The following is a 112,493-nucleotide window of genomic DNA, read 5'->3' on the forward strand; positions in this document are numbered from 1 at the left end:
CCCGCCAATCCGTCGGCCACGCCTGCAACACCGGGCACGCAGGCCGCGATCCCCGGCGGCCCGACCACCGCCGCTCCCGTGCAGAGCCGCGCCACCGTCATCGCCGCCTCGCCGCGCGTCAAGATCGACACGCCGAGCATCTCCGGCAGCATTTCGCTGACCGGCGCGCGCATCGACGACGTGGCGCTGGTGAAATACCGCGAGACCGTCGATCCGAAATCGCCGGCCATCGAGTTGTTTTCTCCGTCGGGCACCAAGGAGCCGTTCTACGCCGAGTTCGGCTTTGTGCCGTCGGCCGGTTCGACCATCAAGATGCCGACCCGCGATACGCTGTGGACGCAGGAAGGCACCGGGGCGCTAACGCCGACCACGCCGGTGACGCTGACCTGGAACAACGGACAGGGCCTCACCTTCAAGCGCACCATCTCGATCGACGACAAATATCTGTTCACCGTTAAGGACGACGTCGCCAATGTCGGCGACGCGCCGGTGACGATCTATCCGTTCGGCCTGATCTCGCGCCATGGCACGCCGCACGTGTCCGGCTACTACATTCTGCATGAAGGCCTGATCGGCGTGCTCGGCGACCAGGGCCTGCAGGAGTACGGCTACAAGAAGATGGACGAGACGAAGGCGGTCGAGTTCAAGGTCTCCAACGCCTGGATGGGCATCACCGACAAGTACTGGGCCGGCACGCTGCTGCCGGACCCGAAGGCGAACGTGCAGGCGCGCTTCTCGTCGAACCTCGTCGGCACGCTGCGCACCTACCAGACCGACTATCTGCTCGATCCGATGACCATCGCGATCGGCGGCAGCGCCAGCACCACCACGAACCTGTTCGCCGGCGCCAAGGAAAACGCCACCGTCGACGCCTATGACAAGAAGCTCGGCCTCAACAAGTTCGACCGCCTGATCGACTGGGGCTGGTTCTACTTCATCACCAAGCCGATGTTCTTCATGATCGACTGGTTCTTCCACATCGTCGGCAACTTCGGCGTCGCGATCCTGCTGGTGACCGTGCTGGTCAAGCTGGTGTTCTTCCCGCTCGCCAACAAGTCCTACGCCTCGATGGCGAAGATGAAGGCCGTGCAGCCCCAGCTTGCCGCGCTCAAGGACAAGTATCCCGACGACAAGATGAAGCAGCAGCAGGAGATGATGGAAATCTACAAGAAGGAGAAGATCAACCCGATCGCGGGCTGTCTTCCGATTCTGATCCAGATTCCGGTATTCTTCTCGCTCTACAAGGTGCTGTTCGTCACCATCGAAATGCGGCATGCGCCGTTCTTCGGCTGGATCAAGGACCTGTCGGCGCACGACCCGACCAACCTGTTCAACCTGTTCGGCCTGCTGTCCTACGATCCGACCACGATTCCGGTGATCGGGCATTACCTCGCGCTCGGCATCTGGCCGATCATCATGGGCATCACGATGTGGTTCCAGATGAAGCTGAACCCGACGCCGCCGGATCCGACGCAGAAGATGATCTTCGACTGGATGCCGCTGATCTTCACCTTCATGCTTGCCTCGTTCCCCGCAGGCCTCGTGATCTACTGGGCCTGGAACAACACCCTGTCGGTGCTGCAGCAGAGCTACATCATGAAAAAGAACGGCGCGAAGATCGAACTGTTCGACAATCTGAAATCGACCTTCGCGGGCAGCAAAAAGACGACGTAGCGCGCGCAACGCCCCACCCTTCGAGGCCGTCGCTCCGCGACGGCACCTCAGGGTGACGCAACACCAAGGATCGTCATCCTGAGGTGCGAGGGCGAAGCCCGAGCCTCGAAGGATGACGGCGGATATTACAACCGAGACTCTTCGCATGACTGACAACACCGATGCGGAGCTGATCGAGGCCGGGCGAAAGATTTTCGCCGGGGACTGGCAGTTCATCTGGGCATCGCCGTCCATCGAGACGCTGCCGCCGATGAAGGGCGTCGAGGTTGCCTTTGCGGGCCGCTCCAATGTCGGCAAATCCAGCCTCATCAACGCCCTGACCGGCCGCAACGGCCTTGCGCGCACCTCCCACACGCCGGGACGCACGCAGGAGCTGATCTTCTTCGACGGCCCGACGCCGGCCGACGGCAAGGACGCTGGCCTGCGGCTGGTGGACATGCCGGGCTATGGCTACGCCTCCGCGCCGAAATCGCAGATCGCGTCATGGACCACGCTGATTCACAAATTCCTGCAGGGCCGCGCCAATCTCGCGCGGGTCTATGTGCTGATCGACGCACGCCACGGCTTCAAGGACGTCGACAAGGACGTGCTCAAGACGCTCGACAGATCCGCCGTCAGCTATCAGGTGGTGCTGACCAAGGCCGATCAGGTCAAGAAATCCGAACTTGAAAACACCATCGCGGCGACCAAGGCGGCGCTGGCGAAACATCCGGCGGCGTTTCCGGAAGTGCTGGTCACCTCGTCGCGCACCGGCGACGGCATGCCCGAACTGCGCGCCGCCATGATCCGCCTTTTGAGAGAACGAATCTAATGACCCAGAATGGTGTGCTGCGCCTCGCCGCTGTGCTGGCCGGAGTGATGGGTGCCGCCGGTGTGGTGCTGGCCGCTGCGTCCGCCCACCAGCCCGATGCCGCGCGGCTGGCCTCCGCCTCGTCGATGCTGCTGTTCCATGCCAGCGCCGTGATCGGCGCCGCGCTGCTGACCGGGCATGGCATCGCGCGGCGCGGCCCCGGCCTGACCGCGACCTTCGGTTTCGTTGTGGGTGCGGCGCTGTTCGCGGGCGATCTCGCCATGCGCCAGTTCGCCGGTCACGGATTGTTCACAATGGCCGCGCCGACCGGCGGCACGCTGCTGATCCTGAGCTGGCTGGTGCTCGCCCTCGCGGCGCTCTGGCCGCGGCGGGCGGCAAAATAAGAGATGTCGTCCCCGCGCAGGCAGGGACGACCGGAGAAATAAACGCGGCTGATCAATCTGCCCTTACGCTTTGCAGCGTCATCCCAATCGGCTAAACCCTCGGCATCTTTGCCAGCTCGCGCGAACGAGACTCCCCATGATGGATCTGCCGACCAATATCAGCCCGCAGGATCAGGCCCGCATCCTGTCGGAAGCGCTGCCGCACATGCAGCAGTACGACGAGGAAACCATCGTCATCAAATACGGCGGCCACGCCATGGGCGAGGAAAATCTCGCCAAGCAGTTCGCCCGCGATATCGTTCTCCTCGAACAGACCGCGATCAATCCCGTGGTGGTGCACGGCGGCGGCCCGCAGATCGCCTCCATGCTGTCGCGGCTCGGTATCAAGTCGGAATTCGCCGCCGGCCTGCGCGTCACCGACGCGCCGACCATGGAAATCGTCGAGATGGTGCTGGCCGGCTCAATCAACAAGTCGATCGTCAGCCATATCAACGAAGCCGGCGGCAAGGCCGTCGGCCTGTGCGGCAAGGACGGCAACATGGTCACCGCCACCAAGGCGACCCGCACCATGGTCGATCCCGGCTCCAACATCGAGAAGGTGGTCGATCTCGGCTTTGTCGGCGAGCCGGACAAGGTCGATCTCACCCTGCTCAACCAGTTGATCGGCTATGAACTGATCCCGGTTCTGGCGCCGCTGGCCTCGTCCGCCGACGGCAAGACCTACAACGTCAACGCCGACACCTTCGCTGGCGCGGTTGCCGGTGCATTGAAGGCCAAGCGCCTGTTGCTGCTGACCGACGTGCCGGGCGTGCTCGACAAGTCGAAAAAGCTCATTCCGGAACTGTCGATCAAGGATGCGCGCAAGCTGATCGCCGACGGCACCATTTCCGGCGGCATGATCCCGAAGGTCGAGACCTGCATCTACTCGCTGGAAGCCGGTGTCGAGGGCGTGGTCATCATCGACGGCAAGACCCCGCATGCGGTGCTGCTCGAACTGTTCACCAACCAGGGCACGGGAACGCTGATCCACAAGTGATGACAGCTCACCTCGTCATTGCGAGCGAAGCGAAGCAATCCACGCTCCTCAAGATGGATTGCTTCGTCGCTGCGCTCCTCGCAATGACGGGCCTGTTTGTTGCCTCCCCCGCCCGCGCCGATCTGAAAATCTGCAATCGCATGAGCTATGTCGTCGAAGCTGCCATCGGCATCGAGGACAGAACCGCGACCGCGACACGCGGCTGGTTCCGGATCGACCCCGCGACTTGCCGCGTGGTCGCGCAGGGCAACATCACCGCGGATCGCATCCTGCTGCACGCGCGCTCGTTGCCGGTGTATGGCGCATCGCCTGCCCCGCAGAACGGCACCGACAATCTCTGCGTCGCCCAAAAGGATTTCGTGATCGCGGGGCGACAATGCAACGCCAGCCAGACCTCCGTGCCCTTCACCGAGATCAAGCCGAGCACGTCCGAGGACGGTCATCAGGTCGCGTATCTCGCCGAAGGCGCGGAGTATGACGACGAACAGGCACGGCTGGCGGCAATCCAGCGCCTCCTTGTGATCGCCGGCTATGATGCCGCGCCGATCGACGGTGTCGACGGGCCAAAGACCCAGAACGCGCTCGCCGCCTTCCTGAAAGCGCGCGGCCTTGCGGCCAATGCGGCGGAAGCACCCGGATTTTTCGACAGCATGATTGCCGCCGTGGAATCGCCCTCGGCAACCGGCCTGACATGGTGCAACGACACGCCCTATCGTGTCATGGCCTCGATCGCCACCGACGACGGCAAGACCATCACCAGCCGCGGCTGGTATCGCATCGAGCCGCGCAAGTGCCTGCATCCCGACATCTCGGGACAGCCCCGCCGGATTTTCAGTTTCGCCGAAGCGGTCGATTCAACCGGCCGCACCATCAAGATCAACGGCCGGCCGCTGAACTGGGGCGGCGCAACCATGCTCTGCACCCGCGAGGCGCAGTTCGAGTTCTCCGAGCAGGGCGATTGCGGCCCGCGCGGACTGAACACGAGCGGCTACGATCGCGTCGACATGACCGCAGGGACCGGCAAGACATTACGCTTCGGGATGCCATGACAAAAGACAAACGCTCGTTCGCCCATGTCGAGACCTGGGTGTTCGATCTCGACAACACGCTGTATCCGCACCACGTCAATCTGTGGCAGCAGGTGGACGTCCGGATTCGCGATTTCGTCGCGCAGTACCTGAACGTGCCGAAGGACGAGGCCTTCAAAATCCAGAAGGACTATTATCGCCGCTACGGCACCACCATGCGCGGCATGATGACCGAGCACGGTCTCAAGGCCGACGACTTCCTCGAATACGTCCACAAGATCGACCATTCGCCGCTGGAGCCAAATCCCGCGATGGGCGCGGCCATCGAGAAGCTCCCCGGCCGCAAGCTGATCCTGACCAATGGCTCGCGCGCCCATGCCGGCGCCGTGCTGGAGCGTCTCGGGATCGGCAATCACTTCGAGGATGTGTTCGACATCGTCGCCGCCGAGCTAGAGCCCAAGCCCGCGCGGCAAACCTACATGAAGTTTCTCAAGCTGCACGGCGTTGATCCCTCGAAAGCCGCGATGTTCGAGGATCTCGCCCGCAACCTGGTGACGCCGCATGACCTGGGCATGACCACCGTTCTGGTCGTCCCCGACGGCACCAAAAACGTGGTCCGCGAGGACTGGGAGCTGGAGGGCCGCGATGCGGCGTATGTGGATCACATCACCGACAATCTGACCGGGTTTTTGGCCGCAATAAGGGCCTCAAACTGACCTTGTCCAACTTGACTCGCCGCCGCCAAATCCCGACAAAAGCGGCATCCCAAAACTGCTTTTCTGCCAAGGAACACCGATGTCCCTCGCCGCGCTTGAAACCACACTGAATGCCGCCTTCGAGGCCCGCGATACCATCAACGCCAACACCAAAGGCGAGGTCCGCGATGCCGTGGAGCTAGCGCTCAACCTGCTCGACAAGGGCGAGGCGCGCGTGGCGGAGCGGCAGGCCGACGGCAAATGGCAGGTCAATCAGTGGCTGAAGAAGGCGGTGCTGCTGTCGTTCCGCCTCAACGACATGGCGCCGATCACCGGCGGCCCCGGCGGCGCGCAGTGGTGGGACAAGGTGCCCTCCAAGTTCGAGGACTGGGGCGAGAACCGTTTCCGCGACGCCGGCTTCCGCGCCGTGCCGGGCGCGATCGTGCGCCGTTCGGCCTATATCGCCAGGAACGTCGTGCTGATGCCGTCCTTCGTCAATCTGGGCGCCTATGTCGATGAAGCGACCATGGTGGACACATGGTCCACGGTCGGCTCCTGCGCGCAGATCGGCAAGCGCGTGCACATCTCCGGCGGCGTCGGCATCGGCGGCGTGCTCGAGCCGCTGCAGGCCGGTCCCGTCATCATCGAGGACGACTGCTTCATCGGCGCGCGCTCGGAAGTCGCCGAAGGCGTTATCGTCCGCAAGGGCGCGGTGCTGGCGATGGGCGTATTCCTCGGCGCGTCGACCAAGATCGTCGACCGCGAAACCGGCGAAACCTTTATCGGCGAAGTGCCGGAGTATGCGGTGCTCGTTCCGGGCACGCTGCCGGGCAAGCCGCTGAAGAACGGCCAGCCCGGCCCGAACACCGCCTGCGCCGTCATCGTCAAGCGCGTCGATGAGCGCACCCGCTCCAAGACCAGCATCAACGAACTGCTGCGGGACTGATCCTCGCGGATGACCGACGCCCTCTCCATCGCCCGTGACCTGCTGCGTTGTCCCTCGGTGACGCCGGCGGATGCGGGCGCGCTCGGCGTGCTGGAGAAGCTGCTCGGCAATGCCGGGTTCGAGGTGCATCGCGTCACCTTCTCCGAGCCCGGCGCGGCGGACATCGACAATCTCTACGCTCGCATCGGCACGCAAGCGCCGCACATCACCTTTGCAGGCCATACCGATGTCGTGCCCGCTGGCGACGAAACAAAGTGGACCCATGGTGCGTTCGCGGGCGATGTGAAGGACGGCATGCTCTACGGCCGTGGCGCGGTCGATATGAAGGGCGGCATCGCCTGTTCAGTCGCTGCCGTGCTGGATTATCTCGCGGCCAACGGCGGCAAGCCCAAAGGCTCGATCTCGTTTCTCATTACCGGCGACGAAGAAGACATTGCCGTCAACGGCACCATCAAGCTGCTGCAATGGGCCGCGGCGCGCGGCGAAAAATTCGATCACTGCGTGCTCGGCGAGCCCAGCAATGTCAACGAGATCGGCGACACCATCAAAGCCGGGCGGCGCGGTTCGCAAAGCGGGACAATTATAGTGGACGGTGTGCAGGGTCATGTCGCCTATCCGCATCGCGCCTCCAATCCGGTTCCGGACATCGCGGCGATTATCGCGGCCGTGAGCGGCGATCCGCTGGACAGCGGCACCGAGCATTTCCAGCCGTCGAACCTCGAATTCACCTCGGTGGACGTCGGCAACCCCGCCTGGAATGTGATTCCTGCTCAGGCGCGCGCACGCTTCAACATTCGCTACAACGACCGTCACACCCGCGAATCGCTGCGTGCGCTGATCGAAGAGCGTGTCACCAGGGCGAGCGGCAATCGCATCAAGGCGCATGTGGTGTGGGAGCCGTCGAATTCCGATGCCTTCCTGACCCAGCCCGGCCCGTTCACCGAGCTTGTGTCCGCCGCCATCGAAGAGGTAACGGGCCGCAAGCCTGAGCTGAACACCGGCGGCGGCACCTCGGACGCGCGGTTCATTACGCATTATTGTCCGGTGCTGGAATTCGGCCTTGTCGGCCAGACCATGCACCAGATCGACGAGCGCACGCCGGTCGCCGATCTTGAAAAGCTGACGAAGATCTATCGCGGCGTGCTGGATCGCTACTTCGCATGAACGACACGAACACCAGCGGCCCCATCGTCGTCCTCACCGCCATCGACAACGAGTTGAAGAAAGAGCGCGCGCCAGACGGCGTCGAGGTGATCTATACCGGCGTCGGCAAGGTCAACGCCGCCCATGTCGCGGCGCTCACCGTACTCGCGCTGCAGCCGAGGCTGATTATCAACTACGGCACCGCCGGCAAGATTGCGCACATTCACAATGGCCTTGTGGAGGTCGCGCATGTGATCCAGCGCGACATGGCGGCCATGCCGCTGGCGCCGCGCGGCCGCACGCCGTTCGCGCCGGAGATGGACCGCTTGTCATCCGGCTTCGACGGCGTGGTCTGCGGCACCGGCGACAGCTTCGTCACCGCCATCGACCCTTGGCTGGTGGAGAACAGCATCGACATTGTCGACATGGAGCTGTTCGCCATCGCCCATGTCAGCCAGCGTCATGCGATTCCATGGCGCGCTTTCAAGTTCATCACCGATGCTGCGGACGAAAACGCCGCCGATCACTGGAACGAGAATGTCGCTAACGGTGAAGACTTATTCTGGGATGCGATGAAAAGCATCGCACGATGATGCTCCCTCGCCCCGCTCTTGCGGGGAGACGGCTGGGGTGAGGGGCGCTTGTTTCCTTTTGGCGGACCTATGCCCCTCACCCGGCGCCGACCTCTCCCCGTAAACGGGGAGAGGTAAAAGACCTCAATACTCAACCCGTACCAGATACAGCCCGTCCGGCGGCGCGACGGGGCCGCAGGCTGTGCGGTCGCGCGCTTCGAGCGCATTGCGCAAATCCTGCGCCATCCAGCGGCCGTGCCCCACCCACACCAGCGAGCCGACCATCGAGCGCACCTGGCTGTGCAGGAACGAACGTGCGGAGGTCGTGATGGTCACCTCGTCGCCCTCGCGCGCCACATCGAGCGCATCGAGCGTTTTCTCGGGGGACTTCGCCTGACACTCGGTGTCGCGGAAGGTGGTGAAGTCGTGCCTGCCAAGCAGCACCTGCGCGGCTTCGTGCATCGCGTCTGCATCCAGAGAACGCGGCACACGCCACGCCTGCCCTGCCTTGAGCGCAAGGTTCGCCCGGTGATTGACGATGCGATAGATGTAATGCCGCTTTGTCGCTGAAAACCGTGCGTCGAATGTGTCGGGCACGATCTCCGCCGACAGCACACCGATCGGATGCGGCCGCAGATGGGCGTTCAGCGCATCGCGCACGCGATCGGCCCTGTAGTCTTTCGCCAGATCGATATGCGCCACCTGCCCAAGTGCATGCACGCCCGCATCGGTGCGGCCTGCGCCGTTGACCCGGACCCGCTCGCCGGTCATCGCGGCCACGGCATCTTCCAGCGCGCCCTGCACCGACGGGCCCTTGTCCTGATACTGCCAGCCCCAGAACGGAGCGCCATCATATTCGATGATGAGCTTGTAGCGGGGCATCAGCTCGCTCGCGCCGGCGGCTTGAGCGGCGTGCCGTTGAGAAACGCATCCGCCTTCATCGGCGGCTTTCCGGCGCGCTGCAGTTCCAGAATGCGGATCGCACCGTCGCCGCAGGCAACCGTGAGCTTGTCGTCCCGCACATCGCCCGGCGCGCCGGAGCCTTTGGCAAGCTCACAGCGCAGCACCTTGATGCGCACCGGCTCACCGTCAATCGCGATCTCGAACCACGCTCCGGGAAACGGCGACAGGCCGTGAATGTGCCGCAGCACCTCACGGGCGGACCTTGTCCAGTCGATCCGCGCCTCGGCCTTGTCGATCTTGGCGGCGTAAGTCACGCCTTCTTCGCTCTGCTTCTTCAATTGCAGGCCACCGCGTGACAGCGCGCCCATGGCGCGCACCATCAGGTCCGCGCCGAGCGGCGCGAGCGCGTCATGCAGGTCCTGCGCGGTCATGGCATCGGTGATCGGCAGGCGCTCGGCCATCGCCACGTCGCCGGTGTCGAGCCCGACATCCATCTTCATGACCATGACGCCGGATTCCGCATCGCCCGTTATCACGGCGCGATTGATCGGGGCGGCGCCGCGCCAGCGCGGCAGCAGCGACGCATGCAGGTTGAAACAGCCGAGCGGTACCGCATCGAGAATGTTTTTCGGCAGGATCATGCCATAGGCCACCACAACGGCGGCATCGGCATTGTGCGCACGGAATTCCGCCTCGGCTTCCGGTGTCTTCAAGGTCTTCGGTGCGAAAACCGGAATGCCGAGCTGGCGCGCGGCCATTTCCACCGGCGTCGCCTGCAGCTTCATGCCGCGCCCGGCTGGTTTGGGTTCGCGGGTATAGACCGCGACGATCTCATGGCCATGATCCGCCAGCGCCAGCAGCGTCGGCACTGCGAAATCCGGCGTGCCCATGAAGATCAGACGAAGCGGCATCAAAAGCTCCGGCTTATTTCGCCGCGAGCTTGGCGGCCTTGGTGAACTTCTTCATCACGCGGTCACGCTTGAGCTTGGAGAGATAATCCACAAACAGCACGCCGTTGAGATGGTCGATCTCATGCTGGATGCAGGTGGCGTAAAGCCCCTCCGCATCTTCCTCGCGCGTCACGCCTTCAAGGTCCATGAAGCGCACGCGCACCCGCGCGGGGCGTTCGACCTCTTCATAGTATTCGGGAATCGACAGGCAGCCTTCTTCATAGACTGACAGCTCATCGGACGACGCGAGAATTTCCGGATTGATGAAAACGCGCGGCTCCTTCTCGCCCTCCTTCTTGGAGAGGTCCATGGTGATCAGCCGCAGCGGCACCGCGACCTGGATCGCGGCAAGGCCGATACCCGGCGCGTCGTACATGGTTTGGAACATGTCATCGACCAGCGTCCGGATGTCCGGCGTGATTTTTTCGACGGGCTTGGAGATCAGCCGCAACTGTTTGTCCGGCAGGATGATGATGTCACGAGGATTGGCCATGCTGCGCGATGTAATGGGCGCGCTTGCCGGGGTCAAACATGTTGTCGCACCAAACGGTTGCGCCTTGGGTTCCTTGCCGTTCACCGCCGATTAACCATCAAAATCAGGTATTTATTAACCATAAATGTTCCCTGTTCGTTCGCATTCACCGCCGAATCGGGTTACAAGGAGGCATGAACGAGATTCTTTTTATCCTCGGCGATGTGCCGGTCCGCATGAGTGCCGCCCTGATCGCCTTCGGCGCGCTGGCGCTGTTGCTGCTGCTCATCATCGCCATCGTCATCGCACGCTCGGGCGCGAAGGGCGCGGAAGCCGCCATGGCGCAGGCGGTGCGCGCCGACGAACTTGAGGAACGCCTCGCCGAGGTTCTGCGCATCCAGAATGAAGCTGCGGGCCGCGTCCACGAAATGGGACAGGCGCTGGCCGGACGGCAGGCCGACATGGCGCGCGCCGTCAACGAGCGGCTGGATTCGGTGACCCACCGCGTCGGCCAGTCGATGGAGCAGACCACGCGCAACACCATGGATTCGCTGCGCGCGCTGCACGAGCGCCTCGGCATCATCGACAACGCGCACAAGAATCTCACCGACCTCACCTCGCAGGTGACGACCCTGCGCGACGTGCTCGCCAACAAGCAGTCGCGCGGCGCGTTCGGTCAGGCGCGGATGGAAGCCATCGTGCAGGACGGCATGCCGAAGGATTCCTACGCTTTCCAGCACACCCTCTCGAACAGGACCCGCCCGGATTGCGTGATTTTCCTGCCCGACCAGCGTCCGCTCTGCGTCGATGCGAAATTCCCGCTGGAAGCCTTCACGGCACTGCGCGACGCACGCACCGACGAGGAAAAGAAAGCCGCGACGCAACGGCTGCGGCAGGACGTGATGAAGCACGTCAACGACATTGCCGACAAATACCTGATCCCCGGCGAGACGCAGGACACGGCCCTGATGTTCGTGCCATCGGAATCCGTCTATGCGGAAATCCACGACGGCTTCGACGACGTGATCCAGAAAGCCTATCGCGCACGGATCGTGCTGGTGTCGCCGTCGCTGCTGATGCTGGCGATCCAGGTGATGCAGCAGATTTTGAAGGACGCGCGGATGCGCGATGCCGCCGACCTGATCCGCACCGAGGTGATGCATATGTCGGACGATCTCGGCCGGCTGCGCGAGCGCGTGCTCAAGCTGCAGAAGGATTTCGGCAACGTGAACGAGGACGTGCGCCAGATCCTGATCTCGGCGGACAAGATCGAGAAGCGCGCGGGCCGCATCGAGGAACTGGATTTCAGCAAGGGCAGCGAGCCTGCGGATGCACCCCGAGTCGTCTCCTCCAGCGACCTGTTTCCGCCACATCCCCTGCGCAAGCTGCAGGCGGGAGAGTAATTTTCCGGTAGCAGCTTCTTCCTCCCCTCTCCCCTTGTGGGAGAGGGTGGCGAAATCGAGCAAAGCGAGATTGAGCCGGGTGAGGGGTTACGATCTCATCGTGGTGTCCATACCCCTCACCCGCTTCGCGGCTGCGCCGCTCAGCACCCTCTCCCACAAGGGGAGAGGGGAAGGTGCGAATCTGCTAACACCGTCGCATGACAGCACCCGACACCGTAAAAATAGAGCCCGCTGCCAACGCCACATCCCGCGCCTCATGGCGCGAGGCGCTGGCCGTCTATCTGCAAAAGCGCGTGCTGATCGTGCTGTTCCTCGGCTTCTCGTCGGGGCTGCCGCTGGCGCTGTCCGGTTCGACGCTGCTGGTGTGGATGCGCGAGTCCGGCGTCGATCTCGGCACCATCGGCCTGTTTGCGCTGGTCGGCACGCCCTACACGCTGAAATTCCTCTGGGCGCCACTGGTGGACGCGCTGCATGTCCCGCTGCTCACAAGGTGGTTGGGGCGTCGGCGCGGCTGGCTGGTGTTCGCGCAACTGCTTTTGATCGGAGCGATCCTGCTGCTCGCGGTGACCGATCCGGCGCGCTCGCCATTCTATGTTGCGCTCGGTGCGCTGCTGGTGGCCGCGGCCTCGTCCACGCAGGACATCGTGGTCGATGCGTTCCGTGTCGAAAGCCTGCCCGAAAGTGAGCAGGCCGCTGGCATGGCGTCCTATGTGGCGGCCTACCGCGTCGGCATGCTGATCTCGACTGCCGGTGCGCTGTTTCTGGTCAGCGGATTTGAATCGACCGGCCTCGCCAAATCCGCCGCGTGGATGTGGGGCTATATCGCCATGGCGGCGATGGTGCTGATCGGGATGATCGCGGCGCTCGCCGCCACCGAGCCCGAGCAGTCACGCCGCGCGGAAGAGGCGACGAGCGGCGAGAGCGCGATCTCCCGCGTCATTAACGCCGCGATCGGCGCCTTCACCGAATTCCTGACCCGCAAGGACGTCGGGGCAGTGCTCGCCTTCGTGATCCTGTACAAATTCACCGATTCGTTCTCCGGCACCATGACCGCGCCGTTCGTGATCGATCTCGGCTTCACCCGCAACGACTATGCCGCCATCGTCAAGGGCGTCGGCCTTGCCGCCACGCTGATTGGCGGATTCGCGGGCGGATTTCTGGCGCGCGCATGGTCGCTGGAAGCGTGCCTTTGGACCGGCGGCGTGTTGCAGGCGATTTCCAATCTCGCCTTCGCGTGGCTGGCCTTTGTCGGCCACAATCAATGGGCGCTGGCGCTGGCGATCACGGTGGAGAATTTCACCGGCGCGATCGGCACCGTGATCTTCGTCGCTTACCTCTCGTCGCTGTGCCAGAGCCCGCTGCACACCGCGACCCAATATGCGCTGCTCACCGCCTTTGCCGCGATCGGCAGGACTTATCTCTCGGCTGGCGCGGGCTATGCCGCGCAGGCGACCGGCTGGCCTGCGTTCTTCGTGCTCAGTGTGCTGGTCGCGGTGCCGAGCCTGATCCTGCTGGCCTGGCTGCAGCGGCGCGGACATTTCGAGTCGCTCCGGCGGCGCGAGGCAGCCGCACCATAATCGCTCAGGCCGCCTTCTTCTTCGCAGCCTTGCTGACCAGCGCCGCAATCGGCCCGATGGTCTTGCCAACCATCTTTCTGTAGCCCGCCGCGTTGAAATGCTTGTCGCCGCCGCCAACGGTGAGCGCCGGATTTTGATGGTCCGCCACGTTGTAAACCGGCGGCCGGATCACATAGCTCTCGATCCCCTTCGCCCGCAGGCGGCTGACAATGCCCGCGACGTTGGCCCGAACCTCCGCCATGCTGACGCCCCGGCGGATATCGTTGATGCCGATCCAGATCACCGCCACCCGCGTGCCCGACGGCACCGCCGAGTCCAGACGCCCCGCAAGGCCCGAACTGGTATCGCCATTGATGCCGCCATTGCTGACGCTGACATTCAGGCTGCGGGCATTCAGCGCGGCCTGAAGCTGGCTTGGATAATTCTCGGAGGACGAGATGCCCTTGCCGTAGACATTGCTGTCGCCAATCACCGCGACCTGCACCTGTGCGACCGCAGATTTCACAACGGCCGGAGCGACCAAGAAAAGAGCAGTCACGAAGAGAGACGCAAACAGCCTTCGCTGCAATGACATGACCGCCCCAAAAACCGATGTCCAGAATCGGAAGACTAGGGCGGGTGTCCGAACACCGTCAAGCGCATCAGTGTCTGGTGACGACACTCCACTTTGTGACGATGGCATCACTGAGCTGTCCGGCGGCCTGCGCGCAGGAGAGTTCATTGGCCTTCAGCGCAATGCTCTTGCCGATATACGGCTTCAGCGCCGCGGCCTCGGCGTCGCTATTGGTCACGATCTGGAATGTCTCCGGGCCGGTTTCGAGATTGCACATGCCCGACGGCGGCGGCAGGCGGCGCGGCTCGCTGGTGAGCTGATAGGTGATGACCCGCTTTTTTCTCGGACCGGAACGCATCGCCGTCAATTCACCCGACAGCACCTCACCCGTCTTCAGTGGCTTTGCCTTCTGCTGCGCAAGAGCATCGGACGAGATCAGCACGGAGAGACAGCCGGCGGCGAGCATGGCGGGGGCATTCGCGAACAGACGGAGAAACATCAGGCTTCCATTTCGTGAATTTCAGGTTGGTTTTTAGAACAGCGTCCGCTGCCGCATGGCGGCCGACAGTGTCCCCTCGTCGAGATAGTCAAGTTCACCGCCGACCGGCACACCGTGCGCCAGCCGAGTGACCTTGACATTGGCATCCTGCAACAGGTCGGTGATGTAATGGGCCGTGGTCTGGCCATCCACCGTCGCATTGAGTGCAAGGATGATTTCCGTGACCCGGGGGTCGAGCGCACGCTGCACCAGAGCGTCGATGGTCAGATCCTGCGGACCGACACCATCGAGCGGCGACAGCGTGGCGCCGAGGACGTGATAAAAACCATTTGTGGCATGAGCGCGTTCGAGCGCCCATAAATCCGCGACATCCGCCACCACAACGATGATCGACGGATCGCGCCGCGTATCGGTGCAGACGGTGCAGGGATTTTGCGTGTCGATGTTACCACAGGTGTTGCAGACCTGAATCCTGTCGATCGCCACCTGCAGCGCCGCCGACAGCGGCGTCATCAATGCTTCGCGCTTCTTGATCAGATGCAGCGCGGCGCGGCGCGCCGAGCGCGGGCCGAGACCCGGCAACCGCGCCAGCAACTGGATCAGACGTTCGATTTCGGGGCCGGCGACCGAGGATGCCATTCGAGAAAGCTCTTAAAATTCCAACTCTCAACCTCGTCATTGCGAGCGGAGCGAAGCAATCCATTCCAAAGGAAAGCTGGATTGCTTCGTCGCTTGCGCTCCTCGCAATGACGATTGTCAATCACATCTCTAGCCGAGGCCCAGCCCCGGAGGCAGGCCGAGCCCGCCGGTCAGCGCCTGCATCTTTTCCTGCATCGCGGCTTCGGCCTTGCGGCGCGCATCGCCAAGCGCGGTGACGAGGAGGTCTTCGAGAACCTCACGCTCGTCCGCCTTCATCAGCGACGGATCGATCTTCACCGCCTTGACTTCGCCCTTGGCGGTCATGCGCACGCCGACGAGTCCGCCGCCGGACAGGCCCTCGACCTCGATGGTGTCGAGTTCGTCCTGCAGCGCCTTCATCTTGGACTGAAGCTGCGCCGCCTGTTTCATCATGCCGAGAAAGTCAGCCATGAATTGATCCCTTGTGGTTGATGTCCGGACAAATCATCCGGAATCCGTTTATCTCGTCTGAAATTCCCGTTTTAAAGATCGTCGTCTTCTTCGGCGGCAGCGACAGGACCGGACTCATCGGCGCCGGTGTCGGCGTCCGGCACGATACGCCGCACATCAATCACCTGCGTGCCGGGAAACTTCGCCATCACCGCCTGCACGCGCGGGTCGGCGTGAATGCCATCGGTGAGTTTTTCCTTCTCCGCCTGCGCCTGCGCGCGCAGGGTCGGCTCGCCGGCCTCATTGGAAACGATCACGGTCCAGCGCCGACCGGTCCACTGTTCGAGCTTGCGCGACAGATCGTTGACAACGGAGCGCGCGGCGCTGCGCTCCAGTGCCACTTCCAGCCTGCCGTCTTCCATGCGCACCAGCCGCATGTCGGCTTCCAGCGCGGACTTAAGCTGGATGTCGCGCTTCTCGCTGGCGAGCGCCACAAGTTCGGCAAACGTATTCAGCCGCCGCACTGGCGCCGCCGCGGCAGGCGCCGGCGCGGGCGTGCTCATCTGCGGACGCGGTGATGTATCGAGCGCGGGCCGCGAACCGGACGCCACCGCGCGAACCTGCGAACCATCATCGCTTCTGGACGATAACGCGGCTGACGGACCGCGCGGCGCGGCATTGCCGACGACATTGCCACCCAGAAGGTGCGAGCCGCCACCATTGGCGTCAATCATCCTGATCGCCTCATCCGGCGTCGGCAGGTCCGCCACATAGGCGATCCGCACCAGCACCATCTCGGCCGCCGCCTGCGGCCGTGTCGCGGCCTGAACCTCGGCAATGCCCTTGAGCAGCATCTGCCACATCCGCGACAGCACGCGCATCGACAGCTTGGCCGCGAAATCGCGACCGCGCGTGCGTTCGGTTTCTCCGAGTGCGAGATTCTCCGCCGTCGCGGGAACGACCTTCACCCGCGTCACGAAGTTCACGAACTCTGCGAGGTCACTGAGCACAACCACCGGATCAGCGCCGGTGTCGTACTGGTCGCGAAACTCCTTGAAGGCCGCGGCGATGTCGCCGCTCGCCAGCGCCTCGAACAGATCAATGACCCGGGTGCGATCTGCAAGCCCCATCATCTGCCGTACGTCTTCGGCGCGCACCACGCCTGCGGCATGGGCGATCGCCTGATCGAGCAGCGACAGCGAATCGCGCACCGAACCTTCGGCCGCGCGCGCGATCATCCCCAGCGCTTCAGGCTCGGCCTGCACGCCTTCCTTGGACAGGATGTTCGACAAATGCGTCATCAGCACATCCGACTCGACCCGCCTCAGATCGAACCGCTGGCAACGCGACAGCACCGTCACCGGGACCTTGCGAATTTCCGTGGTCGCGAACACGAACTTGGCATGCTCCGGCGGCTCCTCCAGAGTCTTGAGGAAGGCGTTGAACGCCTTCTCGGAGAGCATGTGGACTTCGTCGATAATGTAAACCTTGTAGCGCGCGCTGGAGGGCGCGTAACGCACGCCATCGGTAATCTGGCGCACATCGTCGATGCCGGTATGCGATGCCGCGTCCATTTCGAGAATGTCGATATGTCGGCTTTCCATGATCGCCTGGCAGTGCACACCCATCTTCGGCATGTGGATGGTCGGCCCCTTCACCGAACCATCCGGCAATTCGTAGTTCAGCGCGCGGGCCAGAATGCGCGCGGTCGTGGTCTTGCCGACGCCGCGCACGCCGGTGAGAATCCAGGCCTGCGGCACACGTCCCGTCTCGAACGAATTCGAGATGGTGCGCACCATGGCTTCCTGGCCGATCAGATCATTGAAATTAGAGGGACGATATTTGCGCGCGAGCACACGGTAACCGGCGCCTGAGGCCGGTGAAGCGGCAGGCTCTCCGCCGAGCGCGAAACCGGGCTGATCGTCCGAGGCCGCACCGGCAATATCAGCATCGGTCATGGACTGGTCCGCGATTGTCTCGGCTAGCGTATCTGGAGAGAGCGCGCGGCGCACGCATCACGCCTTGTCCGCCCGGCGGAAAAGCGAGGTAGGAGACTGACGAGCGACCCGATCCGGACCTCGTTAGGGCTGCTTCCTTCCGGACCTGACCCGGTTGGCGAGTGGCTCGTCCACCGCCAATCTCCCGGTCCCTATTTGGGGCCAAATCCGCCGGAAAGCAAGCGCCGGGCGGCGGTTCGCACCGCCTTGTTTCGGCTTGCGAAATCGGCCGTTTTCAGGGCCGCGTGGCTTGAGACGGACGCCTGCTTGCCCCGATTGCGCAAGGGCATGGAAGCTCCGCGCGCAACCTGCCATGAGAAGTGTTGTTCGCGGCCCTGCTCTCTGCAAAATTGCCGGAACTGTTTCGGGAATCCCTATGTCCGCTTCCGCCTGGTCGCTCCACCACATCCTCGAAAAAGACACCCTCAACATCGGCGACCTGCCGCTGTCGCGCGTGCTTGTCATCAAGGACGCCAACTATCCCTGGCTGCTGCTGGTGCCGCGCCGCCCGGATACCGTCGAACTCATCGACCTGAACGAGATCGAGCAGGCGCAACTGACCACCGAGATCAACCGCGTCGCCCGTGCGCTGAAGGACATCACCAAGCCCGACAAGCTGAACATCGCGGCATTGGGCAATGTCGTTCCGCAATTGCATGTTCACATCATCGCACGCCGGACCACGGACGCGGCATGGCCGCGCCCGGTCTGGGGCGTGGTACCGCCGCTGGCGCACGATCCGCAGGAAGTCGAAACCTTCATCGCCGCGCTCCGCCGCAAGATCTGGCTGAGTTGAGAGCTCGCGCCCACACTGAAAATCAGGCTGACAATCAATGACAACCAATGAAAAGCCCTTTCCCCTTGGCCAACCCGGCTTCGTCTCGCATCCCATCGACCGCGCGGCGCATATCCGCACCGATGCCGACAAGCTGTTCGCGCTGGAAGGCGACCGCAAGGCGCGGGCCTATGTGGTGCATCGCGACTCGCTGTTGATGACGATGGGCGCTGACGGTCCGCGCGCGCTGCTGACGCTGGATGAAGCACGGAAGTTCGGCGCCAATCCCGGCACCATTTTTCTCGGCCTGCACGAAGGCGCGCCGATTTTCGGCATGGGCATCGCCGCTTCGGCCGCCGAAGACCTGATGGGACGTCAGGATGTCGCCGTGGAAAACCTGCGCGCGGTGGCCGCAAGCGGCGCGGTGCCCGCGCGCGAACTGTCCACCATCGCCATGGCGAAGTCGCTGGTGAGCTGGCATCAGCGTCACGGCTACTGCGCCAATTGCGGCGCGCGCACCTCGATGGCGGACGGCGGCTGGAGGCGGATCTGCCCGAGCTGCAAGACCGAGCATTTCCCGCGCACCGATCCGGTCGTCATCATGCTGGTGACCGACGGCGAAAGATGCCTGATGGGCCGCCAGTCGCAGTTTCCGCCGACCATGTGGTCGTGCCTTGCCGGTTTTGTCGAAGCCGCTGAAACCATCGAGCAGGCGGTCCAGCGCGAAATCCTGGAAGAGGCGGGAATCCACTGCACCGATGTACGCTATTACATGACGCAGCCATGGCCCTACCCGTCATCGCTGATGATCGGCTGCAGCGCCCGCGCCACCACCACCGACATCACCGTGGACCGCACCGAGCTTGAGGACGCGCGCTGGTTCACGCGCGACGAAGCGGTTGCGATGCTGGCGCGCAATCACGCCGAAGGCCTGACGGGACCGCATCCGGTCGCCATCGCGCATCATCTTCTCGCCAACTGGATCGCGGAAACCGCATGAACGCGCGCGGTTCCGCGCACGGAACCGCATGGCCCGTCATGGATTGTCCCGGTCACGGCAAGTCATGACCATTTCACGCGAGGTTCAGTGTCAGCGAACAGCCCCCATCAAGAGCGCACGGCATCCCCACGCATCGTCTGCATCGGTATGCCGGTGCGCGATCTCATTTTCCGCGTTCCGGAAGTGCCCGCGCGCGGTCAGAAGGAATACGCCAGCGCCTTCGCCGAAATCGCGGGCGGCAACTCGCCCAATGCGGCGATTTCCATCTCGCGCCTCGGCGGCCGCGTTCTGCTGACCGGCCCGATCGGCGGGGCGCTGGCTGCGAGCAATGCGATCATCGACGACCAGTTCAGAAGCGAAGGCATCGACACCAGCGGGCTTGTGACCGTGGATGACGTGGTGACTCCGATTTCGAGCGTGCTGATCGATCCGAGCGGCGAGCGCACCATTGCCACGTTCCGCGACCCGAAACTGTGGACCGTCACCCTGCCCCCGACAGAAACCCTGCTCGCCGATTGCGCCGCCGTCCTGATCGAAAGCCGTTGCGCCGAATTCGGCACCGATGTTTGCGCGGAAGCGCAACGCCGCGGCATTCCTGTGATCATCGACGGCGACCGCATGATGTCGATGCGCGAGGGATTGCTGCAGGTCGCGTCGCACATCATTTTCTCGGCGGAGGCGCTGCATGCCACCGCCGGCGAAAGCGATGACGTCACCGCGTTGCGCAAGCTCGCGCAGGTGACCCCGGCTCTGCTCGGCGTCACCTCCGGTGCGAGAGGCGTGATCTGGCTCGATCCGCAGGGCGAGCCGCGCCAGATGCCGGCCTTTCCGGTCCACGTCGTGGACACGCTGGGCGCAGGCGACGCCTTTCATGGAGCGTTTGCCCTTGGCGTCGCCGAGGACATGCCGCTGGAGCAGGCGATGCGATTCGCGTCTGCCACCGCGGCGCTGAAATGCACCCGGTTCGGCGGCGCGTTCGGTTCGCCTCAACGCATTGAAGTTGAAGAGTTTTTGAGCACAAATCTGGCGGGCGCAAGCGGGTAGAGGGTCTCTAAAAGCCACTGATTTGGGCTTGCCTGAGAATGATTTTCTATCTATGAGGTATTTAACCCTCAATTATAGAAGAAAGTTCTTTTGATGTCTGACCTTGCCGTCGCGCCGATTGATGCTCCGCGCCGACTCGATGCCATCGACCGCAAAATTCTGACCGTTCTGCAGGACGACGCCTCGCTCTCGGTCGCCGAAATCGGTGACCGCGTCGGCCTTTCCTCCACGCCGTGCTGGAAGCGGATTCAGCGCATGGAGGCGGAAGGCATCATCCTGCGCCGCGTGGCGCTGGTCGATCAGAACAAGATCGGCCTCGGCATCACCGTGTTCGTCTCGGTGGAGAGCGGCGACCATTCCGACGCCTGGCTGAAGAAATTCGCTGATGCCGTCAGCGCCATGCCCGAAGTGATGGAATTCTACCGCATGGCCGGCGATGTCGATTACATGCTGCGCGTGGTGGTCGCGGACATGCAGAGCTACGACATTTTCTACAAGAAGCTCATCAGTGCCGTGGCGTTGAAAAATGTGACCTCGCGCTTTGCGATGGAGAAGATCAAGTCGGTGACCGCGCTGCCGGTGCCTGCTCTGACGGCGGCATAATCTGCCGTATCGGTTTCGCGGAAAGCCGCCGGTCAAAGCCGGCGGCTTTCGTCTGGCCCGATTGATCGTTTTTTACGATTGAAATAACATATATAATCAGTTGGATTGATTATTCGCTATCTTCGATAATCCGGCCGGAAACCGGAGTTCGGCCATGACGACACAATCGCTGCACCTGCCGCATCCAGGCAAAACAACCGCGCCCGCTGCCCACGAGGACAGCCCGCATGGGACTTCTCTCGCATCCGGCATCTGGCCCGGATTGCTGCTCACCGGCCTGATCACCGCCGCAGCCTTCGGCCTGCGCGAAGTCCCGGCGGTTTCGGCCTTCAGTCCGCTGATCATCGCCATTGTCATCGGGATGCTGTTTCACAATGTGATCGGAACACCGGCACGCGCAAAACCAGGCGTGACATTCACCCTGCGCAAGATTCTGCGCTTCGCCATCATCCTGCTCGGCCTGCAACTGACCGCGGCGCAGATCGCCGAGGTCGGCGCGGCTGGACTTGCGGTGATCGCGTTGACGCTGATCGCGACATTCGTGTTCACGACATGGCTTGGCCGTCTGCTGGGTGTCGAGAGGGGCCTCACGCAACTGATCGCGGCCGGCACCTCCATCTGCGGTGCATCCGCCGTCATCGCCACCAACACCGTCACCTACGCGCATGACGAGGATGTCGCCTATGCGGTGGCCTGCGTCACCGTATTCGGATCGATCGCGATGTTCGTCTATCCGCTGCTGCCCGGCCTGCTTCATCTCGACCCGCGCGCCTATGGCCTGTGGAGCGGCGCGTCGATTCACGAGATCGCGCAGGTGATCGCCGCCGCGTTTCAGGACGGCAAGCAGGCCGGCGAATTCGGGACCATCGCAAAGCTCTCGCGGGTTGCGATGCTGGCGCCGGTGGTGATTGCGCTCGGCTTGCTGGCCACCCGGCGCAACCGGACGCCCGGTGCGGCACACGCCAGCCCGCGTCCGCCGATGCCGTGGTTCGTGCTGGGCTTTGCCGCACTGGTGGGCGTCAACAGCATCGTCGCGATCCCGCCGGACGTGAAAGGCACGATCATCACCATCACGACGATCCTGCTGACCATGGCGCTGGCGGCGATGGGGTTGGAGACCGACATTGCAAAACTTCGCGCCAAGGGCCTGCGGCCGCTGCTGCTCGGTGCCGCGGCCTTCCTCTTCATCGCGACATTCAGCCTGATGCTGGTGAAGATCACGACCTAGGAGAGTTCATGACGCTGGAGCAGTTGCGGATCTTCGTCGCAGTCGCGGAGCAGGAGCATATGACCCGAGCAGCGGAGACGCTGCACCTGACGCAATCGGCGACCAGCGCGGCGATCGCCGCGCTGGAGGAGCGTCATGCCGTCCGCCTGTTCGACCGCGTTGGACGCAACATCAAGCTGACCTCGGCGGGAAAACTCTTTCTGACCGAAGCGCGCGCGGTGCTGGCCCGTTCCGCCGCCGCCGAAGCCATGCTTGACGATCTCGCAGGGCTGAAGCTCGGATCGCTGGCACTCGCTGCCAGCCAGACCGTCGGCAACTACTGGCTGCCGCCGCTGATCCAGCGTTACCATTCGCTATATCCCGGCATCGCGCTGGACCTGAAGATCGGCAACACCGAGCAGGTGGCGGCATGGCTGCTGGACGGCCGCGCCGATCTCGGATTTGCCGAGGGCAAGGTCGATGCGCCAGCGTTGTCGTCGCGCGTCGTTGCCGAGGACGAACTTGTGCTGGTGGTCGGCGCTTCGCATCCATGGGCAAGGAAACGCACGGCAACGCTGAACGAGCTGAAAGCCTCCGAATGGATCGCGCGCGAGCAGGGCTCCGGCACGCGCAAGGTTTTTGAGATGGCGTTGGCCGAACTCGGGCTGAAGAAAAACGATACTCGGATCGCGCTCGAACTACCGTCCAATGAATCGGTCCGCGGCGCCGTGATCGCGGGCAGCGGCGCAACCGTTCTCTCGAAGCTGGTGGCGGAGAACACGCTGAAATCGGGCGCGCTGGTCGCGCTCAAGTTGCCGCTGCCCTCGCGCAGCTTCTATCTGCTGCGCCACAAGGAGCGGCACCAGACCCGGGCAGACAAGGAGTTTGTGAAGCTGATCGGATGACCCACGAACCATCCGTCATGGCCGGGCTTGTCCCGGCCATCCACGTCTTCCTTGTCGATCGATTTTCAAGACATATAGGCCCGGCACAGGGCCGGCATGACGACAGCAGAACGACTCGTGCGTCAGATCTTCTGATTGTACTCGCCGACTTCCGGATGGGTGCGCAGCACTGAGTCCATCGCCTCGAACATGTCGCGCATCCGCTTCTCGGACACCGGGCTTTCGACCACCACCACAAGCTCCGGCTTGTTGGATGATGCGCGCACCAGACCCCAGCTTCCGTCCTCGCAGGTCACGCGCACGCCGTTGACGGTGACGAGATCGCGGATCGGCTGACCGGCGACCTTGCCGCCCTTGGCCTTCACATCCTCGAAATGCTTCACTACCTGCGTAACGATTCCATACTTGGTCTCATCGGAGCAGTGCGGCGACATGGTCGGCGACGACCAGGTTTTCGGCAGGGCGTCCTTCAGGTCCGCCATGGTCTTGCCCGGCGCACGGTCCAGCATCTCGCACACGGCAATCGCCGAGACGAGACCGTCGTCATAGCCGCGGCCGATCGGCGCGTTGAAGAAGAAGTGGCCGGACTTCTCGAAGCCCGCCAGCGCCTTCAATTCATGGGTGCGGCGCTTCATGTAGGAATGGCCGGTCTTCCAGTAGGTCGCGTGCGCGCCTTGGCTCTGCAGCACCGGGTCCGTCACAAAGAGGCCGGTCGATTTGACGTCCACCACGAACTGCGCGTTCTTGTGAATCGCGGACATGTCGCGCGCCAGCATCACGCCGACCTTGTCGGCGAAGATTTCCTCGCCGGTGTTATCGACCACGCCACAACGGTCGCCGTCGCCGTCAAAGCCGAGGCCGACATCGGCCTTGTGCTCCAGCACGGCGTCACGAATGGCATGGAGCATTTCCATGTCCTCGGGATTGGGATTGTATTTCGGGAAGGTGTGATCCAGTTCCGTGTCGAGGCGGATCACCTCGCAGCCGATCGCTTCCATCACCTGCGGCGCGAACGCACCCGCGGTGCCGTTGCCGCACGCGACCACCACCTTCAGCTTGCGCTTCAGCTTCGTACGGTTGGTGAGGTCGGCGATGTAGCGCGTCGGGAAATTCTCGTGGAACTGATAGCCGCCAGCGGGCTTCAGCTTGAAATCGGCGTTGAGCACGATTTCCTTGAGGCGATTCATCTCGTCCGGCCCGAAGGTGAGCGGACGGTTGGCGCCCATCTTCACGCCGGTCCAGCCGTTGTCGTTGTGCGAGGCGGTAACCATCGCGACGCACGGCACGTCGAGATCGAACTGCGCGAAATACGCCATCGGCGTCACCGCAAGGCCGATGTCATGGACCCTGCAGCCGGAGGCCAGAAGTCCCGAGATCAGTGCGTATTTGATCGAGGCGGAATAGCTGCGGAAATCGTGCGCGGTGACGATCTCCTGCTTCTGGCCCATCTCGGCGATCAGGGTGCCGAGGCCCATGCCCAGCGCCTGAATGCCCATCAGGTTGATTTCCTTGCCAAACAGCCAGCGCGCGTCGTATTCGCGGAAGCCGGTCGCCTTCACCATCGGCTCGGATTCATAGGCATAGGTATTCGGAATCAGTTCGGGCTTGGGCTTCGGAAACATTCAGGGGGCCTCATGGCAGGGCGGGCAATATCCAGCAGCTTTAGCGAATGCGTGGAACTGTGGAAAGGCGGGAGCCACGCATTTAGGAGCGAATTGCGGCATATTGGCAGCGGCCCTGTTTAACCCGCATTCACGTCGAGCACGCCATGACCGACCACCGTCTTGAGTATCCCGCCACCGCGCGCAACCGCGACGCCATTCTCGCCGTGCTGCGCAGGGTTCTCCCCGCCTCCGGGTCTGTGCTGGAAATCGCCAGCGGATCGGGCGAGCATGTGGTGCATTTCGCGGGGGCGTTTCCAAACCTGACCTTCCAGCCGTCCGATCCCGAGGATGCGGCGCTCCAGAGCATTGTGGCGTGGAGCCAAGACAGCGGCCTGAAAAACATCCGGCCACCGGTGATGCTGGACGCGGCGTCCGGCCATTGGCCGGTCCATGCAACGGACGCCATCCTGTGCATCAACATGATCCACATTGCGCCATGGCGCGCGAGCGAAGGCCTGTTTCACGGCGCGGCGAGACTGCTGCCCGCAGGTGCGCCGCTCTATCTCTACGGGCCGTATCGCCGCGCCGATGTGGTTACCGCGCCGAGCAATGAGGCGTTCGACGAAAGCCTGAAGGCACGGAATGAAGAATGGGGCCTGCGCGATCTCGAGACTGTTGCTGCGCTGGCGCGCGATGAGGGATTTTCAGGGCCGGAGATCACCGAAATGCCGGCGAACAATCTGAGCGTGGTTTTCCGGCGAGTGTAGTCGTCATTGCGAGCGGAGCGAAGCAATCCAGAGCGGCGGGCACGAAGCTGGATTGCTTCGTCGCAAGTGCTCCTCGCAATAACGCCGCAGCAAGCGTCCTACTGCTCCATCACCAGCTTGCCGTTCGCCACTTCAAACCGGCGCAGCTTCGACAGGTACGACATGCCGAGCAGGTTTTCCGACAGCGCTTCATCCGGCAGCACCAGCGCATCGACATCACGCACCACGAGGCCGCCGATATCGACCATCGCCAGCCGCGTGCGCGCGGCCTTGATCGAACCGTTGGCGGTCGAGACATTGGCGGTGTAATCGCTCGGGCGCGGGCGAACGCCGATCTGCGCGGCGGAGGATTCATTCAGCGCAATCACCGACGCGCCGGTATCGACCATGAAGCCGAGACGGCGGCCCTCGACACGGGCATCGGTCTGGAAGTGCCCGCGGCTGTCTCGCGAAAGAGTGACACTGCGGCGGCCGGAATTTCCGCTGGTCTGCGGCTGCACCGAGGCGAAAGCATTCATCGCCCGCGACTTGTCCACGGCCTTGGCCTGCGCCCGTTCGCTGGTCATGGTGTCCGCGACCTTGGCCATGGACGTTCCGAACACGATCAGCATGGCCGCCAGAATCAAGATGCTACGCATACGCCTACACCTGTACTCACCCGGTCCCGCGCGAACCTTACGCGAACCTCTTCACGGCAGGCCGAAGCTTGATCGTCCCCGCCCCCGCAAAGACGGCTTTTTCCGAAATAAGGGTGAGGGAAGGGTTAATTCTCAGGTGCCGCGCGGCTTGACCCGGCGTGTCGGCAGCGCCGAAGCCGGGTCTTCCGGCCAGGGATGGCGCGGATAGCGCCCGCGCAGGTCGGAGCGCACGGCGGCATACGACCCGCGCCAGAAACCCGGCAGATCGCGCGTCACCTGAACCGGGCGGTGCGCGGGGGACAGCAGTTCCAGCACCAGCGGGATTTTGCCCTTCGCAATGGAAGGATGGGTGTTGAGCCCGAACAGTTCCTGCAGCCTCACCGCAATGGTCGGCCCCTGCTCGGCTTCATAATCAATCGGCAACGAGGTTCCGGTCGGCGCCTCGAAATGGGTCGGCGCTTCGTGGTCGAGTTTGGCGCGCGCATCCCATGGCAACAGATTCATCAGCGCATCGGAGAAATCGCCCGCGGAAAAACCCGCCAGCGAGGTCTTGTTGAACAGCGCAGGCACCAGCCAGTCCGCGCGCGTCTCCGCCAATGCGCTGTCGGACAAATCGGGCCAGTCTTCGGGAGACGCCGCGCGCAAAAACATCACGCGGTCGCGCCATTGCTTGAGCGCCTTCGACCAGGGCAGCCGCTCGATACCCGCCGCGATCAGACCATCGGCCAGCACGCGCGCGGTTTCCGCCGACGGCGACACCGGCAACGTCTGCTCGGAGAGCGTGACGGCATGCAGCTTCTTCCGGCGCCGGGCGCGCAGCGCCATCGCGGCGCGATCGAAGGTGATCTCGTCATCGCTCTGGATATGATCGGCGAACTGCTGCTCGATTTCGCTTTGCGTGATCGGCGCCGCCAGCAAGATACGTCCGTTCGCTGCCGTGCCGGTCAGTTCGGCCACAGCGATATAAGGCGACTTCGCGAGCGCGGAGGTTTGCTCAATGCTCGCGCCGCGTCCGTTGGCCAGCACGAACGATCCATTGCCGCGATTGCGGGCCACGCGATCCGGGAAGGCGAGCGCGAGCATGAGGCCGGTCGAAAGCGAACGATCCGCCACATCGAACGGCTCATTCGCCGCCACCTGCTTCGCCCAGCGCTCGGCCAGTTGCCGCGCGCTTTGCGCCCGCTGCGACCGATCACGGCGGAAAAGATCGAGACGCGCATCGAGGTCGGCGCTGTCGCCGCCAAGACCGCGCTCGGTGAGGATCGCCGCGATCAACGCAGCCTCGTCCCCCGAACCGAGCCGATGCGAATCCACGATCATGCGCGCAAGGCGCGGCGGCAATGCCAGCGCACGCAGGCTGTTGCCTTCCGGCGTAATCCGGCCTGTCTCATCCAGCGCATTCAGTTCGCGAAGAAGATTGCGCGCTTCGGTCATTGCCGGCAACGGCGGCGGGTCGAGGAACGCCAGCGCCGCTGGATCGCTCGCGCCCCAATGCGCCAGATCGAGCACCAGCGACGACAGGTCGGCCGAGAGAATCTCGGGCCGGGTGTAAGCCTCCAGCGACGCGGTCTGCGGCTCGTCCCACAGCCGGTAACAGATACCAGGCTCGGTGCGGCCCGCGCGGCCCCGGCGCTGGTCTACGGCTGCGCGTGAGGCGCGGATGGTTTCGAGCCGCGTGAGGCCGATGTCCGGCTCATAGCGCGGCACGCGCGCCATGCCGGAATCCACCACAATGCGCACGCCCTCGATGGTCAGCGAGGTTTCCGCAATCGAGGTCGCCAGCACCACCTTGCGCTGGCCCTTGGGCGGCGGCGAGATGGCGCGGTCCTGCACGCCGGCGTCAAGCGCGCCGAACAGCGGAACAATTTCCGTGTTCGGATCGCTGACGCGCTCGGCGAGAAAATTCTGGGTGCGGCGGATTTCCGCTGCACCCGGCAGGAACGCCAGCACCGAGCCAGTCTCCGCACGCAACGCCGTCGCAATCGCATCCGCCATCTGGCGTTCAATCTGCACGTCCGGCTTGCGGCCGAGATAACGCGTCTCGACGGGGAATGCGCGGCCTTCGCTTTCGATCACAGGCGCATGGCCGAGCAGCTTGGCAACGCGCGCGCCGTCGAGCGTCGCCGACATCACAAGAATGCGTAAGTCCTCGCGCAGTCCTGTTTGCGCATCACGCGCGAGTGCAAGACCGAGGTCTGCATCGAGCGAGCGTTCATGGAATTCGTCGAACAGTACGGCGGCGATGCCGTTGAGTTCAGGATCGTCCAGAATCTGGCGGGTGAAAATGCCTTCGGTCACCACCTCGATCCGCGTGGCCCGTGAAACCTTCGAGCCAAATCGCACGCGATAGCCAACAGTGTCGCCAACCTTTTCGCCGAGCGTTTGCGCCATGCGTTCGGCGGCGGCACGCGCCGCGATCCGGCGCGGCTCCAGCACGATGATCTTCTTTTTAGCGGTCCACTCCGCATCCAGCAGCGCCAACGGCACGCGCGTCGTCTTGCCCGCGCCCGGCGGCGCCACCAACACGGCGGTGCTGCTGCGCGCAAGCGCCGCTGTCAGGTCATCGAGGACAGCGTCGATGGGAAGAGGCGTGGAGAAGTTCATCATCGTAATAGGTATAACCGTCATTGCGAGCGAAGCGAAGCAATCCACTTTTGAGAAAAGCTGGATTGCTTCGTCGCAAGTGCTCCTCGCAATGACGTCTAACTGTCCAGGGCTTAGACCGCGCCCCGCCCGACGCTCTCATAGATGAAGCCGAGCGCCTCCATCTCATCGCGGCGATAGATGTTGCGCAGGTCCACCATCACGGGATTGGCCATCTCGCGCTTGAGGCGCTTCAGGTCGAGCGCGCGGAACTGGCGCCACTCGGTGACAATCACCAGCGCGTCGGCGTCCTTCGCAACAGCATAAGGGTCTTCGCAATAGGTGATCTCGGGCAGTTCGCCTTTCGCCTGATCCATGCCTTCCGGATCGTAGGCCCGCACCTTCGCGCCGAGATCGAGCAGACCCGTGATGAGCGGGATCGACGGCGCTTCACGCATGTCGTCGGTGTCCGGCTTGAAGGTCAGGCCGAGGATGCCGATGGTCTTGCCGCGCAGGTTGCCGCCGAGCGCGCCTGCGACCTTGCGCGCCATCGCGCGCTTGCGGTTGTCGTTCACCGCGAGCACCGCCTCGACAATGCGCAGCGGCACGTCATGATCCAGCGCCGTCTTCACCAGCGCGCGGGTATCCTTCGGAAAGCATGAGCCGCCGAAACCGGGACCGGCGTTGAGAAACTTCGAGCCGATGCGGTTGTCTAGGCCGATGCCGCGTGCAACTTCCTGCACGTCGGCGCCGACTTTTTCCGACAAATCCGCCATCTCGTTGATGAAGGTGATCTTGGTGGCGAGAAAAGCATTTGCGGCGTACTTGATCAGTTCCGCCGTGCGCCGCTCCGTGTACATGATCGGCGCCTGATTGAGATAGAGCGGGCGATAGACCTCGCCGAGAACTTTTCGCGCACGCTCATCGGAGGTGCCGACCACGATGCGGTCCGGATGCTTGAAGTCGCGGATCGCCGCGCCCTCGCGCAGGAATTCCGGATTGGACGCCACCGCCACATCGGCCTGCGGATTGGTTTCGCGGATGATGCGCTCGACCTCGTCGCCGGTGCCGACCGGCACGGTGGACTTGGTGACAACGACGGTGAAGCCCTGCACGGCCCTTGCGATGTCGCGCGCCGCGGCGTGGACATAGGTCAGGTCGGCATGGCCGTCGCCGCGCCGGGACGGCGTGCCGACCGCGATAAACACGGCATCCGCCTTGCCGACGGGACCCGCAATATCGGTGGTGAAATCGAGCCGCCCTGCACTGACCGAATCCGCGACCAGCCGATCCAGATCCGGTTCGAAAATCGGGATTTCGCCCCGGTTCAGGGCGTCGATCTTGCTGGCGTCGGTATCGACGCAGGTCACGCGATGGCCGAAGTCCGCAAAACAGGCGCCGGACACCAGCCCCACATACCCCGTGCCGATCATGGCAATCCGCATATACCGCCTCGTTAACGATGTTCCGTTTCGCGGGGCTTTTAGCGCAAATCCGCGTGAAGGGGGCACAACATTTGTATGAATAAAGGAGAATGAAACCCCTGCGCATCAGGATGGCGCGCAACTGGACCGAAACGGGACACCATGAACAGCAACGGCACATCCGGCGCACGCGCCCTGCCCGCCTCCGAGCGGATCGACTGGGTCGATTACGCCAAGGGCATCTGCATTGTCATGGTCGTCATGATGCATTCGACGCTGGGCGTCGAGGCGGCGGCGGGCAAACAGGGCTTCATGCACCTGTTCGTCGAGTTTGCAAGGCCGTTCCGGATGCCGGATTTCTTCCTGATTTCGGGTCTTTTCCTGGCACGGGTGATCGGCCGCGACTGGCGCACCTATCTGGACCGCAAGGTGGTCCATTTCGCCTACTTCTATGTGCTGTGGGTCACGATCCAGTTCGGCTTCAAGGCGCCCGCTTTCGCCGCCGAACAGGGCTGGGCCCATGTCGGTGTCATGTATCTGCAATCTTTCATCGAGCCGTTCGGCACGCTGTGGTTCATCTACCTGCTGCCCATTTTCTTCGTCGTGACCAAAGCCACGCTGCGCATTCCTGCGCCGCTGATCTGGCTCATCGCCGCCGGGCTTGAGGCCATGCATGTGTCCACCGGTTGGACCGTGATCGACGAATTCGCCGCGCGGTTTGTGTATTTCTATTCCGGCTATCTGTTCGCCAACTACGTGTTCGCGCTCGCCAGCCGGGCTCAGGAAAAGCCAAGCGCTGCACTGCTCGGCCTCGCCGCATGGGCCATCGCCAACGGCGTTCTGGTGTTCGCAGGCTTTGGCGACCGGCCGGTCATTTCGCTGGTGCTCGGGTTCGCCGGCGCCTGCGCCGTGATCGTTACCGGCGCGCTGCTGGCGCGCGCCAACTGGCTCGGCTTCGTGCGTTACTGCGGCGAGCATTCCATCGTGATCTACCTCGCCTTCTTCCTGCCGATGGCGGTCACCCGCGTGGTGCTGCTGAAGACCGGCATCATCGCCGATATCGGCGTGGTCTCACTGATCGACACCGTCGCGGGCGTGACCGGCGCCGTCCTGATGTGGTGGGGCGCCAGGCGCGCCGGGCTCAACTTCCTGTTCGAGCGGCCGGAGATGTTCTGGATCGCGCCGAAGCAGAAACGCCCCGCCCTTCAGGCGGCGGAGTAAGTTCAGTGTGACGTCGTCCCCGCGCAGGCGGGGACCCATAACCACCAAACGTCATGGCAATAGCGAGTAAGTAACTCCGGTATCCACGTCAAATTGAGAGTGCAGGGAGTATGGGTCCCCGCCTGCGCGGGGACGACGCCGATTTTCGGGAATGGCGGCAAAGAATCCCGTGCGCATCTGCCCCGCAAAGGGGTGTCAATCGCGGCCAAAATCCCTAAATTGCGCCCATGCCCAAAAAGCCTGCGTCCCCCGCGAAATCGCCCGCCACGAAACCCGCCGCGAAGCCTGCAACGGCCAAGCCCGCAACGGCGACAGCCAATGCGCCTCGCCGCGGCGATCACGTCTTTCTGGTGGATGGCTCGGGCTATATCTTCCGCGCCTATCACGCCCTGCCGCCGCTGAACCGCAAGTCGGACGGTCTACAGGTCAATGCCGTGCTCGGCTTCTGCAACATGCTGTGGAAGCTGATGCGCGACATGCCGCCGGACAACCGGCCGACCCATCTCGCCATTATCTTCGACAAGTCCGAGGTCACCTTCCGCAACAAGCTCTATCCCGAGTACAAGGCGCAGCGTCCGGCTGCCCCGGACGATTTGATTCCCCAATTCGCGTTGATCCGCGAAGCGGTCCGCGCCTTCGACCTGCCGTGTCTGGAACAGATCGGCTTCGAGGCCGACGACCTGATTGCAACCTATGTACGCGAGGCCTGCGAGCGCGGCGCGACGGCGACCATCGTGTCCTCCGACAAGGACCTGATGCAACTGGTGACCGATTGCGTGTCGATGTACGACACCATGAAGGATCGCCGCATCGGCATTCCGGAGGTGATCGAGAAATTCGGCGTGCCGCCCGAGAAGGTGGTGGAGGTGCAGGCGCTGGCGGGCGACTCGGTCGACAACGTGCCGGGCGTGCCGGGCATCGGCATCAAGACCGCGGCACAGCTTATCACCGAATACGGTGATCTCGAAACCCTGCTCAAGCGCGCCCCCGAGATCAAGCAGCCGAAGCGGCGCGAGTCGCTGATCGAACACGCCGAGAAGGCGCGCATCTCCCGTCAGTTGGTGCAACTCGACGACAAGGTGAAGCTCGACGTCCCGCTGGACGACCTCGCCGTTCATGAACCGGATTCGCGCAAGCTGATCGCGTTCCTCAAGGCGATGGAATTCTCGACGCTGACGCGGCGCGTGGCTGAGTATTCCCAGATCGATCCGTCGGATGTCGAAGCCGACACCAACACAAAGAGTGCATCCGCACGCACCGACGCCCCTGCCGAATCAGCCGCAACGCCGCCGCTGGGCGGCGAGCCGGACCTGTTTGGAAAAAGTCCATCCTCAACCGCCGGCCAATGGGCGGGTTCTGCAAAGCCGAAGCAGACCGCAGGCAACAGCGGCCCGCAGACTCCGAAAGCGCTGGCCGATGCCCGCGCCGAGGAAGCGCGCGGCGCAAAGTTCAACCGCGCCGCTTACGCGACGATCAAGAGCCTCGACGAATTGAAGCGCTGGACCGCGCGCGCCTTCGATAGCGGTCAGCTCGCACTTACGGTCGAAACGGCGAGTACCGATCCGATGCAGGCCGAGATCACCGGCATCTCGCTGGCCACCGGTGTCAGTGAGGCCTGCTACATCCCGCTCGGGCATACCAAGCCCGGCGACGGTGCGGGCCTGTTCGCGGGCGGCCTCGCGCCGGACCAGATCAAGACCGCAGACGCGCTGGCTGTGCTCAATCCGCTGCTTACCGACGCCGGCGTGCTCAAGATCGGCCATGATCTGAAGTTCGACACCGTGGTGCTCGCCCAGCACGGCATCGCCATGGCGCCGGTCGAAGACACCATCCTGATTTCCTATGTGCTGGATGCAGGCCGCGCGAAACACGATCAGGAATCGCTGGCCGAGAGCTGGTTCGGCCACAAAACCATCGGCTTCGGCGATCTTGTCGGCAGCGGCAAGAGCCGCATCACCTACGATCAGGTGCCGATTGAGAAGGCCGCAGAATACGCCGCCGAACGCGCGGATGTCGCGTTCAGACTCTGGCGCGTGCTGAAGCCGCGCCTGTTGGCCTATCGCGTCAACACCGTGTACGAGACGCTGGAGCGTCCGCTGGTGCCGGTGCTGGCGCGCATGGAACGGCGCGGAATTTCCATCGACAGACAAGTGCTGTCGCGCCTGTCCGGCGAATTCGCCCAGACCGCCGCGCGGGTCGAGGCCGACATCCAGAAGATGGCGGGTGAGCCGATCAATCCGGGCAGCCCGAAGCAGCTCGGCGACATCATGTTCGGCAAGATGGGGCTGCCGGGCGGCGCGAAAACCAAGACCGGTGCATGGTCCACCTCGGCGCAAATCCTCGACGAACTCGCCGAGGCCGGGCATGAATTCCCCGCCCGCGTGCTCGAATGGCGGCAGGTCACCAAGCTGAAATCCACCTACACGGATTCGCTGCCGGAATACGTCAATCCGCAGACCCAGCGTGTTCACACCACCTACGCGCTCGCGGCAACCACGACGGGGCGGCTGTCCTCCAACGAGCCGAACCTGCAGAACATTCCGGTGCGCACCGAGGACGGCCGCAAGATCCGCAAGGCCTTTATCGCCACCAGGGGCCACAAGCTCGTCTCGGCGGACTATTCTCAAATCGAATTGCGACTGCTGGCGGAGATCGCCGACATTCCCTCGCTCAAGCAGGCGTTCCACGACAAGCTCGACATTCACGCCATGACGGCGTCGGAAATGTTCGGCGTGCCGATCAAGGACATGCCGGGCGAAGTGCGCCGCCGCGCCAAGGCGATCAACTTCGGCATCATCTACGGCATCTCGGCGTTCGGCCTTGCCAACCAGCTCGGCATTCCGCGCGAAGAGGCCGGCGCTTACATCAAGAAGTATTTCGAGCGCTTCCCCGGCATCCGCGCGTATATGGATGCGACGCGCGACTTCTGCCGCGAGAACGGCTATGTCGAAACTATCTTCGGCCGCAAGTGTCACTACCCGGACATCAAGGCCAGCAATCCGTCGATCCGCTCGTTCAACGAGCGCGCCGCCATCAACGCGCGGCTGCAAGGCTCCGCCGCCGATATCATCCGCCGCGCCATGATCCGGATGGAGGATACGCTCGCGGAGCACAAGCTGTCGGCGCAGATGCTACTGCAGGTGCATGACGAACTGATCTTCGAGGTGCCCGAGGACGAGGTGGCGGCGACGCTGCCGGTGATCCAGCATGTGATGCAGGACGCGCCATTCCCGGCGGTGTCGCTGTCGGTGCCGCTGCAAGTCGATGCAAGAGCAGCGAGCAACTGGGACGAAGCGCATTGATGGCTGGCGCGAGGCTGTAGCACGTGACCCCCTCCCTGCTCGCCTTCGCGCTGACCTGCCTTGTGATCGAGATCACCCCGGGGCCGAACATGGCCTATCTCGCTGCGCTGTCGCTCTCGCAAGGCGTGCGCGCGGGTCTGGCAGCGGTTGCAGGGATCGCGCTCGGTCTTGCGGTTTATGGTGTGGCGGCCTCGCTCGGCCTCAGCGCCATTATCGACAACTCGCGCTTTCTCTATGAAGCGCTGCGCTGGGGCGGCGTCGTCTATCTGCTCTGGCTGGCATGGGAGGCATGGGCCGCCGAGCGCGAAGTATCTCCCGACGCGGTCGATGGCGGGATCAATCCATGGACCGCATTCCAGCGCGGGCTGATCACCAACCTCCTCAATCCGAAGGCCGCAGTGTTCTATGTCGCCGTGCTGCCGGATTTCATCCAGATCGGCAAAGGCGCAGTTGCAGCGCAGACGCTGATGCTGTCGGCGATCTATGTCGGCATCGCCACCGCGATCCATCTCACCATCGTGCTGCTCGCCTCGCGGCTGCAGCGCGTGATCGCAACACCGGCGCAGCGCCGCACGGTTCGCCGGGTGCTTGCCGTGCTGCTGGCGGCGATTGCCGTCTGGTTCGCCTTCAGCACCAGCCGCTGAGAGCTATCCCAGCTTCACCTCAAACCCGCGCTTGACGCCGGGTCGCGCCATCATCGCCTCGTACCAGCGCTTGACGTGCGGGAACTCTTCCAGCGGCACCTTGTGGCGTTCATGCCGCCATGCCCAGCCGATAATCGCGAAATCCGCCACCGAAATCCGGTCGGCGACGAATTCATGCTCGGCCAGCCGCCGGTCCAGCACACCATAGAGCCTGCGCGTTTCCTTGGAAAAGCGCTCCAGCCCGTAGCGGCGGTCCTGCTCGTTTTCGAGTGCGATAAAGTGATGCACCTGTCCGGGCATCGGCCCGAAGCCGCCCATCTGCCACATCAGCCATTCCAGCACCGGAATGCGCTCGCCCAGATCCTGCGGCAGAAACTGTCCGGTCTTCTCGCCGAGATACAGCAGGATGGCGCCCGACTCGAAAATGCTGACCGGCTTGCCGTGCGGCCCCTCCGGATCGACGATGGCGGGGATCTTATTGTTGGGGCTGATCTTCAGGAAATCCGGCGCAAACTGCTCGTCCTTTGAAATGTTGATGGGATGGACCTTGTAGGGCAGCCCCATCTCCTCGAGTGCGACACTGATCTTGCGGCCGTTCGGCGTATTCCACGCATAGAAGTCGATGGTCATTTGCTCCCCTTTTATTGGTCTTGCGCTGTTGACGGTGAGCGATCCGCTGTGGAATCTCCACGCCAGTCCTGCCCGGCATAACCGCCCGAAAGCGGTTCCCCCGCTCCGGATCATGCCGTAACATCCGTGAAATCCCCCATAGCTCGAAGAGATCGCCTTGTCCAAATCAGCCTCCCGCGCCCGCCTTGCCGACATCATCCGCAAACGCTCGTTCGGGCGCGGCGAAATCACGCTGGCATCCGGCCGCAAGAGCGATTTCTACTTCAACCTCAAGCCGACCATGCTGGACCCGGAAGGCGCGGCCCTGCTCGCCGAACTGTCGCTGGATGCGCTGAAGGACGACCAGATCGACTATATCGGCGGGCTGGAGATGGGCGCGGTGCCGATCGCAGGCGCCATCGCACAGCTTTCCTGGCTGAAGGGCCGGCCGATCGCCGCGTTCTTCGTGCGCAAGAAGCCGAAGGAGCATGGTGCGCGGCTCGCGGTCGAAGGCCTTGCCAAGGGGGAAAGCCTTGCAGGCAAGCGCATTGTCATTGTCGAAGACGTCACCACCACCGGCGGCTCGGCGATCAAGGCCGTGGACGCCGTGAAGGATGCCGGCGGCGAGGTTGCCATGGTGTTCACCATGGTGGACCGCGACGAAGGCGCGACGGAAGCGTTTGCCGAGGCAGGCATCCCGTTCCGTTCGCTTTACAAGGCGGGCGAATTTCTCAAGGGCTGATCATGCCCCGCACGCGGCAGGCCAACGCGTAACAACGACATGAGGATCAGGATGCAGGCACTTCACACTCTCCGCCGGAGACGACACGGTTCAGCGATCTCCGGTGCAGCCGTGACATGCCTGCTTGCCTGTCTTCTGTTCCTTCTTCCCGAGCCCGCCTTTGCCGCCGAAGGACTGAACGGTGCCAAGCTCTCGATCCTCTGGGCCTTGCCGTTCGTCGGTATCCTGCTCTGCATCGCCACCGGCCCGGTGTTCTATCCCCATGTCTGGGAGCATCATTTCGGCAAATTCACCGCACTGTGGGCGGCGCTGATTGTCGTTCCGCTGTCCCTGACTGCGGACGTTCACACCGTCACCACCACGCTGGCGCATACCGCGCTGCTGGAATACATGCCGTTCATCCTGCTGCTGCTCGCGCTATTCGTGGTCGCCGGCGGCATCTATCTTGAAGGCAACCTGCACGACAGCGCCTTCACCAACACCGTGCTGCTTGCAGTGGGCGCAGTGATGGCCAGCATTGTCGGCACCACCGGCGCGGCGATGATCCTGATCCGGCCGCTGATCCGCGCCAACGACGACCGCAGATACAATGCACATGTCGTGGTGTTCTTCATCTTTCTTGTCGCCAATATCGGCGGCGCGCTGTCGCCGCTCGGCGATCCGCCGCTGTTCATCGGATTCCTGAAAGGCGTCGACTTCTTCTGGACCACGCAGCATCTCTGGCTGGAGACCCTGGTGGTCGGCGGCATCGTGCTCGCCATCTTCCTCGTGATCGACGTCTTTCTGCATCATCGCGAAGGGCGCTTTCCGCGCCGCACGGACCCGACACCGGACTCGCCGCTCAAGCTGCATGGCAAGATCAATCTTCTGCTGATCGCGGTGATTATCGGAGCCATCCTGATGAGCGCGCAGTGGAAGCCCGGCATCGCGTTCAAGGTCTTTGGCGTCGAGCTCGAAATTCAAGACCTGCTCCGTGACCTGATCTTTGTGGTGGTGGTGTTCGCATCCCTCGCATGGACGGCCAAGACTGATCGCAAGGCCAACGGCTTTTCGTGGGGACCGATCCAGGAAGTCGCGATCCTGTTCGCAGGCATCTTCATCTGCATCGTACCGGTGATGGCGATGCTTCAGGCCGGATCGCAGGGGCCGTTCGCGCCGCTGCTCGGCCTTGTCACCAATGCCGACGGCAGCGACAACTCCGCCGCCTATTTCTGGCTGACCGGCGGCCTGTCGTCGTTCCTCGACAACGCGCCGACCTATCTGGTGTTCTTCCAGCTCGCCGGCGGCGATCCGCAAGTGCTGATGGGTGCGAAGGCCGCCACGTTGGCCGCCATTTCCTCCGGCGCGGTCTATATGGGCGCCAACACCTATATCGGCAACGCGCCGAACTTCATGGTCTATGCCATCGCGCGGCAGGCCGGCGTGAAGATGCCGAGCTTCTTCGGCTACATGGTGTGGTCGGGGCTGGTGCTGATCCCGACCTTTGTGCTGGCGACATTCCTGTTCTTCCGGCCGTAAGCTGCGAACAGACCGAGCGGAGAGATCCGATGAAAGTTGCGGTGATGGGCGCCGGCGCGGTCGGCTGCTATTTCGGCGCGATGCTGGCGCGTGCAGGCCATGACATCACGCTGATTGCCCGGCCGCAGCATGTCGAGGCCGTCAGACACCATGGCCTGATGCTGGAAAGCCGGACCTTCACCGGTCACATCCCGATGCAGGCGACGACGGACGCATCGGGCGTTGAAGGTGCCGACGTCGTTTTGTTCTGCGTGAAGTCGCCCGATACCGAAAGCGCGGGCCGCGCCATCGCGCCATTCCTGAAAGCAGAGGCCGCGATCCTGTCTCTCCAGAACGGCGTCGACAATGCCGAGCGGCTGCGGGCGGTGACGGGGCGCATCGCAATTCCCGCCGTGGTTTATGTCGCCACCGAAATGGCAGGCCCCGGCCATGTCAAACACAACGGCCGCGGCGAACTGATTATCGGCCCCTCTGCCGCAAGCGACGACATCGCGCGGCAATTCAGCGAGGCCGCCGTACCGACGACAGTCTCGGACAAGGTCACAAGTGAATTGTGGGTGAAGCTGGTCACGAACTGCGCCTACAACGCGCTGTCGGCGGTTGCCGAACTCCCCTATGGCCCACTGCTGCAAATCGAAGGCGTCACCGACGTGATGCGCGCCGTGATCGGCGAGTGCGAAACAGTCGCGCGGGCGCTGGACATCCCCCTGCCCGCGACACTGCGCGACTCGATCCTGTCGCTCGCGGCCTCCATGCCGGAGCAGTATTCATCGACCGCGCAGGACCTGATGCGCGGCAAACCCACCGAAATCGACCATCTGAACGGATATGTGGTCCGCAAAGGCGCGGCGCTGGGCATTCCGACGCCGGCCAATCTCGCGCTTCAGGTCATGGTCAAGGCGCGTGAAGCGCGCGGGCCATCTCACTCCTAACCTCGCGTTTACCATCACGACTTATGGTCATTGACGCTGCGGCGATCGTCGCCGCAGCGCGCGTAAGCGTTGCGTGAGTGAGGCGATAAGTTGCGTAAACAGTTGCGTATTTCGCGCATGCGGCGTCGCATGACGCTTGTTCTCGCTGTCGCGATGGCCATGCCAATGGTGCTCGCACCGGGGGCAGCATCCGCCGGTATTTTCGATTTCCTGTTCGGCGGCGACAAGCCGCAGCGGCAGGAAGCCCAGCCGCAACAGCAGCCCAGCAACGCCTTTGCCGATCCGTTCGGCCTCTCCACACCGAATCCTGCGCCTGCGCAGTCCGCCTCCTCCGGCGGCGGGCGCTTCACCACTTATTGCGTGCGCACCTGCGACGGCCGCTATTTCCCGCTGACGGGGCGCGGCAGCGGCACGCCGGCGCAGGTGTGCCAGGCGTTCTGCCCCGCGAGCCAGACCAAGGTGTTCTCCGGCAACAGCATCGACTATGCCGTCGGCCATATGGGCGAGCGTTATGTCGATACGCCGAATGCCTTTGCCTATCGCAAGGCGCTAAAGGCGGATTGCACCTGCAACGGCCGCGATCCGGCGGGTCTTGCGCCGGTCGATCTCTCCCTCGACGCGACGCTGCGCCCCGGCGATATCGTCGCCACGTCGAGCGGACTGGTGGCCTATTCCGGCACCAATGCCGCGACCCAGACCGCGCAGTTCACGCCGGTGAACAACTATCCCGGCCTCACCGCCGATCTGCGCGCGCGCCTCGGCGAGATGAAGGTCGCGCCGGTGACCGCCGAACTTCCCGAGGACACCTATTCGTCGCAGGACATTACCGGCTCGGTGCCCGAGCCGAAATATGCGCAGCCGATGGCGCCGGACGCCACGCTGCCGAAGATCGCGACGCAGAAAGCCAGGCGCGCGCTGTAAGCCTCAACGCCCGACGATGACGCCGATCACGTTCGGCGCGGCGAGATACTTTTCCTCCATCTCCATCCGCGCCCGCGCCTTGATCTCCGGCGTCAGGAGGCCGCGATGTTCGGCCAGGATCATCCAGCAATAGCCCCACCAGTCGGTGAGAATGCCGGTGTCGTCCACCAGATCGTAGCCGTGCTCCGCGGCGAAGATGCGCGCCCGCGCCTCGTCCAGCGAATCCAGAAATTCGTGATCCTTCAGCGAGAACAGGTCATCGCTGAAGTCGTCGGTGGTGTAGCCCCACACCGACATGCAGACCGCGTTGAACTCGCGGTCGATGTGGTCGTCATCCACCGGCCGCGTCCGCGCGGCGGCATGAAGGCGCGAGAGCGTCCGGGCGAAGTCCGCGATCCGCGTCAGCGCCGTGTTGTCGAAAGCGATATTGGACATGTAGTCCTCGAAACCTCAGACAGGCCCTAGATATGGTGGCCCGAAGGGGCCGAATCACAATGATATATCAATGACTTGCTAAAGTGTTCTTAATTTGTTCCAAATTCGCTGAATCGCACGGTTGACGGCACAGGCGCGACCGCGATCTCGAAGGTCACCTGAGCGCGTTTTTGAGCTCAACCATTCGGCACATGCAAAAGATATGCGTGTCGACGCGTCGCGCTCATCCGCGCGCTGGCATCGCGCTTGCTGTCAGATGCACAAATTCACTCGCGGCAAATGTGCATGCCCCCTTTACCTCCCACGTCATTGAACCCAACGCGATCCTGCGCAAAGTGCGTCCCGCAAACGGGAGCCATTGATGCTTGAGAAGACACCCGAGACCGCCCTGCGCGACACTGTGCATCCGTTCGACCGCGCCACACAGGTACACGCCGGGGATGGCGGCTGGCGCGGCGAAGCCAGCGCGGATTATTTCGCCTTTGTCGGCCCGTTCGGCGGCGCGACGGCGGCGACCATGCTGCGCGCGATCCTGATCCAACCCGAACGGATCGGCGATCCGCTGTCGGTCACCGTGAATTTCTGCGCGCCTGTCGGCAATGGCAGCTTCGATCTTGCCGTGCGGCTGATGAAAGCAACACGCTCGACCCAGCACTGGATGGTCGAACTTCTGCAGAATGGCGAGATCGCGACTTTCATGACCGCCGTGTTCGCGGCGCGCCGTCCCTCGTGGTCGCATCAGGCGGCCACCATGCCGGATGCGCCGCCGTTCGATCAGGTGAAGCCGATCCCTAACAACCTCGTTGCTCCATGGGCGCAGCAATATCAATTCCGTTTCGTGGAAGGCGCGCCAAGCTACAGCGACACAGTGAACGACACCCCCGCCAGCGCCTATTCGCGCATGTGGCTGAGTGACACGCAGCCGCGGCCCATCGACTTTCTGTCGCTGCTGTCGATGTCGGACTCGTTCTTCGCCCGCATCTTCCATGTGCTGGGCGCCATCGTGCCGATCGGAACGGTGTCGATGACCACGGTATTTCACGCCGACGCAGCGGACCTTGCCGCGGAAAACACCACCGCGGTGCTGGGCGCCGCCGACGCCAGCATCTTTCACAAGAGCTTCAGCGACCAGACCGGCGAATTGTGGAGTCCTTCCGGCCGCCTGCTCGCCACCACCTCGCAGGTGGTCTACTTCAAGGCCTGACACCCGGCATTTATCCAGAGGGGCGAATTGCCGCAGCGCGCGGCGGCGACGCCCCAATCTCCCTGTCATATTCAAAGTCCATGGTTCCGCCACCTGCTCGCGATCCGGCATGTGTCTGCGGTCCCACCGCGTTTTCCGGCTGAAGCGAGCATGTCTCAACACATGACCGGAGATTGTCCATGATCCAGAAATTGTCCCATCGCCTTGCGACCGTTGCCGTCGCCACAGCCGCATCCATGTTTGCCGTCACAGCCCATGCCGACATTGACAACAGTTCGCTATCCTCGCCGGGCTTCCGTCCGCATGTGCGCACCTTCGGCCTCGTCTACACGCTGCCGAAGGAGGTCAACGACACCCTCGATCTGACCACGCGCGGCATGCTGCGTGAGAAGCTGCTCAATGCGAAGCTCGACGACGAGGCCCAGCGCTCCAACATCCCGCATGTCACGGTCGTGCATATTCACAACGCGGACGCCACCACGCCGGAGAAAATGCTCAAGGCGCTGCCGAAGCTGCCGGGCGTGCTCACTGTCACGCTGAAGAAGTTCTACACCACCGAAGCCGCCAAGGGCGCCGGACAGCCGTGGTGGCTGGACCTCGGCATTGTCAAGGAAGGTGCCGGCTTTGAATCCATGATGGCGTTCAACACCACCGCCACCGCCGCGCTTGCGCCGCTGCGTGACGGCCCGCTGCCGCGCTGCACAGGCCCGGTCTATGCCGCCATGAGCGATGCGGCGAAGGATCTGGTGAAGACTGTTGGGGTCAGCGGCGTGAACGTGGTGAAGGACGGCAAGGAGTTGCGCTCGCACAACCCGCACAACACGCTGGTCTACAGCAATGTGAAGTTCACGCCCGAGCTTCAGAAGGACATGGATCAGGCTGCCGCCGAATTCAACCAGATCCTGCCCGACGGCCTTCCGGTGACCTTCAAGACCGTCTCCATTGTCGAGCTTGGTTTCGCCGGCAACGTGCTGCGCGAAGTCTATCGCATCGACCTCGAAAACGGATCGGTTCTCAACGTCGCTACCGGCAAGACCTCCGGCACCACGACGGCGACCGCGCGCTGACACCAGGCGCCATTGTCTGAGACAGAAGGGGCGGCCCGCAAGGCCGCCCCTTTATTCATGAGGGATACACCGGCACGCAGACGGTCTGCCCGCCGGAAAGCCGCTCCACCGTGACATCGACACCGTAAACCGCCTTGAGCCGCGCGGCGGTGAGCACCTCAGGCGGCGATCCCTGCGCGACGATCACACCGTCCTGCATCAGCGCGACACGGCTTGCCACCGCAAAGGCCTGATCGGGATCGTGGGTCGACAGAATGACGCCGGTGCCGCGCGCGGCCAGCTTGCGGATTTCGGCAAGAACAGCGACCTGATTGCCGAAGTCGAGGCTTGCAGTCGGCTCGTCCATCACGATCAAGGGTGCGGCCTGCGCCATGGCGCGGGCGACGAGCACAAGCTGGCGCTGGCCGCCGGACAGTGTTGTCACCTCGCGCGAGGCGAGTTCGGCGATCCCGAGTTCAGCCAGCGACTCCTGCGCGATCTTGCGGTCGTCCCGGGTCGGGGCTGCGAACACACCGCGATGCGCGGTCCGGCCCATCAGCACCAGATCGGACGCGGTGTAGGGAAACGCGGTGTCCTGCGCCTGCGGCACATAGGCGACGCGGCGCGCAATCTCCGCACGCGGCAAACCGGACAACGCATCGCCGCCGAGCGAAACATCGCCACCCTGCGGAGAGAGAAGGCCGAGCAGCGTCTTGAACAGCGTACTCTTGCCGCAACCGTTCGGCCCGAGCAGGCACAGCACTTCGCCGGTCTCGACGGTCAAATTCAGATTCCGGCCAACAGGCCGCTCGGGATAACCGAAGGCAAGATCGCGGGCGATCAGGCGCATCACGACCACCCGTGCCGGCCGCGCCACAAGAGCCACAGGAAGAACGGCGCGCCGACGACCGCTGTGAGAATGCCGAGCGGCACCTCGATGCGTCCGAGCGAACGCGCCAGCGTATCGACCAGCACGAGATAGCTCGCGCCCATCAGCATCGCCGCCGGCAGCAGCCGCTCAAAATTCGGACCGACCAGCATGCGCGCGATATGCGGAATGACGAGGCCGACCCAGCCAATCACGCCGGAGATCGCCACCACACTCGCGGTGATGAGCGTCGCCGCCGCGATCACGATCACTCGTAGCCTGCCGGATTCCACGCCGAGCGATCTGGCTTCCTCGTCGCCGAGCGACAGCACGTTGATCTGCCAGCGCAGCAGCACAAGCGGCACAAGGCCGATCACCACCGCGGGCATGACATTCCACAAATCGCCGCTGCGGACGCTGGCGAGGCTGCCGAGCAGCCAGAACGTAATCGCGGGCAACTGGTCATAGGGATCGGCGAGAATTTTCAGCAGCGAGATCGCCGCGCCTGCGAGCGCGCCGACAACCACGCCGCCCAGGACAAGCACCAGGGTCGGATCGCGGCCACGCACCGACACCGCGATCAGATAGACAAGCCCGACCGTGGCAAGACCGCCGCCGAAGGCCAGAATCTGAATCGCAAACACCGGCAGCGACAGGAAGATGCCGATCACCGCGCCAAGGCCTGCACCCGCCGAAACGCCGAGCACATCGGGCGACACCAGCGGATTTCTGAACAGCCCCTGATAGGCCACGCCTGCGCCTGCGAGCGACGCTCCGACAATCAGTCCTGCCAGCACGCGCGGGCCGCGAATCCCGAACAGCACACGCTGTTCGGCGGTCTGCGGCAGATCGCCGGACCAGACATTGGTGAGTGCGCGAAGAAATCCATCGAGCGTGATAGGAAATGCGCCGACAGTTAATCCGATCACGGCAACTGCAATCGCCAGAACCGCGAGACCGGGAATGATCCAGGACACCCGCGATGCCACGATCATCGGCGTGCCGGGAGTGAGGGCGGTTTGCCATCCGCCCATGCGATCAGCGTGTCGAGATCGGCATCGCTCACATCGACATGATAGAACAGCTTGTAGAACGCGCGCGTGTCCTGCCGGATATCGAACGAAAAGCGCGCGCCGTGAAACAGATGGGCCAGCCAGCGCAGCCCGATCAGCCGGTTGATCGACGGCGGCCGGTCGATCCAGCCGAATGGCGCGGTCGGCGCGAGATAAACCCGGCCGTCCTTGACGGCCTTGAGTCCCTGCCAGAGTGAATCACCGCCCTTGACAACCTTGTCATGGAAATTGCGATCCCAGGTCACGATGACATCCGGATTCCAAGCGAGAAGCTGTTCGGGCGACACGTTGGCGATGCCGCGCCGCTGGTCCTGCGCGTCGGCGACATTGCGCCCGCCGGCCCGTTCGATGATCTCGGTGTTGATCGAACCGCGCAGTCCCGTCTCAAGGCCATCCGGTCCGCGCGCGAGATAGACACGCGGACGCTGATCCTCCGGAATGTCCTTGCGCATCGACTCAAGGCTCTTGAACAGATCGTCTGAATACTTTGCAAGCGCCTCGCCACGTTCAGGCACGCCGAAGATGGTACCCAGCAGCCGGAACGAGGCGGACGTTGCCTCATATCGCCCGTCGATCAGAACATAGGGAATGCCGGTGCGCTGCTGCACGCTGTCGGCCAGCGACGCGAAGGTCTGCCGCACCGACCCGTAGTCCACGATCAGATCCGGCTTCATCTTCAGCACGGTCTCGACGTTGGCGGTGTCGCCACGCCCGGTCAGCAGGCCAACTTCAGGGAGGTCACGCTGCTCAGGCGCGATGAACGGACGCTCCTCCGCGCGCAGCGCACGCGGCCAGCCGGCCAGCGCCCCCGGCCGCATCGCATAGACCACTACCGAGGCTGGCGCGCCTGCCGCGAACACCCTGCCGATCCGATCCGGCAGTTCGACCGTCCGTCCGGCGGAATCCGTCACCGTGCGCGCAGCAAGTGCCGGCCGCGCCAGCAACATCATGCTGGCGCCAGCTATGAGCGATCGCCGGTCAATGCGGGTCATGACCTTTCTCAGTCGATCCCGACCATGACATCGCTGGCCTTGACGATGGCGTAGACCTGCTTGCCGACCTCGAGCTTCAACTCCTCGACCGAGGTCCTGGTGATGGCCGATGTCACGACCGTGCCGCCGCCGATGTCGATCTTCACATGGCTGGTGGTGACGCCGTGGTCGATGGCGACGACCTTGCCCTTGAGCTGGTTGCGCGCGCTGATCTTCATTCCGTGATCTCCGTGTGACCGGGCAACAAAAAGGCGGCCCGCAGGCCGCCCTTTATACGTTCAAAACCGGGGTGACGAAACTCACTCCGCGGCGAGCTTGACCTCGGGAGCGGCGGCGCGGACGTCCGCGTCGACCTGCTTTTCGAACTGCTCGAAGTTCTTCTGGAACATGCCGACCAGCGCGCGCGCGGTCTTGTCGAACTCGGCCTTGTCCTTCCAGGTGTTGACCGGATCGAGGATGTCGCTCGGCACACCGTCCAGCGCGGTCGGGACCGCGAAGCCGAAATACTTGTCGGTGCGGAACTGGGCATTGCGCAGCGAGCCGTTCAACGCGGCGGTGAGCAGCGCGCGGGTGACCTTGATCGGCATGCGCGAGCCTGTGCCGTACTTGCCGCCGGTCCAGCCGGTGTTGACCACCCAGCAGTCGACATTGTGCTTCGCAATCAGCTCCTTCAGCAGCTTGCCGTATTCGGCGGGATCGCGCGGCAGGAACGGCGAGCCGAAGCAGGCCGAGAATTCCGGCACCGGCTCGTTGCCGAGACCGCGCTCGGTGCCCGCGACCTTCGCGGTATAGCCCGAGAGGAAGTGATACATCGCCTGCGCCGGGGTCAGCTTGGCGATCGGCGGCATCACGCCGAACGCGTCGGCGGCGAGCATCACCAGATTCTTCGGATGACCGGCGCGGCCGGTGCGCGAGGCATTCGGGATCGCCTCGAGCGGATAGGCCGAACGGGTGTTCTCGGTCTTGGAGCCGTCGTCGAAGTCCGGCTCGCGGGTGATCGGGTCGAGCACGACGTTTTCGAGCACCGCGCCGAAGCAAATGCTGGCGTCGTAAATCGCGGGTTCGGCTTCGCGCGACAGCTTGATGGTCTTGGCGTAGCAGCCGCCTTCAAAATTGAAGATGCCGTCCGGACCCCAGCCGGTTTCGTCGTCGCCGATCAGCGTGCGGTTTGGATCGGCGGAGAGCGTGGTCTTGCCGGTGCCGGAGAGGCCGAAGAAAATCGCGCTGTCGCCGTTCGGGCCGACATTGGCCGAGCAGTGCATCGGCATCACGCCCTGTGCGGGCAGGAAGTAGTTCAGCGTGGTGAACACGGACTTCTTCATTTCGCCGGCATACTGGCTGCCTGCGATCAGAACGATCTTGCGGGTGAAGTCGATCGCGACCACGTTCTCGGACTTGCAGCCATGGCGCTTGGGGTCGGCGCGGAAGCTCGGCAGGTCGATGATGGTCAGTTCCGGCACGAAGCTGGCGAGCTCTGCCGTCTCGGGGCGGCGCAGCAGCGTGCGGATGAACAGCGAGTGCCACGCCATTTCGGTGAACACGCGCGTCTTGATCTGGAATTTCGGATCGGCGCCGCCGTACAGGTCCTGGGCGAACAGGGTCATGCCTTCGCAGTGCTTGAGGAAATCCTGATACAGCGCCTCAAACTGTTCGGGGGTGATGGACTGGTTGCCGCCCCACCACATGGTCTTGTCGGTGAGCGCGTCGCGCACCGTGAACTTGTCCTTCGGGGAGCGGCCGGTGAACACACCGGTTTCCGCCACCAGCGCGCCGCCGGCCGACAGCTCGGCTTCGTGGTTGCGCAGCGAGTGCTCGTAAAGCGGCGCGGTGCCGAGATTCCAGTTTACCTGTTTGAGATTTTTGAAACCGAATTTGTCGGCGCCGAAGGCACCGTTGCGCACACCCGTCTCTTGCACTTTAAGAATCTCCCACAAAGACCGCGTATCGTTTCGCGCGGCTGTCGCCAAACGCCCCTGTCGCGGATGCCGGGGATCATATCTCCCGGGCTTCGATCCGGCGACTTATAAGTGCCCAACACACCGCTTGCCAAGTCGATCCGTCACAAAGCGGTAAAGAACCGCGTGCCCTGAAAAAACAGGTTGAATATCACGGACTTGGCAGGGCTCTCGCCCGGTCCGCCAGGGCTTTCAGGACTTGCCGCAGTGCGGCAGGTGCGACGATCCGCTCGGGAAACGGAAGCCGAAGGGTGCGGCGGCCATCCTGCAGATCGAGGCCATCCGGATCGCAGCCGATGCAGCGCCAGTCGCCGTCCGTGCCGTTCAGAAGTTTCACTGCATACAGATTAATCGTGTCCGCATGATCGGCATTCATGTGCGCGATGATGTCAGGCTCGGCCTCAACCAGCGCTTTGGCGCCGGTGAGATCGGTGAGGAAATCCTTCGGCACAAGATCGACGATGCGGCCGAAACCCGCCACCAGATGCACGCCTTTCGGCCTGATGCGGAAGAAGGAGAAATCCTTGAAGCCGACGAACTCCTCGGCGGACGGATGCGCGGCAAGATAGCGCCGTTTCAGGGGTTCGACGTCGCCTGTCGCCTCCTCCGCTGTCCCGGCCAGCATGATGCGCGCGCCTTCCAGCGGATCGCCCGGCCCGCGCTCGTCCAGCATCAGCGAGACACGCGGATCGGCCAGGATGTTCCTGCTGTGAACCGCGAGACGCGAGATCAGCAGGATCGGCGCGCCGTCCGGCGCCGAGGCCACATTGACCAGCGAGCAATAGGGATCGCCGCTGCCCGGCATCAGGCTCGCCAGCGCGCCCTGGCGGGAGCGGGCCAGCAGCGAGCGGGTCAGGCGGGCCGGTTTGACGTCGGCAGAGGGGTCCATCTGTCAGCCTGATGTCATTGGTTAACGGGCTTTTTTACGGCCAAAAGGGGTTATACCCCGGAACAATCGCCTTATATAACGGTCTGGTTCCCGTTGCGGCCTGAGAAGCTGGAACCGGTCACATTTCAGCCCAGCTTGCATTGCTCGTTGCAAAGAGGCCAACGCCTCGTTTCGCGGCCTCCGGTCAGTCCGTTCAGTAGCGCCACGTTCACACACTCGATTTGGAAAGCAGGTTCATGCCCACAATCGCCCTGGTCGATGACGACCGCAACATTCTCACGTCGGTCTCGATCGCACTGGAAGCCGAAGGCTACCGGATCATGACCTATACGGATGGCGCGTCGGCCCTTGAGGGCTTCAAGACCAGCCCGCCGGATCTGGCCATTCTCGATATCAAGATGCCGCGCATGGACGGCATGGAGACGCTGCGCCGCCTGCGCCAGAAGTCCGACCTGCCGGTGATCTTCCTCACCTCGAAGGACGAGGAGATCGACGAACTGTTCGGCCTGAAGATGGGCGCCGACGATTTCATCCGCAAGCCGTTCTCGCAGCGCCTGCTGGTCGAGCGCGTCAAGGCGGTGCTGCGCCGCGCGGTTCCGAAAGACCCCGCCGCCGCGCCGAAGGAAATGGATGCCAAGGCGCTGGAGCGCGGTTCGCTGCGCATGGACCCGGAGCGTCACACCTGCACCTGGAAGAACGAGCCGGTGACGCTGACGGTCACCGAGTTCCTGATCCTGCAGGCGCTGGCCACCCGCCCCGGCGTGGTGAAAAGCCGCAACGCGCTGATGGACGCGGCCTATGACGATCAGGTCTATGTCGATGACCGCACCATCGACAGCCACATCAAGCGCCTGCGCAAGAAGTTCAAGGCGGCCGACGACGATTTCGAGATGATCGAAACCCTGTACGGCGTCGGCTATCGCTTCAAGGAAACCTAACCGATCTCGATCGGATCGTAGCCCGGATGGAGCGCAGCGCAATCCGGGCAGGATGGCGGCTATCGCCCTGGATTCCGCTGCGCTCTGTCCGGGCTACACACGCCGGTTAGTGCTATAAAGCGTCTGTCCGAAGCAAAACACGGTTCCGCCATTGCTTGATCGACCGCAGTCCGAGCACGACGAAGACGCCGATGTCGGTGCGCCGCCGCTCGCGCCGGTTGCCGATACGCCGCCGGACGAAGGCAAGCGCCGTGGCTGGAGTCCGGTCGCGCTGGTCAAGCGGGCCGGCCGCTATCTCACCGCACTGACGTTCTCGAGCCTGACGCGCCGCATTGTCGTTCTCAACCTGATCGGCCTGTTCGCGATGCTCGCGGGCATTCTCTACCTGTCGCAGTTCCGCGCCGGGCTGATCGACGCACGCGCGCAGAGCTTGCTGGTACAGGCCGAGATCATTTCCGGCGCCATCGCCGCCTCGGCCACGGTCGAAACCAACGCCATTACCGTCGATCCCGAGCGCCTGCTCGATCTCAAGCCGGGCGAGACCTACGGGCCGAGCGACGAAACCCTCAGCAACATCGACTTCCCGATCAATCCCGAGCGCGTCGCGCCGGTGCTGCGGCGGCTGATCTCGCCGACCAAAACGCGCGCGCGCATCTATGACCGCGACGGCGTGCTGGTGCTGGACAGCCGCAATCTCTACGGGCGCGGCGACGTGCTGCGCTTCGAGCTGGCGCCGCCAACCGCCGAGAAGCCGGGCTTCGCGGAGCGGACGATGATCGCGATCCGCACCTGGCTGAACCGCGGCGACCTGCCGCTCTATCGCGAGCTGGGTCCCGAAAACGGCAACGGCTATCAGGAAGTCCAGCAGGCGCTCGATGGCCGCAAGGCCAGCATGGTGCGCATCAACGACCGCGGCGAGGTGATCGTCTCGGTGTCGGTGCCGGTGCAGCGCTTCCGCGCAGTGCATGGCGCGCTGATGCTCTCGACGCAAGGCGACGACATCGACCAGCTCGTGACAGCCGAGCGTCTCGCCATTCTGAAAGTGTTCGGCATCGCCGCTGGCGTGATGATCCTGCTGTCGCTGCTGCTGGCCTCGACCATCGCCGGCCCGATGCGCCGCCTCGCCGACAGTGCCGAGCGTGTCCGCCGCCGCATCAAGACCCGCGTCGAGATTCCAGACTTCACCGCACGCGGTGACGAGATCGGCCATCTGTCGCGCGCGCTGCGCGACATGACCGACGCGCTTTACAACCGCATCGAAGGCATCGAACGCTTCGCCGCCGACGTCGCGCATGAATTGAAGAATCCGCTGACTTCGATGCGTTCAGCGGTGGAGACATTGCCGCTGGCGCGCTCCGACGACAGCCGTTCGCGCCTGCTCGCGGTCATCGAACACGATGTGCGCCGTCTCGACCGCCTGATCTCCGATATTTCCGACGCCAGCCGCCTCGATGCCGAACTGCAGCGGCAGGACATGGAGCCGGTGGATATCCGCCGCCTGCTCAACACCTTGGTGTCGGTCGCGAACGAAACCCAGCACGGCACCGATGTCACGGTTGACGTCCGCTTCGAGGGACGCTCGAACGATACGTTCTCGGTGCCGGGCCATGACTCGCGGCTCGGCCAGGTGATCGCAAATCTGTTGAGCAATGCGCAGTCGTTCTCGCATCACGGCGGCAAGGTGCGGATCGTCTGCCGCCGACTGAAATCGGACATCGAAATCGTGGTCGATGACGACGGCACCGGGATCAGGCCGGGCGCGCTGGAGAAAATCTTCGAGCGCTTCTACACCGACCGCCCGCATCAGGGCTTCGGACAGAATTCCGGATTGGGCCTCTCGATCTCCAAACAGATCGTCGAAGCCCATGGCGGACGCATCTGGGCGGAAAACCGGCCCGGCCCTGTTGATGCGGACGGTGACGCCCGCATTGCCGGTGCGCGCTTCACGGTCCGGCTGCCCGCGATATGAGCGCGGCGGGTCAGGCCAGCATCCACGCCACCGCGGTGGTGAGTGGCGAGCGGGGCATCCTGATTCGCGGACCCTCCGGGTCCGGAAAGTCCCGGCTGGCCCTGGAATTGATCCTTGCCGGTCAGGCGGGGCAGATTCCGCCCACGCTCCTTGTTGGGGATGATCGTGTCCGTCTAACTGTTCATGACGCCAGCCTCATCGTCGCGGGCGTCCCTGAACTGGCCGGAAAAATCGAAATCCGGGGGCTGGGAATCCGCTCGATCAATCATGCCGGGCAGGCACCCGTGGCGGTTGTGGTCGACCTGGAGGCGGCCGATGCCGAGCGTCTGCCGCCGCTACAGGCCCTGAAAACAACTGTTTCCGGGGTGGAAATCCCGCGTATCCCGGTGGGACGGGGGTATGCCGCCCTGCCCCTGGTGCTGGGATTCCTTACCACAGTTTAAGGTTTCAAAAGCGAACTCCCGACCTTCGGCTGATTGCCGGGCGCCGCCGGCTCGCCATATAAGCCAGACCCCGCCACTGACGATGGCCGGCCCGGACACCCTTTTTAAGGGGGTACGCGGCAACATCCCCCCTTGCGCCAAGGCTCGGGATGGTCAACATGTGGCCCTTTCGTGCGGTGCATCAAAGCGCCCGCGAGGAGTTTTGGATGATTGGTCTGGTACTGGTGACCCACGGGCGTCTCGCCGACGAGTTCAAGGCTGCTCTTGAGCACGTGATGGGTCCGCAAAAACAAATCGAAGCGATCACGATCGGCGCGGAAGACGATGCCGATCTGTGCCGCAGCGATATCATTGAAGCCGTCAAGCGCGTGGACAGCGGCGATGGCGTCGCGATTCTCACCGACATGTTCGGCGGCACGCCGTCGAACCTCGCGATCTCCTGCATGAGCCGCCCCAAGGTCGAGGTGCTGGCGGGCATCAATCTGCCGATGCTGGTCAAGCTCGCCAAGGTGCGCGACGACAAGCCGCTGCCCGACGCGATCGCCGCCGCGCAGGAAGCTGGCCGCAAGTATGTGACCATCGCCAGCCGGGTGCTTGCCGGAAAATGAGCACCGCGCCGGAGCAACAGTCTTCGTCTGCCGGCGTCATCGTCCGAGAACTTCCCATCATCAACAAGCGCGGTCTTCACGCGCGCGCGTCCGCGAAGTTCGTGCAGACCGCCGAGAAGTTCGACGCCGAACTGACCGTGACCCGCAACGGCGAAAGCGTCGGCGGCACGTCCATCATGGGGCTGATGATGCTTTCCGCCGGCATCGGCACCACCATCACCGTGGCCGCCAAGGGCCGCGAGGCCCAGGCTGCGATGGATGCCATTACCGAACTGCTCGCCAACAAGTTCGGCGAGGAAGACGCGGGCTGATTCCACTTAAAGCTGCACCATCTCAGATGTCGTCCCCGCGAAGGCGGGGACCCATAACCACTCAGCCCACGGTTCGGAACAGATAGCTAACATCTGTTTCAGATCGACAACGCAGGGAGTCTGGGTCCCCGCCTTCGCGGGGACGGCCCGTGGAAAAGAGCGTGCTCTGCCTACTGATCGTCTTCCTCATCCGGCCGCTCCGGACCGACGATCCAGATTTTCCACTTCACCGCCGGACCAGCCTTGCCGTGGAAATAGCGCCGCGAGGTGAGATCGAGCCGCTCGGCATTCGGCGCATTCTCCGCCATCCAGGCCTCGCACTTGCTCAATTCCAGATCCTTGGTGTCGCAGATGCCGATGAAGCCGAGTCGTTTGGCGGCATCCAGACTGGTCAGGCCCGAGCCCCAGATTTCGCGCGGCGTCAGCGGCGCCGGATGATCCGGGCTGTAAAAGGTCAGCGGCTCGCCGATCTCGGTGGTGCCCGCCACCACGGCCCAGCGCCGGTTGAAGCGCGCGCGCCAGGCTTCCGTCAATTGCAGCGCGAACTCCGACTTCGGCGCGAACGGCACGCCGGCCTCGCCGTCGCGCCGCACCGTCTGCGCCGCGATGATCGGCGACACCAGCAGCATGATCAGCGTGAACGCCAGCCACATGAACATCAGGCGGATCAGCGCCATCTGCGTCACACGCAGCGTTGGCAGGGCCACAAGCGCCAGCGGCACCAGGAAGAACAGCGAGATGCCCCAGTCGGTCTTCATGTAGATGCCGAATGCCACGGCGGCGAGCGGCGGCACCACACCGGCGATGATCTGGATGATCCAGATATGCCGCGCCTGGGTGAGGAACACGCCGGAGTTCGGGCCGCGCACCCACGGGCGCTTCGCCGAGGCGATGAACTCGCCAACGAGTCCCCGCCTGCGCAGCGATTTCCACCATTGCAGCTTCCACGCCAGCGCAATCGCCGCGAAGGCGACCGGGATCAGAAGCAGCCCAATATTGTGCGCGACATAAATTCCCGCCAGCCGCAATGTGGTGAGAAGCGTCCGCCCGCCATAGACATCGTCGGCATAGATCAGCGGCAGGAAGTCTGCCTGCTTCAGCCACCACAGATGCGGCAGCATGCCGACAAAAGCCGCAGCGAACGCCACCCATGGCGCGGGCGAGCGCCAGAAGCGCATCCGGTCCGGATGCAGCAGCGATGCGAGGCCGGCGGCGCCGATCATGGTCAGCACCCAGTATTTGGTCATCAGCGCCAGCGCCGCGGCCAGCCCGAGCCAGAGGCCTGCGCGCACCGTGCGCTTTTCAAAAGCGTGGAGATAGGCCAGCACGAACAGCGGCAGCGTCACGAGTTGCAGCAGGTCCGGATTGTACTTGAAGCCCTTGAAGGTGAAGACCGGATAGAGCGCCAGCATCGCCACTGAAAACAGCGCGCGGCGATGATCGACCACGCGAACCGCGATCAGCCAGCAGATCACGAGGCCCAATCCCGTCACCGTCATCGCCAGTGCATAGGTCGCCCAGTCGGTGACCGGGAAAATCCGGAACCAGACGCCGGCGATCCAGCCCGACAACGGCGGATGCTTGCCATAGCCGAGAAGAAACTTCTGGCCCCAAGCGTAAGCCTCGGCGACATCCATATGGACGTCCTGCGCGCTTTTCAGCGCGGTGAGGATGATGGTCCAGAGCAGCGTGTGGGCGATCGCGAAGCCGATGACGAACCTGAACGAGGTCGCCGGATCGTGCGCCATGGCCGCGACCCATGCCGCCACACGGCGCGTCACCGGCACATGGCGCAGGCGCGCATTCTGGCGGGATCGCAATCCGGTGCGCGGGCCGGGATTCTTGCCGGTTCTGCGCGCGATCTCGGTCGATGAAGCGTCGGACATTGCGGTCAACCTGTGTCGGAACTGGCACTTTCTGCAGCCGTCGTAGCTAGCAGCGCGGGTGGATCACGGGCAACAGGAAAACCGCGTCATTTCGCGCAAGGTATGCACGAAATACCCCCAATTTTGTTGCTGCTTTGAGGCGCGGATGCTATCCCGCGCCCATGACAACCAGCCCTATCGCGAACATCCGCAACTTCTCCATTGTCGCCCATATCGACCATGGAAAATCCACGCTCGCCGACCGCCTGATTCAGACCACGGGCGGGCTGGAGGCGCGCGAGATGAAGGAGCAGGTGCTCGATTCGATGGACATCGAACGCGAGCGCGGCATCACCATCAAGGCGCAGACCGTCCGCCTCAACTACAAGGCCAAGGACGGCAACACCTACATCTTCAACCTGATGGACACGCCCGGCCACGTCGACTTCGCCTACGAGGTCTCGCGTTCGCTGGCGGCGTGCGAAGGCGCGCTGCTGGTGGTGGACGCATCCCAGGGCGTCGAAGCACAGACACTCGCCAACGTCTATCACGCGCTCGACGCCAATCTCGAAATCGTCCCCGTGCTGAACAAGGTCGATCTGCCCGCCGCCGAACCCGAGCAGGTGAAGCAGCAAATCGAGGACGTGATCGGCATCGACGCGTCCGACGCCATCATGGTCTCGGCCAAGACCGGCATCGGCATTCCCGATGTGCTGGAAGCCATCGTGACCCGCCTGCCGCCGCCGAAGGGCGACCGTGACGCGACACTGAAAGCGCTGCTGGTCGATTCCTGGTACGACGTTTACCTCGGCGTGGTGGTTCTGGTCCGCGTGGTGGACGGCACCCTGAAGAAGGGCCAGCGCATCCGCATGATGGGCACCGGCGCCGCCTACGACATCGAGCGCGTCGGCTTCTTCACGCCCAAGATGGTCAATGTCGATGAACTCGGCCCCGGTGAAGTGGGCTTTATCACCGCGGCGATCAAGGAAGTCGCGGACACCCGCGTCGGCGACACCATCACAGATGACCGCAATCCCGTCTCCGACATGCTGCCGGGCTTCAAGCCCGCCGTGCCGGTCGTGTTCTGCGGCCTGTTTCCGGTCGATGCCGACGACTTCGAGACACTGCGCGCCGCGATGGGCAAGCTGCGGCTGAACGACGCGAGTTTCTCCTTCGAGATGGAAACCAGCGCCGCATTGGGTTTTGGCTTCCGCTGCGGCTTCCTCGGCCTGCTGCATCTCGAAATCATTCAGGAGCGATTGAGCCGCGAGTTCAATCTCAACCTGATCGCGACCGCGCCATCAGTCATTTACAAGATGCACCTCACCGACGGCACCGAGATGGAGATTCACAATCCCATCGACATGCCGGACGTGGTGCAGATCGCCGAGATTCACGAACCGTGGATCGAGGCCACCATCCTCACACCTGACGAATATCTTGGCTCTGTTCTCAAGCTCTGTCAGGAGCGGCGCGGCATCCAGAAAGAACTCACCTATGTCGGCGCCCGGGCGATGGTGAAATACGAACTGCCGCTCAACGAAGTGGTGTTCGATTTCTATGACCGGCTGAAGTCCGTCTCCAAGGGCTACGCCTCGTTCGACTATCACCTCACCGACTACAAGGCCGCCGATCTCGTGAAGATGCAGATCCTGGTCAACAACGAGCCGGTGGATGCGCTCTCGATGCTGGTCCATCGCACCCGTGCCGAAGGCCGCGGCCGCGCCATGGTCGAGAAGATGAAGGAGCTGATCCCGCCGCACATGTTCCAGATTCCGATCCAGGCGGCGATCGGCGGCAAGGTGATCGCGCGCGAGACCGTGCGCGCGCTGCGCAAGGACGTCACCGCGAAATGCTACGGCGGCGACATCACGCGCAAACGCAAACTTCTGGAGAAGCAGAAGGAAGGCAAGAAGAAGATGCGGCAGTTCGGCAAGGTCGACATCCCGCAGGAAGCCTTTATTGCCGCGCTGAAGGTGGATAGCTGAAAACCAAGTAAGTGAACTGCCGAGACTTGGGCTAACGAGCGAGACCTATCATCGCGTCGTCCTCGCCTTCGCGGGGACGACCGGAACGCGGTCCACCAAGGCTCGATCGCTTGACTTTTCCTGCAATGGACTATATTCCTATTGTCTTCCGCGCTCATGACGCGGAGGAATGATCCACCGCCGCCCCATCAATCCGGGATGGCGAATGGAGCGCCGGGAGGCGCAGCGTTCGGGCGGAAGGCCTCGCAAACCTTCTCGCATCAGAACGCGCGCGTCTCGCGAGACGGACTCGCAATCCGCTCTCGTCAGGCACGCGGGCGAATCCCTCGCAAGGATTCGCAAAGGGTGCCTCGCAAGCACTCTGGCGCCTCCCGGCGCTCCATTCTCTCTTTCACGAGAGACGGAAACGGGACCGGGTTGTCCGCGCCCTGAGGTGAAGCGGATGTGATTTCATGTCTTCGTGAGCAATCTCGCTCAATCGTAAAACTAGCAATCTCAGGACGTCGCTCGCACCTTCTCGTCATTGCGAGCGCAAGCGAAGCAATCCATCTTACCTGACTTTGCCACCTATTTCGATCCGTATATCTCAAAACTGGATCGCGTCGTCGGCTTCGCCTCCTCGCAATGACGCGGCGGCATCACACGATGCGGAAAGCGGCCTTCCAGTTGGAGACCGCGCGCTTCTCTGATGACCGGACAGCATCACCTTCCATCACGATAGCGCGTTGCAATCCTTGAGAATAATTGCGGGCCGCAGATACAAGCCGGCGCATCATGACACCGCTCGCGCCTGCAAGCAGCGCGATTGCCCGTCGCTGTTCATTGCGCATTCACGCCGAATCTGCTGGGTGCAGCGTGAGGGGAAAAGCGCGCACCGCGCTTGACTCTTTGCGCCCGCCGCTCGACGGTGGTGCGCGATTGATATTCAACCATCGGAGAGGGTGATGGCAGCGTCGTATAAATTCGAGATTTACAAAGACAAGTCGGGCGAATTCCGTTTTCGCTTCCGCGCGCCCAACGGCGAGAAGATGTTCGCTTCGGAAGGCTATTCCAACAAGGCATCCGCCAAGAGCACGATCAAGTCGATCGTCAAGCACGTCGCCAAGGCTGACGTCGAAGACATGTCCAAGGCCATGAAGGCGCCGAAGGACAAGCCGGCCAAGAAAAAGAAGAAGTCGAAGAAGAAGTGATTTCGGCGTTATCGCCGCAAAGGAAAACCCCGGCTTCGCGCCGGGGTTTTTTCGTTTCTGAAGATGCTGTGGCGAACGGTTTTAGGCCACGCGCGCCTGCACGGCTTCGCGCTGGGCCTGCAGCAGCGCGACGATCTCCTCGTTCGGCCGCGCGCGGCTGAACAGGAAGCCTTGCCCCTCGTGGCAGCCTTCGGCGCGAAGGCAACTCAGTTCGGCCTCGGTCTCAACGCCTTCGGCGGTGATGGTGACGCCGAGACTCATGCCGAGCGAGATGATCGAGCGCATGATTGCCTGCCCGTCGTGATTGGAATCGAGATCCTGCACGAATGACCGGTCGATCTTGATCTTGTCGAACGGGAAGCTGCGCAGATAGCTCAGTGACGAATAGCCGGTGCCGAAATCGTCCATCGAAATCCGCACGCCGAGCGCGCGCAGCGCATGCAGCGTAGCGAGCACCTGATCGCTCTTGTCGAGCAGCACGGTTTCGGTGATTTCGAGTTCAAGCCGCTTCGGCGACAGGCCTGAGGTCTTCAACGCATCCATCACGACCGACAGGAGATTGCCGACACGGAATTGCAGCGGCGACAGGTTGACCGCGACGCGCACATCATCGGGCCACTGCGCGGCATCCATGCAGGCGCGGCGCAGCATCAGGCCGCCGATGGCGTTGATCAGGCCGGTTTCCTCAGCGACCGGGATGAATTCCGAGGGCGGAATCATGCCGCGCTCCTGATCCGGCCAGCGCACCAGCGCCTCGAATCCGGTGATGCGGCCGGTCTTGAGATCGACCAGCGGCTGATAGTAAGGCTGCAGGATATTGCCTTCGATGGCGCCGCGCAGATCGAGTTCGATGCGCCGGCGCGTCTGCGCGCGCGCGTCCATTTCCGATTCAAAGAAGCTGAACGTGCCGTGGCCGTCGCTCTTGGCGCGCGACAGCGCCATGTCGGCGTTCTTGAGCAACTTCTCCGCGTCGTCGCCATCACCCGGCGCAATCGCGATGCCGATGCAGGCGCCGCTGATGATGGTGTGACCGTCGAACAGATAGGGTTCGCTGATGGCGTCAATCAGGCGCCGCGCCAGGAACGCCACGTCTTCGGGACGATTTACGCCAGCCTGCACGATGGCGAATTCGTCGGAGCCGAGACGCGCGATGGCGTCCTCCTCGCGCAGCGACGAGCGCAGCCGCTTGGTCACGCCCTTCAGCAGCTTGTCGCCGACCGCATGGCCCAGCGTGTCATTGATGCCCTTGAAATTGTCGAGATCGAGAAACAGCACCGCGACCTTGTCGCCGCTGCGGCGGGTATGAGCCAGCAGCTCATCGAGCCGTTGCCGCAGCAGGATGCGGTTCGGCAGTCCGGTCAGGCCGTCATGCTGCGCCATGAAGGCGAGCCGCGCCTCGGCGCGCTTGCGTTCGGTGATGTCCATCAGCGCCAGCAGCATGGCCGGCTGACCCTCGAACACCAGAAGACGCGAATAGATCGCAACGTCGATCAGCGCACCGTCAGCCTTGACGTGCTTCCAGGTCCGCGCCGCGCGCTCCTCGGTGGTCTGCTCGCCGGTCCATGGCGCGGCCTGATCGAAAGCCTGGATGTCCGAGACCTTCAGCTTCTCGAAGTCCTCGCGGGAATAGCCGTAATGGGCAATCGCCGCGTCGTTGACGCTGATGATCCGCTCGGTGTCCTGGCTGCACAGGATCATCGGCACGGGGTTGCCGTCGAACAGCAGGCGGAACGACGCTTCGCGCTGTTTCAGCTCGGTGATATCGACACGCAGTCCGATCACGCCGCCGTCGCCGGTAAGGCGTTCCTCGATCAGGATGCAGCGACCGTCGGACAGGGTCTGCTCGTGGCGGTGGCCCGGATGATAGAGCTTCTCCAGCCGCTCGGCGATCCATTCATCCTCGCGGCCGACCGCGTCCGGATAATCCCCGCGCGCGACGCCGACCTTGAGCGTGTCGCGCAGCATCGCGCCTTCCTCGAACAGATCGGCGCTCTTGTTGTAGATCTCGGCGTATTTCTTGTTCCAAAGGATGTAACGGCCGTCGGAATCGAGAAACACGATGCCTTGAGGCAGGATGTCGATGGCCTCGCGCAGCCGCGCGTTGGAGCGCGCAGCGTCGGCGATCGCAGCTTCAGCCTCGGCGCGCGTACGAACGATTTCGCTGATGTCGGATGTCTTGCGGCCCTTGCCGATCAGTTTCGGAACAGGCTTTGGCCGCCGGACCGGCAGCCTTCCCCGCGCATGAACTGATTTTCCGGTCCTGGTTTTTGATTTTGGCCGATTGATCGGCATCGCCCCGCATCCCTCGCATTCTGCGGGCAGCAGTCTTCCTATAAGTGTCTGAAAAATTGGTATCTCTGGGCCTTGCCGCAATCCGATGAACGGACATGCTGCACGCAGGGATAACGGATTTGCTCAATTGCGAGGCTATCGTCCGACGCGCGTGCAGGCCGCGCCACCGGATTTTCCCGCTTTCTTCCGGCTCGCGGAATAAACTTCGAGGTCTCGCGAGCCAGCGGGTGTATCCATGCACCGTTAGACGGCAGCACGCATTAATTTGCGTCACCCTCGGACATGGCTAACATGAGGTAAAGAATCGCCTGCCGCGTCAACGATGCGGCTCTCTCGCGAGAGGCATCATGACGCGGCACCGACTGATATTCGCTCTCCTTCCGCTCGTCATGGCAATGACGGTTGCAGCCTCCGCGCAGGACAAAGGGAGCGTCAATCCGAAGCCGCTTCCGCCGCTCGCCAATCCGAACGATCCGCACACACCCGCGAAGGAACTGTTCGGCCGCAAGCTGCAGCCGGCGGCGATGAAACCGAGTCCGATCGGTTTTTACGCACACGGATGCATCGCGGGCGCAGTGGCTTTGCCCATCAACGGACCGGCCTGGCAGGTGATGCGGCTGTCGCGCAACCGCTATTGGGGGCATCCCGACCTCATCGCGCTGGTGGAGCGGGTCGCTGCCAAGGCCAAGAAGAACGCAGGCTGGCCCGGCATTCTGGTCGGCGACATGTCGCAGCCGCGCGGCGGTCCGATGCTGACCGGCCATGCCAGCCATCAGGTCGGTCTCGATGCCGACATCTGGCTGACGCCGATGCCGAACCGGCAGTTCTCGCGGGAAGAGCGCGAGGAAACATCCGCCGTGATGATGGTGCGGAAAGATCGTCTCGACATTGATCCCAACACCTGGACGCCGACGCATCTCACGGTGATCCGCGCCGCGGCGCAGGAGCCGCAGGTGGAGCGCATCTTTGTCAATGCCGCGATCAAGAAGGCGCTGTGCCGGGAAGCGAAGGGCGACCGGAGCTGGCTGTCAAAGGTGCGCCCGATGTACGGGCACGATTATCATTTTCACATCCGCATGAAATGTCCGCCCGGCAGCACCAATTGCGAATCCCAGCCGCCGCCGGGTGACAGCGAAGGCTGCAGCGCGGGCGATCTCGCCTACTGGTTCAGCGACCGCGTGCTGCACCCCAAGCCGCCGACGAAGCCACCGAAGCCGAAGCCGCCCTTGACCATGGCAAACCTGCCCGCCGAATGCCGGCAGGTGCTGCAGGCGCCTTGAGGCATGGCCTGGCAATCCGAATTCGGGGCCATAGCCGTAGCAAGGTAGCGATCCGGGACTTTACCCCGCAGCCACGCCTGATATGGTCGTCCGCGAACGATGCTCCGGCCCGCTGGGCGCTGCCGGAGTTGCCGGAACGGCGCTTCCGCTTGTCGTCAGATGACATGATCAAAGCCGGGTCAGGCGTGCGTTGGCGCGCAGACCTGCCATGGAGCGCCCAATGACCTTGATGTCCCGCTTTCTCGTTATGACCGCGCTTGTCTGCGCCCCGCTGTTCGCGATGGCGCATGCGCAGGATGCCAAGCCTTCCGCCGCGCCATCCGCGGCGGCTCAGGACAAAACCATCACCGTTTTCGCCGCGGCGTCCATGAAGAATGCGCTGGATGAAGCCAATGCCGCCTTCGCCGCGAAAGCCGGGATGAAGGTCACGGCGAGCTACGCCGCGAGTTCGGCGCTCGCCAAGCAGCTCGAGCAGGGCGCACCGGCCGACGCCTTTATTTCCGCCGACATCGACTGGATGGACTATTCTGCGAAGAAGAAAACCATCAACGAACCCAGCCGCGTGAATCTGCTCGGCAACAAGATCGTGCTGATCGCGCCGAAGGATTCCAAACTCACCGATGTCAGGATCGGGCAAGGCTTCGATCTTGCCAAACTCGCGGGCGACGGCAGGATCGCCACCGGCGACGTGAAGGCCGTTCCGGTGGGCAAATACGCCAAGGCTGCGCTGGAGAAACTCGGATCGTGGCAGGCGGCGGAGCCGAAGTTCGCCATGGCGGAAAGCGTGCGCGCCGCGCTGGCACTGGTGTCGCGCGGCGAGGCGGCGCTCGGCATCGTCTATGAAACCGACGCCAAGGTCGATCCCGGCGTGAAGGTCATCGGCGCGTTCCCGGCGGATTCGCATCCGGCAATCATCTATCCGGTTGCGGCGACGACTGCTGCGAAACCCGATACGGCCGGCTATCTCGCATTCCTGCGCTCGGCGGCCGCCAAGACCATCTTCGAGAAATACGGCTTCACCTTCCTGATCAAACCGACGGCGTAATCGCAAACAACGTGTCCGCTATTTCACCTGAGGAATGGACGGCGATCCTGCTTTCGGTGCGGGTCGCTTCCATCGCCACGCTGGTGGCCACGCCGCTCGGCATCGCCGTGGCGTGGCTGCTCGCGCGTTATGATTTCTGGGGCAAGGCCGCGATCGATGCCCTGATCTATCTGCCGCTGGTGTTGCCGCCGGTCGTCACCGGTTATCTCTTGCTGCTGACATTCGGGCGCAAAGGACTGATCGGCGAATGGCTCGCAGATCACCTCGGCATTGTCTTTGCGTTCCGTTGGACCGGCGCGGCGCTGGCCTGCGGCGTGATGTCGTTTCCGCTGCTGGTGCGGCCGATCCGGTTGTCCATCGAAGCCGTGGACCGCAGGCTCGAACAGGCCGCCAGCACACTTGGCGCGGCGCCATGGCGCGTGTTTCTCACTGTGACATTGCCGCTCGCGCTGCCCGGCATTCTCGCCGGCATGGTGCTGGGCTTTGCCAAGGCGATCGGCGAATTTGGCGCCACCATCACATTCGTCTCCAACATTCCCGGCGAAACCCAGACCATTTCGGCAGCGATCTATTCGCTCACGCAAACTCCCGATGGCGACGCCGCCGCGCTGCGTCTTGTGATCGTCTCCATCGGAATTGCCATGGCGGCGCTGATCGCGTCGGAAATTCTGGCACGGCGCGCCACGCGCCGGCTGCATGGGTACTAAGATGCTGTCCGTTGCCATCGAAAAGCAGCTTGGCTCTTTCCGGATCGAAGCCTGCTTCACCAGCGACGGACTGGTGACAGGCCTGTTCGGCAATTCCGGCGCGGGCAAGACCTCGATCATCAACATGATCGCCGGGCTGACAGCGCCGGATCGCGGCCACATCGCACTCGACAACGAAGTACTCGACGACAGCGCATCCGGTGTCCATGTCCCGCCGCACAGGCGGCGGATCGGTTACGTGTTTCAGGACGCCCGGCTGTTTCCTCACCTCAGCGTCCGGCAAAATCTCGATTACGGCCGCCGCATGAACGGGCTGGCACAGGACACCGCGGCGGAAAATCACACGATCGGTCTTCTCGACATCGGACATCTGCTGGATCGCCGTCCGGCACAGTTGTCAGGCGGCGAGCGTCAGCGTGTCGCGCTCGGCCGCGCGCTGCTGGCAAAGCCGCGCCTGCTGTTGCTGGACGAGCCGCTGGGATCGCTGGATGAAGAACGCAAGGCGGAGATCCTGCCCTACCTCATCCGGCTGCGGGATAAAGCCAGCGTTCCCATGGTTTTTGTCAGCCACGATCCCGCCGAGATGCGGCGGCTGGCGACGAATGTGGTGATGCTCAAGCGCGGCAAGGTGGTCGCATTCGGCGGTGTCGACGTGCTGCCGGCGCCGGTTTGAGCCAGTCGTCTATTTCAGCGCCGTGATTGCCTTCGCAAGATAATCCAGCCCTTCGATCAGCGGCGGGCCGCCGCACAGGGTATAACGCTCGGGAAGATCGATCCGCCGGTTCGGACCATAGCGCGCCAGCAGCGCCGGATGGGTGATGAACAGCGCGCCCTGATCGCGCGCCTGGCGTGGCGGATCCTGCAACACCAGGACGTCGGGTCCGCTGGTGAGCAGATGTTCGAGCGAAACGAAGCCGCCCTGCTCCGCCGCCATGAAGCCGCCCGCGCCCGATGCGGCGCGATCCGGCGGACGCAGTCCTGCGATCGACAGCATTGCCGAGGCAAGGCTGGCAGGACCTTCGCGATAACCTTCGCGCTGGATCACCAGCGCGGTCAGCGGCGGCTTCATCGCGACCGCCGCGAGACGCATTTCCGCCTGATCGATCTGCCGCGCCAGCGCCTCGCCGCGCGCGGGATGACCGATCAGCTTTCCGATTTCTATGGCCTGCCGCCGCGCATCGGCGAGATTGCGGATCAGGGCAACGTCGACCACGCGAATGCCCATCGCACTCAACATCGCATGGATCGGACGATGGCTCGGCCCGCCAAGCACGAGATCCGGCGCTAGGTTCACAACCGACTCGGCGTCCCAGTCGAGACGCGGAAACGGCGCAGCCTTGTCTGTCGTCACAGACAGCAGCGGATTGACAGCATAAGGCGATAGCCCCGCGATCTGGCCGGGATCCGCCAGCGCCAGCAGCAACTGGTCGGCACACAGATTGAAGGAGACGATACGTTTTGGCGGCCCGTCCGCACGCGCGGGCTGCGCCGCGACGCCCAGCGCGGCAACGATGGCCGCGAACAGGCCCGCAAAGGTGGTTTTCTTCATCATGACAGCCTGTTATGCCACGCCAATCGTTTGGCGTCAGCGGCTTGTGGCTGCGCCGACAGGCCGGACCCGAATGACCAGCGATAACCGCAACAATTTTCAAGGCACCCTGCTGACCGTGACACTTGTGGTGCTGGTCGCGGTGCTGTTCGTGCTGTCGCTGATGACGGGACCTGCCGACTTTTCGCCGCGCACAGTCGTTGCAGCGCTGTTCTCCGATCAGGGTGTCGCGTCAATCATCGTGCGCGATATCCGCCTGCCGCGCACCATCCTGGCGCTGCTGATCGGCGCCACCTTCGGACTGGCTGGCGCATCGCTTCAGGGCCTGCTGCGCAATCCTTTGGCGGAACCATCGCTGTTCGGCGCGCCGCAGGCAGCCGCAGCCGCGGCCTCCGCCATCATGGCTTTCGGGTTTGCCAATGCCCTGTCGCTCGCCGTGCCGCTGGGCGGGATCGCGGGCGCGCTGCTCTCAGTTGGCGCGCTGGTCGCCATCGCGGGCCGCCGCGCATCGCTGACGGTGACGCTGCTAGCGGGTCTCGCCCTCGCAAGCCTCGCGGGCGCGGCCATCGCGCTGATCCTCAATCTCGCGCCGAACCCCTACATTGCGTTGGAGATTGCCTTCTGGCTGCTCGGCTCGCTGCGTGACCGCAGCATGGAGCATGTCTGGCTCGCAGCCCCCTTCATGATCGTGAGCTGGGTCGTGATGGCCTGCAATGCAAAGGCCTTTCGCGCGCTGACGCTCGGCGAGGACGCCGCAGCGTCGCTCGGCGTCAATGTGGAGCGGACGCGGGTGCTGGTGGTGATCGGCGTCGCGCTTGGTGTGGGCGCGGCAGTGTCCGTCGCGGGCGCAATCTCCTTCGTCGGTCTGGTCGCGCCGCATCTGGTGCGGCGGTTCTACGGCTCCGATCCCGCGCGCGTCCTGCTGCCTGCATCGCTCGCCGGAGCCGCGCTGCTGATGGCCGCCGATATCGCCGTGCGGCTGATCCCTGCCGTGATCGAGATCAAGATCGGCGTGGTGACCGCGCTGATCGGCGTGCCGTTCTTCCTGGCGATGATCTTCCATGAGCGCCGCGCTTTGGAGGACAGCCCCCAATGAAACCGAACGATGCACCGCGCCTCGTCGCCACCGATATAACCGTCGTTCGCGGATCACGCCGGATCGTGGACAGCGCCGATCTTACGTTGAACGCCGGCGAGCTGACCATTCTCGCCGGACCGAACGGCGCGGGCAAAACCACCCTGGCCCGCGCCATGGCCGGACTGATTTCGGCTCACGGCTCAATCGCCTTTGACGGCATGAACCTGCTCACGCTGGCACCTCGCGCCCGCGCCCGCGCCATCTCCTATCTGCCGCAAGGCCACGAGTTTCACTGGCCGATGCGCGTGGACAGCATCGTGGCGCTCGGGCGAGAGCCTCATGCCGATCCGTTCTCGCAGACGTCCGCACAGGACCGCATCGCCATCGAGCGCGCGATGGAGGCCACCGCCGTCGGCGGCTTTGCCGCGCGGCTTGTCACTACGCTGTCCGGCGGCGAGCAGGCGCGTGTCGCCATCGCCCGAGCGCTGGCAACCGAAGCCTCGGTGCTGATTGCCGACGAGCCGACGGCTTCGCTCGACGAGCGGCATCAGTTGATCGTCATGGACCTGCTGCAAAAGATTGCGCATCAGGGCGCGGCGGTGCTGGCCATTATTCACGACCTTGCACTGGCGATGCGGTTTGCGGATCGTGTGGTGGTGATGAATGAGGGCCGCATTGTCGCCAACGACGCGCCGGTTCTCGCGCTGACACCGGAACGCATCGCTGACGTTTTCGGCATTTCGGTCAACCGGGTCGACACACCGGACGGTCCGCTGCTGCTACCGTCCCGCGCGCTTTAGGTCACGGAGACTGCAATCGGCTCCAGGCGCGCGCCACCCTGCGCCTTGCGGCCGCAGCACGGGTTTGCGGCGGCGCAGGCGGCTCCTCATCTTCCGGCAGGCGAAGGCCGACCACATTGACGCGATTGCCGCCGATGTTGCGCGCCACCAGCACGATGCTGTCGAGCGGCAGTTCCGCACCGACGCGCGGGGCGTGATCGAGATGAATGTCGAAGTAATCCGCTAGCGTCAGATGCGCGTCGCTGGGCGCGACGGTGACGCCGTATGTATCGGCCACATCCTTGAGCGTGACATCGCCAGCCATCATGAAGTCGCCGAGCAAATGCGGGTCCGGCGCCGGCACCACCGGCATATCGACAAAGAAGCGGTCGAGTGCCTCGGCCTTTTCCGGCGGCGCCAGCAGATAGAGATAGTCGCCCTTCACCACCGGATCGGCCTCCGCGGGAGAGAGAATCTTCTCATCGCGGATCACCAGCGTCGGCTTCGACCAGGACGGGATCAGCCCGCGCTTGAGGAACAGGCTGTTGGCGCGCACCGGATAGCCGACAAGCTGTTGCTCGAGCTGTCCCGGCAGATCGAGTTCGACACGCCGCGGGCCGCGATCCGCGCGGGGCAGCGCCACATGCAGCCAGCGCGCAGCGGAGGCCAGTGTCCAGCCCTGCAGCAGCAGCGAAATCAGAACGACGACAAAGGCGACGTCGAAATAGATCTGCGCGTTCGGAAGCCCGACCAGCATCGGAATCGAGGCAAGGAAAATCGCGACCGCGCCGCGCAGGCCGACCCAGGCAATGAAGCTCTTTTCACGCCAATTGAACCGGAACGGCGCAAGACAGAGAAACACCGCGACGGGCCGCGCCACCAGCATCAGCACCAGCGCCACCGCGACGGCAGGCAACAGCGTGCTCAAGGTTCGTTCCGGCGAGACCAAAAGGCCGAGCAGCACGAACATCACGATCTGCGCCAGCCATGTCGCGGCATCGAGAAAAGCGACGACTGAATTATGCGCGCGGGTCGGACGATTGCCGATAATCATGCCGGCGAGATAGACCGCGAGGAATCCCGAGCCATGCGATATCTGGGAGATTCCGAAGATCACCAGCGCCGCCGTGGTCACGAACGGCGCGTGCAGGCCTTGCGGAAGCGCAACCCGGTTGAGCGCGAATACCACCAGCCAGCCGCCGACGGCCCCGAACATCACGCCGAGCGCACTCTCCCGGACAAGCTGAACCACGATATGGCCGACGGAGCTTTGCCCGATGGACAGGAATTCCACCAGCATCAGGGTCAGAAAGATCGCGAACGGATCGTTGGTGCCGGATTCAACCTCGAGCGTCGCGCCGACGCGCGGACGCAGGCGCAGGCCCTGGCTATGCACCAGCAGGAACACGGCCGCGGCGTCAGTAGACGCCACCACCGCGCCCACCAGCAGCGCCTCGGTCCAGCCGATATCGAGGGCATATTTGGCGACCGGCGCCGTGATCAGCGCGGACAACAGCACACCAACGGTGGCCAAGGCCGCCGACGGCGCCAGCACCGCGCGAATGCTCTGGAAGCGGGTCTTCAACCCGCCGTCGAACAGGATCAGCGCCAGCGCCACCGAGCCGACCAGATAGGTCGTCTGCACATCGTCGAAGCGAAGGCCGCCCGGCCCGCTTTCACCGGCGAGAATGCCGACAAAAAGGAAGACCAGCAGCAACGGGGCGCCGAACCGCAGCGCGAGCAGGCTGGACAGGATGCCCGCCATGACCAGAACCGAGCCGAGCAGAATGGCAATGCTGACCGAGTCGAGGGATGCCATTAGTGCTGCCTGTCTCCGTCCGCGCGATCCGAATTGCTTGCATTTGCATGAATATCGTCGCAGCGGCCCGACGCCAACCCATTTGTCGCGCAATCACGATTGCGCCCGATTTGCCGGTGTAAGTCCCGCGTGCCGGATTCTGATACACCGGCTGTCAATCAAGGATGGCCCCCAACCGCCGATCCGGCATTGGCCAAGAGACCAGACATTGCATGCGCTTTGGAAGCAAGCTCGTTCCCGCGACCCTGATCCGCCGCTACAAGCGCTTTCTCGCGGACGTCCAGCTTGCCGACGGCAGCGTGATCACCGCGCATGTCGCCAATCCCGGCGCCATGACCGGCCTTCAGGCCGAAGGCGCACGGGTGTGGCTCTCCAGGTCGCCGAGCCTTGCGCGCAAGCTGCCTTACTCGTGGGAATTGATCGAGGCGGACTTCGGCAGCGGCGCTGAATTGACCGGCGTCAATACCCTGCATCCGAATCCGATCGTCGCCGAGGCTCTCGCCGCCGGAACGATTCCCGAATTGACGGGCTACGCGACCATTCGCCGCGAGGTGAAGTATGGCCGCGTCATCAACGGCAAAGGGTCGCGGATCGACTTCCTGCTGGAAGATCCCGCGCGGCCGCCCTGCTATGTCGAGGTCAAGAACGTCCATCTCATGCGCCGTGCCGGCATCGCCGAGTTCCCGGATTCGGTAACGGCGCGCGGCGCGAAGCATCTGGATGAACTGGCCGGGATGGCCGCTTCCGGTGCCCGCGCCGTGATGGTGTTCGTGATTCAGATCGGCTCGGCGCAGTCCTTCGCTCTCGCCCGCGATATCGACCCGGCCTATGCGCGAGCCTTCGACAAAGCCCGCAAATCCGGCGTTGAGGCGCTGGCCTGGACCTGCCGCCTCACCTGCGACGAGATCAGGCTCGACCGTTCTGTTCCCATTGAGGACTGAAATGCGAAAAACCTCTCAAACAGGCTCTAATTCAGCTTGCCAGCCCCGCGAGACCGGCGCTTGCACTGCGGCCCGCATTCATTAAATTGAGCTGAAATTCACTCCATCATCCGATTTGAAACCAGAGACCGCATGACCTACGTCGAAGCCACAGACACATCGCTCCGCAAAACCGGGCAGATCAAGCTGCACGGTCCGCAGGCCTTTGCCGGCATGCGCAAGGCGGGGTCGCTGGTCGCCAAGTGCCTCGATGAACTGGCAGCCATTGTGCGCCCCGGTATTTTCACCTCGCAGATCGACGACTTCGTCCGCAAGTTCGCGTTCGATCACAAAGCCTATCCCGCCACCCTGATGTATCGCGGCTATCGCTATTCGACCTGCACCTCGATCAATCATGTGGTCTGCCATGGCATGCCCGGCGATCGTCCGCTCAAGGAAGGTGACATCGTCAATGTGGACGTGACGATGATCGTCGACGGCTGGTATGGCGACTCCAGCCGTATGTACGCGGTCGGCGAAATTTCCCGCCGCGCCGAGCGACTGATCGACGTCACTTATGAGGCGATGATGCGCGGCATTGCCGCCGTCAAACCCGGCGCGACCACCGGCGATATCGGCCATGCGATCCAGAGTTTTGTCGAGCCGCAGCAGATGAGCGTGGTGCGCGATTTCTGCGGCCACGGCCTTGGCCGCATGTTTCATGACGAGCCGAACATCATCCACATCGGGCGCCCCGGCGAAGGCGTTGAACTGAAGCCCGGCATGTTCTTCACCATCGAGCCGATGATCAATCTCGGCAAGCCGCACGTGAAGGTGCTCTCCGACGGTTGGACCGCGGTGACGCGCGACCGCTCGCTGTCGGCGCAGTTCGAGCATTCGGTCGGCGTGACGGCGGACGGCGTGGAGATTTTCACGCTCTCGCCGGGCAAGCTGGACAAGCCGCCGTATCGGACCGCCGGATAATCTGCAAACTTGCAATCGCTCGCTTGCAGACTTGCAACCGCGCATGTGAAATCTTTCACCTGTGCGGGCGGATAAACCCTGTTGCAAATGCAGCGATGCACGGCGATGCTTGCTCGACATCAGAGCACGCATTGCGCCATGCCGACGACGCCCAAAGACCCGCCCGATCCCGCCGGCTTTTCCGAAGCACCCCACTATCATGGTCACCGTGAACGGCTGCGTGACCGCTTCCGCGATGCCGGCCCCGATGCACTCAGCGATTACGAATTGCTCGAGATGGTGCTGTTTCGCGCGCTGCCGAGGCGCGATGTCAAACCGCTGGCCAAGGCGCTGATCGCGAAATTCGGATCGTTTGCTGAAGTGGTCCACGCGCCGGAACTGCGCCTCAAGGAGGTCACCGGATTGGGTGATGCCGCCATCACCGAAATCAAGCTGATCGCCGCCACCGCGAGCCGGGTCGCGAAAGGGCAGATCAACACCCAAAAGACCCTGCTCTCGTCATGGTCGTCCGTGATCGAATACTGTCGCGCGGCGATGGCATTCGCCGACAAGGAGCAATTCCGGATTCTGTTTCTCGACAAGCGCAACCAGTTGATCGCGGACGAATTGCAGCAGGTCGGCACGGTCGATCACACACCGGTCTATCCGCGCGAGGTGGTGAAGCGCGCGCTCGAACTATCGGCGACCGCGATCATTCTGGTCCACAATCATCCGTCCGGCGATCCCACGCCCTCCACCGCCGATGTCCAGATGACGAAATCCATCATGGCCATCGCAGGTCCGCTCGGCATTTCCGTGCATGATCACATCATCGTCGGCAAGAACGGCCATGCCAGTCTAAAGGGGCTGCGGCTGATGTGAGCCGCGAATAAACTCACTGAGCCGTCATTGCGAGCGAAGCGAAGCAATCCATCGTGACTACAAAAGAATGGATTGCTTCGTCGCTTGCGCTCCTTGCAATGACGGAACCTATTGTCGCGTCAACAGCAGCGGATCGGCGCTGTCAGGAATGCGACGCCACTGCGCATTGTCGTCGGCCTCGAAGCGCCAAATCTCGCCGCTGGACGACTGCAGCAGCAGTTCACCGCGCTCGATCCGCCACAGCTTCGGCGCGAACACCGTTACAAGCGGATCGCACTTCGGCTTGAGAAAGACCGCGAAGTTATCCGGCGCCGCTTCGGTATTGGTCAGCGTCAGGCCGCAGATGGACTTGCCGCTGCCGCGCACCATTGCCCAGTCGCCGATCAACTGGTCGGTCGATTTCGACAGCGCGCGGGCGGCTGCAAGATTCTGCAGGAGATAAATCCCTTCGCCCTCCCGGCGGCCTTCAAAGATGCCGCTCTCGACTTCGGTGAAGTCGATCACGGATTCTCCCCGTGCATCCTGCAGGCGCACAAGATCGAGACCCTTCACGCTCCATGCCGCTATCGCCTTGGCGAAAGGAAGCGTGTCGCCGCATCCCTTTTCAAGCTCAAGTTTCAACCCTTGCGGGGACGCTTCGTTCTTGAGCGTGACGACGCAGGTCTTGTCTCGCCCCGCTGTCGACAACTCCCATTGCCCCACCATCTCGCTGGTCAGCGAGCGGGCGTCCTGCGCCGCGGCGTTCCGGCTGCTCATCGCCATCGTCGCGAAGGCGAGCAGACATATCCACCCGACCGGCAACGATCTCCCGAGTCCGGCCGCCGCGGCGCGTGCCATGTCAGCGTCCCTTCAACGGCGTTTCTGCAACCGGCGTCAGCGGCGCCTTGCCATCGAACCAGAGCTTGAGATTGTCCACCACAAGCTGATCCATGGCGTTGCGCGTGGTGATCGAGGCGGAGGCGATATGCGGCAGCAGCACCACGTTCTTCATCGCTTTCAGCGCATCGGGCACTTCCGGCTCGTTCGCAAACACATCGAGGCCGGCGGCCATGATGGTGCCGTCCTTGAGCGCGGCAATCAGCGCCTCTTCATCGGCCACCGATCCGCGCGCGACATTGATGAAAACCCCGCGCGGACCGAGGGCCTTCAGCACCTCGGCATTGATCATCTTCGCGGTCGAGGGACCGCCCGGCGTGATCGCGATCAGCGTATCGACGTCCTTCGCCATCTCGATCAGGTTCGGATAGTGCTTGTAGCTGACACCTTTCGCCGGATTGCGCGAGTGATAGACCACCGGCACCAGCGACGCTTCGAGACGTCGCGCGATCGCCTGCCCGATGCGTCCCATGCCGACCATGCCGACCTTGCGGTCGCGCAACGAACCGCGGCTGAGCGGAAAGGCCTTGGTGCTCCAGTGGCCTGCACGCAGATAACGATCAGCCTCGATGAACTCTCGCAAGGTCGCGATCAGAAGGCCAAGCGCCGTGTCCGCAACTTCCTCGGTCAGCACATCCGGCGTGTTGGTGACAATAATGTTATGCCCGGCGGCATATCTGAAATCGACATGATCGTAGCCGACGCCGAAGCTGGAGACGATTTCGGTCTTCGGAAACTTCGCCAGCATCGCACCATCGGCCTGCACAAGGCCGGTCACGGCGATGCCGCGAATGCGCGCCGCCACGTCAGGCGAGATACGGCCGAGGTCACGCTGGTTTTCGAATTTGTGGAGGACGAAATTCTCGGGAAAACCATTGTCGACCACCGGCTTTGACGGGCCGTAAATCAGCACATCGACCTGTTCCTCAGACCCGTTCGCAGCCATTAGTTGTCCTTTCCAAGCGCACTTTCGTGCCAGCGTCGTAGCACAAGATATGAGGCCAGCGAGAGGCCTCCATAGATGACAATTCCGGCAAATGAGAGCAACAACAGCGCCGCGAACATGCGCGGAATGTTGAGCCGGTAACCCGCCTCGGCGATGCGGTACGCCAGTCCGGAGCCTGCCCCCGCCGATCCGGCGGCGATTTCGGCGACCACCGCGCCGATCAGCGACAGGCCTCCGGCGATCCGCAGGCCGCCGAGAATATGCGGCAGCGCCGAAGGCAGTTTCAGGCGGCAAAGGGTCTGCGTGCCGGATGCGCCGTAGAGCTGGAACAGCCCGAGCAGGTTGCGATCCACCAAACTGAGACCGAGCGCCGTGTTGGATAGAACGGGGAAGAACGCCACGATCCAGGCGCAGGTCACCACCGCGACATGCTGCGGCAGATAGATCAGCAGCAGCGGCGCGATGGCGATCACCGGTGTCACCTGCAGGATGACGGCGTAAGGCAGCAAGGCGTATTCCAGCCATTTCGAGCGGCTGAACAGGATGGCGAGCGCAATGCCGCCGACGGCAGCCGCGATGAAGCCATGCACCGTGGTCAGCAGCGTCGTCAGCAGTGAGCCCGACAACAGGGACCAGTCCTGAATCAGCGTGGCAAACACCAAACTCGGTGCCGGCAGCACATAGGCGGGAGTATTGTTCATGCGGACGACGGCTTCCCACACGGCAACGCCGGCGGCGAGCGCGAGCAGCGGCAGCGCGATCCTGATGAAGCTGCCCGGCGCATGGCGTTGCGTCATGCCGCAGCCCCCGCCTTGCTGGCCTCTGCAAGCGCTGTGGACACCTCGCGGCAATGCGCTGCATATTCCGGCGACGTCCTGAAGTCCTCGCCGCGCGGCTCATCCGCGTGAATGCGAACATCCCGCGTGATACGGCCCGGCCGCGATGACATGATGAGAACGCGCTGGGACAGATAAACCGACTCGAAGACCGAATGGGTGACGAACACCACGGTCTTGCGCAGCCTGCGCCACAGCGTCAGCAGATCATTGTTCAATTTGAAGCGGGTGATCTCGTCGAGCGCGGCGAACGGCTCATCCATCAGGAGAATTTCCGGATCGGTGACCAGCGCCCGCGCCAGCGACACGCGCATCTTCATGCCGCCTGACAGTTCGCGCGGATAGACGTCCGCGAATTCAGATAACCCGACCTGCGCCAGCGCCTGATCGACGCGCGCGCGCGCGGCAGCGCTCGGGACATGCGCGAGATCCAGCGGAAGCTGCACATTGCCGCGCACTGTCGTCCACGGCATCAGGGTCGGCTCCTGAAACACAAAGCCGATGTTGTGATGCGCGCCATCATGCGCGCCGCGTCCCCTCACATCGACATGGCCTGCCGTGGGATCGCTGAGGCCCGCGATGATCCGCAAGGCGGTGGACTTGCCGCAGCCGGAGGGCCCGAGCAGTGAGACAAACTCGCCGGTCCGGATCGTCAGATTGAGAGGGCCGAGCGCAACAACGCCGTTGTCGTAAACCTTGGTGACATCGCGGAGCGATACCGCCAATCCACCCGGCGGTCCGCCTTGCGCACCATCAGCCTCGAGAACAGACATGCCGGGCAATCCGCTGCGTCAGTTTTTCGGCCGCAGGTCGAGACCCACCGCCTTGTTGACGAACCGCAGGGTATAGGCCTTGCGATAATCGACATCGCGCCGGGTCACACCCGCACGCACCATCTTGCCAAAGAACGCCGCCATGCGCTCGTCGCTCATCGCGCCGATTCCATCCTTCAAGGTGTCGCCTGAATCGACAATGCCGTATTGTTTCATCTTGTCCACCGAATAGGCGAGCAGATCGTCGGTCATCTCCGGGTTGGCCTTCTTGATCAGCGCATTGCCGGCAGCGTTGTCGCCATAGATGTAATTGTACCAGCCGATGATCGAGGCATCGACGAAGCGCTGCACCAGATCGGGTTTCTTTTCCGCGAATGCGATCCGCGTTTCGATCAGGGTCGAGTAAGCGTTGAAACCATAATCCGCGAGCAGAATGACAGTGGGCGTGAACTTCGCCTGCTTCTCCACTGCGAAGGGTTCGGACGTGACATAGCCCTGCATGGCACTGTTCTTGTCCGCGAGGAACGGCTGCGCGTTGGAGGTATATGGCTTCACCTTGTCCTCGCTGAATCCGTATTCGGATTTCAGCCACTGAAAATAGGTCGGCATCCCCTCCTTGGACACGAACAGGGTCAGCGGCTTGAGGTCTTCCAGCTTGGTAACCTTCGAGGAGGGATGCGCGAGGAAAACCTGCGGGTCCTTCTGAAAGATCGCAGCCACCGCGATCACCGGTACATTGTTGGCCACGGCGTCAAAAGACTGCAGCGAGTTCGCGCTCATGAAGAAGTCGAGCTTGCCTGCGATCAACTGAATGCGGTTGTTGACGTTGGGGCCGCCCGGAACGATTTTGACGTCGAGGCCGTAACGCGCATAGGTGCCATCCGCCACTGCCTGATAGAATCCGCCGTGCTCGGCCTGCGCGACCCAGTTGGTGCCGAACGACACCTTGTCGAGGACACCGGGCGCGGGCGTCTCGGCGCGAGCCGGGCCACCCACGACCAAAGCCAGAGCAATGGCGAATGCGCACAGCAACCGGCTGGGTGGCATGATTGGACTCCGTTGAGCGTTTTGCCCATGATGGGCTTGGCAAAACTACCCCGCTAATCGATTCAAAGAAACCCGTCTGCGATGACCCCGAATACCCTGCGCGACTGGACCGCGTTTCGCTCCGCCGCGATCGGCGAGGCTGAAGCCTCCCGCTGGATCGCCGTGCTGCCGCTGGCGGCCACCGAACAGCATGGACCCCATCTGCCGCTTGAAACCGATGTGCTGATCGCGCAGGCCTATCTCGCGCGCGTGCGATCCATTCTGCCGGAAAATCTGCCGGTCACATTTCTGCCCATCGAGCCGGTCGGAATCTCCACAGAGCACATCGCCTGGCCCGGCACGCAGACGCTGGCGACGGACGCCGCGCTGAACAAATGGATGGCGCTGTGCGATGCCGTGGCGCAGACAGGCATCCGCAAGATCATCATGGTCAGCAGCCACGGCGGCAACAGCGCCGCGATGGCGCTGATTGCGCAGGATCTGCGCGCGAAGCATGACATGCTCGCGGTCTCCACAAGCTGGAGCCGCTTCGGTGCGCCCAAAGGCATGTTCTCTGCGGACGAACTGCGTTTCGGAATTCACGGCGGCGCAGTCGAGACCTCGATCATGCTCGCGGCGTTCCCCGATCAGGTGAAAGAGAACCGGATCGCGAATTTCGAATCCGCCGAAAAGCAGATGACGACAGAATTTCGCTGGCTTTCTGCCGGACGTCCCGCGCCGTTTGCTTGGGCGGCGCAGGATCTCAATCCGCTCGGCGTGGTCGGCGATGCCACGCTCGCCAGCGCACAGAAAGGCGACACGCTGCTGGATCACGGCGCGCGCGCCTTCGTTGAACTGCTCGATGATGTCCGTCAATTCGACCTCAGCCGGCTGGCAAACCGGCCGGAAATAATGAGTTAGATGTATAACATATTGATATTGCAATAAATTTTTAGATTTAAAGATTCCGCAAAGAATCTTCGAACCGAATTCCATGAGCCCACCACCAATTGGCATGCGGTCCACACGGCCCGCCCCAAATCAAGGATGGAGAGTCTCATGTCGATCAAGACCAAGATTGCCGCTTTCGCTGTTGCCGCCCTGACCATGACCGGTGGCATCGCCGCCTCGACCCAGCAGGCTCATGCCGGCAAGTTTCATCATCATCACGGCGTCGGCATCGGTGTCGGTCTCGCCGCCGGCGCCCTGTTCGCCGCCGCCGCCAGCAGCGCCTATGCAGACGATTACGGCTATCGCCGCTGCGGCTGGGTTCGCCAGTACGACGCCTACGGCAATTACATCGGCCGCGTCCGTAGCTGCTACTGATCGCATTCAAAGTTGAGTTCGGCGCGGCGCCTCATCCACGCCGCACCGATTCAAGGACCCGCCCGGTTGTCCCCCCGGGCGGGTCATTTCGTTGTGCGCTGTTTGTCTTGCAGTCTTGCACAAGCGTCCGTAAGCCACAGCCGGCTGTCGTCCAACTGTCACATAACGGTGTCATGGGTCGCGGGCGATTCAGCCGCCTCGCATTGGCTGCTCATAAGCCGAACAAGGCCTTGAGAACGAGCCGCAAATACATCCAAATGTCAGGAAGCGTGAAGTTTTCTGGTTTCTCGACACGCAGGTGCGCCTCTGCACGCCGGATATTTCATGACCCTGAGCAAACGCCCGATATCCCTTTTGACAGGCGCGGTCGCAGGACTGGCGCTGGGAGCGGCGGCGGCCGATGTCGCGCGCGCTTCGGACGCGATCATGCCGCGCAAGGCCCCCCAGGCGGCGTTCGCTTTTGACTGGAGCGGCTTTTATGTCGGGGGGCATGTTGGCTATGGCGGCGGCAGCTTCGGGCCGGACACCAATCCGCTGCCACAGCAGGGCGTCTTCCTGCCGCACAGCATCACCGGGCTGATCGGCGGCACTCAGGCCGGATACAATCTTCAGCTCCCGAACCGCTGGGTGCTGGGCGTCGAGGCCGACATCTCGTTCACCAGTCCGCTCGATCGGCCAAAACTCGAGCCCGCGCCATTCAACTCCACGTTCGATTATTTCGGCACGGCGCGGGCCCGCATCGGTTACGCCTTCGGGACGTGGCTGCCTTATGTGACCGGCGGCGTCGCGTGGGGACGCACGCGCATCGATCTTAACGATCCGGCCGGCGAGATTGTCGGCAACAAGTCGCGCATGCACCTCGGCTGGGTCGCGGGGACAGGCCTCGAAGTTGCGCTTGGCGGCAACTGGAGCGGAAAGGTCGAATACAACTACCTCGATCTCGGCGCGCGGACATATGGCCTCGGCGATGTCCCATTGCCCGACGTCGCGGTCGATCCGAAGATTCACACCCTCAAGGTCGGCCTCAACTACCGGCTCTGGGATGCGCCGCCATGGACGAGCGGCGCTGCGATCAGGCCGCTGGCGCTGCCGGAATCGGCCGACTGGAATGTCCACGCACAGACCACGCTGATCACGCAGGGCTATCCCTCGTTCCGCGCGCCCTATCAGGGACCGAACAGCCTGCCCGGCGCAGGCCGCGCGCGAGAGACCTGGACTGTCGGCGCTTTTCTCGGCTGGCGGCTGTGGGAAGGCGGTGAATTCTACTTCAATCCCGAACTCGCGCAGGGTTTCGGCATCGGCAGCACGCTTGGCCTTGCGGGCTTCTCCAACGGCGAGGCGCAGAAGGGTGGCGCGGAATATCCGAAGTTTCGTGCGCAGCGCTACTTCTTCCGTCAGACTTTCGGCCTTGGCGGCGAGCAGGAAGACGTCGCCGACGGACCGAACCAACTCCCGGGAAAACGTGACATCGACCGCATCACCGTCACCGTCGGACGGTTTGCCGTGGGCGATTATTTCGACGGCAATTCCTATGCGAAGGACCCGCGCGCCGATTTCATGAACTGGGCAATGTGGGCGTCAGCCGCCTATGATTTCCCCGCCGATTTGCCGGGCTTCACGCGCGGCGCGGTGGTCGAACTCAACCGCAAGGACTGGGCGATCCGCGCCGGCCTGTTCCAGGTGCCGTCACAACCCAACAACGACGTGCTGACCTTCAAGTCCGGCGGCGCGGTGGTGGAATTCGAGGAACGTCACACCGTTTTCAGCCAACCCGGCAAGCTGCGCGTCGGCGTGTTCGCCAACAAAGGCAACACCGCCAGCTATCGCGATGTGCTCGGCATCGGCGCGGTCAATCCCGGCCTCGACATCAATGACATCGTCCTCGGCGAGCGGCGCGAGCGCCTGAAGTACGGCTTCTACGTCAACGGCGAGCAGCAGGTCGCCACCGACATCGGCATCTTTGCACGCGCAAGCTGGAACGACGGCCAGAGCGAAATTCTTTCGTTCACCGATGTCGACCGCAGCGTCTCCGGGGGCATTTCAATCAAGGGCAGTTATTGGCGACGTCCCGCCGATACGTTCGCACTGGGCGGCGCCGTCAACGGCCTGTCCGGTGCGCATCGCGACTTTCTCGCCGCCGGCGGCAAGGGCCTGCTGATCGGCGACGGCCGGCTGAACTACAGCAATGAGCGCATCTTCGAGACGTATTATGCGCTGGCGCTCGACAAGATGTTCACCTTCACGGCGGACTACCAGTTGATCACAAATCCCGCTTACAACGCGGACCGTGGACCGGTCTCGATTTTCTCAGGCCGCTTGCACGGGGAATTCTAGCGTCTCACTGCGCGGCGGCGGCAGCAACCACTGCCGGGGACGGCTGCGCAGCCGGAAGCGGCGCAAACGATTCAGCCTGCGCAAAAGCCCACGCATGAAAGCGAGGACTGTCGAGGTGGCCGTCCAAAAGTTCGCCGGGGCGGAGTTCGGGATAGAGCCGCGCGAAGGACAGCACGTCCGTAGCCGAGATGCGCCGCGAGAAGTGAATCGGCTGGATCTCCTGCGGATGACTGAGACCGGACGCGGCGATCAGTTCCGCGAGCGCATGGAGTGTCGCGCGATGATAGTTGTAGACGCGCGTGGTCTTGTCCGGGACCACCAGCGCGCGGTTGCGCGTCGGATCCTGTGTGGTCACGCCGGTCGGGCAGCGGTCGGTATGGCAGCTCAGGGATTGGATGCAGCCGAGCGCGAACATGAAGCCGCGGGCCGAATTGCACCAGTCCGCGCCGAGCGCCATGGCGCGCGCGACATCGAATCCGGTGGCGATCTTGCCGGCTGCGCCGATGCGAATCCGGTCGCGTGCGTTGATGCCGATCAGCGCGTTGTGGACGAAGTTGATACCCTCGCGCATCGGCATGCCGATATGATCCATGAACTCCGCCGGCGCGGCGCCCGTGCCGCCTTCATTGCCATCGACCACAATAAAATCGGGGTAGATGCCGGTCTTCACCATTGCCTTGCAGATGGCGAGGAACTCCCAGCGATGGCCGATGCAGAGCTTGAAGCCGACCGGCTTGCCGCCGGACAGCCGCCTCATATCGCCGATGAACTGCATCATCTCGAGCGGCGTCGCAAATGCGCGATGATAGGCCGGTGAAATACAGTCTTCGCCCATGGGCACGCCGCGAATGCGCGAAATCTCCTCGGAGACTTTCGCAGCGGGCAGCACGCCGCCATGGCCGGGCTTAGCACCCTGGCTGACCTTGAGTTCGATCATCTTGATCTGATCGTCGCTCGCGATCTTCGCGAACAGATCGGGATTGAACGTGCCGTCGGGATTGCGGCAGCCGAAATATCCTGACCCGATCTCCCAGATCAGGTCGCCGCCGTTCTCGCGGTGATACGGGCTGACGCCGCCCTCACCCGTGTCATGGGCGAAGTTTCCCTTTTTCGCGCCGGCGTTCAATGCGCGCACCGCATTTGGACTGAGCGCGCCAAAGCTCATTGCGGAAATGTTGAAAACCGAGGCTGAATACGGCTTGCTGCAATCCGGTCCGCCGACCGTGACGCGAAAGTGCTCATCGGCCGGAGGCTTGGGCGCAACAGAATGATTCATCCATTCATAGCCCTCGGCATAGACGTCTTCCTGCGTGCCGAAAGGACGCTTGTCGAGCACCATCTTGGCGCGCTGATAGACCACCGCGCGGGTATCGCGGCTGAACGGCTTGCCGTCCTTCTCGCTCTCGAAGAAATATTGCCGCATCTCGGGCCGGATTTCCTCCAGCAGAAAGCGAATATGCGCCGAGATCGGATAGTTTCGCAGGACCGCATGGCTCTTCTGGAGCAGGTCGTGAATGCCGAGCACCGAGAGCGAGCCGAAAATCGCGATCGGAATCGCGAACAGCACGATGTCTTCCGGATCGTAGATCGCGCCACACACCAGAAGCGCCGTGACGGCGATGCACAGCGTCAGGACGATGAAACGCGGCGAGAACATCAGTTCGAGAACCTGCATGAAAACCTCGCTGGCGGCCCGGATATCGCTCCGGAAACGCAGATTGACCCTTTTCATGACGCGGGTCCATGGCGCGTCATCAACGGCTCCGATAGCCGGAAACTATACATCAACCCGGGCAATCATCGACATCGCGAACATCGCGATTATCCGGATGCCTGACGTGATGGCGTCATATCGCTCCCGTAAAATTGACCGTTGCTGCAAAGCAATATCCGCCAGATGCGGTCAGGCCTTAACCCGCGCCCGTCAATGCTGATGTGGCTGCAGTTCGCCCGGAATGCCGCTCTTTTGAAGGCCGCCGTCCGCGATCCACGCCTCGGTGCTCGTGATGGCCCGCTCGATGTGATCGTCCGTGCGGGTGAAGTCATAGGGTGAGCCGACCAGAGGACAAAGCGGCGGCACGACACAGTAATCGACGCTCGATTCGAGATACTGCAGTTCGACCGTCATCTGCCGCGCGATGAGCAGGGTCAGCGCATGCAGGGCCGTCGCCACAGCTCCCACCGGCGGCTCCTGCCCTGCGCAGGCAAACCCCGTCGGCATGATGATGAGGCGTTCCGCGCCCTTGTCGATGGCAACCCGAATCGGCGTGTTGCTGGAGATCGCGCCGTCCGCCAGAAAGCGATTGTCGTGCGGGACGGGTGCAAACGCGCCGGGAATAGCGGTGCTGGCCACGATCGCTTCCGCCGCGGACCCTTCGGACAGTACCACGGTTTCACCGGTCACAATATCTGTGGTCACGATGTGGACCGGGACGATGGCCTCTTCGAGCTTCTTGTAGGGCAGATGATCCTCGATCAGCTTGCGCACGCCGTCATGGGAGATCAGGAAATCACGGCGCCAGAGGAACGATGCAAACGAGCGCACCGAGACCGGGAACACATCCTGCCGTGTCAAGCCGCGCCAGATGTCGGCAAGTTTCTTCACGCCATCCAGTGACGGCGCACCCGCATAGTAAGCGCCGTTCATCGCACCCACGCTCGAGCCGACCACCAGATCGGCGGTGACGCCGTGCGCGGCAAGCGCCTGCATCATCCCGACCTGGATCGCACCGAAACTTCCGCCGCCCGCGAAAACGAATGCTGTCTTCTTCCCTATGTTGACGTTTTTTTCGTGCATCCAGCCTCAGCCGCGTTCATTTGCCGACAGCCGCCGCATCGAGCTGCGCGACGCGCAAGAATTATACCCATGCGCGGACGAAACGGAATCAAGATTGATTGTTTGGAGCAACGCTTGCCGCCGGTCCGGCACACGGCAACTAGCCGGCAAACGAGCGCTTCGGATTCTTGTGCAGTGCGACCGCATCCGCCGCGGAGTCCACCTGCGGATAAAGCTCGCGCACCATCGGATCGTGACCGGGAATGACCCGGTCGGCATGACCGGCAAGGTTCTCGACCGTGCGCCAGCCCTGCATCATGTCGCCGATGTTATAGACAATCGGAAACGGGTTGCCGCGATGCATGTTGCCGTAATAATGCGCGGCGTCGGAGGCGAGCACGACCGGCCCGCGTTCGGTTTCGACGCGCACCACCTGCAGGCCGTCTGAATGCCCGCCGACATGATGCAGCGTCACGCCGGGCGCGATTTCGGCGTCGCCATTGTGAAATACGACTCGGTCGCTGTAGACATGCCGCACCATCAGCGTCACGTCCTCGACAGAGAACGGATGACGCAGCAGGCCGTGGCACATGCAGCGGCCGGTGGCGAAGGTCATTTCGCGATCCTGCAAATGAAACCGCGCGTTGGGAAAGAGATCGAGATTCCCCGCATGATCGTAGTGCAGATGAGTGATGACGACATCGCGGATGCTGTCCGGTGCCACGCCGAATTGCTTCAGCGCGTCAGCAGGATTGATGGTGAGTGTGCGTGAGCGCTCCCTGGCTGCGACATCGTTGAAGCCGGTATCGACCAGAATGTCCCCGCCCTTGCCGCGGATCAGCCAGACGAAATAGTCGAGGTCGGTGCCTTCGTTGTGGATGTCCGGTGTGAGATAATTCTGATGCGGCTGGCGCCCCGTCATCGTGGCGTAACGGATCGCATAAATCTCGCTGTGATCGGCCAAGGCGTTCCCCGTCGGCTGTTGTTTTGCCGGCACTGTGCACATCGGCGCCCATCGGGACAAGCTGCGTGCGGGGAATGGCCCCCCTTACGCCAGCGCCGTGGTGTAGATCGTCGTGACGCCGATGGCGATGGTGATGACGCCGACCGCCACCTGGAGGGAGCGGTTGGCCCATGTCAGCCATCTTGCCGAGACCGCAAGCGGCACCGCGATGACGGCGGACAGCGCGCCCATCCCCAGCATCGAGCCAATTCCGAACAGCAGAATGTAGAGCAAGGCGTGCAACGGATTTGCGAATTGCGAGGCGACCAGCACCAGCAGCGCCGCTGATCCTGCCATGCCGTGCATCAGGCCGACCAGAAGCGAACGCCACCGGAAACCGTGCGCGTGGTCGTGGCGGCTGTCCTGATGCGGAACGGCGTCCGTCCCGTGGCTGTGCAGATGAAGGTGCGCCGTGCCATCGCCATGCCGGTGCTGATGGAAATGCACCCGGTCGCGCCACAGCCGCCACAGCAGATGCGCGCCGAGCCCGACCAGCATGATCCCGACGGCGGTTTCCAGCGGGCCCGAAACATGCTCGGGGATCACATGGCCAAGAACGATAGCCACGCCGGCAAAGACAAACAGCGTGATGGTGTGCCCCAGCCCCCAGGTCAGCCCATGCGTGACGATGTCACGAACGCTGGTGCGCCGCGCCGCGATGCTGGACACCGCCGCGATATGGTCCGCCTCGAGCGCATGTTGCATGCCGAGCAGAAAGCCGAGGCCTAGAATTCCGAACATGCGCCTGATGATCTCATGTGACGGGCGCGACCTTAGAGGCTATTTCAACCGTGTTGAAGCAGACTCTTTGCATGGGTCAAAACTGCCCCGCGACAGTGAGGCGGACTGCGAGCGGCTCGACCGGATGCAGCACGCGATCCATCACACCGGTGCCACAGACGGCCGCCGGCGGTGGCGAGCCGGACCTGCACTGGGTATACAGCGCATCGCTCTTGAGCAGCGAGCCGTAGGCATAGGTGATCTGGTCGGACTTGCTGTCGGTGAGATTGTAGGCATCGAGCTGGATGCGCCAGCCGTTGTCGAAGCGATAGCCAATCTGCCCGTTGAGCAAGCCCGTCCCCGGTGACCTGAAAGCGCCATCCTCGGTCAGCGGACGCGGCCCGAAATAGCGATAGCGCAGCGCGCCGAACCAGCCGGTCTTTTCGCCCAGCCGGATTCCCGCCGAGGCAATCATGTTCGGTGCGCCGGGAATGTAGTTGCCCGGCGCGTTGCCGATCTGGGCTTCCGGATAGCCGGCCAGTTCGGCATAGGCAGCGGCCTGCGCCGAGTTGTCGCCGCGGAACCGCGCGTGGGTCATGGCGAGATCGCCGTCGATCTGCAGCCAGGACACCGGCTTGTAATGGTTGCTCCACTCGAAGCCATAGCGGCGGCTCGGGCGGCTCGGCTCGGTGTCGCCCGCATCGCCGACGAACAGAATTTCCGATGCCGAATCCAGCACGAACAGGCTGAGTGAGCTGTCGAGACCGGGAATGATCCGCGTTCGCACGCCAACCTCGGCGCCGCGTGTTTTGACTAGGAACGGCGATGCATCGACCGGCGAGCCGTCCGATGGCGATTCCTTGATGGTCACGCCGCGCGCATCGTTGCTGTGAAACCCCTCGCCCGCATTGATGAAAAATTCGGTCTTGTTGAACGGCCCGAACACAAGGCTCATCTTCGGGCTGCCGATCGAAGCATTTGCGTTGCCAGAATTCGCCGACGTCAGGATCGAGTTGACATTGGCGTTGTAGAAATCGCCGCGATAGCCGAGCGTGGTGCGCATCCAGTTGGTCCAGTAAACGGTGTTCTGGATGTAGACCCCAACACTTGCCTCTTTCACCTTGTCGCTCCGCGTACCGGACAGAAACTGCCGCTGATAGGTGTTGGACAGCGCGACCTTGATGTCGTCGTAGCGGCTCTGGAAGCCGACCTCGGTCTGCATCGGTAGGCCGGCGACGACCGTGTTGAACGTGTGAGACGCATTGACGCCGGCCAGCACGCGATCATCGTGCTGGTGAAACTGGTCGCCCTGATCCGGATTATCGAGGAAGAACGTGAAATTGTTGTAGAGATCGAGCGAGCTTTTGATCGCATAGAAATTGATCTTCGACGATCCGTCCCTGTCGGTCTGGGCCCATCGGCCCGACACCGAAAAGCGATCGGACCGTCCGCCGTCGGTCGGATCGAGCGCGCCATAAAGGCCGACCTGTCCCGACGTGATCGCGCGCAGCGGAATCTGGTCGGTCGAATTCCAGTGATTGGCATAAGCCATGCCGGTCAGCGAGAAACCGTTGGCTGCCGTGCCTTCCGTATAACGCACCACCGCATTCAGCTTGCGCAGCTTGTCGGGATTGTCCCACGGCCCGTTGTAGGTGTTGACCTCTCCTGCGATCAGCAGGTTGCCGTTGCCGGCCTTGGTGGAGGTGATGCCGAGGCCCCGGCGATAGCCGAAACTGCCGACCGTTCCGAGCGCCATGGTTTTCTGGATGGTGTCGATCAACCCGATATGCACCGCGCCGACCGACGAGAAGTCGCCCTCGTCCGCAAAGTACGGACCCTTGCGGATGTTGACCGATCCGATCAGTTCGGGAATCAGGAAGTTCAGGTCGGCATAGCCCTGCCCGTGGCCATGGGTGCGCATGTTGACCGGCATGCCATCGACGTTGATCGCCAGATCGGTTCCGTGATCGAGATTGAAGCCGCGCAGGAAATACTGGTTGGCTTTGCCGTCGCCGCTGTGCTGCGTGATGATGAGGCCCGGCACCACTTCAAGCGCCTCGGCGGGCCGCGAAAACGGCCGCGCGTTGACCTCCTCGCCGCTGACATTCTTTTCGCTGGCAGAGGCGACCGGCGCCTGACCGGCACCCTCGTTCACATCGGGGCTTGTCGTCGTGGCAGGCGCGGTCTGCAGCGTGACAGTCCGGCGCTCCTGGCGCGCACGTTGTGTCGTCACGTTGACAGGAGGCAATGCGGATTCCGCCGCCGCATCGGTGCTTTGCGACGAGGCATTCCGCGGGGCTGCAATCAGTCCGGCGAACGCAAGGCCGATCGCCAGCGGTGCCTGCCAAAGCCCGCGCGCGCCACGCCGCTCGCGGCGACAACGCGCTGCCGCTTCACGACGCCTCAAACTCAACCGTTGAATGGAAATGCCCCCGCATGTCGATCAGAACCGGCAGGTCACGCTCGCACGCGCAGTATGACATTGTCAATTATTTATCATACCGACGACCTGCATCGCATGCCCCCGCGTGCGTCGCCGCGGCAAACCCGCAAGAGCGCTTCGGACATCATTCCACGCACGACAAATGGCGATCCCGGGAAGACTCGAACTTCCGACCTACGGTTTAGGAAACCGTCGCTCTATCCGGCTGAGCTACGGGACCGGTCTGAATGCCCACCGCACTCGGCAGGAGCGTTTAAACTTTCGCAATTCCATATCAGACGCCGTGCGTCGCCGCCACCCCGCCGGTCCCGGCTCGGGTGATTCAAATTTCAGGCTAGTTCTGCGCTAGGCACGACGGTCGCGCGACATCGGGGTGCGGACACATGCCGGCGCAGGCGAAACCCCTTCAGGATCATCCGCAGCGCATGCCAGTGAATCGCGGCGATCACTTTGAGCGTCATCACGGGATGGCTGACCATCAGGCGCAGGAGGGATTTATCGTTCAACACCTGCCGCGAACCGGCCAGCGAGGCAAGAATTGTCGGCCCCTGCGGATCGTCACCCTGAATCGTGATCCTGACGGTTTCAGCCGGTAAATCCACCCGGAACGAATAGTGCATCTCCATATCGAGAAAAGGCGACACGAAGAAGGCTTTCACGCATTGCTGCTCGATGCGGCCGTTATCGGCCGGCTTGCAGGGAATGATGTAGCTGTGCCGCTCACCGAAAGTGTTATGGACCTCATAGATGATCACGGCGAGCGATCCGTCCGGCCGGTAGCAGAAATAGACACTCAACGGATTGAAGCCATAGCCGAGAACTCGCGGCATGCAGAGCAGATCGATCCGGCCGACCTCGGTTGCAACTTCCGAGGTCCGAAGCAGGTCCCTGATTTGACGCGCAAGCGGAATGGCGCCGCCGTTCCCATGATCGGCATCGTGGAAGCTCGTGAGATTGAACCTGTTACGAGAGAAAAATCTCAGCGTCCCGTCCATGGCATCGAGTTCGTCCAGATCGACCAGCATCCAGAACACACCATAGCGCAGCTTGTGGACACGCGGACGCATCCGATGGTGGAAGACATTTCCCACGTAGAGACTGGATCGGACCGTCATACGGCAATCCCGGCTGGCTGCTGCGCTGCTGGCGAGATAAAGATCCGGCCGGACTCCTTCGCAACGTTCCAGGGCCGGCGTGCGCCGCCCAGCGCCTCGGCCACCGCCAGTCCGGACTGCAGCGCATCCTCGTGAAATCCTGCCCCGAAATAGCTTCCGCAAAACCAGGTATTGCGGCGTCCCTGTAGCGACCAGAGCTTCTGTTGCGCGCTGATGGCCTTTGAGTCGAACAGCGGATGTTCGTAGCTCTCGCTATGCCAGACCGCACGGGGTTCCCGCACGGGATTGAGCGTCACAAACCACTGCTCACGGGTCGGGATGTTCTGCAGCGCATTCATCCAGTAGGTGACCATCGGACTCTCGAGGCCCTCATGACCCGCGCGACCGATATAGTTCCAGCTCGACCATGCCGCCCTGCGCTTTGGCATCAGCGCCGGATCGGAATGCAGCACGGCGCGATTGACGCTGTAGCGGAACGACCCGAGCAGCGCCTGCTCGCGATCGTCGGCGTCGGACAAGATCGACAGGGCCTGGTCGGCATGGGCTGCAATCACGATGTCATCGAAGCTCGCCGTGCTTCCGTCGCGATCCCGCACCTCGACCCGCTCCCCGCGCCGTGAGATCGACTGCACGCCCGTCGACAGGCGGATGCGGCCGGCGTAACGCCGGGTCAGCGCCTCGACATAGACGCGGCTGCCACCGGTGACCGTTCGCCATTGCGGCCGGTTACGGATTTTCAGCAGCCCGTGATTGTCATGAAACCGGATGAACGACGCGGCCGGATAACCGAGAATGCTGCGCGCCGGGGCGGACCAGATGGCGCCTGCCATCGGAAGGAGATGATCGTTCCGGAATGCGGCGCCGTAGCGGCCGGCGTCCAGATAGTCGCCGAGAGTCGTATGTATGCCGTCGAGCAGCACCAGATCACGCGGCGCTTCGCGGTAAAATCGCTGAAGGTCGTTCAGCATGGACCAGAATCGCGGCCGCAGGACATTACTTGGCTGCGCAAACAAGCCCGCGAGTTTGCCTCCGGAATATTCCAGGTTGCCATCGGCGAGCGAGACCGCGAACGACATTTCGGAGACCTGCGTCGGAACCTCCAGATGATCGAACAAGGCCGTCAGATTGGGATAAGTCACTTCGTTGTAGACAATGAAACCGGTATCAATCGGAACATCACCGGCCGCGCTCCGCACCATGACGGTATTTGAGTGGCCTCCGGTGCGCGGTGCCTGCTCGTAAACCGTCACATCATGCTGCGCACTCAGCAGCCAGGCCGCCGACATGCCTGCGATCCCCGTCCCCACGACGGCGATAGTTTTCCTGCTATGTTCACGTCCCATCTCGTATTTTTCCGTCCCGTAATCGCAAACGGACGAGGCCGGGAGAAATTTGCACCGGCGTGAAACCAAACGCCGTGCGGCTCGTATCGTTTGCTGTGCAAACCAACTGGAATGATACGGACCAGACCGATTCAGGTTTCAGCGCGTCGGCAGATCAGGCCGTGCGAATGGCTCACCCGCGCCCGCCCGGTCCAGGCCGCCTGGGTTCCGCCATGTGCCAGAAAACCTTGAGTTTTCAGTGCGTGGCCGGCAGAAGCGCGGCGTTGCAAAGCAAGATTGGGCGACATGACCGCTCCTGAGGCACTCAGAGCGCTTGGCGTGCTGTCGGTCGCGCTGTCGTTGGTGATGGCAACCGCTTGGCTGGTCTGGCGCGTATCCCGCAATTCGGGCTGGGTCGATACGATCTGGACCTTCGGCCTCGGCACAATCGGCTGTCTCAGCGCATTTCTGGCGCCGGGCGGAGGCCCGCGGCGCGTTATTGTTGGATCGCTGATCGTCGTCTGGTCGCTGCGGCTCGGGCTGCACATCGCGCGCCGTACCACGGGCATCGTCGATGATCCGCGATATGCAGCGCTGGCAAAGGGCTGGGGTGCCGATGCGTCGCGGCAGATGTTCTGGCTGCTCCAAAAGCAGGCGCTTGTCAGCATCCCGCTGGCGTTCTCGATGTTTCTGGCTGCTTCAAATCCCTATCCGGCAATCAGGACGCAGGACATTTTCGCGATCTTGATCTTCCTCGTCGCGATCGGCGGCGAAGCACTGGCCGACCGGCAACTGCGTCACTTTCGGTCAAATGCGAAAAACAGGGATTCGATCTGCGATACAGGCCTGTGGAAATGGTCGCGTCATCCGAACTACTTCTTCGAGTGGCTGGGCTGGATCGCCTATCCCCTGTTCGCGATCGACCTGGGCGGCGGATTCCCATGGGGATTCGCCGCCATTGCCGGGCCGATCTGCATGTACTGGCTGCTTGTCCACGTATCCGGAATCCCGCCGCTGGAAGACCATATGCTGAACCGCCATGGATCGCGGTTTCGGGATTACCAGTTGAAGACCTCAGCCTTCTTCCCTCTTCCCGCGCGCGATACAGGAACAGCATCATGAGCCTTGCCCGGGCTGCCATCCGCATCGGAGAAGCCGTACCCTGGCCCGATGCATTGAGCCGCACCGTGATTGATCGGCTTGTCGGGCAAACCCGGCGGGCGCTCGCAGGAAACGTTCAGGACACCGCTGGCTTTGCGCGCGAAATGGCCAATTATCCGGTGGCGTTGCATACCGACGATGCCAACGCCCAGCACTACGAAATCCCGGCTGAATTCTTCGCACTGATCCTGGGGCCGCAGCGGAAATACTCATGCTGCCTCTATGACGAAGGCATCCGGTCGCTTGCCGAGGCGGAAGAGAATGCGCTGCGCCGCACGGCGGATCACGCATTACTCGGCGACGGACAACGCATACTCGAACTCGGTTGCGGCTGGGGCTCACTCTCGCTCTGGATGGCGCGTCACTATCCGTCTGCGCGGATCGTTTCGGTATCGAATTCACATTCGCAGCGCGAATACATCACCGAACGCGCGCGACATGAAGAACTGTCCAATCTTGAAGTCATAACTGCCGATATGAACGGATTCATTCCGCCTGGACAGTTCGACCGCATTGTCTCGGTTGAGATGTTCGAGCACATGGCCAACTGGCGACCGCTTCTGAAGCGTGTGAAAGATGCGCTGAACCCTGACGGGAGGCTCTTTCTGCACATCTTTAGCCATCGGTCGGCATCGTATCGCTTCGATCACGCCAACCAGAATGACTGGATTGCACAGCATTTCTTCACCGGCGGCATCATGCCGGGGCATTCACTGATCCGCGAATTTACCGATATGTTCGCTGTCGACGCGGAATGGCGATGGAGCGGAAGTCACTACGAGAAAACCGCAAACGACTGGCTGGCAAACTTCGACAACAACAACGCCGCAATATTCGACATTCTCCGGCGTGTGTATGGAGCCGACGCGCGTATCTGGCACCGGCGCTGGCGGTTGTTCTTCCTCGCGACCGCAGGACTGTTTGGCCATTCCGGCGGCAAGGAATGGGGCGTCAGTCATTACAGACTGCAGCCTGTTTCGTAAGATATCTAACCTGTGCCGGAGCCGGGCCCCAATCCCGTCGCACGAATAATCGCGCATGCCGCGACCGCTGCAACGCCGGTTGCAATCGCGCCGTAAACAACATCCAGGATAACGATCTGCAGCGTCCAGTTGCGAAGCGTCGCGAAGTTCGTGAGATCGTAGGTCGCATAGGCGATCACGCCCAGAAGCGCGCCGAGCACGAACGCTGTCCCAAGAGAGCCACTGCGAAGACCGGGGAGCACCGCAAACACAAGAATGCCGACCGGATACATCGCATAAAATGCGATGGCCGGGCCGATACGGACATTCGGGAGAAGTATATCGCCGAGAACCGGTTTATAGATGAGCGGCCCCATCATGCTCAACCACACCGCGTCGACGGCTCCGAATATGATGAGGGCGCTGATATATCCTACGACAAAAACCATGGCATCTACCTTCGGCGCGAGTATCGTATGTACGGCCATAATAATATCTGGTTTCACGCGCCTTCCGTGCTGAAACGCCTTCTCTGAAGGCCGCTGGCGTGGCGCGTGCGCGGCTCGTCTGACCGGATCAAGAGTTACTGTCGCACAAGGTTCCAAAGCACCGTCATAACCCAGCGGACCAAGAACAAGGATTTCCTCATGTCCCTGAAAGTCAATGCGATCGACCACCTCGTTGTCAACGTCACGGACGCCGAAAAGTCCGCGATCTGGTACGAACGCGCGCTTGGAATGACGCGACAGGAGTTCGATCCGGGCGGCGGCTATGCAAAGCGCATCGCGATGATCTTCGGCAACCAGAAAATCAACCTGCGGCCGGTGGCAACCGGCAAAGTCGAGTGGTTCACAGCCGATCACGAGGCCGCCGGAAGCGACGATCTTTGCTTTCTGACATCATCGACGCCGCAGCAGGTCGTCGAGCATCTCACAAGCTGCGGCATCGCCATTGAGGAAGGCCCCGTCGAGCGGCACGGCGCGCGGGGAACGCTGAACTCGGTCTATTGCCGCGATCCCGATGGCAGTCTGATCGAGATTGCCTCCTACAAGTAGCCGATCTTGCTGCGCGAACGCCTAAACCAGACGCATGCTCATTTCGCGGCATCAGACAGCCATATGAACCGCTCATGAACAGCAGATGCGCCTAAAACTTTCGCGTTTTCCGCCGAATCCGTTGCTGCTGACTGCCTTGTAACCGTCATGTCGGCGCACTACTCTTCGCGAGAGGGGCGTTCGACAGGAGACGACAATGGGTTTGCTCGACATTCTCAACGGCATGCAGAACGGGCCGCGCGGGCCAAGCGAGCCTAGCGCACCCGGCGAAAGCAAAGGCGGGATGTCGCCGATGACCATGGCGATCCTCGCCCTTCTGGCCTACAAGGCCGTCAAGCATTTCGGCGGCAGCCACACCGGCGCAAGCCCTGCCGACAATGCGCCTTCGGCGCCCACGCCATTGCCTGGAACGACCACCGCGAGCACCGGCGGACTCGGCGGCGCGCTGGGTGGCGGACTTGCTGGCGGACTTGGCGACCTGATGAAGGGCCCGCTCGGCGGCGCTCTTGGCGGCCTGCTGGCAGGCGGCGCAGCGGGCAGCGTCCTCAGCGGCGGACTGAACGATCTGCTGAAGCAGTTTCAGGACAATGGCCACACCGAGACCGCGAATTCATGGGTTGCCAACGGCCCCAACAAGCAGATTTCGCCCGGCGATCTTGCCTCGGCGCTGGGCGCCGACCAGATCAACACGCTGTCATCGCAAACCGGCCTGTCGCGCGACGAACTGCTCTCCGGACTGGCGAAGCAATTGCCCGACATCATCAACCAGCTCACGCCCGACGGCCGTCTGCCGACGGAGCACGAAGCCTCGCGCTGGATTTGATCGCGTCACCGGACAACGTGGAGTAATTTCAGTCACTCCACGTTGATTGCGAATGCTCTTTTGATTCAGTTACAGGGACACCAGACATGCTTTACATTCTTATCGTCGGACTGGTCGCAGGCTTTCTCGCGCGGCTGCTGTCGCCCGGCCCGAACAATCCGACCGGCTTTATCCTGACCATGGTGCTCGGCATCGCGGGCGCATTTCTCGCGACCTTCATCGGCCAGGCCATCGGCCATTACGGGCCGAACCAAGGCGCGGGCTTCATCACCGCAACCATCGGCGCGCTGCTGGTGCTGTTCATCTGGAACAGGCTGGTGGCGCGCGGGGTCGTTTCCGACCCCGGCAACAAGGTCTGAACGGCGTCAGCGTTTGGGCAGGACAGCCGGCCCGAGATGCACGCCCGCATCCATCCGGACGATTTCACCGGTCATGCTGCGCGAGGCCGGCCCCGCAAGGAAGCAGACCAGTTCGGCGACATCCTCTGCCGTGGTCGCAAGCTGCAGCGGGGCCTGCTCGATGACCATCTGGCGAATCTTCCCCGCGAGTTCGGGGCCGCGGCCCTTGGTGAACCACGGCGTGTCGATGTAACCCGGGCATACCGCATTGACGCGGATCGTCGGCGCAAGCGCGCGCGACAGGGACAGCGTGATGCTGTTCAGCGCGCCCTTGCTTGCGACATAGGCCACGGATGATCCGATACCGGCAATGCCGGCAATCGACGACACGTTCACCACCGACGAACTGCGCCCGGAATGCTTCGCTCCCGCCTCCAGCAGCGCGCGTGTCGCGCGGACCATCTGAAACGGCCCGATGGTGTTCACCGCGTAGATGCGCTGGAAATCTTCCGCCGACAGTCCATCGAGATCGCCGTGATCGACATGCTTGGTCATGCCGGCATTGTTGATCAGGCCATCGAGCCGTCCCCATGAGGCCGCCGCAGCCGCGATCTTCCTGCAGTCCTCGTCGCGCGAGACATCGCCCTGCACCACCACGACCTCGGCTGCGCCTGCGCTGCGGCATTGATCCGCGGTCTGCTCGGCCTCCTTCTGGCTCGACGAATAGTTGATGACCAGACGCGCGCCCTGCTTTGCCAGCAGCAGCGCGGATGCTGCGCCGAGGCCCGAAGCCGAGCCCGTGACAATCACATTCAATCCATCCTTGGCCATTTCGTATCCTTCTTGAGAGCTTGTGGTTGCGCGCAATCTAACGGCCCTCGCCGGTCCATGACAGCGATTTTCAGGCCGGTCTGCGGCGGGAATGGCAGATGCGCGAACATACGTCCATCATCCCCGTCCGGCGATCAGCGCATCGACAATGGTGATGCCCGCGCCTTCTTCGTGAACCCGGACCGGGTTGATCTCGATCTCGGAGACACGGTCCTTCATCTCCGCAGCCAGCCGTGACACATGGGCGATCAATGCCGCCAGTGCCGCCGTGTCGGCTTTGGGCGCGCCGCGAAATCCGTTCAGGAGGGCCGCGGATTTGAGTTCGCCGATCATCGCCGAGGCCTGTGCGGCATCGACCGGCGCGGGCCGGTACACCACATCTCTGAACAGTTCGGTTGAAATCCCGCCCAGTCCCACCATCACGATGGGACCGAACGTATCGTCGTTGACCGTGCCGACGATCATTTCGACGCCCGGCCGGGCCATCGGCTCGATCAGCACGCCGTCAATCCCGGCCTCCGGCTTGAACCGGCGGGCGCGCGCGATCAGTTCATCGAAGGCCGCGGCGGCCTCCTCCGGATCGCGCACGTTGATCCGCACGCCGCCCGCTTCGCTCTTGTGCGGAATATCGCGCGACTGGATTTTCATGGCCACGGGGAACGTCACGCCGGACAGCGCAGTCAGTGCGGAGGCATCGCGCACCAACACGCCCTGCGGCACCGCGATGCCGGCCTCGCGCAGCAAGAGTTTGCTCTCATGCTCGGAAAGCTGCGCGGGCAGCGGCCCCTTGGGAAATGTCCGGCCCGGTCCATCCATGGCGACGCTTGTCGCAAGCCTGAACCGGCTTCGGCTTACAAGACGGCTCATGGCGCGGCCGAACGCGGCGATGCCCGGAAACGCGACAATCCCGGACTCCGCGAGTTCAGCGCGTGCGAACAGCGACGGCAGGGTGTAGGTGAAGAACAGGATCGGCTTGCGTTGCGCCGCGATCAGCGGCCTGATCTCATCCTGCTTCACCGGAATGCGCGTCTCGCTCGAAAGCGATACCACCACAACGATGATGTCCACGTCATCGGATCGCTCAAGCAATTCGACGATCTTCTGCAGGCCGCCGCTATGCACCGCCTGCGCCGTGATATCGACCGGATTGCGCGGAGAGCCATAAGATGGAATCAGCGCCCGCACCTGCGCTTGCAGGGCGTCGGGCAACTCCGGAATCTGCAATCCCTCTGCCGCCAGCGTATCCGCCATCCATGCACCCGCGCCGCCCGACACCGTGACGATGGCCACGCGATCCCCGCGCGGAAACGGCGCGCTGGCGAATGCTGCGGCAATGGCCACCGCCTCGTCGAGATCGTGCGAGACGATGAAGCCATACTTCGCGAAGACGGCATCGTAGGCCGCCGTCCATCCCGCCATGCTCGCGGTGTGAGACGCCGCCGCGCGTTCGCCCGCACCGGAGCGGCCCACCTTGGTCACGATCACCGGCTTGCCACTCTCGGCCGCGCGCTGCGCCGCCGCCATGAACACCTGCGGATCGCGAATGCCCTCGATGAACATCAGGATGACATCGGTGTCCGCGTCCTGCGCCATGTAATCGAGGAACTCACCGGCGGCGAGATCGGATTCATTGCCGGTGCTGATGACCTTGCTGACGGCAACACCCATCGCCTTCGCGCGGTTGTAGATCGCAAAACCGATACCGCCGCTCTGGGCAACGATGCCGACACGGCGCGGCGTCGCCAGCAATCGCGGCGCATCCGGCTTGACATCCACGGTCGGGCTGAAGGTCGCGGCAATCCGCTGCGGCTCGTTATAGAAACCCTCCGCATTCGGCCCGGAAATGCGCATGCCGGTGCGTCTGGCGAGTTCTGCGATCTCCGCCTGCATGTCCGCGCTCTCGCCGCCCTCTTCCGCAAAGCCCGAAGAAATGACGATGGCGTTCTTCACACCCGCCGCCGCGCATTCCTGCAACGCGCCAAGAACCGCACGCGCCGGAATGATCACAATGGCAAGATCGACCGCCTTCCCGATCGCGGCAATCGACGGATAACAAGTGAGATCGCCGATGCTGTCACAGGACGGATTGACTGGATAAATCGTTCCGGCGAATCCGTTCCGGCGCAGAAACGTGAGCAGCAGGCCGGGAATTTTCTTGTCGTCGCGGGACGCGCCGATGATCGCGATGCTGTCTGGCGAGAAGAAGCTGTCCAGCGGATGTTTCGGCATCGCGTTCAGGCCGTGATGCGAAAATCGACGCCACCAAGAGCGAACGTGTCGCCCTGCACCACATGCCCGCGCGCCTGCGCCGTACGCAGCACCGCGGCAGGATCGCGCACGCGAAAAGTGAGCCCACTCATGATCTCGCTCTCGCCTTGGACGACCCGGATCCTGCAGTTCACCAGATCGATGTCCGCGCCGGTTGCCGGAACGCCGATGATCCGGCTCCAGTGCGCCGCGAGTCCCTGCGGATCAGGACTGGCGAGGGTGACTTCCGTCAGCGCCAACGTCACCTCATCGCGAATCGCCCGGTGCCAGTCCGGCCCGGCCGGCGGATAGGGACCGCGGATGTTGTCACTGCCTGCCGTATGATTGAACTCGATAAACGCCGCGCGGCAATCGCGCGGATGAAGCTGCACGCCGAGATAGGGCGGGCGATCAATCACATGCGAGGTCCGTACGCCCATCGCATCGGCATTCTTCTGCCGCTCGCGGGGATCGGCACAGGACAGGATCGCCATGTAACCGCCGCGCCCGCCGGTCTTCTCGATGAAACGCCCGGCTGCCGTGCCACCCTGGAACGGCGCGACCACTTCGAGCAGGATATCGTCGACCGGAAGCAGCGCGTTCTCGAGCCCGTAGCGCGCGACATTGGGATCGCGATAACAAACTGACAAGCCCATGATCGCGGCGATGTCACCCACCACCGGCTCAAGATGCGGCGCAACCAGACAGATTTGCCGCATGCGCGTGGTGCCGGTCATGGAGGCGCTCCCTTGTCGCTCTTGTTATTTCACGGTGAACCGTCAGCGCTGCGTCGCGCTAGTGTCCCTTGAACACCGCCTTGCGCTTTTCCATGAAGGCTTTCGCGGCTTCGCGATGATCCGCCGTTTCGCCGCAGCGGGTGTGATGCGCGGCTTCCGCATCGAAGCACGCTTCGAGCGATAGCTGTTCGGCGTTGTTGATGTTGCGCTTGATATAGCCGAGCGTGACGCTCGGCCCCTGTGCCAGCGACATCGCAAGTTCGGTCGCAGCCTCCGCCACCTGATCGTCCGGAACAACCTTCGTGACCATGCCGAGCGCGAGCGCCTCCTGCGCGGTCAGCACGGGAGACAAGAGATAGAGTTCCCGCGCCTTGGCGCTGCCGAGCAATTGGGTCAGGAAGTAGGTGCCGCCATAGTCGCCGGAAAATCCGACCTTGGCGAACGCGGTGGTGATCTTGGCGGACGCGCCCGCAACCCGAAGATCGCAGGACAATGCAATCGACAGACCCGCGCCCGCCGCCGCGCCGTCGATCTGCGCCACTACGGGTTTGGGTAGCTCATGCAGCAGCCGCGAGATTTCCATGCCCTTGCGCAGATTGGCGCGCTTCACCTCGTACGTGAGTTCCGACTTGTTCTCGGCCATCGACTTGACATCGCCGCCGACGCAGAAGGTGCCGTTGGCGCCGCGCAACAGCACCGCCCGCACCCCGGTATCGTCCGCCGCCCGGCGCACCGCCTCGATCAAGTCCGCCGACATTTCCGCATTGATCGCGTTGCGGCGGTCAGGCCGGTTCATGGTGAGGGTCAGGAGACCACGGTCGAGGCTTTGCAGAACGGTGCCGCTCATGAGACGTTTCCTGTGCTGGATCGAAGCGCAAGCGCCGGCAGCAGCCGGCGCTTGCAATGACGTTACTTCTTGATGAACGGACAGCGCGACGCATCAAGCGACTGAAACGCCTGATCGCCCGGGATGGTGGCGAGCAGCTTGTAGTCGTCCCAGCGGGCCTTCGATTCCGACGGCTTCTTCACCTCGAACAGATACATGTCGTGAACCATGCGGCCGTCCTCGCGGATCTTGCCGCCCTTGGCGAACATGTCGTTGATCGGAGTCGACTTCATGATCTTCATCACCGCCGCCGAGTCGGTGGTGCCCGCCTGCTTCACCGCTTTCAGATAGTGCAGCACCGAAGAATAGACGCCGGCCTGCGCCGATGTCGGCGCGCGCTTGATCTTCTCCATGAAGCGCTTCGAGAAGGCGCGGGTGTCGTCGTTCAGATCCCAATACCAGGCTTCCGCCAGAACGAGGCCCTGCGCGGTCTCGAGCCCGATGCTGTCGATGTCGGTCACGAAAGCCAGCAGCGGCGACATCTTCTGCCCGCCCTTCATCAGGCCGAACTCCGCGCCCTGCTTGATGGCGTTGATGGTGTCACCGCCCGCATTGGCAAGACCGATCACCTTTGCTTTTGAACTTTGCGCCTGCAGCAGGAAGGAGGAGAAATCCGAAGTGTTCAGCGGATGCTTGACGGTGCCGAGCACCTTGCCGCCCATCTTGTTCACGACGGCGGAGGTGTCCTTCTCCAGATCCTGCCCGAACGCATAGTCGGCCTGCAGGAAGAACCAGGTGTCCAGCCCCGCCTTCACGGCGGCAAGGCCAGTCGAGTTCGCCTGTCCGAACGTGTCGAACACATAGTGGACGGTGTAGGGGCCGCAGGCCTCGTTCGTCAGGCGAATGGAGCCGGGACCGTTGAAGATGATAATCTTGTTGCGTGCCTTGGCGATCTCGTTGGCGGCAAGCGCAGTGGCCGACGCGGCAACGTCGATAATCGCCTCAACGCCCTGATTGTCGAACATGTCGCGCGCAATGCTGGACGACAGGTCCGCCTTGTTGAGATGGTCCGCCGCGATGATCTCGATCTTGCGGCCGAGCACTTCGCCGCCGAAATCCTCCACGGCCATTTTCGCGGCAGTTTCGCTGCCGGGGCCGGTGATATCGGCATAAAGGCCGGACATATCGAGAATGGCGCCGAGTTTCAGCGGCGGCTTGCCTTGCGCCAGGGCGGCGCCCGATCCGAGCACAACAACAGATGAAAGGAGGGTCGCGAGAATTTTCTTCAATGTAGTCTCCCGTTGTCGATGCCGCGCTTCGTCGGCAGCATCTTTGATTGGCTTCATCATGGCGCAACGACACGCCAGCGACAAGACCGCATGCACTTGACACACCATGCGGAAATTACAAGTTTGCACGTCGCCGCGCGCGGCACGGCAGCGCGCATTTCGCCAGACGGAATACCATGCGAATTGTCGTTACAGGCGCCGGCGGATTTATCGGCTCCCACCTTGTCCGCGCGCTGCTCAAGACGGGCCAATTGGCCGACAGATCGGGAATGCCCCGCGCAATCGAGCGCGTGCTGCTGGTCGACTCCCATCTTCCGGACTGCTCCGACGGCAGGATCGAGCCGGTCAAGGGCGACATCACCAGCGGCGACGTTCTGCAGCGCATCGGGAGTTTCCGCGCCGACGCGGTTTTTCATCTCGCCGCCATGCTGACCAGCGCCGCGGAGAAAGAACCGGCGCGGGCGATGGGCGTGAATGTCGCCGCCCTGGCGCGGTTGATCGAGGTCACCGGATCGCGCAGCAAGCCGCCAAAATTTGTATTTCCTAGTTCGATTGCCGTGTTCGGCGGCGATCTGCCGGAGATCGTCGACGACGATCTGGTCCAGCATCCGCAAACATCCTACGGCACGCACAAATCCATTGCGGAACTGATGCTCGCGGATGCGACCCGGCGCGGCGAGATCGAGGCACGCTCGCTGCGCCTGCCCATCGTGCTGGTACATCCCGGGCCGCCGACGTCATCCGTGTCCGATCGCGTGGCCGCAATCGTTCGCGATGCCGTGGCAGGGCGCGATGTCACCATTCCCCTGAAACCCGAGACGCGCATTCCTGTTGCGTCGGTCGCGGCCGTCGTCGCTGGCCTGATCGCGATGCATGACACTGCGTCGGCCACGCTGGGCGGAACAACCGCGATCAATCTTCCCGCACTCACGGTTAGCATGGCGGACATCGTGGACGCACTGAAGGATTATCTGGGATCAGAATTGGGCCAAATCACCTTCGTGCCCGATGCGGCGCTGGAAACCATCGTCGATGGATGGCCAAAAGGTTTCGTCTCGCGGACCGCCTCGGAGGCTGGCATTTCCGGCGATATCCGCTTCAGCGATATCGTTCGTCACTATGCCGAGAGTCTCCGCGATGCATAACACCGCAACAGCCCCTCCGGATATCTGCATCATCGGCGCAGGCTCGTCAGGCATCGCAGTGGGAAAGGCCCTGCGCGACCGCGGATTATCCTTCGACTGTTTCGAGAAGGGATCGAATCTCGGCGGCATGTGGCGTTACGAGAACGACAACGGCCTCTCCTGCGCCTATCGCAGCCTGCACATCGACACCAGCCGCAACAATCTCGGCTATCCGGATTTTCCGATTCCCGCCGACCAGCCGGATTTTCTCTCCCATCGCCAGTTGCTGGCCTATCTCGAATCCTACGCGGATCATTTCCATGTGCGCTCCGCGATCTCGTTCAACACCGAGGTCACCTCCGTCGCGCGAACGGACGGCGGACGCTGGCTTGTGACCACCGCCGACGGTCGCGCGCGCGACTATCGCGCTGTTATCGTCGCCAATGGACATTTGTGGAATCCGCGCCGCCCGTCGTTTCCCGGAACGTTTGACGGCACCGCTATTCATTCCAGCGAGTATCGCACCGCCGCGCCTTTCGACGACATGAATGTCCTTGTGGTGGGCATCGGCAACTCCGCCGTCGATCTCGCCGTGGATCTGTGCAAGCGGACAAAAAACGTCACGCTGTCGACGCGCACCGGCGCCTATGTGATGCCGAAATACCTGATGGGAATCCCCACCGACCGCTGGTCGGCGTTCTTCTCCCGCAAACTGAAACTGCCGACGCTGATAACACGCATGATCATGGCGCGGCTGGCCTACCTTGCCGTCGGAGATCAGCGCCGGTTCGGCATTCCAAAGCCAAAGCATCCGATGTGGCGCGAACACGCGACGATCAGCCAGGAGCTGCTGCCCTATATCGGGCACGGCTGGATCGACATCAAACCGAATGTTGTGAAGCTGGACGGCGATGCGGTCGAATTCGCGGACGGGTCGCGCAAGCCGTTCGACGCCATCATTTATGCCACAGGCTACAAGACGACATTTCCGTTTCTCGCGCCGTCACTGTTCTCGGTCAGCGATGGCGAGATGGTCAACCTCTATCGCCGCATCACGCCGCCCGGCTTGCCGGGACTTTATTTCGCTGGTCTGGTGCAGCCGATCGGCGCGACAATTCCGCTGGTGGAGGTCCAGGCGCGGTGGATCGCGGCGGCGCTTGCCGATAGCATGGCCTTGCCGTCCGACGACGATATGGCGCGCGAGATCAGATCGCATCACGAACAGAAGCAGCGGACGTGGCTGAATTCGGCGCGCTATACGCTGGAGGTGGATTTCAAAAATTACGCCGGTGCGCTTCGCAAGGACATGGAGCGGCGGCAGGCAGGCCTCTGAGGCGACATCCATGGCGTACACCCGTGGCGCAACTCCAATGACGGGATGCAGGCATCGTATTGCTGCCCGCGCCGCGATCCTTACCGTCACGATCGTCATGCTCCGTTCGGAAGCGGCCTTTTCCGCATGCGAATTCAGCGATCAAGGCCATGGCCGCGTCGTCGCCGTGCTCGATGGCAGAACCTTTCGCCTCGATGACGGACGCGAGGTGCGCCTTGCCGGACTCGAGAGTGCGGACGATATGGCCGAGCGCAGCAAGGCGGCGCTTGCAGGACTGATCGAGGGCCGCGCCGTCACGCTGCGCGGCCATAACGACGCGCCGGACCGCTACGGACGCCAGCCCGCCTTCGCGGTTCTGGACGGATCGGACGCACCGGTCCAGTTCGATTTGCTGACAAAGGGCGAAGCCTTCGCCTCGCCCACCGCCGTCGACTCGTCCTGTTCTCGCGCGCTGCTGGCTGCGGAGGCCACCGCCCGTGCGGCAAGACGCGGCATCTGGGCGGGGTCGGCTGCCTTAAAAAACGCGAAAAGCACCGACGATATTTTGGCCAGACGAGGACGTTTTACCGTCATTGAGGGGACTGTTTCGTCGGCGCGGCTTGCTGGCGCGACATTTTATGTCAATTTCGGGCGCCGATGGACACGGGACTTTGCCGTGACTATTTCAAGGCGCATGATGGCCTCGGTAGAGGCGGCCGGCATTGATCTTAAGTCTCTGAAGGGCAAAAGAATTCTGGTCCGCGGCTGGATCGAGGCGCGCAGCGGGCCTAGAATAGTGGTCACGCATGCCGGCCAGATCGAGATGATGGGCGCAATCAGGCCGAAGGGCGGCCTGACCACGACGGCAACAGTGCCGGAGGATGAGGGCAGATAGAGGCGTGGCAGCACCCGCGAGCCAGCAAGACCCGAAGCAATCCCGCCGCGTTATCGCGGCGGTGGTCCTTTGCGTCTCTCTCTCTCTCGGTGCCTGCGGCGACCTCGGCCGGTTCCAGACCGCGTCCAATCCGGGCTTCGTGCCGGTCAAGCCGAACAAGCCCGCGGCCCAGACCGCCGCGACCGAGCGGGAACACAGCCGCATCCTCTCGTCCTATGGCGGGTCGTATGACGATCCGCGGCTGGAAGCGCTGATCAGCAAGACCGTCGATCGTCTTGTCGCGGCGTCCGAGCGGCCCGACCTCGCCTACAAGGTGACGATCCTGAATTCCGGCGCGGTCAACGCCTTCGCGCTTCCCACCGGACAGCTCTATGTCACGCGCGGGCTGATCGCGCTGGCCAGCGACACATCGGAACTGTCGTCGGTGCTCGCGCATGAAATGGCGCACGTTCTGGCCAAGCACGCCGCGATCCGCGAGGACCAGGCCAAGCAGGCCGCTGTCGTGACCCGTGTTGTCGCCGAGATGGGCAGCGACACCGACATGAATGCGCTGGCGCTGGCAAAGACCAAGCTGACCATGGCGAGTTTCTCGCGCGCGCAGGAGTTCGAGGCCGATGGCATCGGTGTCGGCATCGCCGCGCGCGCCAAGTTCGATCCGTTCGGAGCGTCGCGTTTCCTCACCGCGATGGAGCGCAACGCCGCGCTGAAAGCCGGACGCGCGCCTGCCGACCCGCGCTCGCTGGACTTCCTGTCGTCGCACCCTGCGACACCGGAGCGGGTGCAGAACGCGCAGGCCAGTGCGCGCCAGTTCTCCTCGCCGGAAGGCGGCGAACGCGATCGTGACGCCTATCTCTCGGCAATCGACGGCCTTGTCTACGGCGAAGACCCGAGCGAAGGCTTCGTGCGGGGCCGGCGCTTCCTGCATCCGAAACTGGGCTTCACCTTCCAGGTGCCGGAGGGTTTCGTGCTGGAAAACACCGCGCAGGCGGTGGTCGGCGTGCGCGAAGGCGGAACGCAAGCGATGCGCTTCGATGTGGTGCGCGTGCCGGCCGAACAGAGCCTCGGCGACTATCTCAATTCCGGCTGGATGGAGAATGTCGACAAGGCGTCGACGGAAGACACCAGCATCAACGGCTTTCCATCCGCGACCGCCACCGCCGCAGGCGACCAGTGGCAATTCCGGATTTATGCCCTGCGCTTTGGCAGCGATGTGTACCGCTTCATTTTCGCGGCGAAGAGAAAAACGCCGGAGAGCGACCGCGGCTTCCGGGACACGGTCAATTCGTTCCGCCGCCTGACGCTCGCCGAGATTCAGCAGGCCCGGCCGCTGCGCATCAAGGTCGTCACCGCGCAACACGGCGACACCGTTGAATCTCTGGCCCAGCGCATGCAGGGCGTCGACCGCCAGGTGGAGCGTTTTCGGGTTCTCAACGGCTTCGACTCGCGCACGGTCATCAAGCCGCGCGAGCGCGTGAAGATTGTCGTCGACTGAACTGACAGCGCCTGAACCCAAAAAAAAAGCCCGGCTCGACAGCCGGGCTTTTCGATTCATGAAGAGAATTCGACGATCAGGCCGCTTCGTCGGCCGACACCGAATCGTCGCCATCATCGGACTCGTCGTCCGCGACAGCGTCGGCACCGGCCTCGGATTCAGCCTTCGCGCCCCGGCGCGGGCTCTTGGCGAGGTTCGATTCGATTTCCTTGACCGCCTCGGTCTCGGTGACGTGCTGAACCACCGCGATCTCGCGCGACAGGCGATCGAGCGCCGCTTCGTAAAGCTGCCGCTCGCTGTAGGACTGCTCGGGCTGCGATTCAGAACGGAACAGGTCGCGCACCACTTCGGCAATCGCGACGATGTCGCCCGAATTGATCTTCGCTTCGTATTCCTGAGCACGGCGCGACCACATGGTGCGCTTGATGCGGGCGCGCCCCTTGAGGGTTTCGAGCGCCCGCTTGACCAGCGCGGGATCCGACAGCTTGCGCATGCCGACATTGATGACCTTCGCCGTCGGAACGCGCAGGGTCATCTTGTCCTTGGTGAAATTGATGACGAACAGCTCGAGCCGCGCACCCGCGATCTCCTGCTCTTCGATCGCAAGAATCTGGCCGACGCCATGAGCCGGGTACACCACGAACTCGTTGGTCTTGAAACCCTGACGCTGAGTCAGCGGCTTCTTCGGCTCTTCGACGCGCGGCGCGGCAGCAGCCGGCTTCACGGCGGGCTTGACCGCAGCCTTCGCAACCGGGGCCTTGGCGGCCGGAGCCTTCGCAACGGGAGCCTTTGCGGGAGTCTTGGGTGCTGCGGCCTTGGCGGCAGGCTTGGCCGCTGTCTTCGCTGCGGGCTTCGCGGTGGTCTTTGCAGGTTTCTTGCTGGGCATCGTGCTTCTTTTGTTTTTTGAGGTGGCGGATGCGCGAGCATCCTTCTTTGGAGCGCTACGGCTTGCCGCCGACGCGCTCTTGGTGCCCTTATCCTTGGAGCCCTTGTCGTTGATCTTGGAGTTCTTTTTATGACGCAATTTGTCTGACACAGCGCCTATGCGTGGAAACGCCACGCCCCTGTTTCAATTGTTTCGCGGGAACCCATCGGAACCCAAATCAGGGGCAAAACGGGGTTCAGCTCTTTGAATGTGCCTAAAATAGCACATTTCCCGCAAAAATCAATGATTTATGGGCCGTGGCACCGCTCCAGCAGCCCCCGGAAGCGGTATTCGCACCGGTAGGGTTAAGAGTTAGCCGCGATGGGGGTGCCCGGCGGGGCCAAATCAGTCGCCGGAGCCGGGCTCTTTGGAAAAATATTTGTCGAACTTGCCCTCGACGCCATCGAATTCCTTGGCGTCGTCCGGGGCGTCCTTCTTCTGGGTGATATTCGGCCAGGACTTGGCGTATTCTGCGTTCACCTCGAGCCACTTTTCGAGGCTCGGCTCGGTATCAGGCTTGATCGCGTCCGCAGGGCATTCCGGCTCGCACACGCCACAGTCGATGCATTCATCCGGGTGGATCACCAGCATGTTCTCGCCCTCGTAGAAGCAATCCACGGGACAAACTTCCACGCAGTCCATGTACTTGCACTTGATGCAGTTTTCGGTGACGACGTAGGTCATCCAAGGCTCCGGAACATCTCTATTTTTCAGGTTTGGCGTAGCGCAGGATGTAGGCCGCCGCAAGGGATGCCGTCACAGCGTTGACTGGCAATTCGTCACTCAGGGGCGGGCTGCAAATCAACGTAAATCGCCCGTGCGGCGGCGGAATCGCCGCGCCGCTCGGCGAACCCCGTGATTTTCAGAATACGCACCCGGCTGTCGAGGGTGATGGTGAGCACCTCGCCCGCCTTCACCGCATGGCCTGGCGAGGTCTGCCGCGCACCGTTGATCCGCACGCGCCCCTTTGCGACCAGAGCGGCGGCATCGGTGCGGGTTTTCACCACCCGCGCATGCCACAGCCACTTGTCGAGGCGCTGCCGGTCCAAATTAATCCTTGCGGGTCCCCGCGAGTTGATCCTTCAGCGCCGCCAGCTTGGCGAATGGCGAATTCGGATCGGCCGGGCGATCACGCTCGCGCGGCGCGGCACTGGTCGCATAAGTCCGGTGCGCGGCGCCGCCGCGATCGTCCCTGCGGCCATCGCGGCCGCGCTTGTCGAACGACCCCTTGCCGCGATCCTGATTGCGATCCTTGCCCTTGAAGTGCTCCCGCGGCGAGCGGCTGCTCTTGTCTTCGCGCGGCGGACGCGCCTGCGCGGCGCCCTCGCCGGCATTCGCAGCCGGCGCATCGCCATGCGGACGCCGATGCTCATTGTGGCGATCGCGGCGATGACGGCCGTGGCGCTCGCGCTTCTCACCATCGGCGGCGGCTTCACCCTCGCCCGCCGTAGCGGATTTGTCCGGCCCCTTGTAACGGCTGCGGTCATGACGTGGACGGCGCTCGTCCGAGCGCCCGCCCGGCCGCCAGACTTCAACCAAGGCCGGCTCCGCAGGCGCAGCTTCCGCTTCGGGCGCTGCAGCTTCGATAGCGACAACATCGGCAGCAGCAACAGGCTCCGCCGCGGATTCAATCGTTACCGCCTCAACCATAGGCGCGGTCACTTCCACCGGCGTAAATTCAACATCCGGCAGCCGCGCCGCAGTCGTTTCATCTGCCGCAGCCTCGGCGGGAGCAGCAGCTTCGTTTGCACCGTCAGCCGTTGCATCCGGTTGAGCAGCAGTCGCCTCCGGCGCAGCGTCTGCATCAGTCGCAACAGGCTCGGCTTGCGTCTCCACCGGAGCGGGCGGCGCAGCTTCAACCGGCAACGGCGGACGCTTCTCCATGCGATAGCCGAGCGCCCGCAGCACCGCCGCGAAATCTTCACCGGCGGAGCCGGTCAGCGACGTCATGGCCTGCGTCACCACGAACGAGCGGCCATCGAACGCACCCGCCGGTTTTTCGCCCGGCACACCTGGGCGCCACGAGAGCGCGGGACGAATGAGGTCCGCGAGGCGTTCCAGAATATCGACGCGCACGGCGCGGTCACCGGCGAGCTTGTAGCCAAGCGTGCGATAGGTGTCCTGATTGAGCGCCTTGTCCGCCGGGAACGAGGTGCGTCCGCTCGAGGCCAGATGCTGTGCGCCTGTCAGCGCCGCCCAGTCGGTGTTGTCGTTCTTCAACGCCATCAGCAGCGACGCGAGGCCGCGCGCGGCGGGCTTCAGGAGCGCCGGGAAGAAAATATGATAGGCGCCGAACCGCACGCCGTACTTGCGCAGGGAGGCGCGCGACGGCTGGTCGAGATCCTTCATCTCGGCGGCGATCTTCGTCCGTTCCAGCACGCCGAGCGCTTCGATCAACTGGAAGGCGATGCCGCGCGCGATGCCGGTGATGTCTTCGGCCTTCGACAGTTCGAACATCGGGCCGAGAATCTTTTCGATATGGGTCTTGAGCCAGAGATCGAGACGGGTCTGCACCGCTTCGCGCGAGGGGCCGGTTAACCGCTCGTCGGCGATGATGCGGATGCGGGGATGCAGCACGTCGTCGGCAGCGACCAGCTTGGCGACTGCGTCGCCGGTCCAGCGCAACGTGCCATCGGCAGCCAGTACGAACTGATCGTCGGGCGCATTCGAGAGTTTTTCGGCGCGTGCGTCGATCTCGCCGGCCAGCGCCTTGAGCGCAGCCGCCTGCAACGCCTTGGCATCCGAGCCAGCCTCGGCCGATTCCGGCGCGAACATGAATCCGTCGAGACGGCCAATGGTGTGGCCCTCTACGATCACTTCGCCGGTCTTTCCAATCTCAGTGTTCAGCATCGTGTTTTCCCGCAAGCGCCGCATCAATACACTGGTCCGGCGATCAACGAAACGCTCAGTTAGCCGTTCATGCAGGGCATCCGACAATTTATCCTCGACGGCGCGGGCAATTCCCTGCCAGCGCTCGGGGGCCACCAGCCAATCGGGACGATTTGCCGCGAAGGTCCAGGTCCGAATCTGGGCGATCCGGGCCGATAAAGTGTCGATATCGCCGTCGGTCCGGTCGGTTTGCGCGATCTGAGCCTCGAACCAGTTGTCCGGAATCCGGCCCTTGCGCATCAAAAACCCGTAGAGCGTGGTGACAAGCTCGGCATGGGCGGCGGGCGAGAGCTTGCGATAATCCGGGATCTGGCAGGCTTCCCACAGCCGTTCCACCGCGTCCGCGCCCTTGGCCATGTCGCGGACATCCGCGTCCCGCGCGGCGTGGTCGAGCACGCGAATATCCTCGGCGATCGGCGCACGGGTCAGCCCCTCATGGTTCGGCACCAGTGCGAGCGAGACCTGCAGCGCGCCCAGCGAGGAAAAGTCCAGCCGCGCATTCCGCCACTGCAGCATCTTCACACTGTCGAAAGTGTGGTTCTGCAGCGCATTGACCAGTTCCGGCTCGAACGGCGCACAGCGCCCCGTGGTTCCGAACGTGCCGTCGCGCGTGGCGCGTCCGGCACGGCCCGCGATCTGCGCGAATTCCGCAGGTGTCAGGCGGCGGAACTGATAGCCGTCATACTTGCGGTCGGAGGCGAAGGCCACATGATCGACATCGAGGTTGAGGCCCATGCCCACGGCGTCGGTGGCGACGAGATAGTCGACATCGCCCGACTGGAACATGTCCACCTGCGCATTTCGGGTACGCGGCGACAAGGAGCCCAGCACCACCGCCGCGCCGCCATGCTGGCGGCGGATCAGTTCGGCAATGGCGTAAACTTCATCGGCGGAAAACGCGACAATCGCGGTGCGCCGTGGCTGCCGCGTGATCTTGCGGTCGCCCACGAATTCGAGTTGCGACAGCCGCGGGCGTGTGACGATGTTCACGCCGGGCAACAGCCGTTCGATGATCGGCCGCATGGTGGCAGCGCCGAGCAGCAGCGTCTCGTCGCGCCCGCGCCGGTTGAGGATCCGATCGGTGAAGACATGGCCGCGCTCGAGATCGGCCGCGATCTGGATTTCATCCACCGCAAGGAACGACACATCGAGATCGCGCGGCATCGCCTCGACGGTCGAGACCCAATAGCGCGCGCGGGGCGGCTTGATCTTCTCCTCGCCGGTGATCAGCGCAACCGCGTCCGCTCCCGCCCGCGCGGAAATCTTGTTGTAGACCTCGCGCGCCAGAAGGCGCAGCGGCAGGCCGATAATGCCCGACGAATGCGCCAGCATCCGTTCAATGGCGAGATGGGTCTTGCCCGTGTTGGTCGGACCCAGAACCGCCGTCACGCCCGCGCCGGGCGCGCGCGCATTGGAAAACAGCGGGACGGAAGACGAGAGAGGCATGATCACAAGGTCCGCATGACGCAAACGACGCGGACGCCGCAGCAGAAGTCTGGAAGTGTCTCACAATGCAACGCTTTTCACGCTGCAACTTAAGATTCAGAACGGTTAAGGAACGAAAGAGGCCCGAATCGCTGACTCGCCGCCTGGCTGATTTGACGACCTCAACATGTCGCAGGATACGCCGTTCAACAATACCATATCGGGTTTGAACTTGCTCCGCCCACACTGTTCCGGAGGCTGAATTCGTTAAATCCGGAGTCGAATCGGATTGGCCAAAGAGTCAACACGATTCAGAGCCGGATTCGTTCCGAAACGGCAGCGCACGGCTCTCTGTCGAAGCGCGGTCAGGTGGTCTCGCTCAATTCGTCTTGGCGGTCTTCTGCGCCGACACGAACTCCGTGGCTTCGATCATGCCTGTGCCAAGCGGCGTCGGAATGGTGATCCTGTAGGGCGCAAGTACGCGCGTTCCGGCAATGGGCGCGAACCAGATTTCCATGTTGCGCTGGGCCGCGACATATTTGATCGCGATGCGATCCGGCACATAGCCCGCAATCGGCGTGAAATAGACCGCGCACACCACGACGGGACCGCGATAGCCCTTTTCGCTCTTCACATTTTCCATGCGCTTGTATTCGAGGCGCAGATCGTAACGCATCCGCCCGTCGAACACCGGCAACGTCTTCCGGCAGGCCTCGGGGCCGACCGGATCGGCATTGCCCGCGACCCTGACCAGCGCCCCCGTCATCGGATCGAGCACATTGCGCCGGTGCGCATCCGTGACCGGGATGCGGCCCGGCGTGTCCGGCGGCTGCGGCTCGATGACCGAATCCTTCACATTGCCGCCGCCGAGATTGATACGGATGACTTCGGCCTTCTTCCCATAGTTGATGGTCGAGACATAACTCAGCGGCGAGAATTGACCGGCGGCGATGCGGCCTTGCGCGGTGCCTGTGCCATTGCCGCCGCCGATGGATTTCATCAGGCCGGTGGTCGCGCCGCTCACCGCCGCCGAATACTGATCGTCGGCGATATCGACGATCCAGGCCCCCTTGCCGATCGGCAAACCGGCCAGCGAGGCCTCATACTTCGCATCCAGGCGCCCCTGAGCGCTGGCCGGCCCTGCGGTCAGGACCGGGGCGGCGCAGAGAGCCAGCGACAACGCGAAAGCGGCCGTCGCGACCCGTCTGGAGATCAATTGGGGGAACCGGGGCATATTCACCGACGAAAATCCTGTTGCGCAAATGACCGGCAATTCACCGGGGCCACCGGGCACGGCATCGGCGGGAATTCGCCCGCAGAGGCCGCGAAAGTCATGATCGAAAGCCTGTAACAGCCTGTTTGCTCAGGGAATACGTCGATTATATGTTGGGAAATCCTTGGTTTGACGGGCAAAAATGCCGTTCCGGCGGGTACGGGCGAGCCTTGCGGCCTGCAGATAAGGGACTGAAATCGCCGCTAAACCTTGACGCTGGGCCGCCAGCCCCTTATAGCTCCGCCGTTCCTGAAATGGACGGTTTCAAACCCCCACGCGACCCCTTATGGCGGTCCGGGGCGACACAAGGATTTCTCGCCATGTCTCGGCGCTGCGAATTGACGGCCAAGGGGCCGCAGGTTGGTCACAAGGTCAGCCACTCGAACCACAAGACCAAGCGCCGGTTCCTGCCGAACCTGTGCAACGTCACCCTGATCTCGGAAACGCTGGGCCGCAACGTGCGCCTGCGCGTGTCGACCAATGCGCTGAAGTCGGTCGACCACAACGGCGGTCTCGACGCGTTCCTGCTCAAGGCAAAGACCGACAACCTGTCGCCGAAGGCCGTTGAGCTGAAGCGCCAGATCGAAAAGAAGAAGCTCGCCGCGGCAAGCTGATCGTCCGATCCGAATTCCTGATTTTGAAAAGGCCGGGCGAAAGCCCGGCTTTTTTGTTTGATCGAACATCCGCGCCCGTCATTGCGAGGAGCGCTTGCGACGAAGCAATCCATTTCCTTCCGTTTCAAAGAGTGCATTGCTTCGCTTCGCTCGCAATGACGAAGAAACCGCGAACGGCCGATGAGGTGCTCACTCCCGCACCAGCGTGAACTGCAGCAAGAGCGTGCGCTGGATCATCGAGAAATTGTCGTCGGACACCATGGTCAGCACGGTCTCGCCATCGCCGGTGACATGCACGTCGATGCCCTCCATGTTGTCGATCTCGTAGCCGAGATCGACCTCGAAGATCGCCGGCCCGTCGATCACGGCATCGCGCGCGATCGACGCGCCCGGAATCCGGCGGATGCGGATGCCGACGCCCTCCATGAGCGAGAACTTGCGCTCCAGCAGCAGCAGATCGCCGGACGGCAGCAGCACCGCATCGCTGATATCGAAATTATTGCTCCGTTTCACTGTGAACTGGCCTGGCGATGGGCCCCCGATCAGAAAGCTCAGGATATTTCCTGAAGGATCGAGCCCGCGCTCGGAAATCGCGATCAGCGTTCCCGCCAGCGGCTGTCCCTTCGGCACGAACACCAGCGCCTCAAGCCCCTTGTTGAACGGCAGCTTGCTGATCTCCGGCGGCAGCGGCAACGCTTCGCCGCGCGAGCGGACGCCACCCTTGGCGAAATCGAAGCGCACGATCTGGTTGACCCGCTCGAAGCCGACATAAACATGGGAGCCATCAAGCGCGAGCGACTCGCTGTCGAACCATCCGCGCGACGTGATCTTCTTGCCGTCACCGTCCAGCATCGGCGCCGATGTCACATCGGCAAGACCCGCAAGACGTTTGCCGCGATAGGCGATGCGCCCTGTAAACCACTGTCCCTTGTCGCTGATCGCGATGAACTGCTCGCCCTTCTTGTCGAGACGCAGTCCGGACAACCCGCCGAAACCGCGAAAGGACGACGTGAGAATCAATCCGCTGCGAAATTCCAGCGCGCCGTAACGGACATGGGTCGAGTCGCGTGGATCAAACGACTCGATCGGCCGTGCCTTGACGTCCACCAGGGACGGAGCCGTCTGCGCATGGGCTGCACTTGGGCTCAAACCGGCGATGCCGGCCGGCAGCGCAGCCGCCGCGCCCTGCAGAAGCCGCCGGCGGCTGATGGCACTTGTCATGATTTATGAATGTAACCGTCGGCGGCGAGGCGTCGGCGCCTCGGTATGCGTCTCGGTGAAAAGCTCGGCCAGCTTTTCGGTGATCGCGCCGCCAAGCTCCTCCGCATCCACAATGGTGACCGCGCGGCGATAGTAGCGCGTCACATCGTGCCCGATGCCGATAGCAATCAGTTCGACTGGCGAGCGCGTCTCGATTTCCTCGATGATATGGCGCAGATGCCGCTCGAGATAATTGCCCGGATTGACCGACAGCGTCGAGTCGTCCACGGGCGCGCCGTCCGAAATCATCATCAGGATCTTGCGCTGCTCGGAGCGTCCGAG

General features: G+C 63.1%; 106 protein-coding genes, 1 tRNA gene, 1 other RNA gene and 1 pseudogene (1 of these 109 cut by a window edge). 56 read left to right on the forward strand and 53 right to left on the reverse strand.

The window, feature by feature from the left end; genetic code table 11:
• The 9 genes from yidC to HMPREF9696_RS13330 form a co-directional block, all read left to right on the forward strand.
• Positions 1-1,674: membrane protein insertase YidC (gene yidC / locus HMPREF9696_RS13290; RefSeq protein ID WP_002713542.1), on the forward strand; the 1,674-nt coding region annotated here is incomplete at its 5' end.
• Between the two features lie 145 nt (positions 1,675-1,819).
• Positions 1,820-2,485 carry a ribosome biogenesis GTP-binding protein YihA/YsxC gene (gene yihA, locus HMPREF9696_RS13295; protein WP_040301441.1) on the forward strand — a complete coding sequence of 222 codons (666 nt, stop codon included), beginning with the start codon at positions 1,820-1,822 and terminating at the stop codon, positions 2,483-2,485.
• Positions 2,485-2,868: a DUF423 domain-containing protein gene (locus tag HMPREF9696_RS13300; protein ID WP_002713544.1), complete on the forward strand. Its 384-nt coding sequence runs from the start codon at positions 2,485-2,487 to the stop codon at positions 2,866-2,868. Before yihA ends, HMPREF9696_RS13300 begins: the two co-directional genes overlap by 1 nt.
• A 136-nt stretch (positions 2,869-3,004) precedes the next feature.
• Positions 3,005-3,904 carry an acetylglutamate kinase gene (gene argB, locus HMPREF9696_RS13305; RefSeq protein ID WP_002713545.1) on the forward strand — a complete coding sequence of 300 codons (900 nt, stop codon included), beginning with the start codon at positions 3,005-3,007 and terminating at the stop codon, positions 3,902-3,904.
• Positions 3,904-4,953 (forward strand): DUF1036 domain-containing protein, encoded by a 1,050-nt coding sequence (locus tag HMPREF9696_RS13310; protein WP_002713546.1) that lies wholly within the window; start codon positions 3,904-3,906, stop codon positions 4,951-4,953. Before argB ends, HMPREF9696_RS13310 begins: the two co-directional genes overlap by 1 nt.
• Positions 4,950-5,648: a pyrimidine 5'-nucleotidase gene (locus HMPREF9696_RS13315; protein ID WP_002713547.1), complete on the forward strand. Its 699-nt coding sequence runs from the start codon at positions 4,950-4,952 to the stop codon at positions 5,646-5,648. The genes HMPREF9696_RS13310 and HMPREF9696_RS13315 overlap by 4 nt, the downstream gene beginning before the upstream one ends.
• Before the next feature lie 79 nt (positions 5,649-5,727).
• Entirely contained in the window at positions 5,728-6,573 is an 846-nt protein-coding gene (gene dapD / locus HMPREF9696_RS13320; protein WP_002713548.1) for a 2,3,4,5-tetrahydropyridine-2,6-dicarboxylate N-succinyltransferase, read from the forward strand.
• A 9-nt stretch (positions 6,574-6,582) separates the two neighbouring features.
• Entirely contained in the window at positions 6,583-7,737 is a 1,155-nt protein-coding gene (gene dapE / locus HMPREF9696_RS13325; protein WP_002713549.1) for a succinyl-diaminopimelate desuccinylase, read from the forward strand.
• Positions 7,734-8,309, forward strand: a complete 576-nt coding sequence (locus HMPREF9696_RS13330) for a phosphorylase family protein (RefSeq protein WP_002713550.1) — start codon at positions 7,734-7,736, stop codon at positions 8,307-8,309. Before dapE ends, HMPREF9696_RS13330 begins: the two co-directional genes overlap by 4 nt.
• A 123-nt stretch (positions 8,310-8,432) precedes the next feature.
• Here the strand turns inward: HMPREF9696_RS13330 and truA are convergent, their stop codons facing one another.
• Genes truA through def form a run of 3 tightly spaced genes read right to left on the reverse strand, consistent with a single transcriptional unit; the run spans position 8,433 to position 10,634 of the window.
• A complete protein-coding gene (gene truA / locus HMPREF9696_RS13335; protein WP_002713551.1) occupies positions 8,433-9,170 on the reverse strand; it encodes a tRNA pseudouridine(38-40) synthase TruA in 738 nt (245 codons plus the stop codon).
• Positions 9,170-10,102, reverse strand: a complete 933-nt coding sequence (gene fmt, locus HMPREF9696_RS13340) for a methionyl-tRNA formyltransferase (RefSeq protein ID WP_002713552.1) — start codon at positions 10,100-10,102, stop codon at positions 9,170-9,172. Before fmt ends, truA begins: the two co-directional genes overlap by 1 nt.
• A gap of 13 nt (positions 10,103-10,115) precedes the next feature.
• Positions 10,116-10,634: a peptide deformylase gene (def, locus tag HMPREF9696_RS13345; protein WP_002713553.1), complete on the reverse strand. Its 519-nt coding sequence runs from the start codon at positions 10,632-10,634 to the stop codon at positions 10,116-10,118.
• 173 nt (positions 10,635-10,807) lie between these two features.
• On the opposite strand from def, the gene HMPREF9696_RS13350 reads away from it, so the two are divergent.
• Both HMPREF9696_RS13350 and HMPREF9696_RS13355 read left to right on the forward strand, forming a co-directional pair.
• Complete coding sequence (locus HMPREF9696_RS13350; protein ID WP_002713554.1) at positions 10,808-12,016, forward strand: DNA recombination protein RmuC; 1,209 nt, start codon at positions 10,808-10,810, stop codon at positions 12,014-12,016.
• Positions 12,017-12,213: 197 nt separating this feature from the next.
• Positions 12,214-13,593 carry an AmpG family muropeptide MFS transporter gene (locus HMPREF9696_RS13355; protein ID WP_002713555.1) on the forward strand — a complete coding sequence of 460 codons (1,380 nt, stop codon included), beginning with the start codon at positions 12,214-12,216 and terminating at the stop codon, positions 13,591-13,593.
• Positions 13,594-13,597: 4 nt separating this feature from the next.
• Here the strand turns inward: HMPREF9696_RS13355 and HMPREF9696_RS13360 are convergent, their stop codons facing one another.
• The 6 genes from HMPREF9696_RS13360 to ffs all read right to left on the reverse strand — a co-directional run bounded on the left by HMPREF9696_RS13360 (position 13,598) and on the right by ffs (position 17,856).
• Positions 13,598-14,131, reverse strand: coding sequence for an SGNH/GDSL hydrolase family protein (locus tag HMPREF9696_RS13360; protein ID WP_245259229.1), 534 nt, complete (start codon positions 14,129-14,131; stop codon positions 13,598-13,600).
• Positions 14,132-14,234: 103 nt separating this feature from the next.
• Positions 14,235-14,645 (reverse strand): hypothetical protein, encoded by a 411-nt coding sequence (locus HMPREF9696_RS13365; protein ID WP_002713557.1) that lies wholly within the window; start codon positions 14,643-14,645, stop codon positions 14,235-14,237.
• Positions 14,646-14,678: 33 nt separating this feature from the next.
• Complete coding sequence (gene recR, locus HMPREF9696_RS13370; RefSeq protein WP_002713558.1) at positions 14,679-15,284, reverse strand: recombination mediator RecR; 606 nt, start codon at positions 15,282-15,284, stop codon at positions 14,679-14,681.
• A gap of 129 nt (positions 15,285-15,413) precedes the next feature.
• On the reverse strand, positions 15,414-15,734 hold the full coding sequence (locus HMPREF9696_RS13375; protein ID WP_002713559.1) for a YbaB/EbfC family nucleoid-associated protein: 321 nt from the start codon (positions 15,732-15,734) through the stop codon (positions 15,414-15,416).
• 71 nt (positions 15,735-15,805) lie between these two features.
• Positions 15,806-17,671: a DNA polymerase III subunit gamma/tau gene (locus tag HMPREF9696_RS13380; RefSeq protein WP_002713560.1), complete on the reverse strand. Its 1,866-nt coding sequence runs from the start codon at positions 17,669-17,671 to the stop codon at positions 15,806-15,808.
• Between the two features lie 88 nt (positions 17,672-17,759).
• An RNA gene (gene ffs / locus HMPREF9696_RS21325) (signal recognition particle sRNA small type) lies at positions 17,760-17,856 on the reverse strand.
• Positions 17,857-18,086: 230 nt separating this feature from the next.
• Here ffs and HMPREF9696_RS13385 point away from each other — a divergent pair.
• The 6 genes from HMPREF9696_RS13385 (at position 18,087) to HMPREF9696_RS13410 (ending at position 23,244) form a co-directional block, all read left to right on the forward strand.
• Positions 18,087-18,506 (forward strand): HIT domain-containing protein, encoded by a 420-nt coding sequence (locus HMPREF9696_RS13385; protein WP_002713563.1) that lies wholly within the window; start codon positions 18,087-18,089, stop codon positions 18,504-18,506.
• Positions 18,507-18,543: 37 nt separating this feature from the next.
• The gene (gene nudC, locus HMPREF9696_RS13390; RefSeq protein WP_002713564.1) at positions 18,544-19,485 is read left to right on the forward strand and encodes an NAD(+) diphosphatase; all 942 of its coding nucleotides are present in this window, start codon (positions 18,544-18,546) and stop codon (positions 19,483-19,485) included.
• 87 nt (positions 19,486-19,572) lie between these two features.
• Entirely contained in the window at positions 19,573-20,529 is a 957-nt protein-coding gene (locus tag HMPREF9696_RS13395) for a sugar kinase (protein WP_002713565.1), read from the forward strand.
• A 93-nt stretch (positions 20,530-20,622) separates the two neighbouring features.
• The gene (locus HMPREF9696_RS13400; protein WP_002713566.1) at positions 20,623-21,132 is read left to right on the forward strand and encodes an Lrp/AsnC family transcriptional regulator; all 510 of its coding nucleotides are present in this window, start codon (positions 20,623-20,625) and stop codon (positions 21,130-21,132) included.
• A gap of 154 nt (positions 21,133-21,286) precedes the next feature.
• On the forward strand, positions 21,287-22,360 hold the full coding sequence (locus tag HMPREF9696_RS13405; protein ID WP_002713567.1) for a YeiH family protein: 1,074 nt from the start codon (positions 21,287-21,289) through the stop codon (positions 22,358-22,360).
• An 8-nt stretch (positions 22,361-22,368) separates the two neighbouring features.
• Complete coding sequence (locus HMPREF9696_RS13410; RefSeq protein WP_002713568.1) at positions 22,369-23,244, forward strand: LysR family transcriptional regulator; 876 nt, start codon at positions 22,369-22,371, stop codon at positions 23,242-23,244.
• Positions 23,245-23,366: 122 nt separating this feature from the next.
• On the opposite strand, the gene HMPREF9696_RS13415 is transcribed toward HMPREF9696_RS13410, so the two are convergent.
• On the reverse strand, positions 23,367-24,866 hold the full coding sequence (locus tag HMPREF9696_RS13415) for a phosphomannomutase/phosphoglucomutase (protein ID WP_002713569.1): 1,500 nt from the start codon (positions 24,864-24,866) through the stop codon (positions 23,367-23,369).
• A 146-nt stretch (positions 24,867-25,012) separates the two neighbouring features.
• Here HMPREF9696_RS13415 and HMPREF9696_RS13420 point away from each other — a divergent pair, with 146 nt between their 5' ends.
• Positions 25,013-25,615 (forward strand): DUF938 domain-containing protein, encoded by a 603-nt coding sequence (locus tag HMPREF9696_RS13420; protein ID WP_002713571.1) that lies wholly within the window; start codon positions 25,013-25,015, stop codon positions 25,613-25,615.
• A gap of 98 nt (positions 25,616-25,713) precedes the next feature.
• On the opposite strand, the gene HMPREF9696_RS13425 is transcribed toward HMPREF9696_RS13420, so the two are convergent.
• From HMPREF9696_RS13425 to HMPREF9696_RS13435, 3 genes are all read right to left on the reverse strand, one after another.
• Positions 25,714-26,253 carry a TIGR02281 family clan AA aspartic protease gene (locus tag HMPREF9696_RS13425; RefSeq protein WP_002713572.1) on the reverse strand — a complete coding sequence of 180 codons (540 nt, stop codon included), beginning with the start codon at positions 26,251-26,253 and terminating at the stop codon, positions 25,714-25,716.
• Positions 26,254-26,385: 132 nt separating this feature from the next.
• Positions 26,386-28,857, reverse strand: coding sequence for an ATP-dependent helicase HrpB (gene hrpB / locus HMPREF9696_RS13430; RefSeq protein ID WP_002713573.1), 2,472 nt, complete (start codon positions 28,855-28,857; stop codon positions 26,386-26,388).
• Between the two features lie 113 nt (positions 28,858-28,970).
• Complete coding sequence (locus HMPREF9696_RS13435; protein ID WP_002713574.1) at positions 28,971-30,281, reverse strand: UDP-glucose dehydrogenase family protein; 1,311 nt, start codon at positions 30,279-30,281, stop codon at positions 28,971-28,973.
• A 141-nt stretch (positions 30,282-30,422) separates the two neighbouring features.
• On the opposite strand from HMPREF9696_RS13435, the gene HMPREF9696_RS13440 reads away from it, so the two are divergent.
• The 3 genes from HMPREF9696_RS13440 to HMPREF9696_RS13450 all read left to right on the forward strand — a co-directional run bounded on the left by HMPREF9696_RS13440 (position 30,423) and on the right by HMPREF9696_RS13450 (position 35,427).
• Entirely contained in the window at positions 30,423-31,481 is a 1,059-nt protein-coding gene (locus HMPREF9696_RS13440; protein ID WP_002713575.1) for an acyltransferase family protein, read from the forward strand.
• A 227-nt stretch (positions 31,482-31,708) separates the two neighbouring features.
• A complete protein-coding gene (gene polA / locus HMPREF9696_RS13445) occupies positions 31,709-34,783 on the forward strand; it encodes a DNA polymerase I (RefSeq protein ID WP_002713576.1) in 3,075 nt (1,024 codons plus the stop codon).
• 23 nt (positions 34,784-34,806) lie between these two features.
• Positions 34,807-35,427, forward strand: a complete 621-nt coding sequence (locus HMPREF9696_RS13450; RefSeq protein WP_002713577.1) for a LysE family translocator — start codon at positions 34,807-34,809, stop codon at positions 35,425-35,427.
• Positions 35,428-35,430: 3 nt separating this feature from the next.
• Here HMPREF9696_RS13450 and HMPREF9696_RS13455 read toward each other — a convergent pair whose 3' ends face one another.
• Positions 35,431-36,057 (reverse strand): glutathione S-transferase family protein, encoded by a 627-nt coding sequence (locus HMPREF9696_RS13455; RefSeq protein ID WP_002713578.1) that lies wholly within the window; start codon positions 36,055-36,057, stop codon positions 35,431-35,433.
• A gap of 157 nt (positions 36,058-36,214) precedes the next feature.
• Between HMPREF9696_RS13455 and pyrE the strand changes: the two genes are divergently transcribed.
• From pyrE to HMPREF9696_RS13475, 4 genes are all read left to right on the forward strand, one after another.
• The gene (gene pyrE, locus HMPREF9696_RS13460; protein ID WP_002713579.1) at positions 36,215-36,778 is read left to right on the forward strand and encodes an orotate phosphoribosyltransferase; all 564 of its coding nucleotides are present in this window, start codon (positions 36,215-36,217) and stop codon (positions 36,776-36,778) included.
• A 51-nt stretch (positions 36,779-36,829) separates the two neighbouring features.
• A complete protein-coding gene (locus HMPREF9696_RS13465; protein WP_002713580.1) occupies positions 36,830-38,296 on the forward strand; it encodes a sodium:proton antiporter in 1,467 nt (488 codons plus the stop codon).
• A gap of 29 nt (positions 38,297-38,325) precedes the next feature.
• Positions 38,326-39,228 (forward strand): ketopantoate reductase family protein, encoded by a 903-nt coding sequence (locus HMPREF9696_RS13470; RefSeq protein WP_002713581.1) that lies wholly within the window; start codon positions 38,326-38,328, stop codon positions 39,226-39,228.
• A gap of 129 nt (positions 39,229-39,357) precedes the next feature.
• Complete coding sequence (locus tag HMPREF9696_RS13475) at positions 39,358-40,149, forward strand: DUF2865 domain-containing protein (protein WP_002713582.1); 792 nt, start codon at positions 39,358-39,360, stop codon at positions 40,147-40,149.
• A 3-nt stretch (positions 40,150-40,152) separates the two neighbouring features.
• On the opposite strand, the gene HMPREF9696_RS13480 is transcribed toward HMPREF9696_RS13475, so the two are convergent.
• The gene (locus tag HMPREF9696_RS13480; RefSeq protein ID WP_002713583.1) at positions 40,153-40,584 is read right to left on the reverse strand and encodes a hypothetical protein; all 432 of its coding nucleotides are present in this window, start codon (positions 40,582-40,584) and stop codon (positions 40,153-40,155) included.
• A 361-nt stretch (positions 40,585-40,945) separates the two neighbouring features.
• Here HMPREF9696_RS13480 and HMPREF9696_RS13485 point away from each other — a divergent pair, with 361 nt between their 5' ends.
• Positions 40,946-41,788: an acyl-CoA thioesterase gene (locus tag HMPREF9696_RS13485; protein WP_002713584.1), complete on the forward strand. Its 843-nt coding sequence runs from the start codon at positions 40,946-40,948 to the stop codon at positions 41,786-41,788.
• A gap of 179 nt (positions 41,789-41,967) precedes the next feature.
• The gene (locus HMPREF9696_RS13490; protein ID WP_002713585.1) at positions 41,968-42,855 is read left to right on the forward strand and encodes a hypothetical protein; all 888 of its coding nucleotides are present in this window, start codon (positions 41,968-41,970) and stop codon (positions 42,853-42,855) included.
• 55 nt (positions 42,856-42,910) lie between these two features.
• Here the strand turns inward: HMPREF9696_RS13490 and HMPREF9696_RS13495 are convergent, their stop codons facing one another.
• The 6 genes from HMPREF9696_RS13495 to HMPREF9696_RS13520 form a co-directional block, all read right to left on the reverse strand.
• Positions 42,911-43,684, reverse strand: a complete 774-nt coding sequence (locus HMPREF9696_RS13495; RefSeq protein WP_002713586.1) for an ABC transporter ATP-binding protein — start codon at positions 43,682-43,684, stop codon at positions 42,911-42,913.
• Positions 43,684-44,697, reverse strand: coding sequence for a FecCD family ABC transporter permease (locus HMPREF9696_RS13500; protein ID WP_002713587.1), 1,014 nt, complete (start codon positions 44,695-44,697; stop codon positions 43,684-43,686). The genes HMPREF9696_RS13495 and HMPREF9696_RS13500 overlap by 1 nt, the downstream gene beginning before the upstream one ends.
• The gene (locus HMPREF9696_RS13505) at positions 44,694-45,767 is read right to left on the reverse strand and encodes an iron ABC transporter substrate-binding protein (protein WP_002713588.1); all 1,074 of its coding nucleotides are present in this window, start codon (positions 45,765-45,767) and stop codon (positions 44,694-44,696) included. The genes HMPREF9696_RS13500 and HMPREF9696_RS13505 overlap by 4 nt, the downstream gene beginning before the upstream one ends.
• A gap of 8 nt (positions 45,768-45,775) precedes the next feature.
• Positions 45,776-45,985 (reverse strand): TOBE domain-containing protein, encoded by a 210-nt coding sequence (locus tag HMPREF9696_RS13510; protein WP_002713589.1) that lies wholly within the window; start codon positions 45,983-45,985, stop codon positions 45,776-45,778.
• A gap of 81 nt (positions 45,986-46,066) precedes the next feature.
• Positions 46,067-47,683, reverse strand: coding sequence for a phosphoenolpyruvate carboxykinase (locus tag HMPREF9696_RS13515; RefSeq protein WP_002713590.1), 1,617 nt, complete (start codon positions 47,681-47,683; stop codon positions 46,067-46,069).
• Positions 47,684-47,873: 190 nt separating this feature from the next.
• Positions 47,874-48,611 carry a HugZ family pyridoxamine 5'-phosphate oxidase gene (locus HMPREF9696_RS13520; protein WP_002713591.1) on the reverse strand — a complete coding sequence of 246 codons (738 nt, stop codon included), beginning with the start codon at positions 48,609-48,611 and terminating at the stop codon, positions 47,874-47,876.
• 236 nt (positions 48,612-48,847) lie between these two features.
• Between HMPREF9696_RS13520 and HMPREF9696_RS13525 the strand changes: the two genes are divergently transcribed.
• The 5 genes from HMPREF9696_RS13525 (at position 48,848) to HMPREF9696_RS13545 (ending at position 52,880) form a co-directional block, all read left to right on the forward strand.
• Entirely contained in the window at positions 48,848-49,549 is a 702-nt protein-coding gene (locus tag HMPREF9696_RS13525) for a response regulator transcription factor (RefSeq protein ID WP_002713592.1), read from the forward strand.
• A gap of 151 nt (positions 49,550-49,700) precedes the next feature.
• On the forward strand, positions 49,701-51,518 hold the full coding sequence (locus HMPREF9696_RS13530; protein WP_002713593.1) for a sensor histidine kinase: 1,818 nt from the start codon (positions 49,701-49,703) through the stop codon (positions 51,516-51,518).
• Positions 51,515-51,961, forward strand: coding sequence for an HPr kinase/phosphorylase (locus tag HMPREF9696_RS13535; protein WP_002713594.1), 447 nt, complete (start codon positions 51,515-51,517; stop codon positions 51,959-51,961). The genes HMPREF9696_RS13530 and HMPREF9696_RS13535 overlap by 4 nt, the downstream gene beginning before the upstream one ends.
• Positions 51,962-52,167: 206 nt before the next feature.
• Positions 52,168-52,569, forward strand: a complete 402-nt coding sequence (locus tag HMPREF9696_RS13540) for a PTS sugar transporter subunit IIA (protein ID WP_002713595.1) — start codon at positions 52,168-52,170, stop codon at positions 52,567-52,569.
• Positions 52,566-52,880 (forward strand): HPr family phosphocarrier protein, encoded by a 315-nt coding sequence (locus HMPREF9696_RS13545; protein WP_002713596.1) that lies wholly within the window; start codon positions 52,566-52,568, stop codon positions 52,878-52,880. The genes HMPREF9696_RS13540 and HMPREF9696_RS13545 overlap by 4 nt, the downstream gene beginning before the upstream one ends.
• Positions 52,881-53,050: 170 nt before the next feature.
• Here HMPREF9696_RS13545 and HMPREF9696_RS13550 read toward each other — a convergent pair whose 3' ends face one another.
• A complete protein-coding gene (locus HMPREF9696_RS13550; protein WP_002713597.1) occupies positions 53,051-54,766 on the reverse strand; it encodes a glycosyltransferase family 39 protein in 1,716 nt (571 codons plus the stop codon).
• 161 nt (positions 54,767-54,927) lie between these two features.
• Between HMPREF9696_RS13550 and lepA the strand changes: the two genes are divergently transcribed.
• Entirely contained in the window at positions 54,928-56,733 is a 1,806-nt protein-coding gene (gene lepA / locus HMPREF9696_RS13555; protein ID WP_002713598.1) for a translation elongation factor 4, read from the forward strand.
• 638 nt (positions 56,734-57,371) lie between these two features.
• Here the strand turns inward: lepA and HMPREF9696_RS13560 are convergent.
• A complete protein-coding gene (locus HMPREF9696_RS13560; protein ID WP_040301450.1) occupies positions 57,372-57,563 on the reverse strand; it encodes a hypothetical protein in 192 nt (63 codons plus the stop codon).
• 114 nt (positions 57,564-57,677) lie between these two features.
• Here HMPREF9696_RS13560 and HMPREF9696_RS13565 point away from each other — a divergent pair.
• Positions 57,678-57,866 (forward strand): annotated as a pseudogene (locus tag HMPREF9696_RS13565) (YegP family protein); the annotation flags it as partial.
• 138 nt (positions 57,867-58,004) lie between these two features.
• On the opposite strand, the gene HMPREF9696_RS13570 reads toward HMPREF9696_RS13565, so the two are convergent.
• Positions 58,005-60,215: a putative bifunctional diguanylate cyclase/phosphodiesterase gene (locus tag HMPREF9696_RS13570; RefSeq protein ID WP_002713600.1), complete on the reverse strand. Its 2,211-nt coding sequence runs from the start codon at positions 60,213-60,215 to the stop codon at positions 58,005-58,007.
• Between the two features lie 347 nt (positions 60,216-60,562).
• On the opposite strand from HMPREF9696_RS13570, the gene mepA reads away from it, so the two are divergent.
• From mepA to modC, 4 genes are all read left to right on the forward strand, one after another.
• Complete coding sequence (gene mepA, locus HMPREF9696_RS13575; protein WP_002713601.1) at positions 60,563-61,495, forward strand: penicillin-insensitive murein endopeptidase; 933 nt, start codon at positions 60,563-60,565, stop codon at positions 61,493-61,495.
• Positions 61,496-61,715: 220 nt separating this feature from the next.
• A complete protein-coding gene (gene modA / locus HMPREF9696_RS13580; protein WP_002713602.1) occupies positions 61,716-62,540 on the forward strand; it encodes a molybdate ABC transporter substrate-binding protein in 825 nt (274 codons plus the stop codon).
• Positions 62,541-62,551: 11 nt separating this feature from the next.
• Positions 62,552-63,247, forward strand: coding sequence for a molybdate ABC transporter permease subunit (modB, locus tag HMPREF9696_RS13585; RefSeq protein ID WP_002713603.1), 696 nt, complete (start codon positions 62,552-62,554; stop codon positions 63,245-63,247).
• Position 63,248: 1 nt separating this feature from the next.
• Positions 63,249-63,920, forward strand: a complete 672-nt coding sequence (gene modC / locus HMPREF9696_RS13590) for a molybdenum ABC transporter ATP-binding protein (RefSeq protein WP_040301452.1) — start codon at positions 63,249-63,251, stop codon at positions 63,918-63,920.
• A 9-nt stretch (positions 63,921-63,929) separates the two neighbouring features.
• Here modC and HMPREF9696_RS13595 read toward each other — a convergent pair whose 3' ends face one another.
• Positions 63,930-64,799 carry an ABC transporter substrate-binding protein gene (locus HMPREF9696_RS13595; protein ID WP_002713605.1) on the reverse strand — a complete coding sequence of 290 codons (870 nt, stop codon included), beginning with the start codon at positions 64,797-64,799 and terminating at the stop codon, positions 63,930-63,932.
• A gap of 70 nt (positions 64,800-64,869) precedes the next feature.
• Here HMPREF9696_RS13595 and HMPREF9696_RS13600 point away from each other — a divergent pair, with 70 nt between their 5' ends.
• Both HMPREF9696_RS13600 and HMPREF9696_RS13605 read left to right on the forward strand, forming a co-directional pair.
• Positions 64,870-65,892, forward strand: a complete 1,023-nt coding sequence (locus HMPREF9696_RS13600; RefSeq protein WP_002713606.1) for a FecCD family ABC transporter permease — start codon at positions 64,870-64,872, stop codon at positions 65,890-65,892.
• On the forward strand, positions 65,889-66,674 hold the full coding sequence (locus HMPREF9696_RS13605) for an ABC transporter ATP-binding protein (protein ID WP_002713607.1): 786 nt from the start codon (positions 65,889-65,891) through the stop codon (positions 66,672-66,674). Before HMPREF9696_RS13600 ends, HMPREF9696_RS13605 begins: the two co-directional genes overlap by 4 nt.
• Position 66,675: 1 nt before the next feature.
• On the opposite strand, the gene HMPREF9696_RS13610 is transcribed toward HMPREF9696_RS13605, so the two are convergent.
• Positions 66,676-68,472 carry a potassium/proton antiporter gene (locus HMPREF9696_RS13610; RefSeq protein ID WP_002713608.1) on the reverse strand — a complete coding sequence of 599 codons (1,797 nt, stop codon included), beginning with the start codon at positions 68,470-68,472 and terminating at the stop codon, positions 66,676-66,678.
• A 212-nt stretch (positions 68,473-68,684) separates the two neighbouring features.
• Here HMPREF9696_RS13610 and sfsA point away from each other — a divergent pair, with 212 nt between their 5' ends.
• From sfsA to radC, 3 genes are all read left to right on the forward strand, one after another.
• Positions 68,685-69,413, forward strand: coding sequence for a DNA/RNA nuclease SfsA (sfsA, locus tag HMPREF9696_RS13615; RefSeq protein WP_002713609.1), 729 nt, complete (start codon positions 68,685-68,687; stop codon positions 69,411-69,413).
• A 132-nt stretch (positions 69,414-69,545) separates the two neighbouring features.
• Positions 69,546-70,376, forward strand: coding sequence for a type I methionyl aminopeptidase (gene map / locus HMPREF9696_RS13620; protein ID WP_002713610.1), 831 nt, complete (start codon positions 69,546-69,548; stop codon positions 70,374-70,376).
• A gap of 138 nt (positions 70,377-70,514) precedes the next feature.
• The gene (radC, locus tag HMPREF9696_RS13625) at positions 70,515-71,237 is read left to right on the forward strand and encodes a RadC family protein (RefSeq protein WP_002713611.1); all 723 of its coding nucleotides are present in this window, start codon (positions 70,515-70,517) and stop codon (positions 71,235-71,237) included.
• A gap of 108 nt (positions 71,238-71,345) precedes the next feature.
• Here the strand turns inward: radC and HMPREF9696_RS13630 are convergent, their stop codons facing one another.
• From HMPREF9696_RS13630 to HMPREF9696_RS13650, 5 genes are read right to left on the reverse strand one after another with little or no spacing between them, the layout of a single operon-like run.
• Complete coding sequence (locus HMPREF9696_RS13630; protein WP_002713612.1) at positions 71,346-72,074, reverse strand: AprI/Inh family metalloprotease inhibitor; 729 nt, start codon at positions 72,072-72,074, stop codon at positions 71,346-71,348.
• Position 72,075: 1 nt separating this feature from the next.
• Positions 72,076-73,059: a 2-hydroxyacid dehydrogenase gene (locus HMPREF9696_RS13635; protein WP_002713613.1), complete on the reverse strand. Its 984-nt coding sequence runs from the start codon at positions 73,057-73,059 to the stop codon at positions 72,076-72,078.
• Positions 73,059-73,856, reverse strand: a complete 798-nt coding sequence (locus tag HMPREF9696_RS13640) for an ABC transporter permease (protein WP_002713614.1) — start codon at positions 73,854-73,856, stop codon at positions 73,059-73,061. Before HMPREF9696_RS13640 ends, HMPREF9696_RS13635 begins: the two co-directional genes overlap by 1 nt.
• Positions 73,853-74,668: an ABC transporter ATP-binding protein gene (locus HMPREF9696_RS13645; RefSeq protein WP_002713615.1), complete on the reverse strand. Its 816-nt coding sequence runs from the start codon at positions 74,666-74,668 to the stop codon at positions 73,853-73,855. Before HMPREF9696_RS13645 ends, HMPREF9696_RS13640 begins: the two co-directional genes overlap by 4 nt.
• 18 nt (positions 74,669-74,686) lie before the next feature.
• Positions 74,687-75,715 carry an ABC transporter substrate-binding protein gene (locus tag HMPREF9696_RS13650; RefSeq protein WP_002713616.1) on the reverse strand — a complete coding sequence of 343 codons (1,029 nt, stop codon included), beginning with the start codon at positions 75,713-75,715 and terminating at the stop codon, positions 74,687-74,689.
• 81 nt (positions 75,716-75,796) lie between these two features.
• On the opposite strand from HMPREF9696_RS13650, the gene HMPREF9696_RS13655 reads away from it, so the two are divergent.
• The 3 genes from HMPREF9696_RS13655 to HMPREF9696_RS13665 all read left to right on the forward strand — a co-directional run bounded on the left by HMPREF9696_RS13655 (position 75,797) and on the right by HMPREF9696_RS13665 (position 79,354).
• A complete protein-coding gene (locus HMPREF9696_RS13655) occupies positions 75,797-76,615 on the forward strand; it encodes a creatininase family protein (protein WP_002713617.1) in 819 nt (272 codons plus the stop codon).
• 138 nt (positions 76,616-76,753) lie between these two features.
• The gene (locus tag HMPREF9696_RS13660; protein ID WP_002713618.1) at positions 76,754-77,020 is read left to right on the forward strand and encodes a hypothetical protein; all 267 of its coding nucleotides are present in this window, start codon (positions 76,754-76,756) and stop codon (positions 77,018-77,020) included.
• Between the two features lie 324 nt (positions 77,021-77,344).
• The gene (locus HMPREF9696_RS13665) at positions 77,345-79,354 is read left to right on the forward strand and encodes a carbohydrate porin (protein WP_002713619.1); all 2,010 of its coding nucleotides are present in this window, start codon (positions 77,345-77,347) and stop codon (positions 79,352-79,354) included.
• Positions 79,355-79,358: 4 nt separating this feature from the next.
• On the opposite strand, the gene HMPREF9696_RS13670 is transcribed toward HMPREF9696_RS13665, so the two are convergent.
• The 9 genes from HMPREF9696_RS13670 to HMPREF9696_RS21685 form a co-directional block, all read right to left on the reverse strand.
• A complete protein-coding gene (locus HMPREF9696_RS13670) occupies positions 79,359-81,029 on the reverse strand; it encodes an FMN-binding glutamate synthase family protein (RefSeq protein ID WP_174309495.1) in 1,671 nt (556 codons plus the stop codon).
• A 249-nt stretch (positions 81,030-81,278) separates the two neighbouring features.
• Positions 81,279-82,151 (reverse strand): patatin-like phospholipase family protein, encoded by an 873-nt coding sequence (locus HMPREF9696_RS13675; protein ID WP_002713621.1) that lies wholly within the window; start codon positions 82,149-82,151, stop codon positions 81,279-81,281.
• 139 nt (positions 82,152-82,290) lie between these two features.
• Positions 82,291-83,052, reverse strand: coding sequence for an N-acyl homoserine lactonase family protein (locus tag HMPREF9696_RS13680; RefSeq protein ID WP_430642320.1), 762 nt, complete (start codon positions 83,050-83,052; stop codon positions 82,291-82,293).
• Between the two features lie 126 nt (positions 83,053-83,178).
• The gene (locus HMPREF9696_RS13685) at positions 83,179-83,874 is read right to left on the reverse strand and encodes a HoxN/HupN/NixA family nickel/cobalt transporter (RefSeq protein ID WP_002713623.1); all 696 of its coding nucleotides are present in this window, start codon (positions 83,872-83,874) and stop codon (positions 83,179-83,181) included.
• A 76-nt stretch (positions 83,875-83,950) separates the two neighbouring features.
• Entirely contained in the window at positions 83,951-86,101 is a 2,151-nt protein-coding gene (locus HMPREF9696_RS13690; RefSeq protein WP_002713624.1) for a TonB-dependent receptor, read from the reverse strand.
• 338 nt (positions 86,102-86,439) lie between these two features.
• Positions 86,440-86,516: transfer RNA gene (locus tag HMPREF9696_RS13695), tRNA-Arg, on the reverse strand.
• 109 nt (positions 86,517-86,625) lie between these two features.
• Positions 86,626-87,411 carry a DUF1365 domain-containing protein gene (locus tag HMPREF9696_RS13700; protein ID WP_002713625.1) on the reverse strand — a complete coding sequence of 262 codons (786 nt, stop codon included), beginning with the start codon at positions 87,409-87,411 and terminating at the stop codon, positions 86,626-86,628.
• Positions 87,408-88,754 (reverse strand): NAD(P)/FAD-dependent oxidoreductase, encoded by a 1,347-nt coding sequence (locus HMPREF9696_RS13705; RefSeq protein WP_002713626.1) that lies wholly within the window; start codon positions 88,752-88,754, stop codon positions 87,408-87,410. The genes HMPREF9696_RS13700 and HMPREF9696_RS13705 overlap by 4 nt, the downstream gene beginning before the upstream one ends.
• Before the next feature lie 131 nt (positions 88,755-88,885).
• Positions 88,886-89,041, reverse strand: coding sequence for a hypothetical protein (locus tag HMPREF9696_RS21685; protein WP_157170031.1), 156 nt, complete (start codon positions 89,039-89,041; stop codon positions 88,886-88,888).
• Here HMPREF9696_RS21685 and HMPREF9696_RS13710 point away from each other — a divergent pair.
• Positions 89,040-89,855, forward strand: a complete 816-nt coding sequence (locus HMPREF9696_RS13710; RefSeq protein WP_002713627.1) for a DUF1295 domain-containing protein — start codon at positions 89,040-89,042, stop codon at positions 89,853-89,855. The two genes, HMPREF9696_RS21685 and HMPREF9696_RS13710, sit on opposite strands and share 2 nt — an antisense overlap.
• Complete coding sequence (locus tag HMPREF9696_RS13715; protein ID WP_002713628.1) at positions 89,852-90,877, forward strand: SAM-dependent methyltransferase; 1,026 nt, start codon at positions 89,852-89,854, stop codon at positions 90,875-90,877. The genes HMPREF9696_RS13710 and HMPREF9696_RS13715 overlap by 4 nt, the downstream gene beginning before the upstream one ends.
• A gap of 5 nt (positions 90,878-90,882) precedes the next feature.
• Here the strand turns inward: HMPREF9696_RS13715 and HMPREF9696_RS13720 are convergent, their stop codons facing one another.
• Positions 90,883-91,362, reverse strand: coding sequence for a DUF2177 family protein (locus tag HMPREF9696_RS13720; RefSeq protein ID WP_245259231.1), 480 nt, complete (start codon positions 91,360-91,362; stop codon positions 90,883-90,885).
• 141 nt (positions 91,363-91,503) lie between these two features.
• On the opposite strand from HMPREF9696_RS13720, the gene HMPREF9696_RS13725 reads away from it, so the two are divergent.
• The 3 genes from HMPREF9696_RS13725 (at position 91,504) to HMPREF9696_RS13735 (ending at position 93,093) form a co-directional block, all read left to right on the forward strand.
• Entirely contained in the window at positions 91,504-91,911 is a 408-nt protein-coding gene (locus HMPREF9696_RS13725; RefSeq protein WP_002713630.1) for a VOC family protein, read from the forward strand.
• A 196-nt stretch (positions 91,912-92,107) separates the two neighbouring features.
• On the forward strand, positions 92,108-92,734 hold the full coding sequence (locus HMPREF9696_RS13730) for a YidB family protein (protein WP_002713631.1): 627 nt from the start codon (positions 92,108-92,110) through the stop codon (positions 92,732-92,734).
• Between the two features lie 86 nt (positions 92,735-92,820).
• Positions 92,821-93,093: a GlsB/YeaQ/YmgE family stress response membrane protein gene (locus tag HMPREF9696_RS13735; RefSeq protein ID WP_002713632.1), complete on the forward strand. Its 273-nt coding sequence runs from the start codon at positions 92,821-92,823 to the stop codon at positions 93,091-93,093.
• Positions 93,094-93,099: 6 nt separating this feature from the next.
• Here the strand turns inward: HMPREF9696_RS13735 and HMPREF9696_RS13740 are convergent, their stop codons facing one another.
• The 5 genes from HMPREF9696_RS13740 to HMPREF9696_RS13760 all read right to left on the reverse strand — a co-directional run bounded on the left by HMPREF9696_RS13740 (position 93,100) and on the right by HMPREF9696_RS13760 (position 99,002).
• On the reverse strand, positions 93,100-93,903 hold the full coding sequence (locus tag HMPREF9696_RS13740; protein ID WP_002713633.1) for an SDR family NAD(P)-dependent oxidoreductase: 804 nt from the start codon (positions 93,901-93,903) through the stop codon (positions 93,100-93,102).
• A 117-nt stretch (positions 93,904-94,020) separates the two neighbouring features.
• Positions 94,021-96,132 carry an acetate--CoA ligase family protein gene (locus tag HMPREF9696_RS13745; RefSeq protein WP_002713634.1) on the reverse strand — a complete coding sequence of 704 codons (2,112 nt, stop codon included), beginning with the start codon at positions 96,130-96,132 and terminating at the stop codon, positions 94,021-94,023.
• Between the two features lie 5 nt (positions 96,133-96,137).
• Entirely contained in the window at positions 96,138-96,887 is a 750-nt protein-coding gene (locus HMPREF9696_RS13750) for a VOC family protein (RefSeq protein ID WP_002713635.1), read from the reverse strand.
• A 58-nt stretch (positions 96,888-96,945) separates the two neighbouring features.
• Positions 96,946-97,734 (reverse strand): enoyl-CoA hydratase, encoded by a 789-nt coding sequence (locus HMPREF9696_RS13755; protein WP_002713636.1) that lies wholly within the window; start codon positions 97,732-97,734, stop codon positions 96,946-96,948.
• A gap of 62 nt (positions 97,735-97,796) precedes the next feature.
• A complete protein-coding gene (locus tag HMPREF9696_RS13760) occupies positions 97,797-99,002 on the reverse strand; it encodes an ABC transporter substrate-binding protein (protein ID WP_002713637.1) in 1,206 nt (401 codons plus the stop codon).
• Between the two features lie 176 nt (positions 99,003-99,178).
• On the opposite strand from HMPREF9696_RS13760, the gene HMPREF9696_RS13765 reads away from it, so the two are divergent.
• The 4 genes from HMPREF9696_RS13765 to HMPREF9696_RS13780 are packed head-to-tail and all read left to right on the forward strand — an operon-like array spanning position 99,179 to position 103,825.
• Positions 99,179-100,147, forward strand: coding sequence for an NAD-dependent epimerase/dehydratase family protein (locus HMPREF9696_RS13765; protein ID WP_002713638.1), 969 nt, complete (start codon positions 99,179-99,181; stop codon positions 100,145-100,147).
• Positions 100,122-101,459, forward strand: a complete 1,338-nt coding sequence (locus HMPREF9696_RS13770; protein ID WP_245259232.1) for a flavin-containing monooxygenase — start codon at positions 100,122-100,124, stop codon at positions 101,457-101,459. The genes HMPREF9696_RS13765 and HMPREF9696_RS13770 overlap by 26 nt, the downstream gene beginning before the upstream one ends.
• Positions 101,460-101,469: 10 nt before the next feature.
• Positions 101,470-102,333 (forward strand): thermonuclease family protein, encoded by an 864-nt coding sequence (locus HMPREF9696_RS13775; protein WP_002713640.1) that lies wholly within the window; start codon positions 101,470-101,472, stop codon positions 102,331-102,333.
• Positions 102,320-103,825, forward strand: coding sequence for a M48 family metalloprotease (locus tag HMPREF9696_RS13780; RefSeq protein WP_430642304.1), 1,506 nt, complete (start codon positions 102,320-102,322; stop codon positions 103,823-103,825). Before HMPREF9696_RS13775 ends, HMPREF9696_RS13780 begins: the two co-directional genes overlap by 14 nt.
• A gap of 76 nt (positions 103,826-103,901) precedes the next feature.
• Here HMPREF9696_RS13780 and HMPREF9696_RS21330 read toward each other — a convergent pair whose 3' ends face one another.
• The 5 genes from HMPREF9696_RS21330 to HMPREF9696_RS13805 all read right to left on the reverse strand — a co-directional run bounded on the left by HMPREF9696_RS21330 (position 103,902) and on the right by HMPREF9696_RS13805 (position 110,298).
• On the reverse strand, positions 103,902-104,861 hold the full coding sequence (locus HMPREF9696_RS21330) for a CarD family transcriptional regulator (RefSeq protein ID WP_002713642.1): 960 nt from the start codon (positions 104,859-104,861) through the stop codon (positions 103,902-103,904).
• Positions 104,862-105,095: 234 nt separating this feature from the next.
• Positions 105,096-105,434 (reverse strand): ferredoxin FdxA, encoded by a 339-nt coding sequence (fdxA, locus tag HMPREF9696_RS13790; protein ID WP_002713643.1) that lies wholly within the window; start codon positions 105,432-105,434, stop codon positions 105,096-105,098.
• A 95-nt stretch (positions 105,435-105,529) separates the two neighbouring features.
• Positions 105,530-105,799, reverse strand: a complete 270-nt coding sequence (locus tag HMPREF9696_RS13795; RefSeq protein WP_002713644.1) for an RNA-binding S4 domain-containing protein — start codon at positions 105,797-105,799, stop codon at positions 105,530-105,532.
• 1 nt (position 105,800) lies between these two features.
• The gene (locus tag HMPREF9696_RS13800) at positions 105,801-109,085 is read right to left on the reverse strand and encodes a helicase-related protein (RefSeq protein ID WP_002713645.1); all 3,285 of its coding nucleotides are present in this window, start codon (positions 109,083-109,085) and stop codon (positions 105,801-105,803) included.
• Positions 109,086-109,443: 358 nt separating this feature from the next.
• Entirely contained in the window at positions 109,444-110,298 is an 855-nt protein-coding gene (locus HMPREF9696_RS13805) for a DUF3108 domain-containing protein (protein ID WP_040301459.1), read from the reverse strand.
• A gap of 359 nt (positions 110,299-110,657) precedes the next feature.
• On the opposite strand from HMPREF9696_RS13805, the gene rpmB reads away from it, so the two are divergent.
• Positions 110,658-110,951: a 50S ribosomal protein L28 gene (rpmB, locus tag HMPREF9696_RS13810; protein ID WP_002713647.1), complete on the forward strand. Its 294-nt coding sequence runs from the start codon at positions 110,658-110,660 to the stop codon at positions 110,949-110,951.
• A 189-nt stretch (positions 110,952-111,140) separates the two neighbouring features.
• On the opposite strand, the gene HMPREF9696_RS13815 is transcribed toward rpmB, so the two are convergent.
• A complete protein-coding gene (locus HMPREF9696_RS13815) occupies positions 111,141-112,172 on the reverse strand; it encodes an esterase-like activity of phytase family protein (RefSeq protein ID WP_002713648.1) in 1,032 nt (343 codons plus the stop codon).
• A 3-nt stretch (positions 112,173-112,175) separates the two neighbouring features.
• Positions 112,176-112,493: the end of a cobaltochelatase subunit CobT gene (gene cobT, locus HMPREF9696_RS13820; protein ID WP_002713649.1), read on the reverse strand. The gene runs 1,578 nt beyond the window's last position; only the last 318 of its 1,896 coding nucleotides appear in the window; its start codon lies beyond the right edge, outside the window — the gene reads right to left on this strand; its stop codon occupies positions 112,176-112,178.

The organism is Afipia clevelandensis ATCC 49720 (assembly GCF_000336555.1).
GTDB lineage: Bacteria > Pseudomonadota > Alphaproteobacteria > Rhizobiales > Xanthobacteraceae > Afipia > Afipia clevelandensis.

Bases quoted from the DNA above. Each gene is read 5' to 3' on its own strand.
- yihA (WP_040301441.1), top strand. From the start codon at position 1,820: ATGACTGACAACACCGATGCGGAGCTGATCGAGGCCGGGCGAAAGATT.
- HMPREF9696_RS13300 (WP_002713544.1), top strand. From the start codon at position 2,485: ATGACCCAGAATGGTGTGCTGCGCCTCGCCGCTGTGCTGGCCGGAGTG.
- argB (WP_002713545.1), top strand. From the start codon at position 3,005: ATGATGGATCTGCCGACCAATATCAGCCCGCAGGATCAGGCCCGCATC.
- HMPREF9696_RS13310 (WP_002713546.1), top strand. From the start codon at position 3,904: ATGACAGCTCACCTCGTCATTGCGAGCGAAGCGAAGCAATCCACGCTC.
- HMPREF9696_RS13315 (WP_002713547.1), top strand. From the start codon at position 4,950: ATGACAAAAGACAAACGCTCGTTCGCCCATGTCGAGACCTGGGTGTTC.
- dapD (WP_002713548.1), top strand. From the start codon at position 5,728: ATGTCCCTCGCCGCGCTTGAAACCACACTGAATGCCGCCTTCGAGGCC.
- dapE (WP_002713549.1), top strand. From the start codon at position 6,583: ATGACCGACGCCCTCTCCATCGCCCGTGACCTGCTGCGTTGTCCCTCG.
- HMPREF9696_RS13330 (WP_002713550.1), top strand. From the start codon at position 7,734: ATGAACGACACGAACACCAGCGGCCCCATCGTCGTCCTCACCGCCATC.
- truA (WP_002713551.1), bottom strand. From the start codon at position 9,170: ATGCCCCGCTACAAGCTCATCATCGAATATGATGGCGCTCCGTTCTGG.
- fmt (WP_002713552.1), bottom strand. From the start codon at position 10,102: ATGCCGCTTCGTCTGATCTTCATGGGCACGCCGGATTTCGCAGTGCCG.
- def (WP_002713553.1), bottom strand. From the start codon at position 10,634: ATGGCCAATCCTCGTGACATCATCATCCTGCCGGACAAACAGTTGCGG.
- HMPREF9696_RS13350 (WP_002713554.1), top strand. From the start codon at position 10,808: ATGAACGAGATTCTTTTTATCCTCGGCGATGTGCCGGTCCGCATGAGT.
- HMPREF9696_RS13355 (WP_002713555.1), top strand. From the start codon at position 12,214: ATGACAGCACCCGACACCGTAAAAATAGAGCCCGCTGCCAACGCCACA.
- HMPREF9696_RS13365 (WP_002713557.1), bottom strand. From the start codon at position 14,645: ATGTTTCTCCGTCTGTTCGCGAATGCCCCCGCCATGCTCGCCGCCGGC.
- recR (WP_002713558.1), bottom strand. From the start codon at position 15,284: ATGGCATCCTCGGTCGCCGGCCCCGAAATCGAACGTCTGATCCAGTTG.
- HMPREF9696_RS13375 (WP_002713559.1), bottom strand. From the start codon at position 15,734: ATGGCTGACTTTCTCGGCATGATGAAACAGGCGGCGCAGCTTCAGTCC.
- HMPREF9696_RS13380 (WP_002713560.1), bottom strand. From the start codon at position 17,671: ATGACCGATGCTGATATTGCCGGTGCGGCCTCGGACGATCAGCCCGGT.
- HMPREF9696_RS13385 (WP_002713563.1), top strand. From the start codon at position 18,087: ATGTCCGCTTCCGCCTGGTCGCTCCACCACATCCTCGAAAAAGACACC.
- nudC (WP_002713564.1), top strand. From the start codon at position 18,544: ATGACAACCAATGAAAAGCCCTTTCCCCTTGGCCAACCCGGCTTCGTC.
- HMPREF9696_RS13400 (WP_002713566.1), top strand. From the start codon at position 20,623: ATGTCTGACCTTGCCGTCGCGCCGATTGATGCTCCGCGCCGACTCGAT.
- HMPREF9696_RS13405 (WP_002713567.1), top strand. From the start codon at position 21,287: ATGACGACACAATCGCTGCACCTGCCGCATCCAGGCAAAACAACCGCG.
- HMPREF9696_RS13410 (WP_002713568.1), top strand. From the start codon at position 22,369: ATGACGCTGGAGCAGTTGCGGATCTTCGTCGCAGTCGCGGAGCAGGAG.
- HMPREF9696_RS13415 (WP_002713569.1), bottom strand. From the start codon at position 24,866: ATGTTTCCGAAGCCCAAGCCCGAACTGATTCCGAATACCTATGCCTAT.
- HMPREF9696_RS13420 (WP_002713571.1), top strand. From the start codon at position 25,013: ATGACCGACCACCGTCTTGAGTATCCCGCCACCGCGCGCAACCGCGAC.
- HMPREF9696_RS13425 (WP_002713572.1), bottom strand. From the start codon at position 26,253: ATGCGTAGCATCTTGATTCTGGCGGCCATGCTGATCGTGTTCGGAACG.
- hrpB (WP_002713573.1), bottom strand. From the start codon at position 28,857: ATGAACTTCTCCACGCCTCTTCCCATCGACGCTGTCCTCGATGACCTG.
- HMPREF9696_RS13435 (WP_002713574.1), bottom strand. From the start codon at position 30,281: ATGCGGATTGCCATGATCGGCACGGGGTATGTGGGGCTGGTGTCCGGC.
- HMPREF9696_RS13440 (WP_002713575.1), top strand. From the start codon at position 30,423: ATGAACAGCAACGGCACATCCGGCGCACGCGCCCTGCCCGCCTCCGAG.
- polA (WP_002713576.1), top strand. From the start codon at position 31,709: ATGCCCAAAAAGCCTGCGTCCCCCGCGAAATCGCCCGCCACGAAACCC.
- HMPREF9696_RS13455 (WP_002713578.1), bottom strand. From the start codon at position 36,057: ATGACCATCGACTTCTATGCGTGGAATACGCCGAACGGCCGCAAGATC.
- HMPREF9696_RS13465 (WP_002713580.1), top strand. From the start codon at position 36,830: ATGCAGGCACTTCACACTCTCCGCCGGAGACGACACGGTTCAGCGATC.
- HMPREF9696_RS13470 (WP_002713581.1), top strand. From the start codon at position 38,326: ATGAAAGTTGCGGTGATGGGCGCCGGCGCGGTCGGCTGCTATTTCGGC.
- HMPREF9696_RS13475 (WP_002713582.1), top strand. From the start codon at position 39,358: ATGACGCTTGTTCTCGCTGTCGCGATGGCCATGCCAATGGTGCTCGCA.
- HMPREF9696_RS13480 (WP_002713583.1), bottom strand. From the start codon at position 40,584: ATGTCCAATATCGCTTTCGACAACACGGCGCTGACGCGGATCGCGGAC.
- HMPREF9696_RS13485 (WP_002713584.1), top strand. From the start codon at position 40,946: ATGCTTGAGAAGACACCCGAGACCGCCCTGCGCGACACTGTGCATCCG.
- HMPREF9696_RS13490 (WP_002713585.1), top strand. From the start codon at position 41,968: ATGATCCAGAAATTGTCCCATCGCCTTGCGACCGTTGCCGTCGCCACA.
- HMPREF9696_RS13495 (WP_002713586.1), bottom strand. From the start codon at position 43,684: ATGCGCCTGATCGCCCGCGATCTTGCCTTCGGTTATCCCGAGCGGCCT.
- HMPREF9696_RS13500 (WP_002713587.1), bottom strand. From the start codon at position 44,697: ATGATCGTGGCATCGCGGGTGTCCTGGATCATTCCCGGTCTCGCGGTT.
- HMPREF9696_RS13505 (WP_002713588.1), bottom strand. From the start codon at position 45,767: ATGACCCGCATTGACCGGCGATCGCTCATAGCTGGCGCCAGCATGATG.
- HMPREF9696_RS13510 (WP_002713589.1), bottom strand. From the start codon at position 45,985: ATGAAGATCAGCGCGCGCAACCAGCTCAAGGGCAAGGTCGTCGCCATC.
- HMPREF9696_RS13520 (WP_002713591.1), bottom strand. From the start codon at position 48,611: ATGGACCCCTCTGCCGACGTCAAACCGGCCCGCCTGACCCGCTCGCTG.
- HMPREF9696_RS13525 (WP_002713592.1), top strand. From the start codon at position 48,848: ATGCCCACAATCGCCCTGGTCGATGACGACCGCAACATTCTCACGTCG.
- HMPREF9696_RS13535 (WP_002713594.1), top strand. From the start codon at position 51,515: ATGAGCGCGGCGGGTCAGGCCAGCATCCACGCCACCGCGGTGGTGAGT.
- HMPREF9696_RS13540 (WP_002713595.1), top strand. From the start codon at position 52,168: ATGATTGGTCTGGTACTGGTGACCCACGGGCGTCTCGCCGACGAGTTC.
- HMPREF9696_RS13545 (WP_002713596.1), top strand. From the start codon at position 52,566: ATGAGCACCGCGCCGGAGCAACAGTCTTCGTCTGCCGGCGTCATCGTC.
- HMPREF9696_RS13550 (WP_002713597.1), bottom strand. From the start codon at position 54,766: ATGTCCGACGCTTCATCGACCGAGATCGCGCGCAGAACCGGCAAGAAT.
- lepA (WP_002713598.1), top strand. From the start codon at position 54,928: ATGACAACCAGCCCTATCGCGAACATCCGCAACTTCTCCATTGTCGCC.
- HMPREF9696_RS13560 (WP_040301450.1), bottom strand. From the start codon at position 57,563: ATGCGCAATGAACAGCGACGGGCAATCGCGCTGCTTGCAGGCGCGAGC.
- HMPREF9696_RS13570 (WP_002713600.1), bottom strand. From the start codon at position 60,215: ATGCCGATCAATCGGCCAAAATCAAAAACCAGGACCGGAAAATCAGTT.
- mepA (WP_002713601.1), top strand. From the start codon at position 60,563: ATGACGCGGCACCGACTGATATTCGCTCTCCTTCCGCTCGTCATGGCA.
- modA (WP_002713602.1), top strand. From the start codon at position 61,716: ATGACCTTGATGTCCCGCTTTCTCGTTATGACCGCGCTTGTCTGCGCC.
- modC (WP_040301452.1), top strand. From the start codon at position 63,249: ATGCTGTCCGTTGCCATCGAAAAGCAGCTTGGCTCTTTCCGGATCGAA.
- HMPREF9696_RS13595 (WP_002713605.1), bottom strand. From the start codon at position 64,799: ATGATGAAGAAAACCACCTTTGCGGGCCTGTTCGCGGCCATCGTTGCC.
- HMPREF9696_RS13600 (WP_002713606.1), top strand. From the start codon at position 64,870: ATGACCAGCGATAACCGCAACAATTTTCAAGGCACCCTGCTGACCGTG.
- HMPREF9696_RS13605 (WP_002713607.1), top strand. From the start codon at position 65,889: ATGAAACCGAACGATGCACCGCGCCTCGTCGCCACCGATATAACCGTC.
- HMPREF9696_RS13610 (WP_002713608.1), bottom strand. From the start codon at position 68,472: ATGGCATCCCTCGACTCGGTCAGCATTGCCATTCTGCTCGGCTCGGTT.
- sfsA (WP_002713609.1), top strand. From the start codon at position 68,685: ATGCGCTTTGGAAGCAAGCTCGTTCCCGCGACCCTGATCCGCCGCTAC.
- map (WP_002713610.1), top strand. From the start codon at position 69,546: ATGACCTACGTCGAAGCCACAGACACATCGCTCCGCAAAACCGGGCAG.
- radC (WP_002713611.1), top strand. From the start codon at position 70,515: ATGCCGACGACGCCCAAAGACCCGCCCGATCCCGCCGGCTTTTCCGAA.
- HMPREF9696_RS13630 (WP_002713612.1), bottom strand. From the start codon at position 72,074: ATGGCACGCGCCGCGGCGGCCGGACTCGGGAGATCGTTGCCGGTCGGG.
- HMPREF9696_RS13635 (WP_002713613.1), bottom strand. From the start codon at position 73,059: ATGGCTGCGAACGGGTCTGAGGAACAGGTCGATGTGCTGATTTACGGC.
- HMPREF9696_RS13640 (WP_002713614.1), bottom strand. From the start codon at position 73,856: ATGACGCAACGCCATGCGCCGGGCAGCTTCATCAGGATCGCGCTGCCG.
- HMPREF9696_RS13645 (WP_002713615.1), bottom strand. From the start codon at position 74,668: ATGTCTGTTCTCGAGGCTGATGGTGCGCAAGGCGGACCGCCGGGTGGA.
- HMPREF9696_RS13650 (WP_002713616.1), bottom strand. From the start codon at position 75,715: ATGCCACCCAGCCGGTTGCTGTGCGCATTCGCCATTGCTCTGGCTTTG.
- HMPREF9696_RS13655 (WP_002713617.1), top strand. From the start codon at position 75,797: ATGACCCCGAATACCCTGCGCGACTGGACCGCGTTTCGCTCCGCCGCG.
- HMPREF9696_RS13660 (WP_002713618.1), top strand. From the start codon at position 76,754: ATGTCGATCAAGACCAAGATTGCCGCTTTCGCTGTTGCCGCCCTGACC.
- HMPREF9696_RS13665 (WP_002713619.1), top strand. From the start codon at position 77,345: ATGACCCTGAGCAAACGCCCGATATCCCTTTTGACAGGCGCGGTCGCA.
- HMPREF9696_RS13670 (WP_174309495.1), bottom strand. From the start codon at position 81,029: ATGCAGGTTCTCGAACTGATGTTCTCGCCGCGTTTCATCGTCCTGACG.
- HMPREF9696_RS13675 (WP_002713621.1), bottom strand. From the start codon at position 82,151: ATGCACGAAAAAAACGTCAACATAGGGAAGAAGACAGCATTCGTTTTC.
- HMPREF9696_RS13680 (WP_430642320.1), bottom strand. From the start codon at position 83,052: ATGACGGGGCGCCAGCCGCATCAGAATTATCTCACACCGGACATCCAC.
- HMPREF9696_RS13685 (WP_002713623.1), bottom strand. From the start codon at position 83,874: ATGTTCGGAATTCTAGGCCTCGGCTTTCTGCTCGGCATGCAACATGCG.
- HMPREF9696_RS13700 (WP_002713625.1), bottom strand. From the start codon at position 87,411: ATGACGGTCCGATCCAGTCTCTACGTGGGAAATGTCTTCCACCATCGG.
- HMPREF9696_RS13705 (WP_002713626.1), bottom strand. From the start codon at position 88,754: ATGGGACGTGAACATAGCAGGAAAACTATCGCCGTCGTGGGGACGGGG.
- HMPREF9696_RS13710 (WP_002713627.1), top strand. From the start codon at position 89,040: ATGACCGCTCCTGAGGCACTCAGAGCGCTTGGCGTGCTGTCGGTCGCG.
- HMPREF9696_RS21685 (WP_157170031.1), bottom strand. From the start codon at position 89,041: ATGTCGCCCAATCTTGCTTTGCAACGCCGCGCTTCTGCCGGCCACGCA.
- HMPREF9696_RS13715 (WP_002713628.1), top strand. From the start codon at position 89,852: ATGAGCCTTGCCCGGGCTGCCATCCGCATCGGAGAAGCCGTACCCTGG.
- HMPREF9696_RS13725 (WP_002713630.1), top strand. From the start codon at position 91,504: ATGTCCCTGAAAGTCAATGCGATCGACCACCTCGTTGTCAACGTCACG.
- HMPREF9696_RS13730 (WP_002713631.1), top strand. From the start codon at position 92,108: ATGGGTTTGCTCGACATTCTCAACGGCATGCAGAACGGGCCGCGCGGG.
- HMPREF9696_RS13735 (WP_002713632.1), top strand. From the start codon at position 92,821: ATGCTTTACATTCTTATCGTCGGACTGGTCGCAGGCTTTCTCGCGCGG.
- HMPREF9696_RS13740 (WP_002713633.1), bottom strand. From the start codon at position 93,903: ATGGCCAAGGATGGATTGAATGTGATTGTCACGGGCTCGGCTTCGGGC.
- HMPREF9696_RS13745 (WP_002713634.1), bottom strand. From the start codon at position 96,132: ATGCCGAAACATCCGCTGGACAGCTTCTTCTCGCCAGACAGCATCGCG.
- HMPREF9696_RS13750 (WP_002713635.1), bottom strand. From the start codon at position 96,887: ATGACCGGCACCACGCGCATGCGGCAAATCTGTCTGGTTGCGCCGCAT.
- HMPREF9696_RS13755 (WP_002713636.1), bottom strand. From the start codon at position 97,734: ATGAGCGGCACCGTTCTGCAAAGCCTCGACCGTGGTCTCCTGACCCTC.
- HMPREF9696_RS13765 (WP_002713638.1), top strand. From the start codon at position 99,179: ATGCGAATTGTCGTTACAGGCGCCGGCGGATTTATCGGCTCCCACCTT.
- HMPREF9696_RS13770 (WP_245259232.1), top strand. From the start codon at position 100,122: ATGCCGAGAGTCTCCGCGATGCATAACACCGCAACAGCCCCTCCGGAT.
- HMPREF9696_RS13775 (WP_002713640.1), top strand. From the start codon at position 101,470: ATGGCGTACACCCGTGGCGCAACTCCAATGACGGGATGCAGGCATCGT.
- HMPREF9696_RS13780 (WP_430642304.1), top strand. From the start codon at position 102,320: ATGAGGGCAGATAGAGGCGTGGCAGCACCCGCGAGCCAGCAAGACCCG.
- fdxA (WP_002713643.1), bottom strand. From the start codon at position 105,434: ATGACCTACGTCGTCACCGAAAACTGCATCAAGTGCAAGTACATGGAC.
- HMPREF9696_RS13800 (WP_002713645.1), bottom strand. From the start codon at position 109,085: ATGCCTCTCTCGTCTTCCGTCCCGCTGTTTTCCAATGCGCGCGCGCCC.
- HMPREF9696_RS13805 (WP_040301459.1), bottom strand. From the start codon at position 110,298: ATGCCCCGGTTCCCCCAATTGATCTCCAGACGGGTCGCGACGGCCGCT.
- rpmB (WP_002713647.1), top strand. From the start codon at position 110,658: ATGTCTCGGCGCTGCGAATTGACGGCCAAGGGGCCGCAGGTTGGTCAC.
- HMPREF9696_RS13815 (WP_002713648.1), bottom strand. From the start codon at position 112,172: ATGACAAGTGCCATCAGCCGCCGGCGGCTTCTGCAGGGCGCGGCGGCT.